Source organism: Pedobacter sp. B4419 (assembly GCF_059693725.1).
Genome location: NZ_JCASSL010000001.1, coordinates 230,687 through 346,029, shown reverse-complemented (window position 1 = coordinate 346,029; position 115,343 = coordinate 230,687). Strand labels below are relative to the sequence as shown.

104 protein-coding genes and 1 tRNA gene (2 of these 105 running past the window's edge) are annotated in these 115,343 nt (G+C 40.8%); 58 read left to right on the top strand and 47 right to left on the bottom strand.

Annotated elements, in window-relative coordinates:
* The 24 genes from AC570H_RS01340 to AC570H_RS01225 all read left to right on the top strand — a co-directional run.
* On the top strand, positions 1-389 hold the 3' end of the coding sequence (locus tag AC570H_RS01340; RefSeq protein WP_497350919.1) for a DegT/DnrJ/EryC1/StrS family aminotransferase. Its footprint begins 700 nt before the window's first position; only the last 389 of its 1,089 coding nucleotides appear in the window; its start codon lies beyond the left edge, outside the window; the stop codon is at positions 387-389.
* Complete coding sequence (locus tag AC570H_RS01335) at positions 389-1,150, top strand: FkbM family methyltransferase (RefSeq protein ID WP_497350917.1); 762 nt, start codon at positions 389-391, stop codon at positions 1,148-1,150. Before AC570H_RS01340 ends, AC570H_RS01335 begins: the two co-directional genes overlap by 1 nt.
* Positions 1,151-2,068, top strand: coding sequence for an alpha-1,2-fucosyltransferase (locus tag AC570H_RS01330; protein WP_497350915.1), 918 nt, complete (start codon positions 1,151-1,153; stop codon positions 2,066-2,068).
* Complete coding sequence (locus AC570H_RS01325) at positions 2,065-3,060, top strand: glycosyltransferase family 2 protein (RefSeq protein WP_497350913.1); 996 nt, start codon at positions 2,065-2,067, stop codon at positions 3,058-3,060. The genes AC570H_RS01330 and AC570H_RS01325 overlap by 4 nt, the downstream gene beginning before the upstream one ends.
* A complete protein-coding gene (locus tag AC570H_RS01320; protein WP_497350911.1) occupies positions 3,057-3,833 on the top strand; it encodes a glycosyltransferase family 2 protein in 777 nt (258 codons plus the stop codon). Before AC570H_RS01325 ends, AC570H_RS01320 begins: the two co-directional genes overlap by 4 nt.
* Positions 3,806-4,747, top strand: coding sequence for a glycosyltransferase (locus AC570H_RS01315; protein WP_497350909.1), 942 nt, complete (start codon positions 3,806-3,808; stop codon positions 4,745-4,747). The genes AC570H_RS01320 and AC570H_RS01315 overlap by 28 nt, the downstream gene beginning before the upstream one ends.
* Positions 4,747-5,739 (top strand): glycosyltransferase family 2 protein, encoded by a 993-nt coding sequence (locus AC570H_RS01310; protein WP_497350907.1) that lies wholly within the window; start codon positions 4,747-4,749, stop codon positions 5,737-5,739. The genes AC570H_RS01315 and AC570H_RS01310 overlap by 1 nt, the downstream gene beginning before the upstream one ends.
* 61 nt (positions 5,740-5,800) lie before the next feature.
* A complete protein-coding gene (locus tag AC570H_RS01305; RefSeq protein ID WP_497350905.1) occupies positions 5,801-6,505 on the top strand; it encodes a hypothetical protein in 705 nt (234 codons plus the stop codon).
* A gap of 65 nt (positions 6,506-6,570) precedes the next feature.
* Complete coding sequence (locus AC570H_RS01300) at positions 6,571-7,452, top strand: glycosyltransferase (protein WP_497350903.1); 882 nt, start codon at positions 6,571-6,573, stop codon at positions 7,450-7,452.
* 73 nt (positions 7,453-7,525) lie between these two features.
* On the top strand, positions 7,526-8,659 hold the full coding sequence (locus AC570H_RS01295; protein ID WP_497350901.1) for a glycosyltransferase family protein: 1,134 nt from the start codon (positions 7,526-7,528) through the stop codon (positions 8,657-8,659).
* A gap of 1 nt (position 8,660) precedes the next feature.
* The gene (locus AC570H_RS01290; protein ID WP_497350899.1) at positions 8,661-9,614 is read left to right on the top strand and encodes an acyltransferase family protein; all 954 of its coding nucleotides are present in this window, start codon (positions 8,661-8,663) and stop codon (positions 9,612-9,614) included.
* Entirely contained in the window at positions 9,604-10,608 is a 1,005-nt protein-coding gene (locus AC570H_RS01285) for a glycosyltransferase (protein WP_497350897.1), read from the top strand. Before AC570H_RS01290 ends, AC570H_RS01285 begins: the two co-directional genes overlap by 11 nt.
* Positions 10,605-11,627, top strand: a complete 1,023-nt coding sequence (locus AC570H_RS01280; RefSeq protein ID WP_497350895.1) for a glycosyltransferase family 4 protein — start codon at positions 10,605-10,607, stop codon at positions 11,625-11,627. Before AC570H_RS01285 ends, AC570H_RS01280 begins: the two co-directional genes overlap by 4 nt.
* Entirely contained in the window at positions 11,611-12,861 is a 1,251-nt protein-coding gene (locus AC570H_RS01275) for a glycosyltransferase (protein ID WP_497350893.1), read from the top strand. The genes AC570H_RS01280 and AC570H_RS01275 overlap by 17 nt, the downstream gene beginning before the upstream one ends.
* Positions 12,862-12,865: 4 nt before the next feature.
* Positions 12,866-13,651, top strand: coding sequence for a hypothetical protein (locus AC570H_RS01270; protein WP_497350891.1), 786 nt, complete (start codon positions 12,866-12,868; stop codon positions 13,649-13,651).
* 13 nt (positions 13,652-13,664) lie between these two features.
* Positions 13,665-14,939: a glycosyltransferase gene (locus AC570H_RS01265; RefSeq protein ID WP_497350889.1), complete on the top strand. Its 1,275-nt coding sequence runs from the start codon at positions 13,665-13,667 to the stop codon at positions 14,937-14,939.
* Positions 14,940-14,943: 4 nt separating this feature from the next.
* Positions 14,944-15,759: an FkbM family methyltransferase gene (locus tag AC570H_RS01260; RefSeq protein ID WP_497350887.1), complete on the top strand. Its 816-nt coding sequence runs from the start codon at positions 14,944-14,946 to the stop codon at positions 15,757-15,759.
* Positions 15,752-16,891, top strand: a complete 1,140-nt coding sequence (locus tag AC570H_RS01255) for a glycosyltransferase family 4 protein (RefSeq protein ID WP_497350885.1) — start codon at positions 15,752-15,754, stop codon at positions 16,889-16,891. The genes AC570H_RS01260 and AC570H_RS01255 overlap by 8 nt, the downstream gene beginning before the upstream one ends.
* Positions 16,878-18,335 (top strand): exosortase Y-associated Wzy-like protein, encoded by a 1,458-nt coding sequence (locus tag AC570H_RS01250; protein WP_497350883.1) that lies wholly within the window; start codon positions 16,878-16,880, stop codon positions 18,333-18,335. Before AC570H_RS01255 ends, AC570H_RS01250 begins: the two co-directional genes overlap by 14 nt.
* Positions 18,298-19,443 (top strand): XrtY-associated glycosyltransferase XYAG1, encoded by a 1,146-nt coding sequence (locus AC570H_RS01245; protein WP_497350881.1) that lies wholly within the window; start codon positions 18,298-18,300, stop codon positions 19,441-19,443. Before AC570H_RS01250 ends, AC570H_RS01245 begins: the two co-directional genes overlap by 38 nt.
* Positions 19,443-20,066, top strand: coding sequence for a class I SAM-dependent methyltransferase (locus AC570H_RS01240; protein WP_497350879.1), 624 nt, complete (start codon positions 19,443-19,445; stop codon positions 20,064-20,066). The genes AC570H_RS01245 and AC570H_RS01240 overlap by 1 nt, the downstream gene beginning before the upstream one ends.
* 4 nt (positions 20,067-20,070) lie before the next feature.
* The gene (locus AC570H_RS01235) at positions 20,071-20,958 is read left to right on the top strand and encodes a glycosyltransferase family 2 protein (RefSeq protein ID WP_497350877.1); all 888 of its coding nucleotides are present in this window, start codon (positions 20,071-20,073) and stop codon (positions 20,956-20,958) included.
* Complete coding sequence (gene xrtY / locus AC570H_RS01230; protein WP_497350875.1) at positions 20,939-21,559, top strand: exosortase Y; 621 nt, start codon at positions 20,939-20,941, stop codon at positions 21,557-21,559. The genes AC570H_RS01235 and xrtY overlap by 20 nt, the downstream gene beginning before the upstream one ends.
* Positions 21,534-22,088: a WcaF family extracellular polysaccharide biosynthesis acetyltransferase gene (locus AC570H_RS01225; protein WP_497350873.1), complete on the top strand. Its 555-nt coding sequence runs from the start codon at positions 21,534-21,536 to the stop codon at positions 22,086-22,088. The genes xrtY and AC570H_RS01225 overlap by 26 nt, the downstream gene beginning before the upstream one ends.
* Positions 22,089-22,144: 56 nt before the next feature.
* On the opposite strand, the gene obgE is transcribed toward AC570H_RS01225, so the two are convergent.
* The 4 genes from obgE to AC570H_RS01205 all read right to left on the bottom strand — a co-directional run bounded on the left by obgE (position 22,145) and on the right by AC570H_RS01205 (position 26,146).
* Complete coding sequence (obgE, locus tag AC570H_RS01220) at positions 22,145-23,146, bottom strand: GTPase ObgE (protein WP_497350871.1); 1,002 nt, start codon at positions 23,144-23,146, stop codon at positions 22,145-22,147.
* 69 nt (positions 23,147-23,215) lie between these two features.
* Complete coding sequence (locus tag AC570H_RS01215; protein ID WP_497350869.1) at positions 23,216-23,785, bottom strand: adenylate kinase; 570 nt, start codon at positions 23,783-23,785, stop codon at positions 23,216-23,218.
* A 192-nt stretch (positions 23,786-23,977) separates the two neighbouring features.
* Complete coding sequence (locus tag AC570H_RS01210) at positions 23,978-25,447, bottom strand: serine hydrolase (RefSeq protein ID WP_497350867.1); 1,470 nt, start codon at positions 25,445-25,447, stop codon at positions 23,978-23,980.
* A gap of 78 nt (positions 25,448-25,525) precedes the next feature.
* A complete protein-coding gene (locus AC570H_RS01205) occupies positions 25,526-26,146 on the bottom strand; it encodes a DNA-3-methyladenine glycosylase family protein (RefSeq protein WP_497350865.1) in 621 nt (206 codons plus the stop codon).
* Positions 26,147-26,343: 197 nt separating this feature from the next.
* Here AC570H_RS01205 and AC570H_RS01200 point away from each other — a divergent pair, with 197 nt between their 5' ends.
* On the top strand, positions 26,344-27,978 hold the full coding sequence (locus AC570H_RS01200; RefSeq protein WP_497350863.1) for a serine hydrolase domain-containing protein: 1,635 nt from the start codon (positions 26,344-26,346) through the stop codon (positions 27,976-27,978).
* 66 nt (positions 27,979-28,044) lie between these two features.
* Here the strand turns inward: AC570H_RS01200 and AC570H_RS01195 are convergent.
* From AC570H_RS01195 to AC570H_RS01180, 4 genes are all read right to left on the bottom strand, one after another.
* Positions 28,045-28,118, bottom strand: a tRNA-Arg gene (locus AC570H_RS01195).
* Positions 28,119-28,217: 99 nt separating this feature from the next.
* Entirely contained in the window at positions 28,218-28,682 is a 465-nt protein-coding gene (locus AC570H_RS01190) for a redoxin domain-containing protein (protein ID WP_497350861.1), read from the bottom strand.
* Positions 28,683-28,826: 144 nt separating this feature from the next.
* Positions 28,827-29,747, bottom strand: coding sequence for an SDR family oxidoreductase (locus AC570H_RS01185; RefSeq protein ID WP_497350859.1), 921 nt, complete (start codon positions 29,745-29,747; stop codon positions 28,827-28,829).
* A gap of 104 nt (positions 29,748-29,851) precedes the next feature.
* Positions 29,852-30,481 (bottom strand): DUF1266 domain-containing protein, encoded by a 630-nt coding sequence (locus tag AC570H_RS01180; RefSeq protein ID WP_497350857.1) that lies wholly within the window; start codon positions 30,479-30,481, stop codon positions 29,852-29,854.
* 262 nt (positions 30,482-30,743) lie between these two features.
* On the opposite strand from AC570H_RS01180, the gene atpD reads away from it, so the two are divergent.
* The 23 genes from atpD to AC570H_RS01065 all read left to right on the top strand — a co-directional run bounded on the left by atpD (position 30,744) and on the right by AC570H_RS01065 (position 58,783).
* On the top strand, positions 30,744-32,246 hold the full coding sequence (gene atpD, locus AC570H_RS01175; protein WP_497350855.1) for a F0F1 ATP synthase subunit beta: 1,503 nt from the start codon (positions 30,744-30,746) through the stop codon (positions 32,244-32,246).
* A gap of 85 nt (positions 32,247-32,331) precedes the next feature.
* Positions 32,332-32,583, top strand: coding sequence for an ATP synthase F1 subunit epsilon (atpC, locus tag AC570H_RS01170; RefSeq protein WP_497350853.1), 252 nt, complete (start codon positions 32,332-32,334; stop codon positions 32,581-32,583).
* Positions 32,584-32,676: 93 nt separating this feature from the next.
* Complete coding sequence (locus AC570H_RS01165; protein WP_497350851.1) at positions 32,677-33,381, top strand: TMEM175 family protein; 705 nt, start codon at positions 32,677-32,679, stop codon at positions 33,379-33,381.
* A 536-nt stretch (positions 33,382-33,917) separates the two neighbouring features.
* A complete protein-coding gene (locus AC570H_RS01160) occupies positions 33,918-34,808 on the top strand; it encodes a branched-chain amino acid transaminase (RefSeq protein WP_497350849.1) in 891 nt (296 codons plus the stop codon).
* Between the two features lie 323 nt (positions 34,809-35,131).
* Positions 35,132-36,811, top strand: a complete 1,680-nt coding sequence (gene ilvD / locus AC570H_RS01155) for a dihydroxy-acid dehydratase (RefSeq protein ID WP_497350847.1) — start codon at positions 35,132-35,134, stop codon at positions 36,809-36,811.
* Positions 36,812-36,816: 5 nt separating this feature from the next.
* Entirely contained in the window at positions 36,817-38,556 is a 1,740-nt protein-coding gene (gene ilvB / locus AC570H_RS01150) for a biosynthetic-type acetolactate synthase large subunit (protein WP_497350845.1), read from the top strand.
* Positions 38,557-38,562: 6 nt separating this feature from the next.
* On the top strand, positions 38,563-39,165 hold the full coding sequence (gene ilvN, locus AC570H_RS01145; protein ID WP_497350843.1) for an acetolactate synthase small subunit: 603 nt from the start codon (positions 38,563-38,565) through the stop codon (positions 39,163-39,165).
* A gap of 121 nt (positions 39,166-39,286) precedes the next feature.
* Positions 39,287-39,676 (top strand): glyoxalase superfamily protein, encoded by a 390-nt coding sequence (locus AC570H_RS01140; protein WP_497350841.1) that lies wholly within the window; start codon positions 39,287-39,289, stop codon positions 39,674-39,676.
* A gap of 34 nt (positions 39,677-39,710) precedes the next feature.
* On the top strand, positions 39,711-41,192 hold the full coding sequence (gene ilvC, locus AC570H_RS01135) for a ketol-acid reductoisomerase (RefSeq protein ID WP_497350839.1): 1,482 nt from the start codon (positions 39,711-39,713) through the stop codon (positions 41,190-41,192).
* Positions 41,193-41,283: 91 nt separating this feature from the next.
* Positions 41,284-42,693 (top strand): 3-isopropylmalate dehydratase large subunit, encoded by a 1,410-nt coding sequence (leuC, locus tag AC570H_RS01130; RefSeq protein ID WP_497350837.1) that lies wholly within the window; start codon positions 41,284-41,286, stop codon positions 42,691-42,693.
* Positions 42,694-42,784: 91 nt separating this feature from the next.
* On the top strand, positions 42,785-43,546 hold the full coding sequence (locus tag AC570H_RS01125) for a class I SAM-dependent methyltransferase (RefSeq protein ID WP_497350835.1): 762 nt from the start codon (positions 42,785-42,787) through the stop codon (positions 43,544-43,546).
* Between the two features lie 136 nt (positions 43,547-43,682).
* Complete coding sequence (leuD, locus tag AC570H_RS01120; protein ID WP_497350833.1) at positions 43,683-44,264, top strand: 3-isopropylmalate dehydratase small subunit; 582 nt, start codon at positions 43,683-43,685, stop codon at positions 44,262-44,264.
* Between the two features lie 82 nt (positions 44,265-44,346).
* Complete coding sequence (locus tag AC570H_RS01115; RefSeq protein ID WP_497350831.1) at positions 44,347-45,822, top strand: ATP-binding cassette domain-containing protein; 1,476 nt, start codon at positions 44,347-44,349, stop codon at positions 45,820-45,822.
* Entirely contained in the window at positions 45,819-46,898 is a 1,080-nt protein-coding gene (gene leuB / locus AC570H_RS01110) for a 3-isopropylmalate dehydrogenase (protein WP_497350829.1), read from the top strand. Before AC570H_RS01115 ends, leuB begins: the two co-directional genes overlap by 4 nt.
* A gap of 17 nt (positions 46,899-46,915) precedes the next feature.
* Entirely contained in the window at positions 46,916-48,076 is a 1,161-nt protein-coding gene (locus AC570H_RS01105) for a 2-isopropylmalate synthase (protein WP_497350827.1), read from the top strand.
* A gap of 134 nt (positions 48,077-48,210) precedes the next feature.
* Positions 48,211-49,461, top strand: coding sequence for a threonine ammonia-lyase IlvA (gene ilvA / locus AC570H_RS01100; protein ID WP_497350825.1), 1,251 nt, complete (start codon positions 48,211-48,213; stop codon positions 49,459-49,461).
* Positions 49,462-49,712: 251 nt separating this feature from the next.
* On the top strand, positions 49,713-50,396 hold the full coding sequence (locus AC570H_RS01095; protein WP_497350823.1) for a hypothetical protein: 684 nt from the start codon (positions 49,713-49,715) through the stop codon (positions 50,394-50,396).
* Between the two features lie 135 nt (positions 50,397-50,531).
* Complete coding sequence (locus tag AC570H_RS01090) at positions 50,532-50,909, top strand: VOC family protein (RefSeq protein WP_497350821.1); 378 nt, start codon at positions 50,532-50,534, stop codon at positions 50,907-50,909.
* Between the two features lie 149 nt (positions 50,910-51,058).
* Positions 51,059-51,472, top strand: coding sequence for a hypothetical protein (locus AC570H_RS01085; RefSeq protein ID WP_497350819.1), 414 nt, complete (start codon positions 51,059-51,061; stop codon positions 51,470-51,472).
* A 198-nt stretch (positions 51,473-51,670) separates the two neighbouring features.
* Positions 51,671-52,276 (top strand): RNA polymerase sigma factor, encoded by a 606-nt coding sequence (locus tag AC570H_RS01080; protein ID WP_497350817.1) that lies wholly within the window; start codon positions 51,671-51,673, stop codon positions 52,274-52,276.
* Positions 52,277-52,369: 93 nt separating this feature from the next.
* Positions 52,370-53,563 carry a FecR domain-containing protein gene (locus AC570H_RS01075; RefSeq protein ID WP_497350815.1) on the top strand — a complete coding sequence of 398 codons (1,194 nt, stop codon included), beginning with the start codon at positions 52,370-52,372 and terminating at the stop codon, positions 53,561-53,563.
* A gap of 207 nt (positions 53,564-53,770) precedes the next feature.
* A complete protein-coding gene (locus AC570H_RS01070; protein WP_497350813.1) occupies positions 53,771-57,049 on the top strand; it encodes a TonB-dependent receptor in 3,279 nt (1,092 codons plus the stop codon).
* A gap of 12 nt (positions 57,050-57,061) precedes the next feature.
* Complete coding sequence (locus tag AC570H_RS01065; RefSeq protein ID WP_497350811.1) at positions 57,062-58,783, top strand: RagB/SusD family nutrient uptake outer membrane protein; 1,722 nt, start codon at positions 57,062-57,064, stop codon at positions 58,781-58,783.
* An 11-nt stretch (positions 58,784-58,794) separates the two neighbouring features.
* On the opposite strand, the gene AC570H_RS01060 is transcribed toward AC570H_RS01065, so the two are convergent.
* From AC570H_RS01060 to hemA, 22 genes are all read right to left on the bottom strand, one after another.
* Entirely contained in the window at positions 58,795-59,787 is a 993-nt protein-coding gene (locus AC570H_RS01060) for an ABC transporter ATP-binding protein (RefSeq protein WP_497350809.1), read from the bottom strand.
* Between the two features lie 217 nt (positions 59,788-60,004).
* The gene (locus AC570H_RS01055) at positions 60,005-60,820 is read right to left on the bottom strand and encodes an outer membrane beta-barrel protein (protein WP_497350807.1); all 816 of its coding nucleotides are present in this window, start codon (positions 60,818-60,820) and stop codon (positions 60,005-60,007) included.
* A 21-nt stretch (positions 60,821-60,841) separates the two neighbouring features.
* A complete protein-coding gene (locus tag AC570H_RS01050; protein ID WP_497350805.1) occupies positions 60,842-61,597 on the bottom strand; it encodes a hypothetical protein in 756 nt (251 codons plus the stop codon).
* Complete coding sequence (locus AC570H_RS01045; protein ID WP_497350803.1) at positions 61,587-62,156, bottom strand: RNA polymerase sigma factor; 570 nt, start codon at positions 62,154-62,156, stop codon at positions 61,587-61,589. Before AC570H_RS01045 ends, AC570H_RS01050 begins: the two co-directional genes overlap by 11 nt.
* Positions 62,157-62,559: 403 nt before the next feature.
* Complete coding sequence (locus tag AC570H_RS01040) at positions 62,560-63,546, bottom strand: DUF4302 domain-containing protein (protein ID WP_497350801.1); 987 nt, start codon at positions 63,544-63,546, stop codon at positions 62,560-62,562.
* Between the two features lie 55 nt (positions 63,547-63,601).
* Positions 63,602-64,468: a substrate import-associated zinc metallohydrolase lipoprotein gene (locus tag AC570H_RS01035; RefSeq protein WP_497350799.1), complete on the bottom strand. Its 867-nt coding sequence runs from the start codon at positions 64,466-64,468 to the stop codon at positions 63,602-63,604.
* A 16-nt stretch (positions 64,469-64,484) separates the two neighbouring features.
* The gene (locus AC570H_RS01030) at positions 64,485-65,960 is read right to left on the bottom strand and encodes a RagB/SusD family nutrient uptake outer membrane protein (protein ID WP_497350797.1); all 1,476 of its coding nucleotides are present in this window, start codon (positions 65,958-65,960) and stop codon (positions 64,485-64,487) included.
* A 12-nt stretch (positions 65,961-65,972) separates the two neighbouring features.
* Positions 65,973-69,605 carry a SusC/RagA family TonB-linked outer membrane protein gene (locus AC570H_RS01025; protein ID WP_497350795.1) on the bottom strand — a complete coding sequence of 1,211 codons (3,633 nt, stop codon included), beginning with the start codon at positions 69,603-69,605 and terminating at the stop codon, positions 65,973-65,975.
* Between the two features lie 153 nt (positions 69,606-69,758).
* Complete coding sequence (locus AC570H_RS01020) at positions 69,759-70,895, bottom strand: FecR family protein (protein ID WP_497350794.1); 1,137 nt, start codon at positions 70,893-70,895, stop codon at positions 69,759-69,761.
* Between the two features lie 59 nt (positions 70,896-70,954).
* On the bottom strand, positions 70,955-71,530 hold the full coding sequence (locus AC570H_RS01015; RefSeq protein WP_497350792.1) for an RNA polymerase sigma factor: 576 nt from the start codon (positions 71,528-71,530) through the stop codon (positions 70,955-70,957).
* Positions 71,531-71,914: 384 nt separating this feature from the next.
* Complete coding sequence (locus AC570H_RS01010; RefSeq protein ID WP_497350790.1) at positions 71,915-73,045, bottom strand: lipid A deacylase; 1,131 nt, start codon at positions 73,043-73,045, stop codon at positions 71,915-71,917.
* 13 nt (positions 73,046-73,058) lie between these two features.
* Complete coding sequence (locus AC570H_RS01005; RefSeq protein ID WP_497350788.1) at positions 73,059-73,607, bottom strand: CopD family protein; 549 nt, start codon at positions 73,605-73,607, stop codon at positions 73,059-73,061.
* Positions 73,608-74,357 carry an ATPase gene (locus AC570H_RS01000; RefSeq protein WP_497350786.1) on the bottom strand — a complete coding sequence of 250 codons (750 nt, stop codon included), beginning with the start codon at positions 74,355-74,357 and terminating at the stop codon, positions 73,608-73,610.
* Positions 74,357-74,590 (bottom strand): hypothetical protein, encoded by a 234-nt coding sequence (locus AC570H_RS00995; RefSeq protein WP_497350784.1) that lies wholly within the window; start codon positions 74,588-74,590, stop codon positions 74,357-74,359. Before AC570H_RS00995 ends, AC570H_RS01000 begins: the two co-directional genes overlap by 1 nt.
* Positions 74,591-74,721: 131 nt before the next feature.
* Positions 74,722-75,747 carry a uroporphyrinogen decarboxylase gene (hemE, locus tag AC570H_RS00990; RefSeq protein ID WP_497350782.1) on the bottom strand — a complete coding sequence of 342 codons (1,026 nt, stop codon included), beginning with the start codon at positions 75,745-75,747 and terminating at the stop codon, positions 74,722-74,724.
* 105 nt (positions 75,748-75,852) lie between these two features.
* A complete protein-coding gene (locus AC570H_RS00985) occupies positions 75,853-76,371 on the bottom strand; it encodes a SusR-related protein (RefSeq protein ID WP_497350780.1) in 519 nt (172 codons plus the stop codon).
* Complete coding sequence (locus AC570H_RS00980; RefSeq protein WP_199141719.1) at positions 76,371-77,078, bottom strand: response regulator transcription factor; 708 nt, start codon at positions 77,076-77,078, stop codon at positions 76,371-76,373. The genes AC570H_RS00985 and AC570H_RS00980 overlap by 1 nt, the downstream gene beginning before the upstream one ends.
* A 1-nt stretch (position 77,079) precedes the next feature.
* Positions 77,080-77,946 (bottom strand): sensor histidine kinase, encoded by an 867-nt coding sequence (locus tag AC570H_RS00975; protein WP_497350778.1) that lies wholly within the window; start codon positions 77,944-77,946, stop codon positions 77,080-77,082.
* Positions 77,947-78,003: 57 nt separating this feature from the next.
* On the bottom strand, positions 78,004-79,374 hold the full coding sequence (hemL, locus tag AC570H_RS00970) for a glutamate-1-semialdehyde 2,1-aminomutase (RefSeq protein ID WP_497350776.1): 1,371 nt from the start codon (positions 79,372-79,374) through the stop codon (positions 78,004-78,006).
* 94 nt (positions 79,375-79,468) lie between these two features.
* Positions 79,469-80,437 carry a porphobilinogen synthase gene (gene hemB / locus AC570H_RS00965; protein ID WP_497350774.1) on the bottom strand — a complete coding sequence of 323 codons (969 nt, stop codon included), beginning with the start codon at positions 80,435-80,437 and terminating at the stop codon, positions 79,469-79,471.
* A gap of 305 nt (positions 80,438-80,742) precedes the next feature.
* Positions 80,743-82,323 carry a hydroxymethylbilane synthase gene (gene hemC, locus AC570H_RS00960; protein WP_497350772.1) on the bottom strand — a complete coding sequence of 527 codons (1,581 nt, stop codon included), beginning with the start codon at positions 82,321-82,323 and terminating at the stop codon, positions 80,743-80,745.
* Between the two features lie 82 nt (positions 82,324-82,405).
* Positions 82,406-83,632 carry a glutamyl-tRNA reductase gene (gene hemA, locus AC570H_RS00955; protein ID WP_497350770.1) on the bottom strand — a complete coding sequence of 409 codons (1,227 nt, stop codon included), beginning with the start codon at positions 83,630-83,632 and terminating at the stop codon, positions 82,406-82,408.
* 172 nt (positions 83,633-83,804) lie between these two features.
* Here hemA and AC570H_RS00950 point away from each other — a divergent pair, with 172 nt between their 5' ends.
* Positions 83,805-84,629 (top strand): alpha/beta hydrolase family protein, encoded by an 825-nt coding sequence (locus AC570H_RS00950; protein WP_497350768.1) that lies wholly within the window; start codon positions 83,805-83,807, stop codon positions 84,627-84,629.
* A 10-nt stretch (positions 84,630-84,639) separates the two neighbouring features.
* On the opposite strand, the gene AC570H_RS00945 is transcribed toward AC570H_RS00950, so the two are convergent.
* Both AC570H_RS00945 and AC570H_RS00940 read right to left on the bottom strand, forming a co-directional pair.
* Positions 84,640-85,362: a LytR/AlgR family response regulator transcription factor gene (locus tag AC570H_RS00945; RefSeq protein WP_497350766.1), complete on the bottom strand. Its 723-nt coding sequence runs from the start codon at positions 85,360-85,362 to the stop codon at positions 84,640-84,642.
* Positions 85,362-86,462, bottom strand: coding sequence for a sensor histidine kinase (locus tag AC570H_RS00940; protein ID WP_497350764.1), 1,101 nt, complete (start codon positions 86,460-86,462; stop codon positions 85,362-85,364). The genes AC570H_RS00945 and AC570H_RS00940 overlap by 1 nt, the downstream gene beginning before the upstream one ends.
* Positions 86,463-86,691: 229 nt before the next feature.
* Here AC570H_RS00940 and AC570H_RS00935 point away from each other — a divergent pair, with 229 nt between their 5' ends.
* From AC570H_RS00935 to AC570H_RS00925, 3 genes are all read left to right on the top strand, one after another.
* Positions 86,692-87,006: a hypothetical protein gene (locus AC570H_RS00935; RefSeq protein ID WP_497350762.1), complete on the top strand. Its 315-nt coding sequence runs from the start codon at positions 86,692-86,694 to the stop codon at positions 87,004-87,006.
* A 293-nt stretch (positions 87,007-87,299) separates the two neighbouring features.
* Positions 87,300-87,629 carry a cupin domain-containing protein gene (locus tag AC570H_RS00930; protein ID WP_497350760.1) on the top strand — a complete coding sequence of 110 codons (330 nt, stop codon included), beginning with the start codon at positions 87,300-87,302 and terminating at the stop codon, positions 87,627-87,629.
* A gap of 10 nt (positions 87,630-87,639) precedes the next feature.
* Positions 87,640-88,062 (top strand): secondary thiamine-phosphate synthase enzyme YjbQ, encoded by a 423-nt coding sequence (locus AC570H_RS00925; RefSeq protein WP_497350758.1) that lies wholly within the window; start codon positions 87,640-87,642, stop codon positions 88,060-88,062.
* Here the strand turns inward: AC570H_RS00925 and AC570H_RS00920 are convergent.
* The 6 genes from AC570H_RS00920 to AC570H_RS00895 form a co-directional block, all read right to left on the bottom strand.
* Entirely contained in the window at positions 88,059-89,126 is a 1,068-nt protein-coding gene (locus AC570H_RS00920; protein ID WP_497350756.1) for a glycoside hydrolase family 76 protein, read from the bottom strand. The genes AC570H_RS00925 and AC570H_RS00920 overlap by 4 nt on opposite strands.
* A gap of 3 nt (positions 89,127-89,129) precedes the next feature.
* Positions 89,130-91,142, bottom strand: coding sequence for a (E)-4-hydroxy-3-methylbut-2-enyl-diphosphate synthase (gene ispG, locus AC570H_RS00915; protein ID WP_497350754.1), 2,013 nt, complete (start codon positions 91,140-91,142; stop codon positions 89,130-89,132).
* A gap of 292 nt (positions 91,143-91,434) precedes the next feature.
* Positions 91,435-92,037 (bottom strand): RDD family protein, encoded by a 603-nt coding sequence (locus AC570H_RS00910; protein WP_497350752.1) that lies wholly within the window; start codon positions 92,035-92,037, stop codon positions 91,435-91,437.
* A gap of 65 nt (positions 92,038-92,102) precedes the next feature.
* On the bottom strand, positions 92,103-93,065 hold the full coding sequence (locus AC570H_RS00905) for a toast rack family protein (protein ID WP_497350750.1): 963 nt from the start codon (positions 93,063-93,065) through the stop codon (positions 92,103-92,105).
* Between the two features lie 88 nt (positions 93,066-93,153).
* Positions 93,154-93,825: a PspC domain-containing protein gene (locus AC570H_RS00900; RefSeq protein WP_497350748.1), complete on the bottom strand. Its 672-nt coding sequence runs from the start codon at positions 93,823-93,825 to the stop codon at positions 93,154-93,156.
* Positions 93,826-93,836: 11 nt separating this feature from the next.
* Positions 93,837-94,532, bottom strand: a complete 696-nt coding sequence (locus AC570H_RS00895; RefSeq protein WP_497350746.1) for an SDR family oxidoreductase — start codon at positions 94,530-94,532, stop codon at positions 93,837-93,839.
* 140 nt (positions 94,533-94,672) lie between these two features.
* Between AC570H_RS00895 and AC570H_RS00890 the strand changes: the two genes are divergently transcribed.
* The 3 genes from AC570H_RS00890 to AC570H_RS00880 all read left to right on the top strand — a co-directional run bounded on the left by AC570H_RS00890 (position 94,673) and on the right by AC570H_RS00880 (position 97,120).
* Positions 94,673-95,407, top strand: coding sequence for an MlaE family ABC transporter permease (locus AC570H_RS00890; protein ID WP_497350744.1), 735 nt, complete (start codon positions 94,673-94,675; stop codon positions 95,405-95,407).
* Positions 95,404-96,156: an ABC transporter ATP-binding protein gene (locus tag AC570H_RS00885; protein ID WP_497350742.1), complete on the top strand. Its 753-nt coding sequence runs from the start codon at positions 95,404-95,406 to the stop codon at positions 96,154-96,156. Before AC570H_RS00890 ends, AC570H_RS00885 begins: the two co-directional genes overlap by 4 nt.
* 79 nt (positions 96,157-96,235) lie before the next feature.
* On the top strand, positions 96,236-97,120 hold the full coding sequence (locus tag AC570H_RS00880; protein ID WP_497350740.1) for a class I SAM-dependent methyltransferase: 885 nt from the start codon (positions 96,236-96,238) through the stop codon (positions 97,118-97,120).
* A 151-nt stretch (positions 97,121-97,271) separates the two neighbouring features.
* Here the strand turns inward: AC570H_RS00880 and AC570H_RS00875 are convergent, their stop codons facing one another.
* The 3 genes from AC570H_RS00875 to AC570H_RS00865 all read right to left on the bottom strand — a co-directional run bounded on the left by AC570H_RS00875 (position 97,272) and on the right by AC570H_RS00865 (position 102,194).
* Entirely contained in the window at positions 97,272-98,570 is a 1,299-nt protein-coding gene (locus AC570H_RS00875; protein ID WP_497350738.1) for a Gfo/Idh/MocA family protein, read from the bottom strand.
* A gap of 196 nt (positions 98,571-98,766) precedes the next feature.
* A complete protein-coding gene (locus tag AC570H_RS00870; RefSeq protein WP_497350736.1) occupies positions 98,767-99,876 on the bottom strand; it encodes an HmuY family protein in 1,110 nt (369 codons plus the stop codon).
* Positions 99,877-99,896: 20 nt separating this feature from the next.
* Positions 99,897-102,194, bottom strand: coding sequence for a TonB-dependent receptor (locus AC570H_RS00865; RefSeq protein WP_497350734.1), 2,298 nt, complete (start codon positions 102,192-102,194; stop codon positions 99,897-99,899).
* Between the two features lie 395 nt (positions 102,195-102,589).
* Here AC570H_RS00865 and AC570H_RS00860 point away from each other — a divergent pair, with 395 nt between their 5' ends.
* A complete protein-coding gene (locus AC570H_RS00860; RefSeq protein ID WP_497350732.1) occupies positions 102,590-103,633 on the top strand; it encodes a hypothetical protein in 1,044 nt (347 codons plus the stop codon).
* Positions 103,634-103,665: 32 nt separating this feature from the next.
* Here AC570H_RS00860 and AC570H_RS00855 read toward each other — a convergent pair whose 3' ends face one another.
* The 4 genes from AC570H_RS00855 to pnuC all read right to left on the bottom strand — a co-directional run bounded on the left by AC570H_RS00855 (position 103,666) and on the right by pnuC (position 108,881).
* Positions 103,666-105,450 (bottom strand): cytochrome-c peroxidase, encoded by a 1,785-nt coding sequence (locus AC570H_RS00855; protein WP_497350730.1) that lies wholly within the window; start codon positions 105,448-105,450, stop codon positions 103,666-103,668.
* A gap of 75 nt (positions 105,451-105,525) precedes the next feature.
* Complete coding sequence (locus AC570H_RS00850) at positions 105,526-107,010, bottom strand: alkaline phosphatase PhoX (RefSeq protein WP_497350728.1); 1,485 nt, start codon at positions 107,008-107,010, stop codon at positions 105,526-105,528.
* 111 nt (positions 107,011-107,121) lie between these two features.
* Positions 107,122-108,207 (bottom strand): acyl-CoA dehydrogenase family protein, encoded by a 1,086-nt coding sequence (locus tag AC570H_RS00845; RefSeq protein WP_497350726.1) that lies wholly within the window; start codon positions 108,205-108,207, stop codon positions 107,122-107,124.
* A complete protein-coding gene (gene pnuC, locus AC570H_RS00840; protein ID WP_497350725.1) occupies positions 108,207-108,881 on the bottom strand; it encodes a nicotinamide riboside transporter PnuC in 675 nt (224 codons plus the stop codon). Before pnuC ends, AC570H_RS00845 begins: the two co-directional genes overlap by 1 nt.
* Positions 108,882-109,297: 416 nt before the next feature.
* Here pnuC and AC570H_RS00835 point away from each other — a divergent pair, with 416 nt between their 5' ends.
* Complete coding sequence (locus tag AC570H_RS00835; protein WP_497350723.1) at positions 109,298-110,614, top strand: thioredoxin domain-containing protein; 1,317 nt, start codon at positions 109,298-109,300, stop codon at positions 110,612-110,614.
* Positions 110,615-110,653: 39 nt separating this feature from the next.
* Here AC570H_RS00835 and AC570H_RS00830 read toward each other — a convergent pair whose 3' ends face one another.
* Entirely contained in the window at positions 110,654-113,650 is a 2,997-nt protein-coding gene (locus tag AC570H_RS00830; protein ID WP_497350721.1) for a DNA gyrase/topoisomerase IV subunit A, read from the bottom strand.
* A gap of 656 nt (positions 113,651-114,306) precedes the next feature.
* On the opposite strand from AC570H_RS00830, the gene AC570H_RS00825 reads away from it, so the two are divergent.
* Entirely contained in the window at positions 114,307-115,119 is an 813-nt protein-coding gene (locus tag AC570H_RS00825) for an archaemetzincin (protein ID WP_497350719.1), read from the top strand.
* Between the two features lie 170 nt (positions 115,120-115,289).
* On the opposite strand, the gene AC570H_RS00820 is transcribed toward AC570H_RS00825, so the two are convergent.
* Positions 115,290-115,343: the final stretch of a cytidine deaminase gene (locus AC570H_RS00820; RefSeq protein ID WP_497350717.1), read on the bottom strand. 438 nt of this gene lie beyond the right edge of the window; 54 of the gene's 492 nt are visible here — the last part of the coding sequence; its start codon lies off the right edge, out of view; it ends in the stop codon at positions 115,290-115,292.

Sequence of the window (115,343 nt, the reverse complement as noted above, 5' to 3'; positions counted from 1 at the left end):
AAGCCATTTTTTTAGCTGTAAAGCTTAAAAAACTAGATTCAGACAACGCACATAAGAAGAATTTGGCCAACACCTATTTTGAGCATTTAAAAAACCAAAAGCTTATTTTACCTGTGTTGCAAGATGGCCTTGCAGATGTTCACCATATTTTTAACATCCGCACCACCAAACGCGATAAGCTTAAATCTTATCTATTGGAAAAAGGCATCAAAACAGAAATACACTACCCTATTGCGCCACATCACCAAGTGGCCTACCAATCATTTTTTGAGGGTTATTCATTTCCGATATCAGAATTGATCCATCAAACAACATTAAGTCTTCCCATTTCAAATGCACTTACTATTGATGATATAAAAACGATATGCACTGTGCTCAATAATTTCTAATGTTGAAAATCCTACTCAAAAAATCGCTGCAAAAACTTGGCTACGAAATCAACAAGATCGTTCCGGCCCATGCCGGTTCTACAAACAGGCCTCCACACGCAAGTTTTAGCCAAGTATTGGAAGATTTGGTTGCACGAGGTTTTCATAGCAATACCATTCTCGATGTTGGTGCCAACCATGCAGATTGGAGCAAAATGGCCAAAGCAATTTTCAGGGATTCTATTTTTTACCTGATAGAGCCACAAATCGAGATGGAACCCGACCTGAAGAATTTTTGCGAAGCAAATCCTGGTTCTAAGTATTTCTTGTGCGGAGCTGGGAGTGCCAATCAATCGCTAACCCTAACCATTTGGGATGATAAAGCTGGCAGCTCGTTTGTACCTAAGGAACAAGATTTTTTTAGCTATGCAACCGAAAAAAGAGTGGTTCCGATCAGAACCATCAATTCCATCATCAGCGAGCATACAATAGAAGTTCCGAACCTGGTTAAGTTAGACATCCAAGGCTTTGAAATAGAAGCGCTCAAAGGAGCATCTGATTTGTTTGGAAATACAGAGATATTTATTTTAGAAGTTGCCCTTTTTAAATTTGAGGATATGCCTGTTTTTTCAGAGGTGGTTGCCTTTATGGAATCAAAAGGCTACGTACTTTATGACTTCGCAGGATTTTCAAGAAGGCCTTATGACGGAGCTCTAGGTCAATGCGATGTGCTTTTTGCTAAAAAGGATGGATTTCTGACCCAATATCAGCAATGGCGTTAAATGATTAGCATAGTCTTAAATGGCCGTTTAGGCAATCAGCTTTTTCAATATGCCTTTGCTTATCATTTGTCCAAAAAATTTTCAACAAGCTTCTACCTCGACCAAAAAATAGAGCCATGTAGCTTGCCAAAGTATTTTGAAGTTACAACAGGTACTTTTGCTTTTTTAGACAAGCATTTATTTTCAATAAAGGGTTATAAGAATTTTTTCAGCTACTACCTAAGAACATATTTCTACAAATTGATGGCAAGCCTTTTTTTTGGAAAGAAGAACCTCTACTCTTTTTCATTCAATGCAAGGATAAGCGACGTAAATCAGCAATTAAGAAATGGTGTTTTATTAGAGGGCTATTTTCAGTCGGCTCTTTTCTTCGAGCCTGATAAAGAAGAAATTAGACAAAAATTGAATCTCAAAGAAGAAATTAGACTCGACTATCAGAAAAAAAAAAAACAATTGGCTCCCAATGGAGAAAAAATAGTGGCAGTACACATCAGAAGAACGGATTATCAGCATCTTGCTATTTTAAACGCAGGCCATGAAAATTTGACCCTTCCCCCTTCCTATTACCATCAGCTAATAGCCAAAATTAGCGAAGCCCATCAAAACCCTTATTTTTTATTTGTTGGAGATGACATAGCTTTTATGGAAAAGGAATTTGGCTATGTTTCGAACAAGCATATTTCTCGGGATAATGAAATAACCGACCTGCAGCATCTTATGCATGCCGATATCTGTGTGCTGAGCAACAGTACATTCAGTTGGTGGGGTGCATACTTAAATAAAAAGCCCAATAAAATTGTTTATTGCCCAAGGTATTTCTTGGGCTTTCATATTAAAGAAACTTTGCCTCCCAATATCTATCCGGAAGGATGGATACAGGTTGATACCATGACCTATTCCTCATCAAAGCTTAAATGAACACAGGCATTTCCGTCATTATATGTTGCTATAATAGCGAAAAAAAAATTGAGCAGACTTTGCTTCACTTGGCCAAACAAAGTCCACAGCCTACTACTTCGGCCGAAGTAGTGCTAGTTGACAACAACTCGACAGACCAGACCGTTGCCATTGCAAAAGCTATTTGGGACCGTGTAAATGCACCCATGCCCCTTGTTGTTGTGTACGAGCCAATAGCTGGTTTAAGCAGTGCCAGAAAAGCAGGAATTGAGCATTCCCAATATGATTATATTATTTTTTGCGACGACGACAATTGGCTTGACGAAAACTATCTAGAAACGGTTATCGAATATTTTAATAACGATCCATCAATAGCTATAATTGGAGGTACAGGTCAAGCCGTATTCGAGCATCAAAAGCCGTGGTGGTTCGATCGTTTTTGCCATGGTTATGCCGTAGGAAAACAGTTGCCTGAAGAAGGCTACTTGAACAGTGTATATGGCGCAGGCATGGCCATCAGAAAAGATGTGCTGATAAGCAAGCCCTTTAATGCCTTGCCCCTTCTATTGAGTGATAGAAAGGGAACAGAGCTGTCATCAGGTGGCGATTCTGAAATATGTTTGCGCATAAGGCTACTGGGCTACAAAATATTGTACAGTGAAAAACTAGGTTTTAAGCACTTTTTAACCGACAACAGGTTAACTTGGCCCTACCTCAAAAAACTGCATTTGGGGTTTGCCCATGCCTCTATCTTTTTAGGGCTTTACGAGCGGGCCTTGAACAACAACAGACCTTTACATAGGTTCTATTGGCTCAATAAGAGTATTTTTTATTTTGGCCGTTCAATAAAATACGCCCTTTTGCATCTGGGATTGTTATTAGGCAAAACCGAAGGCCGTATAGAAATTGTAAACCTAAATGCTTGGTGGCTTTTAGCGGGTAGGTATTTAAAATATAATTTTCAGGTCAATAAAAAATACAAACTGATTTTAAAGATCAAGCAACAGATTTGAATAAGCAATATCCCAAAATATCAATTGTTACGCCCAGCTATAACCAAGGCGAATTTATTGAAGAAACGATTCTGTCTGTTTTGAACCAAGGCTATCCAAACCTCGAATACATTGTGATTGACGGTGGCAGCACAGACAATACTTTGGCCATTCTCGAAAAATACAAGGATCGTTTGGCTTATTGGGTTTCTGAGAAAGACGGCGGGCAGGGAAACGCCATAAACAAAGGCTTTAGAAAGGCTACGGGAGACATTTATGGTTGGATGAATAGCGATGACTATTATCTACCTCATACTTTCAAAGCTCTTGCAAAGGCCTACGCACCCAGCAAATACCAGTTTTACTATGGCGATTCGTTAGACCTTAGCGAAAAAAAGGTGCTTTCTTATACCGATGCCAACTATGTAATCGACGACTTTTTAAGGTTCGGTGGGCTGATTGCTTCACATTCGGCTTTCTGGGACAGCCGCATACACCAAGAAATATGGGAAGAGATGAAATGCAATGTAGACGGCGAGCTATGGATCAGGATGTTGAAAGGCGTGAAAAAGAAATACATTCGTAAGCCATTAGGCGTGTACAGGCATCACGACGAAGCCAAATCAAACGACGAAAAATGGAAGGTCGCCTGGCGCGAGGATGGCATACGCATTGAGCAGCGGTATGGTCCGCCACCACAAGCACGAAGCTACCTGAGAATAAAGTACCTGGCCTACGACAAAATATTTTCGTTGATCAGAAAAATATGGAGAAGACCTCAACCATGGCGTTAAATAGCTTATCGATATTAATTCCTTGCTACAATTCGGCCAAACACCTGCCAAAGCTTTTTGAGGGAATTAATGCACAAACCGTTCCTTTTGACGAAATTATCTGCTATGACGATGGCAGCACCGACGATACCGTGGCAGTAGCTACAGCTCTTGGAGCCAAGGTAATAGCAGGCGATCAAAACAAAGGGCCAGCTTATGCAAGAAACAGGCTGATCGAAGCTACTACCACCAGATGGATCCATTTCCATGATTCGGACGATCTGATTTCGCCACATTTTGTAGCAACAGTACAAGAATTAATTGATCGCCAAGAGGTTCCTGACCAAACCTGCATCCTCTCCAACATGCAGGTAATAGACCTTGATGGAATAAATGCCGAATCATTGGTTCGGTATAGCCAGTCAGAGATAAAAGCAGATCCTATTGCTTACTTCTTAAAGCACAACGGCTTTGCCATTATTGGGTGCTACCCTACAAAATTGTTGCAGCAAATTGGAGGCTTTAGGCAAGACATCCGCGGAAACGAAGACCCCGACCTACATGTGCGGCTGGCCATAGCAGGAGCAAAATTTAGCTGTACCGACAAGGCCTTGGTAACCAACCTTACCAGAAGCGATTCGTTTTCGGCCATTAACTGGGCAAAGTGCCTGGCCGATAGGCTGACCTGTTTTGAAAACTACCTACAGCTTTTAGACAAAAAATACCATTACCTCATCGGAGAACAAGCAGTTATCCTGTCTAATTATTTTTATAGACAGAAAATGTTCGACTTGAGCGATCGGGCCCTGCAATTGGTGTATCAATCTGAAATAAAGCAAGTGTATGGCTCTAAGTTTGCAAAATATACCTCAAAGATATTTGGGTTGCGCTTTTATATGTGGCTGTCAAGAAAAAGAATAGACCTCAACGTTTAATGAACAAACCACTTGTATCGGTTATTATTCCAGCATATAATGCGGCTACGCATATTGCACAAACCATCAATTCGGTAGTAGAACAAACGTATAGCCAATTAGAAATCATAGTGGTAAACGATGGCTCTACAGACGATACGTTAGATGTGCTTAAGCAGTTTGGCAACGAAAAAATAAAAGTGCTGTCGCAACCTAACGGTGGGGCCAGTAGTGCCAAACAACTTGGACTGGAAAAGGCCACAGGCGATTTTATACAGTACTTGGATGCAGACGATTTGCTGAGCAAAGACAAGATCGAAATTCAGGTAGCAGAACTGCTTCAATACCCCGATCAGGTTGCGGTTTGTAGTACGGTGCATTTCGACGCTGACCAAGACCATTTAACACAGCAGCCATCTGCCTATGAGGATGGCTTTTTATACAGTACAACCGACGTTTCAGGATTTTTGATCAACTTATGGGGAGGCAACGGAAAGGGTGGATCGATGATACAGCCCAATACCTTTTTAATTCCAATGTCTGTGGCCAAAGTAGCGGGACCTTGGGATACCAGCCTCTCGCCATGCCCAGATGAAGATGGCGAATATTTTTGCAGGGTACTCCTTTCGAGCAAGGGCATCAGGTATACCGATGGCGTGCTCAACTATTACCGTAAATTTCCGAACAAAAAAAGCCTGAGCTCCTTAAAAAGCCATAAGTCGTTGATTAACTCCTATCAATCGGTGGTCAGTAAAAAAAACTGGCTCTTTAAACACAACAATGGAGAAAAAGCAAAATTGGCCATTGCCCGTCAACTTATCTCTGTTGCAATAGACGCTTATCCGAGATACCTTTCGCTTTATAAAGAAATAAATAATGAAGTAGTGAAGCTAGGCCGGTATAGCTATGCGCCAATTAGTGGCGGGCCGGTTACACGCAAGCTTTCTACAACACTGGGCTGGAAATTTGCAAGACTTTTTCAGTATTACTTGGCCAAAATAAGATCCAGCTAGTGAATAATAAAGAAAAGCCCCCTCCATTAAACTTTCTAAACTGATCAAAACCTAGTTATTAATGATAGCCATAGTTTCTTCCTGCATCAAGCCCCTCCAAAATGGAGCGCAATTAAAAAGCTATCTTTCGGTAGCCGATAGGGAAATGCAGACCCTATTTACCTTAGAAAAACTGGAGGCCTATCATTTCAGCAAGATTATTTTAGTCGACAATTCAGTAGATTTTGATTTTTCAAACATCAAAAAAAAGTTCGAGAACGTAGAAATAGCACACATCAAACAATACCAGTTTGAAAACAAAGGCTTAAACGAATTGCTTATGCTGCTTGCTATTGTTGATGAACTGCCCAACAATGAGCCTATTTTTAAGATAAGCGGCCGTTATTACCCCAACAAGGCGTTTAAGGAAACCCTTGGTGCATCATTTGATTTCAGGGTAAGAGGATATGATTTTGAAACCAAAAGAGGCAACATTTCTACCCGGGCCTACTTTGTAAAAAACAAACAGCTTTACAAGGATTTTCTGCTGAAGACTTTTAACGAAGTGTTTCTTTACCCCGGCAGAATAGTAGGTTTGAGGAGCCTCATCAAGGCAATAGTTGCTTCGGTACGCAAACCGCTCTTTTTTCCAAACTTTAATACCTCTATAGAATTTTCGGCAGCCCGGGTGTTAAAAAACGGTAATTATGTTCTTGATGTAACCGATACGATTGGAATACAGGGTGAAATAGCCGGATTTGAAGGTGCAAAACAAATTATTGAATGAAAACCGTTTTGCCTCCCCTATTCAGTGTCCCACCGTTACCTACACTTTTGAGAAATATATAAAGCATGATTTCTATCGTGATTTGTTCAATTAATCGTGATTTGTTTAATCAGGTATCGCAAAGCATTGCCGATACCATTGGGGTAGATTACGAAATCATAAGAATAGACAATACTGTTGCCAATATGGGAATCTGCGAGGCCTACAACCGTGGTGCATCGGAGGCAAAGTTCCAATATGTATGTTTTTTGCACGAAGATATGCTGATCAAGTCTGCCAACTGGGGCGCTGAAATCATCAGTTTCTTTGAAACAAACAGCCAAGTAGGCCTGGTTGGCGTTGCCGGATCTGCATTCAAGTCGCAGTTTCCAAGCATTTGGGCTCAAGCACTATTCCAAACCGATCATATCAATGTAATTCAGCACTACCGCAATAATGTTGTTTTAGAATCCAATGGTGTACCGGGGTCTTTTGTAGAGGTTAAAACGCTAGATGGCGTATGCCTGTTTACAACTAAAGAGGTGTTGAAGAAGAATAGCTTTGATGCGCTTAATTTCGACAGGTTCCATTGCTACGATCTCGATTTTTGCCTGCAGGTGGGGCAACATTCCCGCCTATTCGTTTATCACGGTTTGCTCATCGAACATTTTTCGTCGGGTAGCCTAAACAAAGACTGGGTAAATTATTCGATTAAGGTATCTGAAAAATGGAAAGATATTTTGCCGATTGGCGATATTCCCGACAGCCATAAAAAAGCCATCGAATGGCGAAACAGGAAAGTATTCTTTTTCAGGATGAACATTTTGGGCTATCCCTTTGGCGCAACGATCAGGATATTTTTACGCTTCGGCTTTTTAAAAAACACGTCTTTTATTGACTTGGCCAAGTTTATTTACCAAATGATTGGACAAAAGCTGAAGCTCCTTCCCAAAAAACCGTTTTATTGATGCCAGAAATCTTCTATACCATTATCAGAACACAGTTAAATAATTGGATTAAAGGTTTACAAGAAATTATCGAATGAAAATTTTCCTATCTTTTCTCCAATCACCATATCAGTATCCGATAGCCGCTTATAGTTTTTGGGAATACTATCTCAAAAATGGTATCGAAGAAGCTGGTCATGAGTGGATCGAATGCAAAGAGGTTGATTGGGCAAAAGGCCTGGTTCTGCAGAGCCAAGAAGAACTGAGCCTTTGGAAAACGAATGCCTGGGAAAAGACCGTGAATTACCTTAAGCAACATCCGGCCGATATTTTCCTGAGCTATCTTTATCCACATCAGGTAGAGGAAAGTGCCATAGCCGAAATCAAGAAAATGGGTATTCCTTGCGTCAATTTCTTTTGCGACAATGTGCGCAATTTTAAAAAGGCGCCAATCCAATTTAAGGTTTTCGACCTTAATTGGGTACCCGAATTCAAGGCTCAGAAAATGTACAAAAAAGCAGGCTATCCTTTTATCAATGCCCCAATGCCCATGTGGGTGGAGCCAAAGTACAGAACAGTACCAGCCACTGAACAAGACCGTGTATCTTTTATCGGCTCTAAAGACGTCCTGCGTCAACTCTTTTTTGAGGAACTGCTTAAAAAGCACCCCGATTTTAGTGTTGACATTTATGGGAGTGCCTGGATAGGTACCGAAGGGTTGCTACAAAGGGCGCCACTTTCGATAAAGCAAAAAGCCTACAATCAGATCCGTTTCTTAGCCGAGCATGGCATTTCGCCCTATCTGAACAAACTCAAATACAGACGCTATAATCCAGCGCTATCTAACCAGTTAAAAGCCAATGTAAAGGACAAGCTCGATTTTGAAAACTATGTAAAGGTATCGCGAGAAAGCAAGGTTACCGTTGGCATTAACCGATACCCCAGCTTTAATTTTCCATTACACTCGCCCGATACCTATTCGAGGCTGCGCGACATCGAGGCACCGATGTTAGGCGCCTGCTACCTTACCGAATACACCGAAGGGCTGGAAAACCTTTACGACTTAGAGAACGATATATTAGCTTATAAAGATGTCGACGATTTTGTAGAAAAATGCCAACAGCTTAATCAAGACAAGCAATTAAGGCTAAAACTTAGAGCAAACGGCCAAAAAAGGGCATTAACCGAACACAGCATTGCCCAAACCCTAAAAAAAACAAACAACTAATATGCAAGCAGCTAAAACGTACTTCCCTATCCTTAATTTTTTGAGGGCATTGGCCAGTTTAGGTGTATGTGTTGTACACCTGCATTACATGGTAGGCTTAGAAAAATATCCCATTGGCAAACTGTTGGTACAGGGGCAAGGCGGCGCTGCCGTTTTTTTTGTCGTATCTGGCTTTGTTATTCCCTATTCACTTTGGAACTATAATTATACCCTAAAAAACTTCTTTCGCTACCTATGGCGAAGGGCAGTAAGGATAGATCCCCCCTACTTCGTTATGGTACTCGTTTCTGTTTTGCTTTTAGGGCAGTTTGATTCAGTAAGGTTTCTTTTTCATCTCTTATACCTTATTCCATTTTCTGGTTACAATTGGTATCAAAGCATCTTCTGGACCCTTGGCATTGAATTTCAGTTCTACATTCTCATCGGCCTTAGTTTCCCCTTACTTAAAAAGGGGAATATTTACTTGGTTGTAGCCATTATTTTATTGCTTTCTGGTACCGGATATTTTATAAACGCAATGAAGAGCCGTGACTTTATTTTTCACAACATCCATTATTTTGGCTATGGCATATTGGCTCTATTGATTAAAAAAGAACGTATTTCGTTAAAAATCGGACATCTTTTACTATTGGCCTTAACCATTTTCCTTTGCCTGAAGATATCGATTATAACAGGTTTGATAGGCTATGTGGCGGCATTAGCCATTATCCACTTGAGTTTTGAAAATGCTGTGAGCAATTTTCTGGGCAGGATTTCTTATTCGCTTTACCTAACCCATACATTAACCGGTGGACTATTACTTGTACTATTCAAACCCCTGTTTACTAATATCTATTGGCTGTTTTTAGCCCTGTTGATGTGCTGCATAGCTGTTGCTTTTGTTTATTACCTGTGTATTGAAAAAGCGGCGTTGCGATGGTCCAAATCCATTAAACTTAATCTTGTTGAAAAATAACAGGTTAATTATCTACTTTAAGAAAGAGCCGGCAAGGGATTCTTACCTGCCGGTCGATCGCTTTATACTTCCTTTCATCAAAAGGCTATTGAAAAAAACAAGGACCAGTAGCCTAGAATCTGTTTTTATTAATTTATGTAAAGGCTTGGATGTACTTGATGTTCCGTATTTAAAAAATTTACCATTCAACAAGATCAAACCAACAGATAGGTTAGTAGTACTTGGGGTAGGCAAAAATGTATTGAAAGGCTACAACAAACCCAATAAATTAGTTGCCGGCATCGGACTGATGACGCATCCCGCCAATTGGCCTGGCTTGTTTAAAGATTTTAAGATAGCCATTTACCTGCAGCATTCTACATGGACTAAAAACATTTACAACAAATGGTTTGGGCCAAACACCTGTACAACCTGGCCTGTTGGTATAGATACCGATTTTTGGCATCCAAAAAAGCAAAAGCCTAAAAAACATATCTTGGTTTATGTGAAATTTTTGTGGAACAGGGAGCAGAATAGAGAAACGTTACTTAAACCAATCATCGATTTTTTAACGGAAAAAGGATTAGCTTACCAAGTTATCACCTATGGTTCCTATACTATAAAAGAATATAAAGAACTCTTGGAAGAAAGCTCGGCCATGATCTTTCTTTGCGAGCACGAGAGCCAAGGGCTGGCTTATCAAGAAGCCATGGCCATGGATGTACCGATTTATGCCTGGGACCAAGGGTTTTGGTTAGACGAAAATCGCTTCGAATGGGGCGAAACAGATCCCGTTCTGGCTAGTTCAGTACCTTACTTTGACCAGACTTGCGGAGAAAGGTTCAAAGATATTCAAGAATTTCATGCCGGTTTCAATAGTTTTTACAAAACCGTGCAACAAGGCAGATTTAGTCCTCGCGAATATGTTTTAGACAATCTTACTTTAAAAAAAAGCACCCAAAGAATGCTCGAAATCTTGGATAGTGTTTACAATGCCCACGACGAATTAAAATGAGAATAGTTATTACCGCAGATCCGTTTATACCTGTACCTCCGCTCAATTATGGTGGGATAGAAAGAATCATCTATTTTCTTACCGAAGAACTTATCAAAAATGGGCACGAAGTTATGCTGGTTGCGCACAAGGATTCAAAAGTAAGCGCCAAACTGTTGCCCTACCCTATCGATAAAATTACCTATTTAATGGATTTAAAACATATTTACAATTTAAACCAACTTAAAAGCTGGAAACCTGACATCATCCATAGCTTTAGCAGGTTGGCCTATCTCTTGCCTTACCTGCCCACGGCTGTCGCAAAGCTGATGTCTTATCAGCGTGAACCAACCATTGGGCAGATCAAAAAAGCGGTGAAGTTTTCGAAAAAAAATACTCTGGCGTTTAGTGGCTGTAGCAATTACATCAGCCAGCAAATAATACCCTATGCCCCAGCCTCTACCGTATACAATGGTGTAGATCTCAGCAACTACCATTTTAAGAATAGCGTTGAAAAAGATGCCCCTCTTGTTTTTTTAGGCAGAATAGAACCTATAAAAGGCACACATACTGCCATTCAAATTGCCGTTAAAACCCATCGCAAACTTGTTATTGCAGGAAATATCCCAGCCGAATATCAAGGCTATTTCGACCAGCAGATAAAACCTCATCTAAATGAAGACATAAGCTATATTGGGCCGGTAAACGACCAGCAGAAAAACGAACTTTTAGGCAAAGCTGCTGCACTGCTCATGCCCATTGAGTGGAACGAACCATTTGGCATAGTAATGATAGAAGCAATGGCCTGTGGCACGCCCGTAATTGGTGTACCTAAAGGCTCTCTGCCTGAAGTAATTTTACAGGGTAAAAACGGTTTTCTGGCCAATAGTTTTGAAGAGCTGTGCAACTATGTATTCAGGTTACCAGAGCTTTCGAGAAGTACGGTGAGACAAATTACAGAAGAACGTTTTTCAAGTCAAAAAATCGTAGCCGATTATGTCGCGCTATATACTAAGCTTATCTATGAACGAAAAAGCTAAATCGAACTTAAAAAAAATCGTCTTGGTTACTTCGGGCCAACCTTCAATCAACCCCCGGTTGGTTAAAGAAGCCGATAGTCTTGCCGAAGCGGGTTATTCGGTGCAAGTGATTTACCAATACCGCAACCATTGGGCCACTGCACTTGACGAAAAATTATTGCCAACAAAAAAATGGACAGCCCATTTGGTTGGAGGTTCACCCCTCATTCTAAAAACACTTTATCTAAAATCGCGCATTAATTATAAACTCGCACAATACTTATTTAAACTATTTGGCCCAAACAATATCATAGCCGAAAAGGCAATTGGCAGATGCACCGCTTTGCTTGGCCAAAAGGCCAGCGCACTCAAAGCCGATCTTTATATCGGACATAACCTTGCTACGCTTCCTGCAATTGTACAGGCCGCCAAAAAAAATAATGCCAAATGTGGATTTGATGCCGAAGACTTTCACAGAAACGAGCAGTTCGACAACCCAAATCACCCCGATGTGAGGCTCAAAACCTATATTGAAAACAAGTATATACCTCAATTGGATTATCTTTCAACTGCAAGTCCGATGATTACTGCGGCTTATGCAAAACTTTATCCAAATGCAAAGCCCCAAACCATATTGAACGTTTTTACAAAACCAAACTTCAAAGAAAAGCAACTAAATGAGCCAATGCCTTTAAAAATGTTTTGGTTCTCTCAGACCATTGGCACAGGAAGAGGTCTGGAAGTGGTTATTGAAGCCATGGGGTTGTTAAAAGAATCCGACGTAGAACTTCACCTATTGGGTAGCTACCAGCCCAAAATAGTGGCCCAATTACAACAGCTTGCCAGTGAAAACAATGTGGAAGAAGGAAGAATATTTTTCTACCCCCCAATTCAACAAGATGAGATTTTTGATTTCGCTTCCAAATTCGATGTTGGCCTTGCTACCGAAACCGGACAGCCTATGAATCGAGATATTTGTCTTACCAACAAGTTATTTACCTACATTCAATCTGGATTAGCAGTGCTCGCTTCAGATACGCTTGCACAGAAGGATTTTTTAAAACATTACCCAAATCTAGGTTATATATTCGGAAAAGACGACAAAAAAGAACTGGCTCATTGTATAGCTTCGTATATCAACGATAAAAAACTATTGCAAAGCCATAAAAAAGAAGCTTTAATGCTCGGAAATTCTCAACTAAATTGGGAAATCGAGAACAACAATCTTTTGCAACTCATCGCGCAAATCAACTAACACAATGATCGGATTTATCGTGCCATTCAGGCCTATCCAAAACTCTAAAAACTGGGAAAACGACACGGCCCTTTTAGTCAAAACGTTAAAAAGCATTTGTAATCAAACTTCCCCCGATTTCAAGGTTTATGTAATTTATCATGATTTGCCAACAAATCAATTCGTACACCCCAACCTTAAATATGTTGCGTTTCCATTTCCTTTTTGCACTATCGATATGCTAACCGATAAATCGGCACTGCAAACACAAGACATTACCATGTCTGTAAATGCATTCGATCAAGGTAAAAAAGCACTCTATGGGGCAAAAATTGCAATTAATGATGGTTGCACATTTATTATGTCTGTAGATTCAGACGATCTGATCAGCAACAAAATAGCCGATTTTGTAAATAAAAACCATCATAATAAAGACGGTTGGTTTGTTTCGAAGGGCTATATTTATATGGACAAAGAAAACCTGTTGGTGAGAAAGCCTTCTAAAATGAATACGATTAATGGGTCTACAAATATTATTGCAGCCAAGGATATCCCCGACGTGAATTTCGAAACCAACCGGGTTGATGCTTTCACTTTTTTTGCAGCACATGGCTATTTATATCACAGACTTAAAGAAACGGGCGTTCATTTACAGCCCCTGCCGTTTTATGCAATCATATACGTGGCACACATTAGCAATTGGTCGAGGGTTACTGAATCTTATAAGGTCTTTTCGTTCAGAAATATTTTGATAAAGACATTGAGGTATCAACCCAAGTTTGCCCACATACGAAAAGAATTTGGTCTTTAATAAAGTTCATCTATTGAAACGTGTACTCATCATTTCGCCACATTTTCCTCCGGCCAATACGGCCGATATGCAACGCGTACGGATGAGTTTGCCCTACTTTAAAGAACTGGGTTGGGAACCAGAAGTAATTACCGTTGACGAAAAACACTATGATGTTGTAAAAGACGGGTTGTTGATGGATTCTATTCCTAACGAAATTAAAATACACAAAGTAAAAGCCCTTGCCAAAAAGTTGACCAGCAAACTTGGGCTTGGAAGTTTGGCTCTTCGTTCACTGTGGTTTATCAGACAAAAGGGAAACCAATTGCTTGCAGAAAGCAAGTTTGATTTGATTTACTTTTCTACAACCGAATTTCCGGTGTGCATTTTGGGTGCCTATTGGAAAAAGAAATACAAAGTGCCTTACGTAGTCGACATGCAAGATCCTTGGCACTCTGATTATTACAAGGATAAACCAAAAGCAGAAAGGCCAAAAAAATATTGGCTTTCTTATCGCTTGCATAAATACCTGGAACCTAAGGCCATGAGAACTGCAGACGGTCTCATCAGTGTATCCGACGATTATATCAAAACCTTACAAAAACGCTATCCACAACTCAGAACAAAACCCGCTAAGGTGATTACTTTTGGGGCATTTGAAATCGATTTTGATATTGCAAAATCACGCAACCAAGAACTCTCTTTGGTCTTTCAACTAAACGAAAAGATAAATTTGGTTTACATTGGGCGTGGCGGTTTTGATATGCAACCAGCCTTAAGAACCTTATTCACTGCATTTAAAAAAGGTCTGGAACTGCAACCAGTGCTATTTCACAATGTGCACATGCACTTTATAGGAACCAGTTATGCCCCAAAAGGTAAAGGTATTGCTACCATTTCGCCTGTTGCAACCGAACTCGGCATGGCATCATACGTTACAGAACATACAGAAAGGATTGGATTCTACGAGAGCATTAAGAACCTGCAAAATGCAGATGGCCTCATCATAATTGGTTCTAACCAAGCTGCCTACACCGCTTCAAAATTATATCCTTACATTTTGGCCAAAAGGCCTTTGCTGGCGGTGGTGCACCCAGAAAGTAGCGTAATGCACATCATTGGCGAATGCAATGCAGGCCAAGTCATGCCAATAGATGGCGAGACAGAGGCAACTTATCAAGCCCTACTCGCCTATTTGACAAACATCCATCAGCATATTGCTCCAGCTACCAATTGGCAAGCATTTAAACCTTATACTGCTGCCCACATGGCCAAAAAACAAGTAGAATTATTTAACGAGGCAACATAAAACTATGCAATGGCTCTATAAATTTATACTCAGGAGACCTTTTTTTAAAGGACAGGACAGATTGTTCAATTACCTGTTTACCCATCGCAAACTAGGCAACCAGCCAATTATTGTTAGGCCTCTCGAAGGAGATTTTAAAATCAAATGCAATCCTTCAACTTGGATCGAAGCCAAGATCATCTATACTGGCAATTACGAACCGGCGCTTAAAAAGGTTTTCAGATCGGTAATCAAAAAAGGCGATAGGGTATTAGACATTGGGGCTAATATCGGATTTCATACCCTTTATTTTGCCGAGCTTGTTGGCGAAAATGGCAAAATAACCGCATTTGAACCGGTACCCAAAAACTTTGATGCACTAGATGCCAATCTTAAACTAAACGATTTTCGTCATATCGAAATCAAGAACATCGCGCTGAGCAATAAAGAAGAGCAGCTACATATCGCTGCCGACGAAAATAGCCAAAATCCAGGTGCCTATAATCTCTTCGACCTGAGTGGCAATATTTTGATTAATTGCTACATTGGCGATAAAATAGTTGGCAATGACAGAGTAGATGTAATAAAAATAGACGTAGAAGGCTATGAGAGCTTTGTGATTGACGGCCTGATCGAAACTATCAAAAAAAACAGGCCAACTATCATTTTCGAGTTCGACAAACACTATCACCAAAAAACATGGCGCCCGGAAGATTATATTTTTTCAGTATTGCAGGAGCTTAACTACCGATTTCTGCATGTTTACAAAGATGGTCCAAAACCTATCGAGCATTTTAACGATCTTCAATCTGGCAATATTCTAGCTATACCAAATGCCTAAAAAAATAGCAATTATTTCTACCCATCCAATCCAATATTATGCACCGGTATTTCAATTACTGGCCAAGCAACTCCGTTTAAAAGTTTTTTATACTTGGGGCAAACAATCTATGCATAAATACGATAAGGGTTTTAAGCAGGTTGTTGAATGGGATTTGCCGCTATTAGAAGGCTATGAATATGACTTTTTAGAAAATACCGCAAAAGAACAAGGTTCACATCATTTTAAAGGAATTGTTAATCCTAGTCTAATTAAATCGATACAGGCTTATGAGCCTGATGGCATCCTCGTTTACGGATGGGCTTGGCAAAGCCATTTAAAGGCAATGCGATTTTTTAAAGGTAAAATCCCTATCTATTTTAGGGGCGATTCTACTTTGCTGAACAAACCTTCGAACTGGAGAAATACCTTAAAGGGCATTTTTTTAAAATGGGTTTACCGCCATGTAGATACGGCTTTTTATGTAGGGTCGGCCAATAAAGCCTATTTTAAAGCCTACGGATTAAAAGAAAACCAATTGGTTTTTGCGCCACATGCCATAGATAACAATCGTTTTAGCTCAGACAGAACTACAGAAGTAAAAGCGCTCAGAAATCAATTGGGTTTAGCGACAAGTGAAATACTTATTCTTTTTGCCGGAAAATTAGAACCTGTTAAAAATCCAACGCTTTTGCTAACCGCCTTTGTAGAGCTGGGTATTCCTCACACACATCTGCTATTTGTAGGCAATGGCCAGTTAGAAGAAACCCTGAAAGCTACGGCCCACGCTAGCCAAAATATCCATTTCATCAACTTTCAGAACCAAACACAAATGCCCGTGGTTTATCAGGCGTGCGATCTTTTTTGCCTACCTTCTTTAAGCGAAACATGGGGTTTAGTAGTAAATGAAGCTATGGCTACCGCTAAACCAGTACTGGTGTCTAACCAAGTTGGATGTGCCAACGATTTAGTAGATAAAACAAATGGAGACATATTTAAAAGTGGGGATTTGATTGATTTAAAGCAAAAATTAATAGCTTTAATCGAAAACCCTGATACTTTAAAACTCCTTGGAAAAAAATCGTTTGAAAAAATCAAAAATTGGAGTTTCGAAAAACAGGTAAAATCTATTGTTGAACATGTTAGCCGATAAATACGAAAACAATTCTAAGCAAAAAGTTCTTATCCTAATCTATTTACCTTGGATTGCTTCCATCATCGTACAAATCGATCCAGTAATTTCCTATTTTACGGCTTGGGGTGGGTCATTTTTAATCTTCTATTGGACCTTGTTTTCAAGACTAAGATTCATCCCTTTAGATCTTCCGCTTTCCAAGCAAGTAATGCGACCAATTGTGCTTGTACAGCTTATTTTCGCTGGCTTCATGTGTACAACATCTATTTTTTACTTTTTGGACCACTTGGGCTATGAATATTTCAACAAAATCAGCATACTGCCTTTTAAGGTAAACGAACAGACCTATATCATTGCCAAATGCCAACGCCTTTCTCTGCTCGCACATGCAGCACTGGTTACAGGTATAATTGTCAAAATCAAACAGTTTCCAGTCATCAAACATAAGCTCAATCTTAATCTAGATTTCTTTTTGATTTGGCTATGTGTTGCCTGTTACCTCACTGGTACACTTTCTTCCCGTATCTCGAGCATTAGCCAGTTCTCTTATGGTTTGATCAATATTTCTATTACTTGCAGTGCCTTTGTTTTTGTAAGGGGAATTGTACAGCGAAAAGTCGGATTTATCATTTTTGGCGGGAGCCTTTTTGTTGTCAATTTCTTGGCTTCCACTTTAACAGGCTACAAAGAAAGTGTAATCATCAATGTAATTATCATCAGTTTTCTGCTCTATCCTTATTTCAAAAAGCTCATCTTAACATTGGCTATTCCAACAATATATATCATGCTTTACGTATTGCCTACCTTTGCCGGCATCATGAGGTCTCAATCTTGGAGCGGAGAAAAAAGCGCCCAAGATGCAAGAACCGAGGCGTTTAACGCTGTATTGGTGAGCGATGGGGAACAGATAAAGGAAACCAACTGGAGCTTTCTCACCCTACGCTTAAGCGAAATAGACATGTTTACACAGTTTGTTAAACACATCCCAGAAGAAAGAGACTACTATGGACTCGAAATAGCAAAAAATTCGATGCTTGCCGTTATTCCTAGAGCATTCTGGCCAAACAAATTTGTTACCGAAGCCATTTCAATGGAACGGGTTTATGAAGCTGGGGTAGCCAATCGTGGCTCTACGGTATCAGCTAAAACCCGTCCAGTAGTTGATGGCTACGTGAGCGCCGGATTTATCGGCGTATTTATTTCAATTTTTTTATACGGCTGGATTACGCAATGGCTCTGTAATAAAGCTGAAGAGTGGTTTGGCGGCTATGAATTAGGATGTATCGTAATGTTCAACGCTATATTTCAAAATCTATGGCGCGGCAACAATTTCGAATTTCTGCTCAACAATATTTTTTATGGCTATTTGGCCATGTATGCCATTTATTGGATTCTCAAGCGCTCCAACACCTTAGTTGAACTAGATGTTTACCAAGATACTGCAGATCAGCGCGGCCTATAAGCCCGCCTATATTTATGGCGGACCGACCATGTCCGTAGCCAAACTTTGCGAGGCATTGGTAAGTGCCGGTATCGAGGTTGAAGTATTAACAACTACCGCTAATGGCAAAGCAGAGCTTGATGTAAGCACCAGTGAGCCCCAAAAGGTAGATGGTGTGAAGGTGAGTTATTTTAAGCGCTTCACCAAAGACCATAGCCACTTTTCTCCAGCTTTGCTAAATGCACTAAAATATAAGATCAAGCAAACTGAAAAACCAATTGTACACATCCATGCTTGGTGGAACTTGGTTTCCATCTTCAGTTGCCAGATAGCCAAATGGAAAAAAGTCCCTGTTATATTATCGCCGAGAGGCATGCTTACTGCTTACACCTTGGACAATAGAAATTCTGGGTTCAAATCTATCATCCATCAGTTAATGGGCAAGCATTTATTGCGATATTGCCACATTCACGTAACCAGCGAAAAAGAAAAACAGGATGTGTTGCAGTTCATCCAACCAAAAAGCATCACCGTTATTCCAAATTTGGTTGAACTCAAAAATAGCTCGATAGCTAACCAAGAAGATGATTCTGCTCGTTTCAGACTTATCTTTCTATCGAGAATAGAGGAAAAAAAAGGCTTAGAATTAATGTTTAGTGCATTAGCTAGGCTAACCTTCGAATGGTCGCTCACCATTGCAGGATCTGGAACGATAATGTATATCGAAGCACTTCAGGCATTAGCCCAACAGCTAAAAATTGATTCGCGCATCAGCTGGATCGGACAAGTACAGCCAGAAGATAAATTTGATGTATTAGCTAAGCATGATTTGATGGTACTCACTTCCTACAATGAAAATTTTGCAAACGTAGTAATAGAGAGCCTTAATGTAGGTACTCCTGTGCTGTTATCAGATCAGGTAGGCCTAGCCGACTACGTGCTCGAAAAAGACCTAGGCTGGATAGCAGACCTGGATCCCATAACTATTACTAATACTTTAGCAAAAGCCTATGAAGCCAAGGAGCAACGACAGCGGATTAGAAAAATAGCACCTGCCTTGATCAAAGCCGATTTTAACCCCACACAGCTTGTGCAAAAATACCTTTCACTTTACCAAAAAGTATATTAATGGCTGATTACAAAGACTATGGCTATCAAAATGCCTCGGCAACACATGCCCACCAATATATTGTTGAACCTATTATTAAGCTATTAAATAAAGAAACCAATCAATGTATTTTGGATCTAGGCTGCGGCAATGGGGCCTTGGTCAAAACTTTGATTCGTCAAGGCTATAATGCCTATGGAACCGATGCCTCTGAAACGGGTATTCAAATCGCCTCCACATTTTCACCAGATCGATTTGCTTTACAGGATCTTTCAAGTGATGGATTGCCTGAGAAATTTGCCCAACTTCAATTCGATACGATCATTTCTACCGAAGTAATTGAACATTTGTACGACCCAAGAAAATTTGTGTCGTTCTGTAAAACTATATTGCAACAAAATGCTGGAGGTTCTATTATATTAAGCACCCCCTACCATGGCTATCTTAAAAACCTGATATTAGCGGTTGCCGGCAAGTGGGATAGCCATGCCAATCCGCTCTGGGATGGTGGACACATTAAACTTTGGTCTAAAAACACCCTCAGCAAACTTTTAGAGGAACAAGGTTTCAAGGTAACCGATTTTGTGGGTTGTGGCCGAATTCCTTATGTTTGGAAATCCATGGTCATCAAAGCAACACTCTAACTCAATGAACAAGGAGTTTAGTTTCATCATTCTTACTTTTAATGAAGAACAGCATTTGCCAAGATTGCTTCAATCTATCGCTGGCTTAAATGCACAAACCTATATCCTCGATTCTGGAAGTACTGATCAGACTTTGGCCATTGCCGAGCAGTACAAAGCCATAGTCAAAACCAATGCTTTCGAAAACCATCCTAAACAATGGGATTTTGCACTCAAAAACTTTGAAATCACTACACCATGGATCATTGGCCTAGATGCAGATCAGATCGTAACACCTGAGCTTTTTAAACAGCTACAGAATTTTACTGATGGAGATTATTCAAATGTAAACGGCATCTATTTTAATCGAAAAAACTACTTCAAAGGCAAATGGATCAGGTTTGGAGGTTTTTACCCCAAGTACCTGCTAAAAATGTTCAGAACGGGCATTGGTTTTTCCGACCTGAACGAAAATATGGACCATCGCTTTATTGCTCCTGGACAAACAGCTATTTGGAAAAAGGGGCATATCCTAGAAGAGAACCTCAAAGAAAATAAAATCAGTTTCTGGATAGCCAAACACAATCGATACAGCGATCTTATTGCCCAAGAGGAAATAGAACGCCTCAATAAACAGCGCAAACAAACATTAAAGCCCAATCTATTCGGTAATCCAGACGAACGGAATGCCTGGCTTAAAAGATTGTGGTGGAAACTGCCTTTAGGTTTAAGGCCTTTTTTCTATTTTAGCTACCGATTAATTTTTAAGCTCGGCTTTTTAGACGGATCAACAGGAATTTTATTCCACTTTTTACAAGCCTTTTGGTTTCGTTTAATTGTAGACGTAAAAATTAAAGAAATACTAAAAGAAACGCAAGCTCAAAATAATTCTCATGGACCAACAACTCGATAAGAAAAAAGCCAACCGAACCGCAATTTTATTCGTAGTTAAACTCTTGTTATTCTATTTCTTGTTTAGCCAAGGCAATTTATTCATGAATAGCGTAATGAGTACAGGTGGCAGGTTTTATAATCCTTTCATCGAACAAAATTTCAACTATATTCAAGGATTAAGATCAGCATTGATTGGTCCGGCTACATGGATTATAAAGCTTTTTGGTTTTTATGCCATACACAACAATACCGATGTACTGGTAGTAGATGGTCCTTATCTGCGTGTCAACTATGCTTGTTTGGGGATTGGTGTAATGTCTTTTTTGACGGCTTTTGTCATCGCCTTTCCGGCAAAACTTAAAGCAAAAATAAAATTGTTGGTTTTTGGTTTATTACTGATTTATATACTGAACATGCTTCGCATTGCCGCATTGGGTGTATTATTGGGCTTTTTTAAATCACAACGCAACAACTTTACCTACCACCACGAGGTATTCAATATCTTGGTTTACATCATCATTTTCTTTGTACTTTATTATTGGGTAAAGAAAAATACGGTGATGCTTGTTCCTCCATCAAAAGATACTAACGAAATTGAACAAGGAAACCCAGCTTCATAAAAATTTCGACAAGAAAGGCTTCGACTCCGGCGCCTCCTCGCTAAAGATCATCTGTTGGTATTTTACCAGTATGTTTTTCTTTCGCTCGGGCTTGGTACCTTTTAGTTCGGTTTTGGTGTTTCTGTTGCGCTTGTTTGGCGCTAAGATCGGAAAGGATGTAAGGATTAAGCCTTATATTTATGTACATTATCCCTGGAAGCTTACTGTTGGCGACCATTCGTGGCTAGCCGAATGCAGGATCGAAAACCTGGCAGAGGTTAGCATCGGGAAAAATGTATGCATCTCTCAGGAAGCCATGTTGCTAACCGGTAACCACGACTATAAAAAAGTTGATTTTGACCTGATTACGAAGCCCATCACGTTAGAAGACGGTGTTTGGATCGGTGCCAAAGCCACTGTTTGTCCGGGTATAAAGGCCTATTCGCATGCTGTGCTTACGGTAGGCTCTATAGCTACCAAAGACCTAGAAGCTTATTCCATTTACCAGGGAAATCCTGCGGTTAAGGTAAAAGACAGGCTGATTAGCTAATTAGTTTATTAGCTCATTGGTTCATTAGTCTCTTGTAAACTGTGAACCGAAAACTGCTAACTCTCCGCGTTAATCGCTTCCCAAAGCATATCTTTCAAGTTTACCAAGCCTTGCTGTGCCACTGAAGAGATAAATACAGCGGGTATTTTTGGAAGTTCCTTCTTCATTTCCTCTTTCAGTTCTTCATCTAGCAAATCAGATTTGGTAATAGCCAATAAGTGTGGCTTTTGCATCAGTTCTGAATTGTATTCCTTCAATTCCTTCTTTAAGATTTCGTATTCTTCCTTGATCGATCTACTGGTATCAGCTGGAACCATAAAGAGCAATACAGAATTTCGCTCAATGTGGCGCAAAAACCTAAAGCCCAATCCCTTACCTTTTGATGCACCTTCTATAATTCCCGGAATATCGGCCATTACAAAAGACTTCCCGTTACGGTAAGAAACGATGCCCAAATTAGGCACCAAGGTAGTGAAGGGATAATCGGCAATTTCTGGCTTCGCGGCCGAAAGTACCGACAAAAGTGTCGATTTTCCAGCATTCGGAAAGCCTACCAAACCTACATCGGCTAATACTTTCAGTTCCAGCACCATCCACTCTTCTTTTCCCGATTCTCCAGGCTGTGCAAAACGTGGCGTTTGTTGCGTAGGGCTTTTAAAATGCCAATTGCCCAAACCGCCTCTGCCTCCAGCCGTTAATATTTTGGTTTCACCATCTTGGGTGATTTCGAAAAGCACTTCCCCGGTTTCGGCATCACGGGCAATGGTACCCAAGGGTACTTCCAATACTTCGTCTTTGCCTGTTCTTCCAGTTTTTTGTCCGCTGCCCCCACTTAGTCCGTCTTCGGCAATAATATGTTTTCTATATTTTAAATGAAGCAAGGTCCAGAACTGTGAATTTCCTTTGAGGATGATGTGGCCGCCTCTGCCTCCATCTCCGCCATCAGGGCCACCTGTTGCAGTGAGTTTATCGCGGTGCAAATGTGCAGAACCTGCCCCACCCTTGCCAGAACGGCAACATATCTTAACGTAATCTACAAAATTTGATCCTTGCGACATAATAATCCTTTAAAATAAAAAAGCGGAAAGAACCTAACCTCTTCCCGCTATTCTTTATCAATTTATAATTTAATACTGATCAATAACCTCACAAAGGCTGTTAAAAATAATCTCGATCTCGCCGATGCCATTAATTTTGGTCAGTTTTTTTTGTTCGTCGTAATAAGGCAATACCAAAACGATCTTATTGAAATATTCATCAATGCGTTTTTGGATCTTGTCTGCCTGGTCATCAACCCTGCCGCTTTCTTTTTGACGTTGTGCTACTCGCTTGGTCAATTCGTCTTTATCTACATCCAGCGCAATTACACCTGCAATTTTGCTTCCCTTGCTTTCTAAGAACTTATCTAACTCTACAGCCTGAGGAATTGTTCTTGGAAAACCGTCGAACACAAAGCCTTTTGCCTGTGGGTTTTTGTCTACTTCTTCTTCTAGCATGTCGATGGTGATCTTATCCGGCACCAATTCGCCATCAGCTATCAATTGACTCACTTTTTTGCCAAGTGGAGTCTGATTTTTAATGTGTGCTCTGAAAAGATCTCCTGTAGAAATGTGGACTAACTGATACTTATCTATCAGTTTCTGAGATTGGGTGCCTTTGCCTGCACCTGGAGGGCCAAAGAGAACTAAATTCAGCATTAAGGTCTAGTTAGTTGAAACTTCCCTAAAGGAAGATTATTACTGATTAAAAAATACAAATCAACCCCTAAAAGGCTAATCCTTTGCGGCTGCAAATATATAAATATAAATCATCTGTTTGCGTATTTTTTTAAACTTTGGAAATATCAACTCAGTGCAAACCAATTGCATAACTGATAACTAGTTTACTCATCAGGGGATCGCCTTTCTTAATGGATAGCCTTTATTGCCGTTTTCGTACATGATTAATCCACCTATTTGCCCGCTTGCATCTTCAGTAAAAACAAAACTCAGGTTATCAGGCTTTTCCTCAATTCTAAAACTGCCATCAGGCAAGCTATAAAGTTTAAACTTTTTATTTGTACCCGTTTTCTTAAAATAAAGTTGCCCCTGTACCTCACTGATCTCAATTGCGTCCTTTCCAGAGAACTGATAATTGCCAACATATTTTTGAAAGTTAGCTACATCCTGCCCGTTTATACTTTGCATAATTGGCCATTTGTAAGTATCGGCCACACTACGAATAACTTCCAATGCCAGCCATTCGCCAGCATCAGAATTGGTTAAGACTATGGCTCCTTGGCCTGTTTGGGTTAAGCCAAACAACATTCCTGTATAGCCGGCATTGTTCCCTGAGTGCCAATAGCCCAAAACTTCTTTAGCCCCTTTTAAATGAAAGCCCAAGCCCATCGAATTTATCTGGGGCTTAAGCATTTGCTTAAATAGAGCCGAATCTAATGGAACATTTGCTTCTCCAAGTGCTATTTTTTGCAGGCCGATTACCAGCCTTGCCAAATCGGCGGCCGTTGTCCAAGGCCCTGCTGCACCCTGTTCTGGATAAATCCGATATTTCATTGACTTATCTATTTTACCATCAGCATCGTGACCACGAGCAATGGTTCGATTCAAATCAGTATCTGGTCGATAAGCGTAAGTGGTATGGATAAGGCCAAGTGGTTTAAACACCGTTTCACCAACATAGGCTGAAAAATCTACCCCTGTTAAATCTTCGATCAACTGCTGGATAATCAGGTAACCGCCTCCCGAATAGCGTTCTACGGTACCTGGAACAGTCACAATTGAAAGCTTTTTCTTGTTGTTGGCAGGTGAAATCGCATTAAGAATCTGTTGAAGGGAAGGCAAATTTTGGCCTGGCTCATAACCTTCAAAGCCATAATCGTCTCCCAAACCCGCCGAATGGGATAAAAGCATCCTTAGGGTTATTTTTTTCTTTTCTGTAAAATTATTTTCCGGGATTTTCCAATTTTTGAGCTTTAGGTTTACCTCTTCATCTAGCCCTATCTTACCCTCCTTTACCAAATGCACGGCCGCAATTGCCGTAATCACTTTTCCTATAGAGGCACACTGAAACAAGGTAGCCGTATCTACCAACTCTGAAGGATTGCTTGCATCTTTTACGCCATAGGCTTTTGCCGAGGCCAGTTTTCCATTATCAATTACCGCAACACTCATTCCATTGACCTTACGCGCCTTCATTCGGGCCTCAATGTGCTGATTTAACGTTTGCCTATCTCTGATGATCAATTTTGGACTAAGGCCATTTTCTACTTGAGTAATTTTTGGATCTGCTGCTGTTTGAGCATTCGCCGAACCAATGAAACTGTACAGGAGCAGGAAATAAATAAGGGAATAGCTGCGCATCTTTTTGGGGTCAAAATTCCTTCTAGGTTAAAGTTAAACTATTACTACGAAGATTTGAAAAAGAAAGCTTTTTGGCAATTATAGCTTCTTTTTCTGGTTATTGTTCCAATGCCACAAATGCACGCATACATAGCTTCGATAGGGTTTCCATTGCTCGGCCAGTTCAATGATGCGTTTCCTCAGCTTTTTCCTATCGGCCCTGTCTAATTCAAACAAATCGGCCATCATATTTTGGATGATGAGATCGTCGGCTACAAAAACATCTTCGCGGGCAAGGGCAAACATCAACAAAACCTGTACTGTCCATTGTCCAACACCTTTAATAGCGCCAATGTATTGGCCAATTTCCTCGTCCGTCATCAGGCTCAATTTCTCGAGACTAAGTCCTTGCTCTAAATCAAATCTGGCAATGTTCTGAATATAGCCTGCCTTTTGTTTAGATAGGCCAATGCTTTGCAACTGTTCGATTGAAGTAGCCAAAACTTCATCCGAGCTTGGCGCCATGCCTCCATAAAGCCCTAGGAATCTTTCATAAATCACATCAGCTACTCGAGTTGACAATTGCTGACTAATAATCGAATTATAGAGGTAGAGCGGAATATTCTCTTTGGCTTTCAATGCATGCTCGCTGGCACCTTCAAATACAAGTTGGAGATCTGGATGATTGGAAAGCGAATCAAAGTAAGGATGAGTAGCCATAACAGGAATTTTGTTTAAAGATAAGAACATTCAGGATACTGTTCGATAACGCACATAAAATACCGTCCAATAACGAACAGTTCTGCCTAGAGAAAAACCACTAAAGTGTTCTTTAGAGAGCGGGAAACATTATTTCCTAGACTGGCACCGAATTGGCCTAGGGTAGCTATAAAATGTCAAACCCTATTTTATTCAAAATGAACATACTTCTTTTTTCTATCCGTAAAAATCTTTTCCTGTTGTTGGTTCTTGTTTCGTTTAGCACTCTTGCTCAAGAAAAATCAGACACCACATCCTTAATCGACAAAATATTTTCAAGATACAGAGCCGAAAACCCAGGTTGCCAATTTTCGTTAAGCAGCAATGGAAAAATCCTTTTTTCTAAAGCTTGGGGCACTGCAAATTTAGAAGACAGTACTCCATTAAATACGAACTCTATTATTGAAGCCGGCTCAGTATCCAAACAATTTACCGCAGCAGCCATCCTTTTGCTCGAACAACAAGGCAAGCTTTCGCTTGATGACAATGTACGCAAATACCTGCCCGAGTTGCCTGTTTATAGCCACACCATAAGGATCAAACACCTGATACACCATACTAGTGGCATCAAAGACTGGGGAAGTATCGCCGAATTGACGGGATGGAGTCGTGGCACCAAAGCCTACAGCAATGCAGATGCGCTTGAAATTGTTGCACAGCAGAAAACACTCAATCATACACCTGGGGCCGAATTTCTGTACAGCAATTCCAATTATAACCTAATGGCAGTTATTGTACAGCGAACGAGCGGACTCAGCCTTGCCGATTACACCCGCAAATATATTTTCATTCCTGCCGGGATGGAACATACCTCATGGAGAAGTAATTTTAAGACCATTGTTAAAAACCGCGCCGTAGCCTATGCCAAAACCGATGACGGTTATGAAATTGATATGCCCAACGAAAATGCCTATGGCAATGGTGGCCTGCTCACCACAACTGAAGACCTGCTGAAGTGGAACAACTTCTATTTATCTGGCAAACTTGGCGGGTCAGCTTTATTAAAAAAACAGATTGCGCTAGACACCTTCAATAATGGCTTATCTAATTATTACGGGGCGGGACTTTTTATACAGACCCATAACGGGCTAAAAGTTATCAGGCATAGTGGCGCAACCGGAAGTTACAGGTGCTACTTGGAGTATTACCCAACATTAAACTTATCAATGGCTTGGCTTAGCAATACTTCTCAGTTTGACACTGCTCGTTATGATGTCATCAATGAAGTAGAAAAACTATTCTTAAAAAAACCAATAGCCTCAGAATCTAAAACCGATCAGGAAATCAATCTCCCCATAGAAAAATTGAAAGCTTATGAGGGTTGGTATCGGAATGAAAAAACGGGAGAAGGCAGACAGATTCTTTTAAAAGATGGCAAGCTGCTATTCAATAATCAGGCACCGCTTACCCCGCTCAGCAACAATTTATTTAAAATGGGAAGCGACAAGATTTCATTCGATAAAAACAAGGGTTTTAAATTGATCAACTCAGACCAGGATACCGTTCTGTTCAAATCAGTTCCCACTGCAGCAAGGGATTTAAAAGAATATACGGCCAAATATTTTTCCGACGAAAGCAAATTGTGGCTAACTATAGCTTTAAAGAACGATACTTTATTGATGAATATTAATAGTTATACCTCTTATTCTTTAAAACCCACTTATAAAGATGGCTTTATCATACAAAACTTTGGAGGAGTAATGTATTTTGAACGAGATAGCAACGGTAAAATAATCAATATGAAAATTAGCCAATCGAGAGCCAGGAATGTAGCTTATACCAAAACGCAATAGTTGCTTATTTTGAAGTAACAAATCCCCTAAACGAAAAAAGGTGAAAGCTTAAGCTTTCACCTTTTGTGCACTTGTAGGGATTCGAACCCCAAACCTTCTCATCCGTAGTGAGATGCTCTATCCAATTGAGCTACAAATGCATTTCCGTATTGTTAACGGACTGCAAAAGTAAGGCATCAAATTCAATTTCACAATTTTTTGTTCAAGAAAAATTGAATTATTCGCAAAACGTATGCTGCCTATGCTTCTAGCACTTGCTTAATTGCATTAAAATCAGGCAAATCGCCTGCAGATTCTAAAACTTCTGCATAAGTAATTACACCTTCTTCATTTACCACAAACGCTGCTCTTTTAGAAACACCTTTAAGTCCGAAAGCAAATTCATCATAAAAAGCGCCATATGCTGGTGAAGCTTCTTTGTTAAAATCAGACAATAATGGAAACTGATAAGCCTGGTCTTCTTTAAATTTAGCCAAGGTGAAAGGAGAATCTACAGAAACGCCCACTACACCTGCATTGATACCTTCGTAATAGCCAAAACTATCTCTCAAAGTGCACAGCTGTGTAGTGCAGGTACCTGTAAATGCCATAGGAAAAAAGTGAACAACTAATTTCTTTCCTTTATAATCGTTCAATGAAACTTCTTTTAGTTCTGAATTTACTAATTTAAAATCTGGGGCTTTATCGCCAACTTGTAATGCCATCTTGGGTTATTTTTATGTTGTTAAGTTGAAATGTTTGAAGGCTGGAATGTTCCAGGGATAAATTGTTTAGTTGTTCTATTTTATTGATAAGTTAACAGTTATTAATTTTTGGTTCACAGTCCTAATGAACCAATGACTAATGAACTAATCAGCCAATGAGTCTCTAGTTTTTAATTGTTCATCTACGATTGCCAATCCTTCTTCAAAGCTATGCGGCTGATACCGAAGTTGGGTCATGGCTTTGTCTAAAATAAAACCTGTTCTAACTGGTCGTTTGGCTGCTTGATTTAAGGTAGCCGCACTGATTTCGTTGATCAGGCTTTTGTCGAGCTTCCAAAAATCGGCCACTCGCGCCACCAGTTCAGAAATACTCATCATGTCCTTGCCCGAAACATTAAAAACACCCTGTGCCTCATGTTCCACAGTCAGCAGGCAACAATCGGCCAAGTCTTCGGCAAGTGTCGGCATGCGCCATTGGTCGTTCACAATATTTAAGGGGTTGCCTTTCTCCAGGGCTCCTTTGGCCCAAAGCACAATATTGCTTCGGCTCATATCGCTCACAATACCGTACACAATAATGGTTCGCAAAATGGCCCATTTGGCCTTCGATTTCTTGAGCAGTTCTTCGGCCTCCAATTTGGTTTGGCCATAATAGCTCAATGGGTTTGGCTCGGCCTCTTCATCATAAGGGCCGGCAGCACCGTCAAAAATAAAATCGGTAGATAAATGGATCAGCTGGATATCAAATTCTTCGCAAATTTCTATCAGGGTTTGTACAGCTACCACATTTAACTGATAAGCCAATTCCTTTTCTGTTTCGCAGGTATCCACATTGGTCATGGCCGCGGTATGGATAATGGCATCAGGCTGGTATTGCTCAACTACTGATCTTACTTCCTGTGGGTTAAGAATATCCATTTCTGCATACCTATACCCTTCTGCAACAGGATAACGATTGGCGCCTTTTGCAGTGGCAATGAGTTTTACACCACCTTCCTTTATTATCTTTTCGGTAATTTTTTGGCCCAAAAGGCCATTGCTTCCAGTAACTAATACGGTTTTCATCGGCTATTTCAATGTTTATGCAAATGTATTCGTTACTGGGCTAACCTCACAATTAAAATAGAAAATGCATGCCACGGCAAATCACCGCAACATGCATTAAAGGTTTAGCCATTTAAAGGCAATAGCTTATAGATGCTTTTTTCGCCTGTCATCATATCTTTGATCAGGGTTTCGTATTCTTTATTTTCGGCATCATTATCACTCCAGATTTTTCTGCCTTCCAGAAAATCCTTGTAGTAGTCATCCCAGGTTTTAAAATCTTTTTTGGCCATAGGCAATACTTCGGCTACATATTTAGAAGCCTCATCTTTGGTGAGGTAGCCTGCTGCATAAGCCATACAGGCATTGTTTACCAAGCGGGCATAATCCCAAGCGCGGTGCGGGTTTTCGGCATTCCCCTTTTTAAGTTCTTCAAAAGTTGTGATCAGTCCTGCCTTATCTTTAATGCCCCACCAGCTATCAAGCGTACGCTTCGCATCAGCGGCACCATCTTCGGGCTTGAATGGAAACTCCAATAATTCCTTGTAATTGTCTACCAGTTCTTTTTTGTCAGTAGTAGTAATCATGTTATTTACTGAACCTTGGCCGCCGTAGCCTTGAATAAAATATATCCCGCCTAACATAAAGCCACTTAATTTTTCATCTTTAGGTTTATCGGCAGTGCCAGAACCGCCACATGCCGAAACAAAAATGCACAAGGCCGTAGCCAAACTTAATAAGATCGTTTTTTTCATACTCAATTTAGTTTTTGGTTAAGAAATCTAGTTTTCTGAAAGCAAGCAAATATTGAACCATAAATCATTGATAATAAGTGGCAAATTTGCTACTCCGTACACCCAAAAAAACAGCGGTATTTTAACCGTTTAAGGCATGTTGAAAAACTTTTTATTTATGTGTAAAATTTACGTTGAAAAATCTTAACTTTGCCAACCGAATTGCGGGCGCATAAAAACGCCTTTAACATTTTGATTTTTATAATTTTACCAAAAACAATATATGCCTAACATTGGAAAAATAGCGCAGATCATCGGACCGGTAGTTGACGTAAGTTTTGCTAACGATGCCCATTTACCTAAAATTTTCTCAGCATTAGAGATTACTAAAGAAAACGGACAAAAGATCGTTCTTGAAGTTCAACAACACCTTGGCGAGGATCGTGTACGTGCCATCGCAATGGACTCGACCGACGGTTTAGTTCGTGGCATGGAAGCATTAGATACTGGCTCTCCTATCAAAATGCCTGTTGGCGATGAAATCAAAGGCCGTTTGTTTAATGTAGTTGGAGAAGCTATCGACGGGATCAACGCAGTTGATAAAACCGGTGGTAGACCAATCCACAATGCTCCTCCTAGATTTGATGAGCTTTCTACAGAAACTGAGGTACTTTTTACAGGTATCAAAGTGATTGACTTGTTAGAGCCTTATGCAAAAGGTGGTAAAATTGGTTTGTTCGGTGGTGCCGGTGTAGGTAAAACCGTATTGATCATGGAATTGGTAAACAACATCGCAAAAGCTTATGCAGGTTTATCTGTATTTGCTGGTGTAGGCGAGCGTACTCGTGAGGGTAACGACTTATTGCGCGAGTTTATCGAATCAGGCGTAATCAACTATGGCGACGAGTTCTTGCACTCTATGGAAAAAGGTGGCTGGGATTTGAGCAAAGTTGATACCGATAAATTAAAAGAATCAAAAGCAACGTTGGTATTCGGTCAGATGAACGAGCCTCCTGGTGCACGTGCTCGTGTAGCCTTGTCAGGTTTAACTGTAGCAGAATACTTCCGTGATGGTGATGGCGAAGGCGCTGGAAAAGACATCCTTTTCTTCGTTGACAACATCTTCCGTTTCACGCAGGCAGGTTCTGAGGTATCGGCACTTTTGGGTCGTATGCCATCAGCGGTAGGTTACCAACCAACTTTGGCAACAGAGATGGGTTTGATGCAAGAGCGTATTACTTCAACTAAACGTGGTTCAATTACTTCAGTACAGGCCGTTTACGTACCTGCGGATGACTTAACTGACCCTGCTCCGGCTACAACTTTCGCCCACTTGGATGCTACAACCGTACTTTCACGTAAAATTGCCGAGTTGGGTATCTATCCAGCGGTAGATCCATTGGATTCTACTTCACGTATCCTTTCGCCAGCCGTTTTGGGCGATGAGCACTACAACACCGCTCAACGTGTGAAAGAAACTTTACAACGTTATAAAGAATTACAAGATATCATCGCGATTTTGGGTATGGACGAATTATCTGAGGAAGATAAATTGGTTGTATCTCGTGCGCGTCGTGTTCAACGTTTCTTGTCTCAACCTTTCCACGTAGCTGAGCAGTTTACAGGCTTAAAAGGCGTATTGGTTGACATTAAAGACACCATCAAAGGTTTTAACATGATCATGGATGGCGAAGTTGACGAATATCCTGAAGCTGCATTTAACTTGGTAGGTAGCATCGAAGATGCCATCGAAAAAGGTAAAAAATTATTGGCAGAAGCAAACTAGTATCAAGATATAAGTATCAAGTATCAAGATTAGAAATCATGTCTAGATACTTGCTACTAGATACTTGCTACTCAATCTAGAAACAATGAATTTAGAAATATTAACTCCAGACAAGAAAGTTTTCGAAGGCGAAGTAACTGCGGTTACCGTGCCGGGAACTTTGGGTTCTTTTCAAATTTTGAGAGACCACGCGCCTATCATTTCTACTTTGGAAGATGGCCCGGTAATTATTAAAGGTGCTTCTGGCAAAGAAGAAAATACCTTTAACATTAAAGGTGGCGTAGTAGAAGTTCTGGATAATAAAATTGTAGTATTGGCCGAAGCTGTAGTAGCTTAGTTCATCATACCCACCTGTTCGCAGGTATAAAAAATCTGAAAGCCCTTTGAAATAATCAAAGGGCTTTTTATTTTTAGCAAAATCCCTAATCAAATGAGCGCCCCGCAAAACCAGGAAATTACCAAAGAAGAAATCAAGAAAGAGTTCCAGCTAGAAAGAATGATCCTTTTTAGCGACGCCGTATTTGCCATTGTAATTACCTTAATGGCCATAGAAATACACCTGCCTGAGCTCGGCGAACACGAGCAATATACCTTAAGTACTTTTTTAACTGCCTTAAAACACATACTGCCAACTATATTTGCCTATGCCATCAGCTTCTTCTTTATCGGACTGATGTGGTACAAGCACCTCAAAATGTTTAGCCTTTTGAAAGATTATAACCTCGGGCTTGTTATTCGAAACCTGATTTTTCTGTTTTTTATTGGACTCTTCCCTTTTGGGTCTTCCTTAATTGTTCTAAAACAGGAAATTCTTTTGCCTGCGGTAATCTATTCTTTCATCATCCTGCTTTGCATGATCGCTCAACTCATTTTGCACGACTACATTCTAAACAGGGCAAAAGACATTACCATCAAAGTTAACATTACCGAAGAGCGGGAAGAACTAAAAAGGAGGATCCAGGTATTAATCGTCATGATCATTGTTGCCGCACTGGGCTATGTCACCTATCTGATTATCCCTAAAGAAGAAGATAAAACCTATGCCGCCTTATGGACTTTTGTATTTGCCATTATCACTGCACTGATCAACAAGAAAAAAGACAAAAAAACACCTATACTTGCGCCAAAAAAATAACGCTTATTATCTTTTATTTTTTTAATCTTCCATGACGTTTTTCCGATTTCAGGAAGAAAATCAGGAAATTTATAATGCAAGCATAATAAGTATACCAAATACCAAAACCATATTTAGTCTACGCTTCGCCAATATCTAACCTTAAAAAAGGTATTTTATAGAAATTATATTCTGAATTAACTATAAATTCAGAATATAATTTTTTTTCATTTATTTTCTGTTTGCTATTGATAGTTTATAGACCAAAAACTAAATTGGTTTTTATAAAACAACAACAATGAACCGTCTACAAAATTTGAATTTAAGCTTAACAAATCAACTGGTGCTTTTGCCAGTCGGATTGCTGTTGCTTATTCCAATTGTGCTACTCTATATCAAGCAGCAGGGGACGTCGTATCAAAATTTTTAAAACCTAAAAATAACTGAAGCGTCCCCAAAAAAGGGACGCTTTTTTTAATAGAAAAATAAGATGCAACCATGAGGAGACCGGTCTACAATAGACGAGGCCCACCAACAACAGAAACAAAGCAATACCGATGAAATATTACAATTCAAGCACGCTGATTTATTTGAACGGAAAGTTCGTGAAAGCCGCAGAAGCCAAAACCGATTTGTATGGACAGTCTTTACATTATGGTTTGGCCGCTTTCGAAGGCATTCGGGCCTACAAAACCCATAATGCCACGAGAGTTTTCAAAATTAAGGAACACTACAAACGCCTGCAACGTTCTTGCGAGCTGTTGAACATTCCTTTTCCATGGGACATTAACGAACTCATTAAACAAACCTACCGCCTGCTTGAATTGAACAATTTAAAGGATGCCTATATCCGTCCATTGGTATACAGCGAGCCTAACATGTCGTTGGTTGCTCCTCAGGCCGTATCGATCATGATTTGTGCTTGGGAATGGGGTTCTTACCTTGGCGACAAGCAACTAAAGGTGTGCATCTCTCCTTTTCAGCGCCCCAATCCAAAATCAACTTTTGTGGAGGCAAAAATCAGCGGCCATTATGTAAATTCTATTTTGGCTTCTACCGATGCCAAACAAAAAGGTTTCGACGAAGCCTTATTGTTAGACATGGACGAAAACGTAGCCGAGGCTCCAGGCGCCAATATTTTCATCGAGAAAAACGGCAAGCTTTATACGCCTTCTTTGGGCAATATCCTAGCTGGTATTACGCGCGCTACGGTTATCGAGCTTTGTCACGTATTGGATATCGAAGTAATCGAAAAACCAATTAGCGTTGCCGAACTTAAAAATGCAGATGGCGCTTTCTTCTGCGGTACTGCAGCTGAAATTGTCGGTATCCATACCATTGACGATGTAGTTTACAGACAAAGATGGAACGACAGCATCGGTGCAACCATGCAGAGGGCCTATAAAAACCTGGTACTTGAAAAAGTAAACTACGAAGTAATTATCTAATCTAACGTCTCTCCCTGTCCTGTGACACGCAGGATAAATTAGAATGAGCAGAAATAAAATGGTCTGTGGACTACAGACCATAGATTAAAAATAAAATAGTTCTTTGTTTTTTTCAATTTGTTAGTATGTTTGTGGTTCACGGTCCCGACCACATGAATTTGATCACAAACATTATTAGCAACATTATTATTGTCATTTCTTCAAAAAGAGGTGGAATACGTTGCGTATAATCTAAAATATACATTAACCAAAACCGCCTTCACAAGAGGCGGTTTTTTTTTGCCTCAAAAAAACAGAAAACACTAACGATACACCTACAAAAAATGGAATTAAATAAATACAGCAAAACCTTTACCCAAGACCCTACACAACCTGCCGCACAAGCCATGCTTTATGGCATTGGCCTTACAGATGCCGATATGGAAAAAGCACAAGTGGGCATTGCCAGCATGGGCTATGATGGCAATACCTGCAACATGCACTTGAACGATCTTGCCCAAATTGTAAAAAAAGGCGTGTGGGATAACGACTTGGTGGGACTGATTTTTAATACCATTGGCGTAAGCGATGGCATGAGCAACGGAACCGAAGGCATGCGTTATTCGCTGGTTAGCCGCGATGTGATTGCAGATTCCATCGAAACCGTTTGTGGCGGCCAATATTATGATGGTTTGATCACCATTCCGGGTTGCGACAAAAACATGCCTGGCTCTTTAATGGCCATGGGTCGCTTAAACCGACCTTCGATTATGGTTTATGGGGGCACCATTAAACCTGGCCATTACAAAGGCGAAGACCTGAACATTGTTTCGGCCTTCGAAGCTTTGGGCAAGAAAATAGCTGGTCAGATTGACGATTTTGATTTTAAGGAAGTAATTAAGCATGCCTGCCCTGGCGCTGGTGCCTGTGGTGGTATTTACACCGCAAACACCATGGCCGCTGCTGTAGAGGCTTTAGGCATGAGCCTTCCCTTCTCTTCTTCTAATCCCGCATTAAGCGAGGAGAAAAAAGCAGAATGTATCGAGGCTGGAAAAGCCATTCGGGTTTTGCTGGAAAAAGATATCAAGCCAAGCGACATCATGACTCGCAAGGCTTTTGAAAACGCCATTGTAACCATCATGGTTTTAGGAGGTTCTACCAATGCGGTATTGCACTTGATCGCAATGGCCAAAAGTGTGGATGTGAAATTATCGCAAGACGATTTTCAGGAAATCAGCAACCGTATTCCTGTACTGGCCGATATGAAACCAAGTGGCCGTTACATGATGGAAGACCTCCACAAGATTGGTGGCGTTCCTGCGGTAATGAAATACCTGCTGAACAAAGGTTGGCTGCATGGCGATTGCTTAACCGTTACCGGAAAAACATTGGCTGAGAATCTGGCTTCAATTCCAGATCTGGATTTCGATGAACAGAAAATCATTTTTCCTTCAGAAAATCCAATCAAAGCAACTGGGCACTTGCAAATCTTATACGGCAACTTGGCCGAAGGTGGCAGCGTAGCTAAAATAAGTGGCAAGGAAGGCGAGTTTTTTGAAGGCCCTGCCCGTGTATTCAATGGCGAGTTTGACCTGATCAATGGCATTTCAAGTGGTCGCGTAAAACCTGGAGACGTCGTCGTTATTCGCGATGTTGGTCCAAAAGGTGCACCGGGCATGCCAGAAATGCTTAAGCCAACATCTGCGATTTATGGCGCCGGATTGGGAAGCAGCGTAGCCTTAATTACCGATGGCCGTTTTAGTGGAGGTACCCATGGTTTTGTGGTTGGCCACATTACGCCAGAGTACTTTGATGGTGGTTTAATTGCCTTCGTTGAAGATGAAGACAGAATTGAAATCAGCGCCATTACCAATAGCATTACGCTTAAGGTACCTGAAGAAATTATTGCACAGCGCAAAGCCAAATGGCAACAACCCGAATTGAAAATCAAAAAAGGTGTATTGTTCAAATATGCCAGAACCGTAACTACCGCAGCTGAAGGCTGCGTAACCGATGAAGCTTAAAACTTATGGAAACAGCACAAAAAGAACTAACTAACGAAACACCCACTAAAACCTTTGTAGAGGTAAGTGGCTCTGTGGCCTTGTTAGAAGGATTAATTGCAGAAGGAACCGAAGTGATCTTCGGCTACCCAGGTGGCGCTATCATGCCCATCTACGATGCTTTGTACGACTATAAAGAGAAATTACAACATATTTTAGTCCGCCATGAACAAGGCGGTATTCACATGGGCCAAGGCTATGCCCGCAGTTCGGGCAAAGTTGGTGTCGTTTTCGCCACCAGCGGGCCAGGTGCAACCAATTTGGTAACCGGTTTGGCCGATGCCCAAATAGATAGCACACCATTGGTTTGTATTACCGGACAGGTTTTTGCCCATCTTTTGGGTACTGATGCTTTTCAGGAAACAGATGTAATCAACATCACTACACCAGTAACCAAATGGAATTATCAAGTAACTGACGCCAACGAAATTCCTAGCGTATTGGCCAAGGCATTTTATATTGCACGCAGTGGTCGCCCAGGCCCCGTGTTGATTGATATTACCAAAAACGCACAGTTACAATTATTTAATTATGAGGGCTACATCCCCTGCAACCATATCCGTAGCTACAGACCTAAGCCAATTGTTCGCAAAGAATACATTGCACAAGCGGCCGATTTGATTAACCAGGCTAAAAAGCCATTTATCTTATTCGGACAAGGTGTTTTATTGGGCAAGGCTGAAAAAGAATTTCAGGCGTTTGTAGAGAAAAGCGGGATTCCGGCTGCTTGGACCATTTTAGGCGCAGGTGCCATTCCTACAGACCACGAATTAAATGTAGGCATGTTGGGCATGCACGGCAATTACGGTCCTAATGTGCTGACCAATGAATGTGATGTATTGATCGCCATCGGCATGCGCTTTGACGATAGGGTAACCGGTCGCTTAGACAAATACGCCAAACAGGCAAAAGTTGTTCATTTAGACATCGACCCTGCAGAAATTGATAAAAACGTAAAAGCAACCGTTCCGGTTTGGGGCGATTGCAAGGACACCTTACCTCTGCTTACCGAATTGGTAAACGAACAAAAGCATACAGAATGGCTAGAACGCTTCAGGGCTTACAGCCAAGAAGAGATTGATGCCGTTATTCACACCGAGCTGAACCCAACTACCGAAGAAATGACCATGGGTGAAGTCATCAACCAATTGAATGTTTTAACCAATGGTGATGCCATTATCGTAACCGACGTAGGCCAACACCAAATGGTAGCCTGTAGGTATGCCAAATTTAACCATACCCGCAGTAATATTACCAGTGGCGGTTTAGGTACCATGGGTTTCGGACTTCCGGCAGCGATCGGCGCCAAGTTTGGTGCGCAAGACAAAACTGTAGTAGCTGTTATTGGCGATGGCGGTTTTCAGATGACTTTGCAGGAATTGGGCACCATTATGCAAAGTGGCATCGACGTAAAGATCATGATCCTGAACAACCGTTTCTTGGGCATGGTTCGCCAATGGCAAGAATTGTTTAACGACAAACGCTATTCATCGGTTGACATCACCAGTCCCGACTTTATCAAATTGGCCGATTCGTATTATATCGCAGGCAAGCGAATTTCAGATCGCAAAGATTTGATAAGTTCTTTAGATGAGATGCTGAACCATAAAGGCTCTTACCTTTTAGAAGTAATGGTATGCAAAGAAAATAACGTATTCCCAATGGTTCCACAGGGATGCAGTGTAAGTGAAATCAGATTAAAATAACCGGTTATGAGCACAGAAAGCAACAAACAAGACTTCACCATCACGGTTTATGCCGAAAATCAGATCGGATTATTGAACCGTATTGCCATTATATTTTCGCGTCGAAAGATCAATATCGAGAGCTTAAACACTTCTCCTTCTGAGATCGAGCACATCCACCGTTTCAATATTTTAATTCAGGAAACCGAGGAGGTGGTACGTAAGCTGGCCCGTCAGATCGAGAAGCAGATTGAAGTATTAAAGGTTTACTATAACACCAATGAGGATATCATTTGGCAAGAAATGGCCCTTTACAAGGTCCCTACTGATGAAATTGCCGAAAAAGTGTTGGTAGAACGCCTCTTGCGCGAATACGGCGCACGGGTGGTAGTGATCAGAAAAGACTATACCGTTTTCGAAACCACAGGACATCGTGAGGAAACCGATAAACTGATCGAAATCCTGCAACCTTATGGGCTAATCGAATTTGTACGGAGTGCGCGTGTGGCCATTATCAAGGCCAGCGAAGGCTTCCACAGTAAATTGCGAGAGTTCGAACGCGTAGAACCGGGCCAAGATGTGATAGAAAACGAATATTTAGATAAGGGAGATAAGGTGTTTACTATGTAGGTGAAAGGCGAAAGGTAAAAGGTAAGATGGAAGAGGGTTGTCATCCAGAGCAAAGCGAAGGATCTACTCTCGAAAACTAATCTGGGAATCTTCAATCAGCCAATAAACTAATGAACGAACAATGAAATGCAATAAAGTAGTACCGATTTTAAGGATGTTCGACTACGCAAAGGCGATCGAATTCTATGTAGACTGGTTAGGCTTCAAAATAGATTGGGAGCACAAATTTGACGACAATGCCCCTATCTACATGCAAATCTCCTTGGGTGGCATCGAACTACACTTGAGCGAACATCATGGCGACTGTTCTCCTGGAGCGCATATTCATATCGATTGTACTGGAGTAAAGGAGTTTCATCAATCCATTATCGACAAAAAATACAAATACAACAGACCAGGGCTCGAAAAAACCTTTTACGGCACTTGGTGCGTAACGGTAAACGATCCCTTTTTCAACAAGATTTCGTTCAACGAAGAACTGTCAGCGAGCGAAAAATCAACAAATAACTAATCAAGAAATCAACCAAAAATCAACAAATAAAACAATGGCTAATTATTTTAACACATTACCACTTAGAGAAAAATTAAACCAGTTGGGCGTATGCGACTTTATGGAGAATTCAGAATTTCTGGATGGCGTAAATGCACTGAAAGGAAAAAAACTGGTTATCGTAGGCTGTGGCGCCCAAGGCTTAAACCAAGGTTTAAACTTAAGAGATAGTGGGTTAGATGTTTCATATGCCTTGCGCAAGGAAGCAATTGAAGGCAAACGCGATTCGTGGAAAAATGCCACCGAAAACAACTTTAAAGTAGGCACTTACGAAGAATTGATCCCTACTGCAGATGTGGTGATCAACCTTACTCCAGATAAGCAACACACTTCGGTAATCAATGCGGTAATGCCTTTAATGAAAGAAGGTGCTACACTTTCTTATTCGCACGGTTTCAACATCGTAGAAGAAGGCATACAGATCCGTAAAGACCTAACCGTAATTATGGTAGCTCCAAAATGCCCAGGCAGTGAAGTAAGAGCCGAGTTTGTAAGGGGCTTCGGTGTTCCTACCCTCATTGCAGTGCACCCAGAAAATGATCCACAAGGCAAAGGTTTAGCTCAGGCTAAAGCATACTGTGTAGGAACTGGTGGCCACAAAGCAGGTGTATTGAAGTCATCTTTCGTAGCCGAAGTAAAATCAGACTTAATGGGCGAACAAACTATTCTTTGTGGCCTATTGCAAACTGGCGCCATTCTTTCTTTTGATAAAATGGTTGAAAAAGGAATCGACAAAGGCTATGCCTCTAAATTGGTTCAATATGGTATTGAAGTAGTGACCGAAGCTTTAAAACATGGTGGTATTACAGCCATGATGGACAGGTTGAGCAACCAGGCTAAAATCAAGGCATTCGAAATTTCGGAAGAATTGAAAACGATCATGCGTCCATTGTTCCAAAAACACCAAGATGATATCATGAGTGGCGAATTCAGCCGCGTAATGATGGAAGACTGGGCTGCTGGCGACAAAAACCTATTGGCTTGGCGTGCAGCTACCGGCGAAACCGCTTTTGAAAAAACTCCTGCCGGTGATGTAAAAATCAGCGAACAAGAATACTTTGACAATGCTTTATTATTGGTGGCATTTGTTAGGGCTGGTGTAGAATTGGCTTTTGAAACCATGGTTGATGCGGGTATCAAAGCAGAATCGGCCTATTACGAATCGTTACACGAAACACCTTTGATTGCCAACACCATCGCCCGTAAAAAATTGTTCGAAATGAACCGTGTAATTTCTGATACGGCAGAATATGGTTGCTATTTGTTCGATCACGCCTGTAAGCCTTTATTGGCCGATTTTATGACCAGGGTTGATGCCAGCTTAATTGGCAAAAACTACAACGAAGGCAAAGACGGCGGAGTAGACAATAAAGAACTGATCAGTGTAAACGAAATTATCCGTACGCATCCGGTTGAAATTGTAGGCGCCAAATTGAGAAAGGCAATGACTGCCATGAAATCGATTAAAACAGCATAAACCCCTAAATCCCCAAAAGGGGACTTAGATTTAATTTATACAATAAAACAATATACTTCCCTCCCCGCGGGGAGGGTTAGGGAGGGCCAATATGTCTAAAACACTAGTAGAAAAAATTTGGGACGCGCACGTTGTAAAAAGCGAGGCTGGTTTCCCTGATATTTTATACATTGATACCCATTTTATCCACGAGGTAACCAGTCCGCAGGCATTTGACGGATTGCGCAAACGTGGCTTGCCTTTATTTAGGCCAAAGCAAACCATCGCTACTGCCGATCATAACGTACCTACTTTAGATCAGCATCTGCCTATTAAAGAAGAGCTTTCGCGTTATCAGGTAGATATGCTGACCAAAAACTGTGCTGAATTTGGCGTAGAGCTTTATGGCTTGGGTCATCCTTTTCAGGGAATCGTACACGTAATTGGTCCAGAATTGGGCATTACCCAACCTGGTGCAACCATTGTTTGTGGTGATAGCCATACCTCTACCCACGGGGCCTTTGGAAGCATTGCCTTTGGTATCGGCACTTCACAGGTTGAGCAGGTAATGGCTACGCAATGCTTATTGCAACAAAAGCCCAAAACCATGAAAATCGAGGTAAATGGCCAGTTAGGTTTGGGTGTAACTTCAAAAGATATCATCCTTTACATCATTGCACAGATTTCTGCAGCTGGTGGTACGGGATATTTTATCGAATATGCAGGTTCAGCCATTACTTCGTTGAGCATGGAAGCACGCATGACCATCTGTAACATGAGCATCGAAATGGGTGCCCGTGGTGGATTAATTGCACCAGACCAAACCACTTTCGATTACCTGGAAGGAAGAGAATTTAGTCCAAAGGGCGAAGAATGGGACAAAGCCGTAGCCAAATGGAAAACATTGTACAGTGATGCAGATGCCAAATTTGATCAGGTATTGAAATTCAATGCTGAGGATATCGAACCAATGATTACCTACGGTACAAACCCGGGTATGGGCATGGGCATTTCGGCGCATATTCCGGCAACCAAAGCACAACCAGAAAGCGAGCAGCTATCTTACCAAAAAGCATTAGACTACATGGGCTTTGAAGATGATGCGCTATTGGTAGGCAAACCAGTTGACTATGTGTTCATTGGCTCTTGCACCAATTCCCGCATTGAAGACTTACGCGAAGTTGCCGAGTTTGTAAAAAATAGGCACAAGGCCGAAAACGTAGAAGTATGGATCGTCCCTGGCAGCAAGCAGGTAGAAAAACAGGCAAAAGAAGAAGGTTTGGATAAGGTTTTTGAACAAGCTGGCTTTCAATTGCGAGAACCTGGCTGCAGTGCTTGTTTGGGCATGAACGAAGATAAAATCCCCGCCGGAAAATATTGTGTGTCTACCTCGAATAGGAATTTCGAAGGCAGGCAAGGTCCAAATGCCAGAACATTGTTGGTAAGTCCGTTAACTGCTGCAGCAGCTGCTGTTACTGGTAAAATTACCGATGTAAGAGAATTATTACCCCTAATCTCCTAAAGGGGACGTTGGGTGCACCAAATAACAGTACATTAATAGTAATAGTTTAAAGTTCAAAAAAAATTCCCCTTCAGGGGATTAGGAAGTAAAGATGCCAGAAATCGCTTGGGACAGTAAATTATATGATCAGCAACATCACTTTGTATCAGACTACGGTGCAGATGTATTGCAATGGTTGGCTCCAAAACGGGGCGAGGCCATTTTAGACGTGGGTTGTGGCACTGGTCAATTGGCCAATGAAATTGCCAAAAGCGGTGCAAACATAGTAGGTACCGATGCATCGGCCAGTATGATTGCAACAGCAAGAGAAAACTATCCAGATTTATCTTTTGATGTAGTAGACGCTAGTCAATTGCCTTATCATGGTGTATTCGATGCCATTTTCAGCAATGCTACTTTCCACTGGATAGAAGACCAGGAAGGTTTAACTAAAAGCCTTTTCCAGAGTTTAAAAAAAGGTGGTCGATTAGTGGCAGAATTTGGTGGAAAAGGCAATGTACAAAGCATTATAGCAGCCATTGCCACCGCAGCAAAAAATTTGGGACTGGCTAATCAGGTCATCACCAATTTTTGGTACTTCCCTTCTATTGGCACTTATACCAACCTGCTAGAAAAACATGGTTTTGAAGTTGAACAGGCTTGGTTGTTTGATCGGCCTACCCGGTTAAGTGGCGAAAAGGGCATGCACATTTGGATGCAGCAATTTGCGCAACATGCCTTTAAAGACCTGAGCACCGAGCAAGCTGAAGCCATTAAAGATTTAGCCGTAGAAATTTTAAAGCCAGACTATTTTATTAAGGGCGAATGGTTTGCAGATTATAGAAGATTAAGAGTTAAAGCCTTTAAGAGGTAAAAGGTTAGAAGGCTTAAGGTAGAAGGTTTGAGGCAGATCGATAACAGAACCAAATACCTAAGAAAGAATAAAGAGTGATAGGTTGTAAGTTTTAGGCCTAAAAAACTATAAACCAAACAACTAACAACGAAACAAAATGAAAAAATTTGAAAAACTAACATCGGCAGTGGTTCCCTTAAATATAGAGAACATTGATACCGACCAAATTATACCCGCAAGATTTTTAAAAGCTACCACCAGAGAAGGCTTTGGCGAAAATCTGTTCTGTGATTGGCGCTACGACGAAAACCGTCAGCCAAAACCAGATTTTGTTTTGAACGACAAAACTTATGGTGGCAGGATATTGGTGGCAGGCAAGAATTTCGGTTGTGGGAGCAGTCGCGAACACGCTGCTTGGGCTATTCAAGATGCTGGCTTTGATGCTGTAGTAAGCAGCTTCTTTGCCGACATTTTTAAAGGCAATGCCTTAAACAATGGTTTGTTGCCAGTGCAGGTAAGCGATGATTTTTTACATCAGCTATTTACCGCTGTTGCAAAAGATCCAAAAACCGAAGTCGAAATAGATTTAGAAAAACAGACCATCACTTTGACAAGTACCGGCCAGCAAGAAGGTTTTGAAATCAATCCTTATAAAAAATCATGCCTCATTAACGGTTACGATGACATCGATTTTATCCTTAACCAAAAAACTTTGATAGAAGAATTTGAAAAAAGATGAAAGCTTAAAGACCAAAGCAAAAAGCTTGGTTTAAAGCTTATCTCTCTATACTCAAATCGCAATACCCAAATCTCAATATATAATGTTTAAGCCATTCGTCCACATACAAAACCTCAACCTAAGTTACCACAGCAAAGTGGTGCTAAAGGATTTGTATTGGGAAATGCAAGTGGGCGAAAACCTGGTTATTGGGGGAGAAAGCGGGAGTGGAAAAACTTCATTGGCCAAAGCCATTGCTGGTTTAACACCTGTACAAGGAAGTATCGAAATTGACTACGACTTATTGAGCAGTTTGCCCAAACAAGCACTATATGTGGAAAGCTGGTACCAGTTTAAAAACCTCGAAGGTGTTGCCAATTTTTATTATCAGCAACGTTATACCAGTCAGCAGGCGAAGGAAACATTAACCGTTCACGCCGAATTGGTGGCTTATGGAAAAGAAAACCAGCTCCATTTTGATCAAGTCGAGCCTATTTTAGCAGCGCTGGGCTTATCTACCTTCGCCAGTTCGCAACTCATCGAACTTTCGAGTGGAGAACACAAAAAATTGCAATTGGTGAAGGCTTTATGGTTGCAACCTCAGTTATTGATCATCGACCAGCCTTATACTGGCCTGGATGTTACTTCACGTAAAAATTTAAATCTTTTAATAGATCAGGTGGCTGAGGCAGGCGTACAATTGATTTTAATCAGCAACGATACCGAACTGCCTGTTTGTATCAATCGCTTTGCAACTATAAAAAATGGCCAATTGGTAGCGGTTGATCCCGTTGAAATCACCAATTCAGCTCCAGCAAAACGTTTGGGCACCATTCCCGATTTCCTGAAAGAATCGCCGGTTTATGCAACTACCGACATCATCAAAATGGTGAACGTTAACATCAGCTATGGCGACAAACAGGTGTTGAAAAACATCAATTGGGAAGTGAAAGCTGGCGAAAAATGGCTGTTGCAAGGCCACAATGGTTCGGGCAAATCAACTTTGTTGAGCTTGGTTAACGGCGATCATCCCCAATCCTATGCCAACGAGCTTTATTTATTTGGCAACCGAAGGGGAAGCGGGGAAAGCATTTGGGACATTAAGCAACACATCGGACTGATTTCTCCAGAATTCCATTGGTATTTTGATGCTACAGCTACTGTTTTTCAGAGCATCGCCTCTGGCTTTTACGATAGCGTTGGATTGTTCCAGCAATTGCCTTATTCAAAAAGCGCTCAGGTAGACGAACTAATCGAATACTTCGGGCTAACTGCTTCGCGAAACGAATTGCTGAGCACTTTGCCTTTGGGCAAGCAACGATTGGTATTATTGGCCCGAACCATTATCAAAAACCCCGAACTGCTCATTTTAGACGAACCTTGCCAAGGCTTGGATCAACAACAAACACAATATTTTAACCAACTGGTAGACGAGTTGTGCGCAAACGGAATGACCCTGATCTATGTAGGCCATTTCGAATCGCAATTGCCGAACTGCCTTACTCATAGACTTCTGCTTAACCAGGGCGAAGTCGTCAACAACATAAAAACTTACGAAACACAAAAAGAATTAGCATGAAGAAGCATATTTTAGTTATTCCGGGAGATGGAATTGGACCAGAAGTAACCCAATGGGGTAAAGCAGTTTTGCAACACATCGCAACAACCTATGGCCACGATTTTACCTTCGATGAAGCATTAATGGGTCACGTTGCCATCGAAGCAACAGGAAATCCACTGCCAGACGAAACCCTAGAAAAAGCTAAACAAAGCGATGCTATCCTCTTTGGTGCAGTTGGCCATGCCAAATATGACAATGATCCATCTTTAAAAGTTCGTCCAGAGCAAGGCCTGCTCAAAATCAGGAAAGAACTGGGTTTGTATGCCAATTTACGTCCAATCTTATTGTTTGATGAGCTTTTACATGCCTCGAGCATCAAACCGGCCATCTTAAAAGGAACCGATATTTTGTTCTTCAGGGAGCTTACCGGTGATGTCTATTTCGGCGAAAAATCCCGTTCTGATGACAGAAAAACTGCTTCAGATCTGATGATCTATCATAAATATGAAGTAGAACGCATTGCACATAAAGCCTACGAGGCCGCACGTCAACGCAATAAAAAGCTGTGTTCGGTTGATAAGGCCAATGTATTGGAAAGCTCGCGTTTATGGCGCGAAACCGTTCAGGAAATTGCCAAGCAATATCCTGATGTACAAACCGAACACATGTTTATAGACAATGCCGCCATGCAGCTGATCAAAGATCCGAAACAGTTCGATGTGGTATTGACCGCTAACTTGTTTGGCGATATTTTAACAGACGAAGCCTCTCAGATTGCCGGCTCAATGGGCATGTTGGCTTCCGCTTCTGTTGGCGATGGCACAGGTTTCTTTGAACCTATCCACGGCTCAGCTCACGACATTACCGGAAAAGACCTGGCTAATCCTCTCGCTTCTATCCTATCGGCTGCGCTCATGCTCGAAATCAGCTTTGGACTAAAAGAAGAAGCCAAGAAAATTGTTGATACGGTTGATAAAGTATTGAAAGAAGGCTTTAGAACCAATGACATTGCCGATGCGGCCACCAACAGATACAAAGTGCTAGGCACCCAGGAAATGGGTAAACTGGTATTGAAATTTTTATCCAATCATTAACCTAAAACCTTAAGACGATGCTACACGACCCTAACAAAGTTTATATTTTTGACACTACCCTACGCGATGGTGAGCAGGTTCCTGGATGCCAGTTAGATACCAACCAAAAAGTTGAGATCGCAAAATCGCTGGAGCGCTTAGGAGTAGATGTGATTGAAGCCGGTTTTCCGGTATCAAGTCCTGGCGACTTTAACAGTGTGATCGAATTATCGAAAGCTGTAAATGACCCTATTATTTGTGCTTTAACCAGAGCCAATAAAAACGATATTGATGTAGCTGCAGACGCCTTGCGCTATGCCAAAAGACCTCGGATCCACACTGGTATTGGGGCTTCAGACATGCACATCAAAACCAAATTCAACAGTACTCGCGAAGATATTTTGGCGCGTGGCATAGAAGCCGTAAAATATGCCAAGAAATTTGTAGAAGATGTAGAATTCTATGCAGAAGATGCCGGCAGGGCCGATATTGAATTCTTGGCCAAAATGATCGAAGCTGTTATCGCTGCTGGCGCAACTGTGGTGAATATTCCAGACACGAATGGCTACTGCTTGCCAGACCAATATGGTTCTAAAATCCTTTACCTCAAAGAAAATGTAAGGAATATAGATAAAGCGATTATTTCTGTACACTGCCATAACGATTTGGGTTTGGCTACGGCCAACTCTATTGCCGGTTTGCAAAATGGTGCACGCCAGGTAGAATGTACCATTAACGGCATTGGCGAACGTGCAGGCAATACTTCAATGGAAGAAGTAGTGATGATTTTAAAGACTCACAAGAGTCTAAATTTGCATACGCAGATCAATACCCAAGGTTTTTATGACATCAGCAGACATGTTAGCCAGCAGATGCACATGCCGGTTCAACCTAACAAAGCAATCGTGGGTGGCAATGCCTTCTCTCATAGCTCGGGCATACACCAAGACGGCTTTTTGAAAAATCGTGAAAATTACGAGATCATTAAACCAGAAGATGTAGGTTTTCCTTCGGCTGCGATTGTTTTAACGGCAAGAAGTGGAAGACACGCTTTGAAACATCACCTGGATCGCTTAGGCCACAACTTAGAAAAAGCACATTTAGACATCGTTTACCAACAGTTTTTGATCTTGGCCGATAGCAAACAAGGCATAGATGACCACGATTTGAACCAATTGGTGGCTTTGCATCTGGCCTAGGGATGGTCAGAAGTCTATAGTCCATAGTCAAAATCTCTGATGACATGCCTACAAGTGAACCAATGACTAATGAACTAATGACCAATGACCTAGACCATTTTGATACTTGATACTAGCTACTTGATACTAAAAAAATGAATACCACCACCCAACATACATTTGATTTTTTGGCAGCTGCCGAAAGGCTCAAAGACACCGTTTTACGTACGCCTCTAGAATACAATGCCCGTTTATCAGAAAGATACGGTGCAGAGATTTACCTAAAACGTGAAGACAAACAAGTAGTTCGCTCCTATAAATTGAGGGGCGCTTACAATATGATGAGTCAAATTCCGGCTTCGCTTATTCAAAATGGAGTGGTTTGTGCCAGCGCAGGCAATCATGCGCAAGGGGTGGCCTATTCGTGCAAAAAACTGAAGATCAAGGGTACTATTTTTATGCCCGAGATTACACCTAAACAAAAAGTAAGTCAGACTACGTTATTTGGCAACGGTTGGATAGACATTGTACTGGTTGGCGATACTTTTGACGATTGCTTGGCGGAAGCGCTTCGTTTTACCGAAGAAAACAACATGACCTTCGTGCCTCCATTCGATCACTATCACGTAATTGAAGGACAAGGAACCGTTGGCGTAGAAATATTAGAAGATCTGCCTGGTACCGAGGTAGTGATTATGCCTATCGGTGGTGGTGGCTTGGCCTCAGGCACTGGCATGTACCTCAAGAACACCAAACCTAACATCCAGTTGATTGGCGTGGAGCCTGAAGGTGCTCCTTCTATGGATGCAGCCTTTAAAGCTGGTCAGCCTATCAAATTAGAGCGGATCAACCGCTTTGTTGATGGTGCTGCCGTTAAATCGGTAGGACTGCTCACCTATCCCATCTGCAAAAAAGTTCTTGATGAAGTATTACTCATTCCGGAAGGAAAAGTATGTACCAGCATCTTAAGGTTATATAACGAAGACGCAATTGTTGCCGAGCCTGCAGGGGCTTTGGCTGTAGCTTCGCTAGATTATTGTGCTTCCAAAATCAAAGGCAAAAAAGTAGTCTGCATCGTGAGTGGCGGCAACAACGATATCGAGCGCATGCAGGAAATCAAGGAAAAATCCTTGCTTTTTGAGGGCCTCAAGCATTATTTCATTGTCCGTTTCCCGCAACGTCCGGGTGCTTTGAAACTCTTTGTAACTGAAGTATTGGGTCCACATGATGACATTACCCGTTTCGAATTCATCAAAAAAACCGAACGCGAAAATGGCCCGGCATTGGTGGGCATTGAACTCAGGGATAGAGAAGACTATTCGAGCCTGCTCGAACGCATGAAAGCCTTTAAATTCGACATCATCGAGCTGAACCAAGACCAAACTTTATTCGAATACCTGGTTTAATTGCCTTGATTCGTGTCGACACTTAATCGCAATGGTTCGTGTCGACACGAACCACGGGATTTGTCATTTCAGAATAGATCCTTCCCTGTGGTCTGGATGACAGTCCCTCGCCATGGTTCATGTCGACACGAACCATGGTGACTGAACCATGGCGACAAGGATGATCTCCCCTCAACCTTCCGCCCTCTACCTCCCTTGGGCCTAGCAACCATTACGTGCTATTTTACGTACTTTACAATATGCGAAGCCTGATGTTTTTTTTGTTATTGTTGTGCTGTTTGCAAAAGACACATGCCTTAGAGTATGTCGATGAAGCTGGTTATCTCCAAGCAAATCCCTTAGGCAGGCATGATGGTACCGATGGACATTGGCTCAAAGCAGACCGCAAGCACCATACTCAGACCTGGAATGTGGCCAATGAAGTGAATTTGCTCAAGGCAGATGGTTTCAATCAATACCAGGATATTGCAGAGCGATCTGATTTCTACAAATGGTTACAGCAAAAAACGGATTCATTGGGCTTCGAAACCAAATGGGCAGGCATAGCGGCTATTACCACCAGCAAACTGAGCAAACTGCTCACTACACTCCCCGAATTAACCGGCAATTCCAATAAGGAAATCCAAGCATTTGTACGTTATGGCAACCAGCTGATCTTCGATGACATTTGGAAAGACTTACAACTATTGTGCTTGGGAAATTGCTTAAAAGGAATTGAAGCGAAAAAATGGGATGGAAAGCTCTTGTTGAGGGAACAGCAATTAATTGACCCCTCCTATCAGCAGCTTTCCCGCCGATCTTTGCATTCACTCGAAAATTCATTGAGAAAAGAGAACTTATTGTCTAAATTTATCCCAGGCCTTGAATTTGATGGTAGCTTGCTCAACATCAAAGACAGATGGGTTTATGGCATGAAATTGATGGGTTATAAATAGCCTAAAGCAAATGAATATGGTAATGGTTTGTGTCGACACAAACCAGTGTGTACGCAAATGAATATAACCATGGTTCGTGTCGACACGAACCAGCATGAAATTGATGGATTATAAACACGCCAATTAAACTACAACATGGAAAAAGCAAAACTCATAGGTATAGCCCCACAACTCGTGGTAAAAGATGTAGTTAAAACCGCCGAATACTATCGTGATGTGCTTGGATTTAACACCATTGGCTACTTTTCAGACCCACCCCTGTATGCCATGGTAGAACGCGACGGATTTCAGGTCCATTTTGCCAAATCAGATACAGAAGATTTTCCTATAAATGAACAATATCGAAAAATGAGCGCCGACCTTATTATTTGGGTGCCCGAAATAGATCTTTTTTACGAGGAGGTCAAATCAAAAAATGCCGAGATAGTAGAAGGAATTGTCCAAAGAGTGTATGGCAGCAGGGAATTTATCATCAAAGATTGCGATGGCCATAAAATTTTAGTAGGAGATTAATTCCATTGTCTGTATCGACACAGGCAACGGCATCAGATTAAAAAATTAAGGTTTTATTGTTTCTACAAACAAAATGTTACAATGACTGTTTTTCTAATCAATAATATTTGGCAGTAGATTTGCAATAGTTCTTGCAAAACACACACAACATGAAAAAAATCACCTTACTCATCCTTTGCATTGCCACACTAGGTCTGGCGTCTTGCAAAAAAGACACTGTTGTTCAGCAGAATGTTCCAAACTTTACTTTTTACGCGAGCATTTTACCAAGTCAATGGCAGTCAAAAACTGATTCAGAAGGCAGTTATTATTACGTAGACATTAATAATCAAGAAATAGAAAAATACGAAGACGATGGAACAATCGTTTCATTCGCCCGTTTTGATGATGATGGCTATGATGCCCTACCTTTTACGCTTGGTACCTCGCGTTTTAGCTATACTTCGTTCCCTGGCCGAATTAGGGTTTATTTACAAAATCATTATGACCAAACCGTTTTGCCAGCCCGCCCGGTAAGTCAGATTACTGCTAGAGTTGTAATCGTTACATCTTCATCGGACTAAAGATCCACAAAGTTTTAAAACTTCGTAAATCTTCTAAAAAACGACCAATGTTCACTTGAGCTTGGTCGTTTTTTTATGCCTAAATCACCATAATCCACACATATCCGACCTTAGTGTAGCAGCTCACCACATAATACTTGCTTTTTATTATCCAAGTAGTTTTATTAGCTATATTAGTGGCCTTAAAAGATCTATTTTTTGACAAATAAGGATAAAAATATTGAAGCGGATCTCATTCGGGCGATTGTTGATGGGGATGAAAAAGCATTTGAAGCTTTATACACTTCCTATTATAAAAAACTGCATCAATTTCTCTTAAAAGTAACCCAAAACCAGGAAGAGGTTGCATCGGATATCCTACAAGAATCATTCTTGAGGGTATGGCTGAACAGAGACCGTTTATTGGAGATCGAGAATTTTCAGGCCTGGATTTACAAAATCGTCAGTACGGAAGCATTAACGCTTATCAGAAAAGAACTCCATATCAAGACAAAGGCCGACCGGTTAAAATTGAATATAGAAAATGAAAAGTCAACTTTTAGCCTCCAAAAGCCGATAGAATTTACAGAAATCAGGTCAATCGTTAAGCAAGCTGTTCAGCGCTTGCCCCAGCAACGTCAAACCATCTACCTATTAAGTAGAGAAGAGGGCCTCAGTCCCGATCAGATTGCCAAAAAATTAAACATCTCCATCAACACCGTCTACAATACCCTTACCTCCGCATTAAAATTGATCCGTCAAGAACTGACCACAGCTGGATATGGAACCTACCTCAGCATATTGCTGGTCTTAGGGCTTTTTTAAAAAAAAATTCCCTTCCCGATAGTAGTGATTAGAAAAAGTCTATTCATACTACTAACCTGGGGCAAAAACCCTGACTAACCCTAAATAAACCAAATGCGTAAAGAACGAATCCGTTATTTACTGGAACAGTATTGCAATAATGCCTTAGCTCATGAGGAGACCGTAGAACTGTCTCAATTAATTGACAAAACCAATCAGGAAGAACTCATCGATATACTGGCTACGACCATCAGCCCCGCTTCAGAAAACAATAACACTGTTATTGATGAAGCTGAAATAAAAAACAGAGTCGATCAGATATTAGCCATAGACAACAACCTTGACATTAAGGCAACTCACCCTGTACCAAGAATTAAACTGTTAAAATACAGCATCGGTATCGCCGCGGCTATTGCAGTATTATTTGGGTCTTATTGGATATTTCAAAATTTCAATGCCAAAACCAAACAGAAAGACATAGCTAAAGCCACTGAAAAAGATGTACAGCCGGGCCGTGATGGTGCCATATTAGTATTATCAGACGGTACGGAAGTTTTATTGGACAGTACAAACAGCAGCAAGGTTGTAGTCAATCGGGATGGCTCAAAAATTCGGATCAGCAACGGACAGTTAGTTTACCTAGATAGCAAAAACGGCAAGGAAAACGAATTAAACAGCATCAAAACTCCTATCGGAAGAAAATACAACCTAACCTTGTCTGATGGAACAAAAGTTTGGCTGAATGCGGCCAGCAGCATTGAATATCCAATAGCTTTTTCAAAAAAGAACAGAAAGGTTACGATTTCTGGAGAGGCCTATTTCGAAGTAGCAAAAGACCCGCAAAAACCTTTTATCGTTAACATCGAAAATAGCAAAACCAATATTGAAGTTCTAGGAACGCATTTCAATGTAAACACCTATCCAGATCATGGCAATTACAAAACTACCCTCTTAGAAGGAAGCATCTTGTTAAATACCGGGAAAAGGCAGTTCCTTTTAAAACCTAATCAGCAAGCCATCAGTCAACCACTGGCTGATCAAATACAGTTGATTAACGATATAGACCCAGCAGATGTTTTAGCCTGGAAAAACGACCTGTTTCATTTTGAAGAAGCTGACATAGCCGATGTTATGCGGGAATTGTCCAGATGGTATGATATTGAAGTAAGCTACGAGGGTAATAAACCTCCGGGCACTTTCACAGGAAAAATAGGAAAAGACCTCACGCTGCGCCAGGCATTGAAAATACTGGGTGCCACACGCGTCAAGTACAAATTAACAGAAGACAACAAATTAATCATCCAATAATCCCATCAACCTAAACCAACAAACATGACGAAAAACAACTAAGCTTAAACCCATGAAGCAAATTGCTTCTAAAAAAATCAACTAACATGCATTAAAAACAAACATTTAAACCTAAACTTTTTAGTTCAAATGAAACACATCAACCAAAAAAAACATTTTCAGATACAGCATGTGCAGAAAAAAAAACCTTTTAACATCTTTTTTAGCATGATGAAGGTTGTCGTTCTCCTCACCGTATGTATCTCAACATTTGCAAATGCAAAAACATTCTCCCAAACCATTAGGCTAAACCTTAAATCCGTACAAATCGATCAGGTTTTAAAAGCCATAGAAAAACAATCTGAATACACCTTTTTTTACAAAACCGAAGACCTTAAAGGGTTAAAAAAAATTGATGTCAACATCAATGAAAATTCAATCGGTACGGTACTTCAACAAGTATTTGAAGACCTTCCGCTTGAGTATAATATTGAAGGCAAAACCATAGCCATCAACAAAAACCTAAACAAGCCTAACAAAGCAAGTGCTTTAGCTACAGAATTTTATGTAAAAGAAACTATTTCTGGAACGGTTAAAGATGCGAACGGTGGCCCTATTCCGGGAGCAACCATAACTGTGAAAGGCACCAATCGCGTTACTTCTACCAATACTTCGGGAGCTTTTAGCATAGAGGCGAAAATAGGCGAAGTATTAACCATTAGCTCGCTTGGCTTTACCGCTAAAGACGTTGCCATAACAGGCTTATCTCTGGGAGATATTACGCTTGCCGAAGCAACAGAATCATTAGGCGAGCTTGTCGTGGTGGGATACAGCACCCAGAAAAAAGAAAGCCTGACTGGAGCTTTAAATACCATTAAAGGCAGTGAACTTAAAAACGTTACTTCTCCAAATGTACAAAATCTACTTGCTGGCAAAGCCCCTGGCTTATTTGTTGCGCCAGCTTCGGGAAGACCGGGAGCAACAGCAGCGGTAATTATCCGTGGACAGGCAACATTAAGTGGCACAACTGCTCCGCTTTGGGTATTAGACGGTGTAATTGTAGGATCTAGCCCTGGCGATATCAACCCAGACGACATTGAAAGCCTTACTGTGTTAAAAGATGCAGCATCAACTGCCATCTATGGTTCGCAAGGCGCAAACGGCGTTATTATCGTTACTACCAAGAGAGCCAAATCAGGAGAAACGACCATTGATGTTTCTTCAAAAGCTGGTATTACCCAATTAACCAATGGCAATCTGCAGATGATGAATGGTGCCGAGCTCTATGATTACTTCTCTTCTTTCGCCGATGCAAGTGCCATTAGTTTTCCTCGCTGGAAACCTGAATTACGTAACAGTAATTTTGATTGGTGGGACTTAGCTACAAGGACTGGCTTTAACCAAAACCATAATATTTCTTTTCAGGGAGGAACAGATAAACTACAATCTTTCCTTTCATTAGGTTTTTATGATGAATCTGGAGCTGTGAGAGGATATGATTACGAGCGTTATAACTTTAGGCTCAATACCACTTATAAGCCTTTTACCTGGTTAACCATTAAACCATCTTTAGTAGGTGCACGTCGTAAAGTGGCAGATAGCCAATATTCTGTAACTGCAATGTATTCAAATTTGCCATGGGATAGCCCTTACGATGCGAACGGAAATTTAGTGCCTCATCGCTCTAGCACCTGGGTAAACAGTGTAGGAACCAATTATTTGTATGACCTGCAATGGAATAAATCTGCCAATACCAATTACGAATTCATGGGTAATTTTGACTTTGATATCAATATTACCAAACACTTGACTTTTTCATCGGTCAACAACTACAGATTCAACACTTATTCGGCAAATAGTTACTCGGATCCGCGTTCGAACTCGGGATTAAGCGTAAATGGACGTATTACAGAATACAGGTCTGAATATACCCGTCGCTATACCAACCAAATCTTACGCTATAACAACGCATGGGGCAAGCACAGCTTAAATGCCTTGGCAGGTTACGAGTTTAACGATTATACCAGCAAAAGCCTCGATGTATACGGAACAGGCTTATTGCCAGGCTTTGAAGTATTGGATATCGTATCTAAGCCAGAAAGAACCAAAGGCGGCATAAGCGAATGGGCTGTACAATCTCTGCTTTTCAATGCAAATTATTCGTACGATGGCAAATACTTGGCGCAGGTATCCCTGCGTAGGGATGGTGCTTCGAACTTTGGCAAGAAATATGGTAATTTCTTCTCTGTAAGTGCAGGATGGAACATCAATCGCGAAGATTGGTTTAAGGCAGATTTTATCAACAGCCTTAAGCTCCGTGCAGCCTATGGTACGGTAGGTAACCGCCCTAGCTCATTGTATCCACAATATGATCTTTATGCCGTAAACCCATCTGCTGGCTATAATGGAATTCCGGGCCTTTTGATCAGTCAGATTGGCAACAGGAATCTTACTTGGGAACAGACTTACACCACTGGCGCAGGTTTAGATGTTACAGCCTTGGATAACAGGCTTAGATTTAATTTTGACTACTACATCAAAAAGACAGATAACATTTTATACAATGTACCAATTTCTGGTTTAACTGGGGTAACCAGCATTTGGCAAAATGTAGGCAAAATGAGCAACAAGGGCATTGAAGTAGCCTTAGGAGGCGATATTATCCGTACCAATGATTTATTATGGAGCCTTGACGTGAATATTGGCCACAATGTGAATAAGCTTACCGATATCTTCAAAACCAGAAACCTGGATGGCACTTATACGGCCAAGCCTTTAATCATAGGTGATGGCCTGGGCATAGCAGGTTCTGCCAGCCGAAGATTAGAAATTGGTTTGCCGGTTGACACTTATTACATGCCAGAATGGGCAGGTGTTAATCCTGCCGACGGAAAGCCATTGTGGTACGTGGTAACCCGAGATGCAAATGGCAACGAAACAGCAAGGACAACAACATCTGATTATGCAAAAGCAACACAAGAAAAGTTAGACAAGGCTTCTCCTGATCTATTTGGTGGTATCAACACCGCTTTCAGATGGAAAAATTTTGATTTAAGCGCTGTATTTGGTTACTCGATTGGAGGCAAAATATACAATTATTCGCGTCAGGAATACGATTCTGATGGTACCTATACAGACAGGAACCAAATGCAGCTACAAGACGGCTGGAACAGGTGGCAGAAACCTGGCGACGTTGCAACCCACCCTATAGCCAGATATAACAACCAAGACAAAGGAAATTCTACGTCTTCGCGTTACTTGGAAAGCAACGACTTTTTTAGGATGCGTTCGTTGGCATTGGGCTATAATTTCAATCTGAAAAAATATAAAGTAAGGAATCTAAGGGTTTTCTTAGCTGGCGAGAATTTATTTGTAATTACCAAATATTCGGGGGTAGATCCAGAAATACCGGTTAGTGACGATGGTGGAACGGTTTTATTTTCTACAGGACCATCTGTTTACCCAATGACCAGAAAATTCATGTTAGGACTTAATGTTTCATTCTAAAGCAAACAAAAAATGAAAAAGATATTAGCTATCATCTTTGCTATAATTGCGATATCATCTTGTAAGATTGATAGAGCACCCTTCGGATCGATGGAATCTGAAAGGATAAATCAAAACCCGGAAGAATCTATAGATGGCTTATTAAATGGCGTATATGCCCAGCTTAAGGCTTGGTCAGATCCCATGCATCGCTTAGGCGAATACGCTGGCGATAACATCATGATCAGGGGATCTTCTACCGATGCGTTTTACGAATTCATCTCCTTCGCCAGAACGCCAAACAACGGAAGGCTATCTACTTTCTGGGATAGCGGCTACAAAGCCATCGCCCAGGCTTCCAACATCATTAATATGATCCCACAAGGCAAAAGCGCAGCTCTCGATAGTAAATTGGGAGAATGCTACTATGTTCGTGGCATGATGTATTTTTACCTGGTTCGTGCCTTTGGACGTCCGTACTATCAAAGTCCAGAGACCAATTTAGGCGTACCTATTGTGAATGGCACGCCTAAGGATGTCATCAATTTAAACTTGCCAGACAGGGCAACGGTTAAAGCAACTTACGAACAAGCTATCGCAGATCTTAAAAAGGCCGAAGAAATGATCTCTGTAAACAAGGGACCTATTTTTGCTTCTAAAGAAGCTGCCCAGGCTATGCTATCGAGGGTTTACTTGTATATGAGTGGCACCTATGAAAATCCTAATCAGACTTATGCCCAATTGGCGGTAGATTATGCCAACAAAGTAATCACTGGTTCTACAAAGTATAGCTTGTTGCCAAGGGACCAATTCATGAAGTACAACACTTTTATTCCTGAGAGCAATAAGGAAACCATTTTTGCGATTAAACGTGTAGCCTCAGAATTCTCTGGTTCTGATCATTATTACGGAATTGGTGGCATGTATTCTAATATTGGTGGCATGGGTTGGGGAGAAATGTATGCCAGTGCCAAATATATCAGCCTGTTAAATGAAACAGGCCGTAACGACTGGCGACCAAATAAATACAAAATGGTTGATGCCAGGGCCGCTTTTATTGAGCCTACCTATTCAAAAGATGCAGCAGGTGCTTATACCGAAGTATTCAGGTTTATTAAAGACGATGCAGGAAATACCTTGAACTATGCACAGCTAACCACTGTTCGTAGCGGCAATACAATTAGCTGTGTAGAGGGTGTTGCTCCAAATCAAGTATCTTATCCACTTACAGCGGTTGATGCTACACAGGATATTTATTCCATCAATTATAAAGGTAAAACATACACTGGGTACATTGATAATTTCATCACCTTAAACCGTGTTTATCCTCAGTTTTATATCGTGAAGTGTTCTCGTGAAGGAGAAGATTCGCAATTACATTCTCCGGTAATCAGCAGATTGGGCGAAGTCTACCTAAATAGAGCAGAAGCCTATGCCAAATTGCAAAAATACAATGAAGCATTGGCTGATCTTAACACCATCAGAAACCGTTCTATTGTAAATGGTGGCTATGCTTCTTTAGATGCTTCGAATGCAGGAAATCTTATTGATAAAGAAAGACAATTGGAATTGGCCTATCAGGCTGAGCGTAGTTTTGACGTGTTCCGCAATGGAAAACCGCTTACCCGTTTATATCCAGGTCCACAAAATCAAACTGCAAGCATAGCAGCTACTGATTTTAGGGTTGTTTATTATATTCCTCAGAGTGCGATTAATTCGTACCCAGGAAAATTGACCCAAAATCCTACCAATTAATACTTCTAAATTTAAAACTCCAAAAAACGACCAATGTTCGCCTGAACGTGGTCGTTTTTTTTATGCTCGCCACTGTTCAGTTGCAAGGCTCTAATCATCACGCCGTTTCTCTCGAGGAGCAATTCATCGAAAAAGCCTTTATAGTAAACTTCTTTTACCTCAAAGCGCCTGCTGTTCCAGCTACTTTTCAATTCTACCCATTCGGGATAAAAAGCTACTTTTTCTTGGTCGGTTTTTAGGCCCAGTTGCAAAGCTTCTTCCTTATTTAGAATAACGGCATTGCCTAAAATCCGTGCGGTATACAGGGTTGTAGGATGTTGGTAAACTTCTGCCGGGCTATCGTTTTGCAAAAGCTCGCCTTCTTTTAAGATCAACAACCTGTCGGCGAGAAAAAGTCCGTCTGTTGGATCATGCGACACCAATATTACGGTAATGCCCATTTCTTTGGCCAAGCGTTTGATATCGGCCCGTAATTGATTTTTCAGCAAAGAATCAACTTGGCTAAAAGGTTCATCCAACAGCAAAACCTGGGTATCGCTTACCAAAGCCTTGGCAATGGCTACGCGTTGTTGTTCGCCCCCACTCAGCTCAGTAATTTTTTTATTTCTTAAGTGGCCGATGTGTAGCTGTTCCATCATTTGCAAGGTTTTTTCTTCTTTGGCCTTCACATTGGTATTCGGCAACATCGAAGCAATATTATCATAAACCTTTGCATAAATGTTGAGCGAGAAATCCTGCGTTACCATCTTCATCTCGGGATGACCAGGTATCAATTGCTCATCAGGTCCTTTTACCCGCTTTCCATTAAAGATAACCTCGCCAGAATCTGGTTTTAACAAACCATACATACATTTTAGCAGGGTCGACTTACCCGAACCGCTTTCGCCAATAATGGCTACGATTTCTCCTTTGTTGATTGAAAAGCTGATGTTCTTCACACCAGAAGCCAGTGTTTCTTGGTATTGTTTATGGAGCTGATTTACCGCTATGATTTCTTCGTTCACAGTGTAAAGATAGGAAAAGGAGTTGGCAGTTTTCAGTTTCCAGTTAAGAGTTCTTTTGTCATTCAGAGTGAAGCAAAGAATCTATTTAAAGGAAGATAACACAAAACTAGACCCCTCCTTAACGTTGGAATGGCAGGCATCTGGCAACAACTGAAAATAAAAAATCCCGTAACGTTAATTACGGGATCAGGGTTTATTTGTGTGTGTGATGTGTCTGTTAATTCAATCCGAATGTTAAGCCAAAAGCCATGTTTTTCAATCCTTTTTGAGGAGTACTATCGAACATATCGTTGGCATAGTATTTCACAAAGGCGCCTAAGCCATTGTAACCGAAGCGGAGGGTACCGCCATAACGAAATGGTGCAAAGTTATAATCATCTTTCAACTTCACTTTTCCACGCTCATCGCTAATCTGTTTAACCTTGCCATTAAGCAGGAAACTGATCTCTGGACCGATTACAAAATAAAAGCGTTTGCCATTGTCGTTTTCTTTGGTACGAAACTCGAAGTTTAAAGGAATGTGTATATAGCTACTTGAGAAACGGTTTTTGCTAAAGATAATCGGCTCTTCGATATACGTAAGCTGAGGCATATCCTTTTGCATGGTGATGTTCTTTTTCAAACGGATCAATGTCCAGTCGAAACCACCGGCAACATAAACTTTAAAGTTTGAATTAAAGCGGTAGCCAAATTGGATCACATCAAAAGATACCGTGCTGGTTTTTCCCGCTTTATAGTCTAAAAAGTCATTGGTTGGCGATAGAGAAAAGCTTCCATTATCAATCAGTTTAGAAAAGCCAATGTCTAAGCGGGTAAAGGTAATGCCGCCTACAAAACGGCCCTTGTTTTCGTTGATCCTACCTGTACTGTCTCTTTTTTCGCCTATGGTAATACCCAAGCCGTAGCTGATATCGAATTTCTTGCGTTTAATGCTATCCTGTTGCCTTCCGTTATCCTCTTGTGCCTTTGCACCTAAGCCTGCCAGCATGGTAAGTCCGCTTACCAAAACTGCTGTTAATACTAAACGTTTCATTGTGTTGGTTTATTTGTGTTTCTAATTTCTGTTCTTGTTTTTTGGGTTAAATCTTACAAATCCCAAATTGATGCCTACAATTGAAGAGTTGTCGTCATCGTCGGTGTTGAACCTGATCAGTTTCTTGTCTCTTTTATCAATTTTATCTACCACGAAGTTGACCAAGTCTCCCACGTTTCTAATTCCTTTTTTCTCGGTTACCGCTTCTGTTTCGCTAATGGCATTTGTACTCTCTAATTTTTGCGATACATCGGCACTTGCAATCATGTTTTGGTTGTTTTCAACCGTAACTACTGTTTCCTTAGGCACCACATTCATCGGCTCAATTTCGATCTTCTTAATAGGTAGATGAGCAATCGTGGCATTTGGTTGCAAGTCCTCCTGATTTTTTTCCAATTTATTTTCAGGAAGCACATTTTGAGCTGTGTTTACTTTCGCAACCTTTACAGGCGTATTGGCAAGGCTTTTGGTGCCTGCAAGGTCAGTTGCCGTAGCCTCAACATCGGCAGTTGGCATGGCCATGCTATCTTCAGTTGTTGTTGTACTTACGCTTGCTACTGCAACGCCACGCAATTGTATTTTCTCTGTTTTTTGGAAAACCAATAGTGCCGTAATGGCTACAGCTACGCTCGCTGCTGCCATCCAAAAAATCGGGAGGCTACGTTTGCGCTTTGGTGCCAGCTGTTGTTCTATATTGGCCCATAAATTTGCAGATGGTGTAATTTCTGCATCCATAAATTTGTCTCTAAACAAATTATCAAATTCTTTATCCGGCATGTGTTGCATAACCAAAGCCCTCCATCTTAATAATTTCCTGTTGCAATATTGCTCTAGCCCTCGATAGTTGAGATTTGCTCGCCCCTTCGCTAATGCCCAATGTTTCGGCAATTTCCTTGTGTGAGTAACCCTCTATCACGTACATGTTAAACACCATGCGGTAACCATCGGCTAGTTTTTGTATCACTTTTAATAAATCCTGCATCCCCAAGCTGCTAAAATCAAAGCCTTGTGAAGGTTGCTCATAAGCATCTTCAATAGGCACTACATTCATCATGCGCAGGTTTTTTCTATAACTTTCAATAGCGGTATTTACCATAATCCTCCTCATCCATCCTTCAAACGAGCCTTCGCCACGGTAGTCTTTCACCTTTTGAAAAATCTTAACATAGCCCATTTGCAACACGTCTTCGGCTTCCATACGATCTTTGGCATAGCGCATACAAACAGCCAGCATTTTCGATGCAGTTTGCCTGTACAGCATTTCCTGCATTTGCCGGTTGCCTGCTTTGCAGCCTTCCATCAAATCATCAATCGTATATGTTTTGGTCACCTTCATATGTTGTTTGTATAGGGTAGATGAGCCCTAGCGGTAAAAGGTTGCAAGCAACCTCAAAAAAATTAAATTAATTTTGCAAACATAACTTCTTTCGAGGAGAAAGAATGGATACTACTTAAAAGGAACAAAATTATAGCAATATTTTGTTTTTAATAACCGATAAAAGCGAGGATGACAAAGTTCTTGGTTAAAGGGAAGTGAGGGAGAAATCACGACAACCAAAACTATTAAGCAGTAAAGAGCAATCAAAAGAAACGTCAATTTAGAAAAGCTATAGGTGACGCCAGACATTATTAAAAAGGGCAATAGAGAAGTTCTATTGCCCTTTGACCCGAGTTCGATCATCATAAAAACTAGCATTTGGCTCAAGCCATCAACACAGGTTTATAAGAAGTAATGTAATTTAAGGCAAGGTGTATTTCGCTTTTACATTTACTTTCCCTTCTTTATCATAAGCCACAAAATTCATTTCAATAGCTGCAGTTGCCGTAGCATTACTCCTTGTCATGCTTGCTAAAACCAAATAATGTGTTTTTATTTTGTTTTTAAAAGCTGTAACGTTCTGGTTTGTTCTGGCATTGAAAGAAAATGGATACAATGCGATAGCGTTATGTCCAATAATTGGCGAGAACCTGTCGTTTGTTGTATCGTAAGTTGTACTTGTGGTTAAACTTTGGTCTATAAGACCATTGTACATAGGAAGAAAACCCTTTGCCGACACATTCTGGACAAAAGGATCTGAGCCACGGTATGAACTAATTTGACTATCAGGCCAAAGGCCAAACATCACTTTATAACTAATTTTTGGTGATCCATCGGCATATTCAAACTCCATAATTCCGGTTCTGTTGATAACTCCCGTTCGCCATTCTGATTTTGTATAGTCCAACGTAATTGTTTCATCAGCCCAAGTCCAATCAGCCGGCCTCTTAAACAATTTATAAGTTACGCCGCCTTCTGGTTTGTAAACCGTTCCGCTCCTATAGCATTGTATTTCAATACTATCATCTGCTATTTTCATCACCTTGTACATATGATCGGTAATATCCGATGCTTGGGCGCCTATCCTAAATAGAGAAGTCATGATAGAACCTGTAGAAAAAACAAGCATCAGGCTTCCGGTACCTGATTGGATTTCGAAATAAGCAGGATTAGGATCGGTAATGCCATAAACCGTTTTAATGTTTAATGTATTTTTAACCGTATCGAACTTCAACACGATAGGGGTATATACGTTGGCGCTCAAATTGCTCTTTACCATCATTACCCATCCATTTGGTGCATCCTGTAAAGCTTTTTTTAGCTTTTGGGTATTGGCAACGGTTCTGGCTTCGCTATCCAAGGCCGAGTTTGTTATTGCATCCTTTTCACAGGCTGAAATAACAAGCATGATTAGCATGCTATATATTAATATTAATTTACTTTTCATTTCTTCCTTTTTAAGGTTAATAAACCGTTTTGTAAACTACCGAATCAAGTACGGTATTTAGTTTATGTAAATCCATTCCTTTATCTAAATAGAATTTGTATACCATTTTATATTTGGTAGCCAGCTTGGTGCTTTGGACTGTTATCGCATCAACCTGGGCTTTTGTAAACCGAGCGCAGCTCTCTACTGTTGTTGCAAAATCCTCTTCGGGAGCATAGCCGCCATATGGTTTAAAAAAGCCGTCGATATTCGATTGCGCAGTTGATCTCGAGCCGTAGGTTAATCCATAATAATCGCCTACCGACACCCTGTCATAGAGCTCGCCCCGTCCATATTTATGGTCTTGCTGGTGAGCATGCTCATGATAAAGGGTTACAATATGATCAAAAAGCCAAGCCTTGTTGGTTTTGTCAAAGTTATTGATGCCCCCCATTCCCAGACGATAAAACTGTGCATTTAAGCCTGCTCCCGCAGCCGATCCGGTTGAAGTGATATCATTAAAATGGACAAAACCTCCCACCTCGATAAACTCAATAGGAGTCTGCGTTGCAAAATATTCCGGAAACCTTTCTTTCAAAGGCTTAAGCCAAAAACCTTTGATAACAATCCTTGTGTAACTAAGTGCCTTTTTATAATCTGGTGGCACAAAAAACGTTGTACCTGCAATTGTACTTGGCGTATATTCATAAATTATCTTTACGCCGTACTCTTTATAAATAGAATCGCATAGATAATCTAGTTCATTCCATGAATACTTGGGTTTGTTGCTTACATTGAAGTAATCTACATTTGCTTTAAATGTTCCTTCGGGATTATCCTTTTTACACCCAAAAATAAAGGCTAAACCAAAAGCCAAGGATAATAAAGTGATTAATTTTTTCATCTTATTCTTTTTTAAACTATCTAGGATTTAGTTGGTTTTCCAATGTAGGATTGCCTATTCTGGCACTTAAAGGAATTTGTAGCGCAGTTCGCTTATCATTAGGCTTCAAAATAGTTCCTGTTGATGCCAGGTATCTAACCAGGCGATGCTCTACCTGTATGCCCAAACGCTTGATGTCATACCAACGTAGGCCTTGTCCCAATAACTCAAGCCTACGTTCTTTTAAAACCAAATCGGTTATCTGGTTATTGGTTAAACCCGTGGTATTTAATGGGGTATAAGTACTAAAACGTTTCTTCCTGATTTCTTCTATATCCTTCATGGCCGCTGCTACATCGGGGGATGCCTTTTTCATATTGGCTTCGGCCCTGTTCAACAAAACTTCCTCCATGGTAAAGAGATCGTACCTGGTTAGGCCTACGTTTGGCTGGTTTGGCTGAGGTGCGTACTTTACATAACAGGCCACACTATCAATAACAGTACCGCCAGTTGACAATAATCTACGTCTGTTATCGGTAGTTGTAAATAATGCCGGTCCGTAATTGGTTGTAGAAGTATAGGTAAATTGTATAGACGGATAAAAACCACCGAGCCTAAATCCAACTGGCGTAACCAAAAAAACATTGGTTTGGTTGGTTAACAAGATATTTGGATGGATAGACGGATCCATAAACTGTAAGGCAAAATTCGCTATTGAGGTAGAACTCAATACCGCTAAGTCTTTATCCAAATCTCTAACCACATAACCCTTTTCAGAAATTACATCTGTTGCATATTTAACGGTTTCTTCCCAATTGCCTTTATACAAATTTACCCTTGAAATAAAGGCGTTGGCACTGGCTATACTAAAACGGTAAGGATTACTTCTGATGAAGGACGAACCTTGTTTTAGCAGCGATAGGCCCTCGATGATGTCTTTATCAACTTGATTGTAGACCTCTTCAACGGTATTCCTAGAGAAAACAGGTCTATTGGCAGTGGGTACCGAGGTGATTAGCGGAACAGCCAAATCAGTGGCAGAAGTAGTTTTGTTATAGTGCATACCAAACAAATTGGTCAAGGTAAAATAACAGTATGCCCTGATCAGCAAAGCTTCACCCTTAATCTCTTTTTTATGTAGATCGTTACCAGCACTCCCCATTACCTCTTCGATAATCGTGTTAGCCAAATATATTTTGTTAAAATAATGCGAATAGGCTGCCGATGGAGAAGCTGTTCCTTCCTGATAATCATCTTGATACATAAAGATAGGAATGTATCTTGGCCCCATGCTAGCTTGCATGGTTGTAGCGTAATGATGGAAATCGTCAGTAAGTATATCGGTGAACATATCTTGCCTTTCGGGATAGGCCTGAACAGCCAAGGCTTCGTAATCATCCACGGTTTTTAGCTCAAGCCTATTGTCGTAAGGCTTATCTATAAATTTTTTACAAGATGCGAATAGCATTAATATTGATGCGATTACGCCTATACATAAATATTTAAATTTCATAATGTTTTGTGTTTATAAGCCAACGGCTAACCTTAATGAGAATGATTTTGGATTAGGCAAGGCGACGCCACCAGCCAATAATAAATCTGGATCAACTCCCCTTAGCTTTTTACTTGCCCAATAATACATGTTGTTAGCAGAAAGCGTTATCCTTGCACTTTTTACACCACCAAGCCTGCTAAGGTATTTTTTATTTAAATCGTACGATACCATCACCTCGCTCAAACGGAGGTTATTGCCACTAGCGAGCCTAAAATCACTTCTATTGTAGGCTACTTCGTCCATGTTAGAAATTGTTGACAAATAAACGCGTTGAATACTGCTTAGCAAACCAGGAATGTTCGTGTAGTTTTCATCGCCTGGGGTTCCCCAACGGTAGGCCAAATCGCCCGATGTTGAGGCATTGTCAAAGTACGATCGCTGTGCTATCGGCGTCATGAAAACCTTATGCCCCAACGAGTAGGTTAGGAAAATCCTAAAATCGAAACCTTTATAAGATAAGTTAGTAGAAATCGAGCCTGTTGTTGTTGGCTGACGGGTTCCCATATATTGTATTAGAGATCTGTCTTTCTCTGAGGTTGGAATATTGTTCACCACCTTATCGCCTCTTAAAAATGTTGGTCTACCATCTTGATTTAGCCCATTGAATCTAAATGCGTAAATACCCTCTAATGGATAACCGTTTAGCGGATAACCTGTTGATCGAGTAATTTGAGTGAGCAGCGCGGTTTCCAATTCACCTTTAACTACCTTGTTTTTTACATAGCCGTAAATAAAGTTGACGTCCCATTTCAAGTTTTCTTTATTCAAAATGTCTTTTATGCCCAACATGATGTCAATTCCTTTATTTGTCATACTGGCATAATTGATGGTTTTGGTAACAAAGCCTTCTTCTTGCGCAACATTTACCGAACTAATTAAATCTTTGTTTTTACGGTTGTAATATTCGGCAGTGAGGTTTATTTTTCCGAACAAGCCTATATCAAATCCAAGATTGGTAGTAAAATCTTTCTCCCAGTTTAAATTGTATAGTTCTGGTGTTGATATATTAACCCCCAGTTCGCTATTTTCATTGTCCAATCTGTTTTTGTTCACATACAAGGCGCTCCTTGTGGGCGAGTTTTGGTAGGCATTGCCCCTTAAGGCATAGCTGGCCTTAAGTTTTAAGTAGTCGATATTTTTTTCGCTGTTTATCTTGGCAAAAAACGGTTCTCTATCTACATTCCATGAAACCCCTACATTGTAGTTTGGCAAAAACTTGGATTTAGTGAGCTTACCGAACATGTTGCTGGCATCAAGGCGCATGCCCCCTTCTAAGTTATACCTGCTCAAGTAAGAGTATTGCAGATTGCCATAATATCCCACCAAGGCTTCATCAATAAACGATTCTTGGTACAGCCTATCATCATTTAAAACTGATTGCTTATAAGCCAAATCGCTCGGGGAAATAATTTTTCCACCATAATACATATATCCTATGCCCTTGGTATATTCGTAATCGGTTCTGTTGCTGGTAATATCCATACCCGTCAACACATTAAGAAAATGCTTTTCCCATGTTTTATTGAAGGTTAACATGTTCCTGATGAAATAATAGTTGTTGGCATTATTTCTAGAATAAATAAAGCCACCTTTTGGCAATATGGTTTCTGGCACTGCCAACGGATTAGTCGGGTCTTTAAAGAGCAATGGATTGGCCGTTCTTAATACATCATTATCAGCGACACGATAAGCATTGGCTGCATTTGACCGTTCTGTTATCACATGATCGTAGCTGGTTTTCGATTTTCTAACCGCAAATGCACCTTCGTACTTTAAGAACGGAAATAATTTAACGGTAGGTTTTACCATTAATTGGACGGTTTGCGTTTTCAGCTTAGTGAAATTTTCGTTAAGCTCTTCTATAATATTAAAGGGTGCATAATTATTTAAGTAGTATTTATAAGACCCATCTTCATTATAAGGGTACATGGACCTTGCGGTATTCATTGCGTACAAAGTAGGGTTTATTTCGAACTGTCGTGAAACCTCAGAAAAAGAAGTGCCACTGTTTAATGCACCCGGTGTAGCCTGGTTACGTAAATTCCAATTAAGATCTATATCCAGATCTATTTTGGGGCTTAAATTAAAAATGGTCCTGAAATCGGTTGTTAGCCTATCCATATTAAAGCCCATGGCCTGTCCGTTGTCATTGGCATAGCTGCCAGAAAGGTAGTAAGTATGCTTATCGCCACCGCCCGAAAAAGACAGGTTATGTTCTTGCAGTATATTGTTTTTGAACAATACATCAAACCAGTCGGTATTGGCATTAGCAGATTTGTCCAGCTCTGCATAAGCCTGCCCTTGGCTTATTTCCCTCAAGGCATATCTGCGATACGTTTCGGTAAAAGCACCTGTGCTTGCAGGCCAGTTAGAATTTGCAAAATAGCCTTTATCGTAAAGCTCATTATAAAAGTCCATTTCCTGATACGAGTCCATCACATTAAAATTTTTGATGCGTGGTTTAATGCCATAAGAAATCGCAGAACTATAATTGATGTTTTGCTGGTTCTTTTTGCCCGATTTGGTCGTGATAGAAATAACACCATTTGCTGCTCTGGTACCGTACAACGACGTTGCAGAGCCGTCTTTCAAAATAACGATATCCTCGATATCCTGCGCATTTAGCCCAGCAATAGCAGACCCCAATAAACTGGCAGGATCGCCAGAATACAATTGGCTCACGCTCACACTCGAAGGCGAGGTAATCGGAACGCCATTAACTACGTACAATGGCTCTTGGTTGGCACTGATAGAGGCATTACCCCTGATTCTGATTTTTGGAGTAGTACCAAATGTACCCGATACATTTTGAACGCTTACCCCAGCGGCGGCACCTTGCAACATTCTCGAAACATCAACCGAACCAGACCTGTCGATGGTCTTTAAATCGACCTGACTTACAGAACCTGTAAACTTGGTCTTGTCCAATTTCTGAAAACCTGTTACAATTACTTGGTTCAGGGTGCTTTCCTTCATCGTCAAGACAATATCGATCTCCGTCGAATTCACAATAACTTCTTTACTGTTATATCCAATATAATTTGCAACCACGGCAACTCCCATTTTCGAGATTGATAGCTTGAACTCGCCCTTTTCGTTAGCAATAGCAAAATTTTTGGTATCCTTTTCGCTTATAGAGGCACCTGGTAGCGGTTGCTTGCTCGTATCCATTATCCTTCCGGTAATCACGACTTGCCTTTCCTGCTTCACCGGCGTGGTTTTTTTAGGTTGGATTAAAATAGTTTCGTTTTCTATTTCGTACCCTAGTGCCTGATTGCTAAGCACCAAATCCATTGCCTCCTTAACAGAAAAATCCTTGATAGAAAGTGATACGGGCTTTGCCTTTTCGATAAGGTCTGTATTGTAAATTAATTTATAGCCGCTTTGCCTTCTTATCTCCTGCAATACGGAAACCAATGTTTCATTTTTGATATTCAAGGTAATTCCCTGTGAAAAACCTTTTGCCGATAGCTGTATCGACAGTGCTATGATCAGAATTACAGTTAGTTTGGTGGTTCTTATGATACTTAGAGAAACCTTGTTATAATTTGTGATATAACAAAATAGGCCGTACAAAAACTTGTACAGATAGTTAAACTTCATAAAGTTTGTTTTTAAATTTTCAAATAGTGGTTAGTTTGAATACCCTTTAAGATCAGGTAGCTGTTCAGCATTGTCTCGCAAAATCAATTTACGAGACAATATTGATTTGTTTGGTTGTTTGGTTGGCTGTGTAGTTTAGTTTTTCATAGGCATTTATTTTTCAATTTGTATTTTGTTATTGATTAGTCTAAAATGAAGGTCACCTGTTTTTTCAAGCATTTTTAACACCATCGAAAGGTTGTTGCTTCTGGATATAAAAACATTATATCTGGTATTGGGCACATTTTCCAAATCAACTTCTACATCATACCATCTCGAAATGCTTTTCAGGATATCTTTTAAATAGGAATCTGCAAAAAAGAAATTCCCTTCCGTCCAGGCAATAGCCCCTCCTACGTTTACATTGCTTATTTTTATTTTATCGCTATTGGCTAAAAGCAACGATTGCTGCCCTGGCGAGAGAATCTCTTTTGTATCGCTTCCGATCTTGTTTACACTCACCTTGCCCTCAATTAAGGTGGTGGTGGTAAAATCATCTTCATCATAGGCGGCTACATTAAACTCGGTGCCCAAAACTTCTACCTTTTGGTTCTTAGTCAAAACGTAAAAAGGAACTTTATGCGCCTGGTTTTGAAGTTTTTTCACTTTAAAAAAAGCTTCTCCAGAGAGTGTTACGCTCCTTTCGGTTTCGTTAAAAAAATTGGGATAGGTTAATGAAGAAAAAGCGTTTAGCTGTACAGTGGTTCCATCAGAAAGTTCTATTAAAAAATTACCGCCTTTTGGAGTATAAATTTTATTGTATTTAAGCTCCTTCGTTTCGGCAGTAATAGCTACAAGCTTATAAACAACCAATCCGTTTGCGAGTCGGCTGGTTATTATTCCCGCTTTTTTAAGGTCTCCCTGATTTTTATAGTTTATTTTAATAGTGGTTCCATCTGCAAGTTCAACGTATGGCAACCCGTTGATTGGGGCCTTATCCTGAACGGCTGCAACAAGGTTAGTTGGGGATTTTTTTGTTTCGATGCCAAAAAAGATGACAAGCAACGCTACCGCTGCCGCAATTGAGGCGGGTATTAGAGCCCAAAGTCTATGCTTTTTAGTTGGATTATTTTTTATTCTGTCCGCTATATTTTGCCAAACAGCCGCTTGTGCAGTTGCTATTTCTGTATCGCTCAGTAAAGCATCTTTATGCTTGAACTCATGTAGCCAGTTGCTAAAAATTTCATCTTCAGCGGCTGTTGAAGTACCTGATTTGATTTTATTAAAAATTTCTACTATTTCTTGTTTCATTAAAAAAACTGCTTTTTAAATAACAAGACGATTTAGCAAAACGAATTAGGTACAGGCCATTAAGAATTCATTAAAAAAAATAGAAGCATCATAAATTCTTGGGTATTGTTTTTAAACAATTTGGATGCCCGTTTGAGCTGCGTAGAAACCGTGAACTCTGATAGGTTTAGCTTTTGCGCTATTTGATTGGCTGTTAAATGGTGTATCTTTTTTAGGATGAATATTTCACGCATCTTTTCAGGCATCTTGCTGATTACATTGTCAATGATCACCTGCGCTTCCTTTTCCCTTATTAAAAAATCGGCATTTTCTATAGTGCCTTCCTTCTTATTAACTACGGCATATTTATTTACTACGAAATTGTGTTTGTAGATATCAAAAACTCTATTTAAGACGGCCTTGTGCAGGTATGCAGATAAATTTCTAATTCCTATCAGTTGTGCCTTATTTTCATATAGCTTCATAAAAACATCTTGAACAACATCTTGGCTCTCCTGCTTGTTATTTAATTTTTGATGGGCATAAGAAATCAACCGTTCAAAATATTTCTGGAAAATCTTTATAAACGCTTCACTGTCATCTTCCATCAATTCTGCCAATAGCTCTTCATCTGTATAATCTTTATGCCTAGTCATTTAAGCCATTATATTTTATCAAATAATATTGTAGTCGAATCAAATTCTAAGCTAGCCAACGCCAAAATAATTAACTTAAATTTTAGTTAAATAGTAAAGTAAAAATTAAGTTACATAAATTATGTAAGAAAGACAACAATTAGAACATACGTTAAGACATATTTACAATTTTGGAGCTATATTATCCTGACCATTATCGCTTCAATGCTAGCCAACAAGGCAGAAATTTAGAACAACATTGAAGTCAATAAGAATACCACCTCAATAAAAGCTGACGTTGTAGATGCCAAAAGCAAACTACGCCTAGCTCCTTAGTTTTAACTAGGCCAAAACCAGTAAACAGGTGCAAAGACTCCAGCATTGTTACCGGACAAGAATAAACGACTATCGCTTCGCCTTAAACAGCTTGAAATCTTCTTTGTAGGTTAAGAATAAGGAGTGGTTAAATTGCAATTGCGAATCAGAATGATCCAAATCCAGGTGAGGTTCAAAACGTACGTCGAGGTACAAATGCGGCACCAATTCCTTTTGGTAGGCGTACCTTAAGGCAATGATGTTCCTGCCACTCTGCTTAAAGCCTTTATCGTACAGGTTATCAGAAACCGATTGGTACAAAGGCATTCCCTTAATGGTGATAAAGTTATTTCCCTTCCAATAAGAAGCCAATAGGCTTCCCCATTTGGTATCTACACCGGCATTTAGCCAGAGACCGAACCCGCCTTGGTAAGCACGGACTTTAGTAGGCGAAAAATCTTTGTAAACAGCAACATAGTTATCTGTATAAACCTCTTTTACGTTACCACCAATTGTTTTATGCAACTTTAAACCAGTAGCACCATTAAATAGGGTACTGATTGGGATCTCTTTCAACAAGTCGATCTGGCCCCCTTGGTGATAGGCCAAAAACTGTGCGGGGAAACTCAGCTTCCATCCAGACCATTGGCCTAAAGTAGTTTCTGTATTCGCACCACCAATGATTTCTTCCTTTTCTGGCGAGCCTTTGTAGATCATTTTTTGCCAGGCAATCCAGCCATCGAGCTTAAATTTTTCCCGTTCGATCAATAACTGGGTACCATACTCGATTGGCGTAGTAATTTTTCGCTCAAAATCATAAATCGGCTCAATGTAGCCATGTTGAATATTACCCTCTAAGCTACCAAAAACCAAGGTTAAATTGCGTTTATGGTATTTGATATTAAACAAAGGCTTAGCATCATAAATTCCTTCTCTTCCAAAATCCTTGCGCAAATAGGCCCCTGCGGTAATGGCCAGGTTTGGATTGGCAAAATAGACCAATTGCGGTTCTAATTGCGTACCGTACAAAGTATAACCATCATGAAATTTGTTGGAATACTCGTAATTTCTAACATAGTTGAAATTGTAGAAATTAAAGTGAAGCTCTTTGTCTAAACTATCGGCCGGACGAATGCGGTTAAATATGGCTTCGTTGTTAAATTGGGCCTGCGCAAAACAGCCTGTGCAAATCAATAACAAAGTAAGTAGCTGTTTCTTCATGCTTCGGGAATAATTATTTTTCTTTTTTCTCTCTGATCTTTTTGTAGAATTTCACGCCCATCATAATCACCATAGCCAAGCCCATAATGCCGATGAGGCCATAAATCCAGTTTACCGCATTTTTAAGGATCACGATAAATACGATAGCCACCATAAAGATCGTAGCTAGCTCGCGCCAAAGCCTCAGCTTAAAGCTGTTCAGTTTGTAAATACCAGCACGCAACTGCTTCATGATACGTTGACAGATAAAATGGTAAACGAGTAGGGCAACTACGAAGCCTAGTTTTACCAACATCCAATCTTCATTGAGCAGACTCGAATTAAGGTACAGCATGGAGCAACCTGCCAATACAGAAATGATCATTGCCGGAGTGGCAATAATCTTCCACAGCGTGGCCTCCATCTTGGTAAATTGGGCTAACAAAATACTGCGTTCGGGTTCTTCCTTTGCATTAGCCTCGGTGTGGTAAATAAATAGGCTCAGGATATAAAATAGCCCCGCCATCCAACTGATGACAAACACCACATGTACCGCTAAAAAATACCTGTAATATTCTTCCATTTATACCTTTAATTTTTTCAATACGTAACTATCAACCCAAGCTGGAATGGTTAATTGTTCAAATTGAATAAACCCATCTTTAATACTGCCTACAAATTGATGCTTTAATCCAGAATTGTCCCAAAGATAAACTTCATCTACCTTTTTAATCATATCGGGTAGTAAATCCATTGTCAAAAAATAGCGCTTTTCAATTTTATCTTCATCCACGAAATGGCCACCCTTCTTAATTCGATCTTTTACCCGTTCCAAATTCATGATCGGCGTCTCTGTTCCAATAAAATACAAATAGACTTTATAATTATGCTGATGGGCAAAATCTATCAAATCTAGCTTAGAAGGGTGAGAAAACACCGTTTCAAACGAAAATGATTGCTCATCTTCAATAAGTTGCTGCCTTATAAAATCGGCTATGATTGCAAAATGATAAGAATTATAAGTAGTTAGGATATCATTATTTGTCTGGACAATCACATTTTCCTTAACACTTAAATTCCATGTTTCTTCAGAGAATAGTGCCTTTGCGAATAAGCCACTTGCTTTGCAAAATCTTGCAAACATTCCTTCTGTTATTGAAAGACTGTAATCGGAAAGATTAATGAATTTGTTTTTCTTAAATTGTTCTTCAAGAAAATCGGCATTAATAAATAGCCTTGTAGAAAAATATATTGACTTTATCGAATCAAACAATGTGGTTTTACCAGAGCCATTAGGACCGGCAAAAATCCGGAGTTTTGGCCTAGAAGACATTAGAACAACTTAATACGCTTGCTGGTGATACGTTTCTTTCTGAAATCGCCAGCTGCAATACGTACAACCTGACCGTCTCCAAATGTTCTATAAACCCCATCCGCCTTCACTTCTGTTCTGCCGAGGTTCAATGCATCAACCACACGAATAATATCCTCCATTTTTTTATGGACAGCTTTGATCACTGTTTTTAAGGGTAGTTTGTCTTCGTCTTTTAATGATTTAACAGTCATTGTGATTAAATTAGCTTATCAAATATAGCAAAAATTATCATCATCTTAAGTCACAGACCATAGATCATTTAACCATCAATCATATATACCGTCAATAAGGTCTGTGAGCCACAGACCTTAAATCGATAAACTTAGTACTTAAACTCCTTCACCACCTCAATGGCATATTTTACATTATCGAAAGGAATATCCGGCATAATGCCATGCCCCAGGTTAAATATAAAACCGTTTTCGCCACGCATGCGCTCAAACAGCTGTAAAATGTGTTTCTTGATTACCGGTTGATCTGCATACAAGATATGTGGATCCAAATTGCCTTGAACAGCGATATTGGCCGGCAAGGCTTTCTTGATGTTCAATAAATCTGCATTCCAGTCGATCGAAACTACATCAGGCTTTGCAGTGGCCATAATTGGCGCAAATACCGAACTGCCTTTGCAGAAAGAAATGACAGGAACATTGGTTCTGTTCAATCCAGCAATGATCTGCTGGTTGTATTGATGCGAAAACTCTTGATAATCGTTCCAAGATAAAGCCAATGCCCAACTGTCAAAAAGTTGCAAGGCATTCACTCCAGCTTCGATTTGCAGGTTCAGGTAATCGGTGGTTACCTTGGCAATTTTAGCCAATAGCCTATGCGCCAGTTCTGGATGGTTATGGATTAATAGCTTGGTGGTTTTAAAGTCTTTAGAAGAACCACCTTCTACCAAATAGCTCATTACGGTAAAGGGCGCACCCGCAAAACCAATTAACGGAATACTCCCGTTTAAGCGTTGCTGGATCACCTTAATGGCATCGGCTACATATTGCAAACGATCAATTACATCTGTTTCTAAACGCTCAATATCTTCGGCAGTACGTACCGGATTAGCGAATTTAGGACCTACACCTTGGGTAAAGCTCAAATCGCCTCCCATGGCCTCGCCTGTTACCAGAATATCCGAAAATAAAATAGCCGCATCAATGCCCAAAAGGTCAACTGGCAACATGGTTACATCTGCCGCAATTTCTGGGGTTTTGCACATCTCTAAAAAGCTGTACTTGTTTTTGATTTCCCAATATTGAGGCATAAAGCGACCAGCTTGGCGCATCATCCAAACGGGTGGACGTTCTGTAGGTTTTGAAAAGGCGGCGTCTAAAAATAAGTTATTGTTCATCCGTTATAGTTGTATTTTATTTGCTGGATGGAGCCTTTGATGTTTAAAATAATTATTCCTATGTATATTAAATAATTATTTTAAACATGTCGGGTTCATCTGGTATTAGGCCATGTTATTGGCTTCTTTCTCTATAATTTTAATAATTTCTTGTGCTCTCGAGCTGGTAGCCAATTCTTTGGCTTTATTCACATAAGCCATGGCACGTTCGCTATCTTTTTTGCGCAGTGCCAAGTTGGCCAAATGGATCAGTACAAAAGCTTTGTCGTTTTTGCCCCCCAATGGGAAACGGCTTGCAATTTGAAAATGATGCTCTGCCACATCAAAATCCTCGCGTTGCAAAGCAATATTGGCGCGCATAAACTCGTAATAACCACGGCGGTTTTTTGCCAGCCGATCTGGATTGCCGATTTCATTCAGCACCTCTTCAGCCTTGTTGTAATCGGCATTCTTAAAATGTTTCGAAGCCAACAAAACAGAGCTGTGCTTAAAATGGCTCCATAGTACAAATAAACACAAAAAGCCGGCTATGGCAGCCAGCTGGTATTGATTGTAGTATAAACTTACAAGCGCCGAAATACCAAAAATGGCCATCAGCGCATATCTGCTCTTGGTATTATACATTAATGCGCAACATCTGTGAATTTATAGCCAACTCCTCTAATCGAGTGGAAATACACCGGATTTTTTTGGTCTGGCTCAAAATATTTACGGAACGTGAGGATAAAGTTATCGATGGTACGTGTTGATGGATACACATCATAGTTCCAAACGGTTTCTAAAATCTGCTCGCGCGATACGGCTTCATTCTTACGCTCGATCAACAGTTTCAACAACATGGTTTCCTTTTTGGTTAAAGGCACTACCACGCCATCGTCTTGTTTCAATTCGAAAGAGTTGAAATAAATGGTTTTATCGCCGATTTTGTAGGAGTTCAGTTCTTTTAAATCATCTGATTTCAAGCTGCGTTTCACCAAAATTCCAACACGCAAGATCAGCTCTTCCAAGTTGAAAGGCTTTACCAAATAATCGTCGGCACCTTTTTTAAGGCCCATTACCCTGTCTTCGCTGGTATTTTTAGCGGTAAGGAACAAGATCGGCACTTCGGTGTTTTCTAAACGGATGGTTTCGCAAACTTGGAAGCCGTCCATTTCCGGCAGCATTACATCGAGGATGATGAGGTTGAAACGTTCTTCTTTGAACACTTTCAATGCGGTTTTGCCGTCCTTAACAGCATGTACTTTATAGCCTTCTAATTCGAGGTTTAATTTAATGGCATCTAACAAATGGTCTTCGTCTTCTACCAACAGTATTCTTAATTTTTGTGGCATATCAATTAAATGTTACTTCAAAAATTGCACCTTGCGGTACGTTATCTTTCACGCTTATATCAGCGTCGTGGTTTTGTAATACCTCTTTAACAATAAACAAGCCAAGTCCGGTACCTTTCGATTTCCGGACATTTTCATCTCCCACACGGTAAAATTTATCAAAAATATGCATCTTTTCGTTATCTGGAATGCCCGGACCCTTGTCTGAAACCGTTAAAAAGGGCTTTCCGTCATTTTGACAGAGCGCTACTGCAATTTCGGCACAAGGACCTGAATATTTAACCGCATTTTCTACCAAATTGGTTACAACAGACGAAAGTGCAAATTGATCGCCAACTACCTTAATGTCAGGCTGTATCTGTGCATTGATCAATTGCTGGTTTCCGCAAGAATGTACCTGCAGGCGATCAGTGATTTTATTCACGAGTTCCGAAAAATCGAACTCTTCTTTTGGAAAGGAATAAGTACGGCTTTCGATCTTGGTGGCCAATAGCATATTCTCTACCAAATCATCTAATCGCTCTATGTCTTTTAACGAATTGCGCAACAAAGTAGTTTGCTGTTCTTTGTCTAAATCCCTTTTCTTAATGGTTTGCAAAGAAAGTTTAATTGCGGCCAAAGGCGATTTGAGTTCGTGCGTTACCGACAACAAAAAGTTCTGTTGCTGTTCGTGTAGCTTATCTTCCTTTTTGATAGAGGCATGGATAAAATATGCACCCACACAAAGTAAAAACAAGAAAACAGAACCTTCACCCATTACCATAGCCATGCGCTGAGGTTGCAGACGGATCACCACCGTTCCCCACCAAAACATCTCTAGCAAGGCATAGAGTAACAAAAAGTAGAATATTAAGATCGATTTTTTCATTTGTTTTTTAAAATCATATTCAGCATTTCGACAAGCTCAATGCGACATTATCTTATATTATTTTCTAAACACGAGATCTAATGCATCAAAAATAGCTCTTTTTGCTTTCTCTAAGTCAATTTTTGTATGCGCAGCTGAAACAAATCCAACTTCGTAGCCTGATGGTCCCAAATAAATGCCCCTATTGAGCAATTCGCGGTGCATCATCTTGAATTTTTCCATGCTGGCTGGATCAATATCTTCGGCCGTTTGGATCTTCTCGGCATCGGTAAAGGCAAACCAGAAGATCGAACCAATGGTAAATACCTTAAGTTTATAGTTTCTGGCAGTTGCAAAACGCTGGATGCTCTCGGCAAACTCTTGAGCTTTGGCATTCAGGTCTTTGTAAAATCCAGAACGCAGCAGTTCGGTTAAAGTCGCAATCCCTGCAGCCATCGCTACCGGATTTCCTGATAAGGTTCCAGCTTGGTAAACACCACCATCTGGCGAAATATGAGCCATGATTTCGGCAGATGCGCCATACATGCCTACCGGCAAGCCACCGCCTATAATTTTTCCATAGGTCACAATATCAGGCTTGATGCCATAGTGCGCAGCCGCACCTTCAAAACCCAGCCTGAAACCAGTAATTACCTCGTCGAAAATCAACAAGGCTCCATTGGCCGTACATGCTTCTCTTAAAAATTCGATATATGCCGTATCTTGAATTAAAAGGCCATTATTGGCTGGAATACCTTCAATAATTACAGCAGCCACCTGATCTTTAAACTGAGCGAAAGCCTCGGTAATGGCATTTGTGTCGTTCAATGGAATCACAATCGTTTCCGCAGCAAATGCCTGTGGTACGCCAGCAGAAGAAGTTTCGCCAAAAGTAACCAAACCCGAGCCTGCTTTAACCAATAGCGAATCGCTGTGACCATGGTAGCAACCTTCAAATTTGATGATTTTATCTCTGCCTGTATAACCTCTGGCCAACCTAATGGCCGACATTACGGCTTCTGTACCAGAGCTGGTAAAACGGATTTTCTCTACAAAGCGGTTGTTTTTGATGATCAGCTCTGCCAATTCGTTTTCTAAGGCAGTAGGTGCGCCAAAACTCATTCCGTTCTGCATCACCTCAATTACTTTTTCCCTGATCTTTGCGTTGTTATGGCCTAAAATCAATGGGCCCCAGCTGGCACAGAAATCGATAAACTGATTGCCATCGGCATCCCAAATATTGCAGCCATCGCCTTTTTGGATAAACAATGGCGTACCGTAAACAGATTTAAATGCCCTAACAGGCGAGTTTACCCCACCAGGGAAATAAGTTTTTGACTTGGCATAAAGCGCAGCCGATTTTTCGCGACTGATATCTGGCTTGCTGCTCGTGTTTACCGGCATTTCTTCTTCACTGCCCGAGAAAATTTTCTTTAATGATTCTAACATTTATTAAGTTTTAAGCGGTACGTTTTAAGTCATACGTTGTAAGCAATAAGTGGTACATGCACCTAAAACTTATAACGCTGAACTTAGCACTCCACTACATCCATTTCTGCTCTACAATATCTCTAATATGGTAAGTGGTAATCACGCTGGCTCCTGCCCTGGCAAAAGCGTGCATGGTTTCCATTACTACTTTTTGTTCGTCTATCCAGCCTTTTTGTGCCGCTGCTTTGATCATCGAGTATTCTCCCGATACATTATAACAGGCAATTGGCAGGTCTGTGTTTTGTTTCAGCTTGCTGATGATATCCAAGTAGGCCAAAGCCGGTTTTACCATTAAGATATCAGCACCTTCGCTCTCATCCAATAAGGCCTCTCTCACTGCTTCGGTACCATTCCTGAAATCCATTTGGTAGGCTTTTCTATCGCCTTTGTTTGGCGCACAATCGGCAGCCTCCCTAAACGGGCCATAGTAAGCTGATGCAAACTTGGTTGCATGCGACATAATGGCTACATTTTCAAAACCACTCCCATCTAATTTATGCCTGATTGCCGCAACGCGACCATCCATCATATCAGAAGGAGCCAACATATCTGCGCCAGCCTCGGCGTGGTTAAGCGCCATTTTAGCAATCAATTCTACGGTAGCATCATTGTGCACATAATCGTCTTTTAAAATACCGCAATGGCCGTGGGTGGTATAAGAACATACGCAAACATCAGTTACGATATACAAATCGTCGCCAAAATTTTTCTTGAGTTCTTTTACGGCTACAGGCACTAACGAATGTGGATCGTATGCAGAATGGGCATCGTCGCTTTTCTCATCGCCAACGCCAAAAAGCATGATCTTGTTAACACCTAAGGCCAATCCCTTTTCTACATCTTTTAACAAGGTATCGGTAGAGAAATGGCTTACGCCCGGCATCGCATCAATCGCTTTGGTTACGCCATTGCCTGGCACTACAAAATAAGGATAGATAAACATATCCTTTGACAGGCGTGTTTCGGCAACCAATTCTCTTACTACAGGATTTTTTCTTAGCCTACGGGGTCTTTGCAACATTGTTTTTTATTTGAGTATCAAGATACAGGTATCGAGATGATTGTGCTTTAAAATTTATTTATGGCTTCAAAGTTCGTGATCTGTTTTTACAAGCGCCTTGGTGTTTTGTCAAATCTGAAGAGTTTACCTTCAGCAAACATTAGCTTATTGGTTCACTAGCCGCTGATTAATTAGTCTGCTAGCTTATTTGGGGAAATTTTGCTTTTTTCTCCCCCTAACCCCTCCAAAGGGGGGCAGTATTAGGTTTAGCCTCAGCAAACCTTCCAACTTTCAAACGTTTCAACATTCCAACTAAAAACTAACAGCTACCTAACATCTATTCCAAAAACGGCTTCGGCCAAGCCGATTTCATCTGGCGAATAAGGCAAAATATACTTCACGCCCATCTCTTCAAATTTCTTTCCTGTTGAATTTCCTATCGCGATGACCTGTTGCTCAGGTTCCAACAAATTGTCTACAAAGTAGGCATCAACATTTGATGGACTGGTAAAAATCAATACCTCTGCGGCTGTTCCGTCGATGTTGTCTTCTGTTACGGTTTCATAAATTGGTAAATCAACCACTTTGGTGTCTTCACCAAGTGATTTTTGGATAGACTGCAACGAATCCTGTGCTCTTGGGAACATTACCGTTTGTCCATGTACCAATTTGGCAAATTCTTCGGCCACTTCTACAATATCACCGCTCTCACCAACAAAATCGGCTAGGTGGCCAAATTTCCGCAAGGTATCTTCAGAGCCACGGCCAACTACACCAAATTTCACTTTTTTTGAAAGTACCGGATTAAGTTTAAAGAAATATTCTACCCCATTACGGCTACTGAAAAAGACCCAGTCTACATTTTTAAGGAAGAAAGGATCTAAAATATTAACGATTGGAAAAGTACGGATCAGCGAACGTCCATCTATTTCAATATGATGTTTTTCTAATGCTTTTCTGAAATAGCTGTGCTCGCCAATTTCTCTCGAGATGAAAACCTTGCTTGGAAATTTGCGATCGGCGTTAAATTTAGCGATGATCTTCTCCGCTAGGCCTTCTGTACTTTCTGCTCTTAGGAACAAGCGATCTGGAAAATCCTCATCGGTTTCGGCTTTAGAGGTCCATACCTCAAAAAGGCCATCTTCTTTTTTGCAATAGCAACCTAAAGGCATGTGGCATCCGCCTTCGAAAAGGTTCAACACCTTGCGTTCTACGGCTATTTCTTCTGCAGTAGCTTGATTATTGATCTGTTGTAACGCAGTAAACAATTCGCTATCGCTTTCGCGGATCTGAATAGCTAAAGCGCCTTGCGCAGGAGCCGGAACCAATTCTGTAGTATCTACCACTTCTACATGGAATTCGCTTAAATCTATATTCAGGCGGTTAACACCTGCTTTTGCCAACAAAATGGCATCATAATCTTCATCACGCAGTTTTTGGATGCGTGTAGGCACATTGCCACGCAGATCTTCCACGTTTAAATCGGGACGTAAGGCCAACAGCTGGGCTTTACGACGGTTGGAAGAAGTACCTACCATTGCTCCTTTTTTAAGCGATAGTTTTTGGCTTACTTCCACACAATCTTTAAGGATCAGCAAAAGCTCAGATGGGTCTTCGCGCTCGGTTACTGCAGCAATAATTAGTCCTGGAGGATTAACTGTTGGCAGATCTTTATGAGAGTGAACCGCAATGTCAATGCTGCCGTTCATCAGTTCTTCTTCCAACTCTTTGGTAAAAAAACCTTTGCCTTCCAGTTTATCCAACCGTAGGTTCAGGATTTTATCGCCCTGTGTTTTAATGATTTTTAATTCTGCATCAATACCGATGCTGGCCAGCCTATCTTTAGTATAGTTTGCCTGCCATAATGCCAAATCGCTTCCACGCGTACCGATAATAATTGTCTTCACCTTATAATTTTAGTTTTTCGCAAATTTAATTAAAAATTCGAAAGAGGGGGATTCTAAGAAAATGATTAACCCAGAGTTAAATCTAGCTATTTTTAACCAAAATTTCTTTGGCCATCACCATCGGAACGCTGATACATTTTTTTTCCATGTAATCCATGATGCGTTCTAAAACAGCTTTTGAGTTATCGTCCATCGTATTGATTTCGTCGGCAAAGATGGCATTCATGGCCGTGTGCTTAATTTCTTTGATCTTTTTAGGCACATCGCTCATGGCAATTTCTATTTTGCGCTGACGTAATACAGACTCGAATTCTTTGATGTTATCGTCTATGATGTGCTCGGCATGGATCAATTCATCATAGCGTTCCTGAATATTTTTGCGGGCTACTTCTTTTAGCGATTCTACTTCGATGAAATGGATCGGGAAGTTTTGAACCACTTCTGGAGCGGTATCATTTGGAACGGCCAAATCAACGATTACTTTTTTGGAAGTATCGCCGTTGAGCAGTTTGGTGTAAAGTTCTTGGGTAAGGATAGGTTCTGTAGCGCCGGTACAAGTGATGATCACATCAAAACCTGCGTCATAATCGGCCAATGCCGAAAGTGGATAGGCAGTTCCGTTTAGCGCTTTGGCTAAGCTTTCTGCTTTTTCTATGGTTCTGTTAAAAACAGAAAAGTTTGAATATTTGTGTTTTTTAAGGTATTGCGCAATATTCAGGTTGGTCTCACCTGCACCAATAATAAGCAGGCGTACATTGCCGCACATGTTCAATTCGCGCAATTTGCGGTAAGCCAATGAAACTACCGAAACCGGATTTCTGGAAATATTGGTATGGGTATAAACTTCCTTGGCTGTTTTTACTACACGATCCATGATCATGCGCATGTAATCGCCGGTAAAGCCAGCCACACGGCAAGCTTCGTAGGCTTTACGTACTTGGGCTAAAATTTCTTTCTCGCCAACTACCAAGCTCTCTAAAGAACAAGAGGTACGCAACAAATGGTTAAAGGCTTCGCCCTGCTCGTATACCGAAACGTTTTCGATAAACTTTTCCATGTATTCTTCGGGCAGGCCCATATCAAGCACATGCATAAAGCGGTTAATAAAGGCTTTGTCTACCGTAGCTGCCGTAGTAAATATAAATTCGACACGGTTACAGGTGCCAACATAAAATATTTCTTTGATGCCAAGCTCTGATTGGATATTCCTCAACCTATCATCCAGCGTCTGCTCACATATAACTAACTTTCCTAAAGCTTTTAGGTCTATCTGCTGATGTGTAAATGCAATAATCTTTAAATATTCCAAAATGGGTACAGCCTATTAATTTAGCGACAACAAAAGTAATAAACGCAAACCCGCTTATCTGTCATTAAGCTGTAATTTAGGCTAATTTAGAAAGGTTTTAAATTAGACTAGCACAAACAAATTGCCTATTTTTATATTTGTTATAAGTATTAAACATAGTTTTTGAGCAGATATGATACATCAGGAAGAATTTTCATTGATAGGCGTCAGCGGAAAAACCATAATTGGCGATCTTACTTATGACGTTAAGAATACAAACGCAGCCCTCGTTATCTTTGTACATGGCTTTAAAGGCTTCAAAGATTGGGGTGCGCATAACCTGGTTGCCCGTTATTTTGCACAAAATGGCTACCGTTACCTGAAGTTTAACCTTTCGCACAGCGGCGTAAAGCCTGAGCAGCCGAATGACGTAAACGACCTGGAAATTTTCGCGTCGAATACCGTTTCAAAGGAAATGATAGATGTAGACCTGGTTATCAATTATGCCCTGCAAAACCTAAAGGCAAAAGAGATCTACCTGATTGGACACAGCCGTGGTGGCGGATTAAGCATTTTACAGGCGGCCAGCAATCCGCACATCAAAGCATTGATTACCTGGAGTGCCATTTCCGATTTCAGTAGCCTTTGGGGAAAATCTAGAGAGGAGGAGTGGCGCAAAGAAGGCAAAATCTATGTTGTAAATGCCCGAACTAAAGAAAAAATGCCTTTAAATGTAAGCCTACTCGAAGATTTTGAAGCCAACCAAGAAAAGCTGAACATTTTAGCAGCTGCAAAGAAAATCAATATTCCTTGGCTAATTGTGCAGGGTGATGAAGACGTAAATGTACCTTTTGAAACTGCGCAGCAATTGGCCGGTGCAAATCCGGCTAGCAGATTGATTAAAATCGAAGGGGCCAACCATGTTTACGGAGCTTCTCATCCTTATACCGGGCAAAGCCTGCCAACACAACTTTTACAGGTTTGCGAGAAATGCCTCGTTTTCTTGAATGGATTATAAGCTGTATGCATTAATACTGCAGGTCTTTGAGGCATCGTTGTGCATTTTGCTTGTAGTTTCGACCTATAGGCAGTTCTTTGCCCAAAATTTCTACGGCATAGGCATAATAGCTTTCTACCTTGTCAATAGCGATGATAAACGAACGATGGATACGACAAAATTTATCTTCTGGCAAGAGTTCTTCTAAAAGACTGATTTTTTGTTTAGAGATATAAACCTTATCGGCAAGTACCACCTTAACGTAATCTTTCACGCTTTCGATCCAACAAACCTCGTTCACGTTAATCTTTACCATTTTTCGGTCTACTTTGAGGTAAAGGAATTTATCGGTGCCCACGCTGCGCTCTTTCTCCGTTACAATGCTCTTTTTTTGGTTTCCAAAATGCTTTAACGCCTTATCCATGGCTTTCAGAAAGCGGTCAAAAGGAATCGGTTTAACCAGGTAATCGAGTGCGTTGAGTTCAAAACCATCAACTGCGTATTCGCTATAAGCCGTAGTAAAAATAATTTGTGGTGGATTTTTTAAACTCTTCACCAAATCCACTCCCGTTAAACCGGGCATTTTTACATCCAGAAATATGAGGTCGACCGTTTTTTGCTGCAATACCTGAAAAGCCTTAATGGCATCGGAACATTTGGCCACAATCTCTATAGCCGCAAAATTTTGCAGGTAATTCTCTATAATTTCTATAGCATGAGGTTCATCATCGACAATGAGGGTCCTGATTTTCATCACCACAAGTTAATTCTTTTATCGAGGTCTATTTCTAAAATAACCGCAAAAACTTCTTCTTCGTTAAAAATCCTGATATGATGCCCTTGAGGATAAATGATATTAAGTCGTTTCTTCACATTTTCCAATCCTATGTTTCCATAATCGGCAACACCTTTAGTACTTCCTGTCTCATCCTTGCTATTAGAGATTTTAAACTTGAGCAGGTTCCCTCTTAACGAGAGGTCTATATTGATCCAAGCCTCTCCCAGCTTTTCGCCAGCCCCATGCTTAAAGGCGTTTTCTACCAGTGGCAAGAGCAATAAAGGGGTAATTTGATATTGCTCCATTGCTCCGCTTTTTGTAAAGCTTACCTCTAGGCGTTCTTCATAACGGAGTTGCTCAATCATAATATAGCTTTCTAAAATATTCACATCTTTTTTCAGCGAAATGCTCTCCACATTGCACTCATAAAGCATATACCTTAATATTTCTGAAAGACCCAACACAATTTGAGGGGATTTTGGAGAATTGTTGAGCGTTAACGCATAAAGGTTATTCAAGGTATTAAATAAAAAGTGCGGATGGATCTGACCTTTCAGCAAACTGAGTTCAGCCTGTAAGGCAATGTGGTGACGCTCGTACCAAAGCTTAAAGAACTTGATAACCACGGCAAACCATACAATAAAATTAGCCCCCTTCAACGCACTGAGGTAAGCCGACATATTGGTAAAACGAGGCCAAAATGCAGGGTTTCCCCTATCCCAGGCCTCTTGCCCCCTGCTAATCAGATAAGCATCGAAACTAGGCTCAAAAATATAAATACCAACAATCCTGTTAAGCAAGGGAATGATAAAAAAACTGGCTATAAGAAGTACAAAAAAAGTAAAATAACGCTTTTTAAAAAGAAATTTAGGCGTAAGCACATAGGCAAGTGTATAAAAATACAGGATATGTACAGGCAGGTAACAGAGGTTGACCCTTAAGGACAATAGCAGATCGTATTTTTGATAGCCGTATACAAATGAGGTTAATCCCCACACAGCTATCCAAAAAGCAATGTGCAAGACAATCCTTTTAGGCGTAACAGCCGATGTTGCGAAAATTGGATGGGTTGCCATTGTACAAAAATAATCTTCCCAAGCCAAATCTGCTTCTTGCGCAAGCACTTATCGACAAACGGCAAGGTTTTGTAGACCAACAACTTAGAAAGAGCATTTAAAAGCATAAAAAAAGCATTTGTGACGTTGATAGCCAAAATTCTTGTTTTGGACAACACCATACCTGCTTTTGGCTATACTATTAAGATTAAAATAAGAACCTTTTTAGTTTAGGTAAAAATTCAAGCAAATGAAAACATTTATCATCAGCACCTTACTAACAGCCTTTGTGGCCTTAGGTGCACATGCACAGGATAAAAACAGCAAAGCCGACTTCCCCACATGGGTAATAGAAAGCAATGTGAAAACGCCAAAGAATTCGATCGTTAAGTTTTACAACGCCAAGCAAGAACTGATTTATCAAGAAGCCGTTTTGGGTAAACGAATTAAGATAGACAGGCCAAAAGTAAAAGAAGGCTTGAACAGCATATTAAAACAATTAACGGAAAGCAAAAGCCCTATTGTAAACGATTCTTTAGTGATGGCTTGCCTAAAAAATTGGTAGCCCCTCAGCTCTTTGTTGGCGGGATCGCTAACATTAAACCCATAGCCACAGATTCACAGTTTTACTCTTTTTCGTTTTGTTAACCTGATTTTATCTGTGGCTTAAATTAGCTTATTTGCCGGCGGGGATGCAGGCTTTAGATTATTGACCAACACACCAACAATCATCTAAACAAATTTCCCTACCAATTATTTGTTGGCATCTCCGCCGGCTTAAGTTGATTCTACAACCTCTTTGCAAGCCAATCAATTTGTGCTTTAAGCCTATTTCCATTTTTTCCTTAACTTTAGGGCATGAATGAAATTTTCCGCGAATTTGCCGATATCGAAGTAAAGGAAATGACCCCAGGCTTCTTTTCTAAACTGATCCATACCGAACACAACACCATCAATTTTATAGACATCAAGGCCGGTAGCGATTCACCGATCCATAGCCACCCACACCACCAATGCGCCTTTGTGCTAAAAGGCCAATTTGAAATGACGATTGGTGAGGAGACTCAGCTTTTAGACACCGGCAAGTTTGTGCTCATCCCGGGAGGTGTACCACATGGCGGCAAGGCCATTACCGATTGTACTTTGCTTGATATTTTTAGTCCGGTACGGGAAGATTTTAAATATTAATAAACACGCTATGCAACTATTTCAGCACTCCATTAGCTTAAGGGCAAGGAGCCGGGGTTTTCACTTAGTAACAGATGAGATTTTGCAAGCCATCCCCGAAATCAAGAATTTAAAAATTGGGATGCTCCAGGTTTTTATCCAACATACTTCTGCTTCGTTAACCATCAACGAAAATGCCGACCCAACAGTGAGGGAAGATTTTGAAATGTGGTTCAACAAAGCAGTTCCCGAAAACGACCCCGATTATGAGCATGATTACGAAGGATCAGATGATATGCCTGCCCATCTCAAAGCAGCGTTATTGGGCAGCGCTGTATTGATTCCGATCAGCAACGGCAAGCCGGCATTGGGCACTTGGCAAGGAATTTACCTTTGCGAGCACCGAAACCATGGAGGAAGCAGAAAAGTTGTGCTTACCGCTTGGGGAAACTAAGAAAGTCCCAGCCGCTTAAATGTGGCAAAAATCTCTAACATTGCGGCCTGATCGATCAGGCGTTTAGCTGGTTTACGGCCAATCAAACCATGCTCATCAGTTTCAGTCTGCCAAATTTGCTTGGCATCTTCCATAAAAAAATCTACCCATCCCTTGTCCTTGTCCAATTGGTAAAGCTCAACAAAGCCCCTTAGCATCACGGCATTGAACCAATATTCTTGTGGCAGGCGTCCGTTTTTAAAGAAATGCGATTTGGCCGATTTGGCAATCAGGTAGGCTTCATCCAAATATTTCTTGTCTTTGGTAAGCTGGTACAGCAATACGTTTGATTGCAGCATGGTACCGGTATTATAAGTGTACAAAGCCGAATCGATCTTTAAGGAAGGGATTTTGATGGCATCGTAGAACAAGCCCTTTGGCGAGCGAAGATGTTTGTTAACCCAGTTATAGATTTTTAGGGCACTTTCTAAATAGCTTTTGTCTTTGGTTGTTTCGAACAACCTTAAGGCCACAATGATCCCTGGGCCGTTAGAACAGGTATTTTTGCTATCTAGCTTGCCTTCTTCCCAGTACAGGCCACCACCGGCCTGCGTATCATAACCGGTCATCATGAAGGTATAAATCAGCTTTGCCTGTGCCAGATAGAACTTATCTTTTGTTCGTTTAAAGGCATCCAGACAAGCAATGGCGATCCATTGGTTATCGTCGTAAAAGCGGGTATCTTTTTTAAATTGATAGGGCAAAGCCTGATAGCCTGGTGCCGGAGCTTTTGGATTGTAATATTGCTTGATGGCTTTGAGTACCTGAGTCAGGTGTGCTTGACCTTTTACTGCCTCCACCTCGTTCTCTGCTTGGATCAGCGCACATAACGGCCATAAGTAAGAAAACTGATGTTCGGTTTTTCCTGTATTTTCTACATACAAGCCTGTCTGCTGGTTATAAAAGAACTTGTTGATATTGGCATTGATCAGTTCTAATCTATCGGCCTTGTCTTTTTGCAACTCTTGACCACAAACCAACTGAAAAACAAATGTCAACGCAAGCAGGGCCAGTAATTTCTTCATGTGCTAAACAACAAGTGCAGGTTGGATCCAGTTGCCGTCTTCCTTGATGATTTCGATGAGCTCATCAAGTGCCGATGGTGTATTCACGTTTTTCTTTACCACCTCTTTGCCGCGGTAAAGGGTTATTTTTCCTGGTCCGGTGCCTACATAGCCGTAATCGGCATCGGCCATCTCTCCAGGGCCGTTTACGATACAGCCCATGATGGCAATTTTAATGCCTTTGAGGTGATCCGTTTTTGCACGAATGTATTGCGTGGTTTCCTGCAGATCGAATAAAGTACGGCCGCAGCTAGGGCAAGAAATATATTCGGTTTTAGAAATCCTGGTTCGTGTTGCCTGTAGTATCCCAAAGCTTACCGAATTGATCAACTTTAAATCATTCTGAGGTGCATCAATCCAAATGCCATCGCCAAAGCCATCGGTAAGCAAAGCTCCCATATCGCTGGCTGCGTAAAGCATGAGCTGATCAGAATCAACATTTGTATAAGTTCTTTTGATGATTACAGGTATCTGGCAACTTTGAGCCTGTAAAGCCGCAAAAAATGCCCTTTGCTCCTGCATGCCCATTGCTAATGCAGTTTCTAAAACGATAACTGTTCCCGGTTGCAACAACGAAAGATCTGCCGGCGAAAAATCCGCAGCATGGAGATGCACAAAATTAAGCGCCTCGTCTTTTAATGCTACTTCCTGATATTCTTGCCAGCTAAATAAAGGATGGCAATTGTATTTATCTTTTAGCTTTAGCCAAGTTTTATAGTTATAAACCTGTTTCAATCCACCAGGAAAAGAAAACGAAGGCAGTTCATCGCCCAGATAAACCAAATCGCAGGCCAAATCAGAAATATTGTATTTGTCTAACCCAGCACTGTAATTATAGCCCAGCTGACCAAGGAAATAAGGGTCTTTGAGGTTTTGTTGGGTTACATCGGCCATTACCACAGGATGAAAATGACCGCCTATTTGCCCTATTGGTTGCGTAACACGTCTTGAATACTGAAAAGGATCGTACGTTAGGCGATCAGTGTTGAGCGTTTCGCTATTGGCGATTGGCGTTGGGCGTTGAACGTTGACTTCAGACTCCTGACTCCTGACTTCTGACTCCCCCCTCTTCTCAAACCTATCGGCCAATGCCTTGGCTACCGGCGCTTCAAATTCGGGGTCTTCCGTTAAGGAAACACGAATGGTATCGCCCAATCCATCGGCCAGCAAAGTGCCAATGCCTACTGCCGATTTGATACGGCCATCTTCGCCATCGCCGGCTTCGGTAACGCCCAAGTGCAGGGGATAATTCATACCCTCTTTTACCATGGTTTCTACCAGCAAGCGATAGGCCTGCACCATTACCTGTGTATTGCTCGCTTTCATCGAGATAACGAGGTTGTAGTAGTTGAGGTCTTCGCACATGCGGATAAATTCCATCGCCGATTCGACCATCCCTCTTGGCGTATCGCCATAGTGGCTCATAATGCGATCGGACAAAGAACCATGATTGGTCCCAATGCGCATGGCTGTACCATATTCCTTACAGATTCTAACCAGGGGCGCAAACTTCTTATAAATGCGTTCTAGCTCTGCCTGATAGGCATCTGTTGTATATTCTATATTTTCGAAACGTTTCTTATCGGCATAATTGCCCGGATTGATACGTACTTTTTCTACAATGCGTGCGGCAGATTCGGCCGCATTGGGCGTAAAATGAATATCGGCCACCAAAGGCACATCATAGCCACGGGCACGCAATTCTTTCTTGATGTTGGCCAAATTTTCAGCCTCTTTAATGCTTGGTGCCGTAATGCGCACATACTCGCAACCCGATTCTACCATCCTGATGGTCTGCTCCACCGTAGCTAGGGTATCCATGGTATCGGTGGTGGTCATAGATTGGATACGAATGGGGTTCAATCCGCCCATAGGGATATTTCCAATAGACACTTCTCTGGTTAGAAAACGAGAATAGCGGGTTAAACTGTTGCAATAAACACCAGCTAAAGGATCGAGATTAACTACTTTTTGCATGCGGTACAAAGATACGCTTTATGTTGAATTGTTATATTGACGTATTGTTATATTGTTGCCAATTGTTAGGTGGCTGTATTAGTTAAATTGATTGTATCCTAAAATCTCAAGCTTTTTCTAATTTGGAAAACAGTGGAACTGTTTATCGGCAATTGTAGCCCTTCTTTCCGCTGTACTCCATTACATTTCGTATCTGCTCCAATAAGGTTTAATACATAAAGGAAGTGGCTCCGTTGGCTCATTAGCTTATGGCTAAACTGCCTCTCCCATCTCACATCTTACATTTTCCATCTTACAGCAGCCGCTGTTTAACTACCAGGGTATCAACAAAAGTATCATGCAAGCATTGTTGCTTTTTATTGAGGAAACAATACAAATACCCCATAAAAACCGGCAAAACAGATATAATCTTAGCCAGGTTTCTGGCAACCGATACGCCAAAGGAAATCCTGTTGCCCATTAAATCAGTTACCTTGATATCCATCAGGCGCTTGCCAATGGTGGCCTGTTTGGAAGAAGCTTCTGCAATGCTGCCGTAAACAAACTTGGCCAAGGGAATAAGCAGCATAAAAAAAAGCACGCTGCCGATGCGGAACATCTTATTTTCTACAAAAATGTAAATACAGAGCACTATCAGCACGTAAGCAATCAGCAACATAAAATAATCGATTGCCGAAGCCATCAGGCGCTGATCAAAAGAAGCAAAATATTGTGGCGCTGTTTGCTGATAGCTAAAACCTAAAAGCTCACGAAGTTCTGTAAACTCGTGAGCTTCTTTATAATCGTCCATTCCGGGTTTTCTGATAAAGGTACCCGGTTGGATGGCTAATTCTTTAAGTTGTTCTAAACTGTAAGGTCCCTGTGGCCTGCCATTAATTACTACGGTATATTCCATTTACCTTATTTGAAGAGTTTCGAACGATAAATATACTTAATCCTATTCGCAACCTGCAAACGCAATTAGTATCTATCTACTTCGAAGCTGCTTAGTCCGCCATCAAAATTGATGAAGATCTTTTTGCCAGAAGTCTGGTAATTTGGCGTTTCGTACACCCCTTCGCTAATTTTGGTAAAGCCGGTAAAATCTTTTGACGATAAGCCGGTTTTGGTTTTGATGCGGCAGCCTGAACCTTGTGGAATGCGGACTTTCACATCAGCCACGCCGGTTTTAACGTTCACATCGGTAATCGGCAACAAATCGCCCAATTTGATTTTCAGTTCTGCAGCGCCGCCATCAAAGTTCAATGTCCTTACTTTGTATTTGCTCAAGTCGAAATCTATTTCTCCGGCACCCATGTTCATATCCATCTGCCAAACTGGAGCTGTATTCAAATAAACATCTACGCTGTTGCCCCCGTCGCCGATAGACCATCTTTGTTTTTTGTCTTTATCATGGGTTCTAAAAACAAGTGTATTTACGCTATCTGAAGTAGTTTTGGTTAAAGAAAAATTACCAAACCTTCTTTTTACCTCTGCCGAGAACAAGCTGTCTGTTTCGCCTTTCAGCTCGAACGAAGTTCCGCCTCCAGAAATATTCAGTACTGTTTTTTTGGCGGTATCTCCTGCAATTAGAGGTTCTGAAAAATGAAGTTTGCTGTAGTCTCCATCATCATGGTCATCATCATCAATATCTACGCTGATGTTGTCTCTAGAATGGTTCCACCAGAAGCCATGCGTTGGTCTTTCCTGCCCTTTTACAAACAAGATGCATAAAGTAATGACTAAAATACCCAAAGAAATCACGCTTCCGGTTTGCGAATTGTTTCTGTTAAAAAGGATATTGATACCCAATATGATCAGAAACACAGGCCAAAAGCTCCAAACGTTGCGCCAATAGAATTCAATTACGTTAAAGTTATCTAACAATAGCACACCACCGATAAACAATAGCAGTACGCCCCATATGATTTTATCAAATTTCATCTTCGTAAGTTTTATGTGGTAAGCGATGTCCATAGTCGGCATTCCAACTATCTATCGCGATTTAATTAATTAACAGGTTGATTATCGTTTATGCACTTGGCTGCTCTGGATCTTTCTTTTCCGTTGCAACAAAATCCTCTACCGGTGGCTTAACTTCTTCGGTATTGCGCTGTGCTTCTGCAGTGGTTTTCTTAAAATTGTCCCACTCTGTTCTTCTTTGGTTCCTAAAGATCAGGCTGATACCCACTGCAACGATTGCCAGTGGCCAAAGCTTGTAGATTTTAAAGATGTTAAACCATTCTGGCATAAAGCCAAGCTGTTTCAACAAAAAGTATATACCCAAAATCAATAATATCAATCCACCGATGGTGCGACCCGTGTCGTTGCCTTTAGAAAACTGCTTAAAATTGTTTTGATCGAAAGCGTTAAACTCAGGGCCTGCATTAGGCGTATTCCATTTGGTTTGCTCGCCAGCGTTGGCTGGATTGTTAAAGGCATTTGGCGAATTGAACATGGCGTTATCTTGGTTTTTTTGATAAAATTCGTTGAACTTATTGTAGCGTGCTACCGGATCGTTGTTTACAGGAACTACAATCCACATAATGATGTAAACCAACAGGCCTGTTCCTGCTAAAAATATGGTAGAAAGCACAAACAACAATCTGATGATCGTTATATCTACCTGCATGTAATCTGCCAACCCCGACGAAACGCCTGCAATAACCTTGTTGTGCTCGTTTCTAAACAATCTCTTTTCCATGGTGCCTCCTTTTATAAATTAAAATTCAATGGCTTCAAAATTAGCTCGTCAACATTTACTCCGGCACTAAGTTTTAAAATGGAGCAAATAGAACTGGCAATATCTGTTGGCTGTACAAAAAGCGCTGGATCGATGGTGGTACCTTCCCAAGAAGCTGTTAATGTAGAGCCTGGCAAAACTGCCGTTACTTTTACATTGTATTGAGCTAATTCTTTCCGCAATACATTATTAAGACTTAACATGGCCGCTTTTGTTACACTGTAACTCCCTGCATTTTCAACGGTTTGGATGCTGGCTACAGAGCAGATGTTAAAAATATGCCCCTTTCGCTGTTCGCGCATCATTTTTCCGAAAAACTTAGACAGGTAATAGCTGCAGTTGAGGTTCAGTTGTTGCTGCAATTCAAAGGCTTCGTCGGCTTCGTCCAATAGCTTGCCTGGCAAAAAGGTGCCTGCGTTGTTTACCAAAACATCAATGGTGCCAAAAGCTTCTTTAGCCTTGTTGGCGAAGGCCATCACTTCGGCTTTGAGGCTGCAATCTGTAGCAACTGCTGTTACTTTAATGCCTTTTGCACTTAATTCCTGGCTCAAGGTATCCAAGTCGTTCTTTGTCCTGGCACATATAGCCAGATTATAGCCTTCTTCGGCCAGTTGCAGGGCTATGGCTCTGCCAATTCCCTTAGTTGCACCAGTAACTATTGCATTCATCTGATGGGATATGTTTTTATCGCAAAAAAGAGGATTAATATTGGGAAACAATAATATTTTTTAATAAATACATAAGTGCAGAACATTTTTTGTTGTTTCTTTGTATAATATTGTATTTACACTAGAGCTACATTTATTAAATGAACTTCACCAATTTTGGCAAGTATATCCTGTTGCTCAAGGCAGCGTTCAGAAGGCCTGAAAAGATGAAAATCTACCTCAAGGCTATTTTTCAGGAAATGGATTTTATAGGCAGGGGCTCCTTGGGGCTAATCAGTATCATCTCTACCTTTATTGGGGCGGTAATGACCTTGCAGATTGCTTTCCAGCTGGTGAGCGACCTTATTCCTAAAACCATTATTGGTTCGGTTAACCGCGATTCGAGTATCTTGGAATTAAGTCCAACCATCAGTGCCATTGTATTGGCCGGAAAAATCGGATCTGCTATTTCATCAGAAATTGGAACCATGCGCGTAACCGAGCAGATCGATGCCTTGGAAATTATGGGGATCAATGCCCCAGGTTACCTGATCTTGCCTAAAATATTGGCCGGCATTACCATGGTACCTGTTTTGGTTATCATTTCCATGTTCTTGAGCATCACCGGTGGTTATATTGGCGGTACACTTTCTGGAGCTGTTACCCCAGCAGAATATATACAAGGTATTACTACAGATTTTAACCCTTATACCATTACCGTGGCATTGGTTAAAGCCTTTGTTTTTGGTTTCATCATCACCTCTGTGCCTGCCTACGAAGGCTTTTATGTAAAAGGCGGCGCACTAGAAGTAGCCAAGGCCAGTACGAAAGCGGTTGTAATCAGCTGTATCAGTATTTTGGCTTGTGATTACATTGTAACCCAATTATTATTATGATCGAAATCAAAGACATCCATAAATCTTTTGGCGATAACGAAGTGCTAAAAGGAATTTCGGGAAAATTTCAGGAAGGGGTTACCAATCTGATTATTGGTGGATCTGGATCTGGAAAAACGACTTTGCTGAAATGTATGATTGGTCTGCACCAACCAGAGCAGGGTACAGTGTATTATGACGACAGGGAGTTTACCAAGCTCAATTTTGAAGAGCGTATCGAGATCAGAAAAGAAATAGGCATGCTTTTTCAAGGCTCTGCCCTATTTGATTCGATGACGGTTGAAGAAAACATCATGTTTCCTTTGAATATGTTTACCGATCAGCCGAGAAGCGAAAAACTAGATCGTGTTAACTTCTGTTTGGAGCGCGTAAACCTGGCAGGCAAAAACAAATTGTATCCAGCCGAACTTTCGGGAGGGATGAAAAAGCGTGTGGGTATTGCCCGGGCCATTGCCATGAATCCCAAATATCTTTTTTGTGATGAGCCCAACTCGGGCCTTGACCCTAAAACCTCTATTGTAATTGACGAATTGATCAAAGAAATTACCGAAGAGTACAATACCACAACCATCGTAGTTACCCACGATATGAACTCGGTAATGGGTATTGGCGATTACATTATATTTTTGCATGAAGGGAAAAAATTCTGGGAAGGCTCCAATAAAGAGATTGCCAAAACAGATGTTGAAGAACTGAATGATTTTGTGTTTGCCAGCAGATTTATGAAAGCGGCCAAAGACAAGCTTTAGTTGGCAGTTTACAATTTTCAGTTTACAGTTAATTTTACAACATTCAACAACCTTTTAACCTTACAACATTTCAATACCAATGATTAACCTGCTTACCCCAACCCACTGGAAAGATTATGAGTTGTTAGACTGTGGCGACTTCGAAAAACTGGAACGCTTCGGCAACCTGGTACTTTCTCGTCCGGAGCCACAAGCGGTTTGGAAAAAAGCATGGTCGCCACAAGAGTGGAAAAAGAAGACCCATATCAATTTTAAGGGGCGCTCGGCAACTACTGGCGAGTGGCTTAAAAACGACAAGAATATTCCAGATCGCTGGAATGTGAATTATAAAAACGACGAAATCAGCATCAATCTGCGCTTGGGCCTCACTTCTTTTAAACATGTGGGTGTTTTTCCGGAGCAGGCTGTAAATTGGGACTATATTTCTTCGTCTATCAAAAAGTTTAAAACGCCTACACCAAAGGTCTTGAACCTTTTTGCCTATACCGGCGCTGCTTCTTTAGCAGCCAAGGCGGCAGGAGCCGATACCACGCATGTTGATTCGATTAAACAGGTAGTAAACTGGGCTAACGAAAACCAGGAACTTTCGCAACTGAAAGACATTCGTTGGGTGGTAGAAGATGCTTTAAAATTTGTAAAGCGCGAATTGAAACGCGGCAAAAAATACAATGGTATTATCCTAGATCCGCCTGCCTATGGCCATGGGCCAAATGGCGAAAAATGGAAACTGGAAGATCATATCCAAGAAATGATGCAAGATGTGGTACAGCTGCTAGATGAAGAAGAACATTTCCTGATCCTGAATACCTATTCTTTGGGTTTCTCTTCTGTAATTGTAGAAAACCTGATCAAAACCTCTTTTCCGCAGGTTCAAAACCTAGAAACTGGAGAACTTTACCTACAGGCCACTTCTGGTGTTAAATTGCCCTTGGGCGTTTTTGGGAAGTTCAATAAGTTCAAATAGTTCATTAGTCATTGGTTCATTAGCTGACTGGTTATTGGCTAATTAAATGAATTTGTCATTCCGGCGAATGGAGAAATCCATCTAGAGGTAGATCCTTCACTGCGCTCTGGATGACAAGTTTTGTATGGAGTGACAAATCTATTTCTTAACATTAAACCTTCGGCATTTTATAGCCATTATGGTATTGTGCTGATAAGTATTTGTTGGCAGTACTGTCTGTAAACTTGCCTTTTGTGGCATCCCAATATATTTTCTTTCCTGTTCTGTAGGCGATATTGCCCATTTGACAAATATTGGCCACATGTGCACCTGCCTGTATTGGCGCTTTTAAATCTTCCATCTTTCTTGATTGGATCACATCCAGAAAGTTCTTTACATGGAGCTGAAGGCCATTGTCGACCGCCTTTTGTAAAGCAACTGCTTCCAATTTATCTTTCCCTCCATCTTTCTCAGGAATAACCTCCCAACCCTGACGATTGAGCACCAAAGTGCCGTTATTCCCAATAAACGCAACACCATGCGTTCTGCCATAAGGTCCATCATCAATGCCTGTAGCATGCTCCCATTGCATGTTAAAGCCGTCAAACTCGTAAATAGCCGTTAAGGTATCTGGTGTTTCAGAAGCGTCATCCGGATAGGCAAATTTACCACCAGAGGCAACAATACTTTTGGGAGTAGTAGCTTTCATCCCCATTAGCGCATAATCTATCATATGTACACCCCAATCGGTCATTAATCCACCTGCATAGTCCCAAAACCACCTAAAATTAAAGTGGAACCGGTTTGGGTTAAAAGGTCTTGCTGTAGCGGGGCCAAGCCACATGCTGTAATCAACTCCTTCTGGCGCAGGGCTATCGCTTGCTACAGGTATGGCTTTCATCCAACCCTGATAAGCCCAAGCTTTTACCAAGCGAATATTGCCAAGTTTACCAGAATGTACATAAGCTATAGCATCGGCAAAGTGTTTTTGGCTTCGTTGCCATTGGCCAACCTGTACCACTTTATTATATTTCTGCTGGGCTGCAATCATTTCATTACATTCGGCTATAGAATTACCTGCTGGTTTTTCCACATAAACATCTTTGCCGGCGGCCAGCGCATCAATCATTATTTTGCAATGCCAATGATCAGGAGTGCCAATTACAACCGCATCAATGTCTTTGTTTTCGAGTATTTTTCTGTAATCGCCAGTTGTTGTTACGGTAATGTTATTTTTGGCAAGCTCAGCCACTTTTTTGCTTAAAACTCCTTTATCTATGTCGCAAAGGGCAACGCACTGTGCCCGAGGGTCTTTGAGCAGAGCGGTTAAATTTGACCAGCCCATGCCGTTAATGCCAATTGCAGCAATACGTATTTTGTCTGATCGATTGATGTTCATCGAAAATAAATTTAAAGGAATGGTGCTGGCCAAGAGCAATGAGCTCGACTGAATAAATTTTCTGCGTTTCATAGGGGTAAATAATTTGGTTGATTTACTAAAAATAATAAAATTCCCGACAAAACTCTAGTTGATAGCCTTCTTAAGCTTATCCTGTTGAAAACAGCTACCCAAGAAACCTTTTTAAAAGAAGATGGCCTCCAGAAAACTGAAGGCCAAACTCCTAAACAAAACAATAAACTATTAACTAAATATTCGTCCGAAATATTTATGCTTTTTTAACCAATTTATATTCGATAACCGGTTTGCCGCGAGTACCTCCGTCAGCAGTATGGAAACTCACAAATTTTAATTTGTAAACATTGCCATTACCATCTTTTACCAGATAGAACACTGTGTTTTTTACGCCAATAGTACCTGTGGTATTACGCCAGTTTGAACCGATAACATCTCTTGAAGTTGAGAATACAACTTTAGGGCTCGAAAGGTTAGCCTCTGTGAATGCTGCGTAAGTAAAATCGGCAGTAGCAACTTCTGCAGCAGTTACACCAGCTAAATTATTGATAAAAACAAGGTCAGAAAAGCCATAAGGAAGCATAGTTGCTACACCGGTTACCGGATCGGTAAAAGGAGTTTTATACATAGACCATCCCCAAACTAAGTCCCACTCTGCTTTTGCAGGCTCAACAACGGTAGTACTTCCTTTTACCAGTGATGCATACTGAAAATTGGTTTCTGTATTCTTAACAACATCAAGAGTTTTAAAGGTTGTTTCGCCTACTTTTGCATATTGTAAGCTATAGCCATTTCCTTTTCTCAAGATTCTGATTTTAAATAATTCAGTTGTAGCTAATACAGTACCTGAACCGCCTTTTCTATTGATGATATAAACTTTATTATCTGCGTCAGTAGTAGAAACTGCAGCAATAAGAGGCTTGTTCAACACATTAGGTTCTCTCGGATCGTCAACAGCAATTACCTCTCCTCCTTTGTTATCCAAAACACCAGCACCTTGACCAACTTTAAGTTTATTTGGATCAAAATCTGCCGCAGTAACGCTGTTGATATCTGTTTTATTTACAACCAATGCAGAAGCCCCATTTGTAGAATTTAGGATCACTTTAAAATCCGTTCCCGAATAAAATCCTAAATCCCAGCTATCTCTATCAATTGATGTCTGTTTATCTTTGCTAAAATCTACATAAACGCTATTGCCGGCACTGCTTCCAGCTTCTGCACCAATTAGGCCATTCAATGTTAAGGTGCTTCCATCTGATGGTGGAGGAACAACAATTGGTTCGTCTTTGTCTTTGCTACAGGCTGCTAAAACCGTTACCGCTATGCCAAGGGCAAGCATTGATTTAAATTTATTCATCATGTTTTTATTTAATTTGAATTTTAGTTTTTATTCCAGTTAAAAGTTAAGCCCAGCACATACGAACGGCCATAGCTATAAGGTACCGATGCGCCGCCGGTGCTGTGCGCGCCTCCACTAGCCGTAGAGGTATTGGTTAATTGGGTGACATCAAAAAGGTTTTTAATGCCCGCATTAATGGTAAAGTATTTGTAAATGTTTTTGTTCAGCATCAAATCTGCCCAACTAAAATCGCCAATCTTCACAATTCTGGCCGATTGTACACCGTTAGCAGTGTTTACTTCATAACCAGGCCTTTTGCCAGTATATTTATAGAATAGGCTGATGCTTCCATTAATTTTAGGAAAATTGTAGGTTGCGTTTCCGTTGAGTTCGGGCGCCCACATGAACTCTGGCACCGCCAAAGCCGGCTCTTCTATCAGCCTATTGTACCTGCCGATGTAGGAAAAACCCAGGTTAACCTGTAGGCTGTTTAAGATAAAAACGTTGTCTATCGTAGCGCCAATGGTTTTGTATCGCGAAACGTTGATCAAGGTGGTAACCGACGAATTTGCCGGATCTATGCCATAATCAATTCTATTGGTAAAAAGGTTATAAAAACCAGTAGCGGTGCTCCTGAACTGCATCTTGTCTTTTTGTATACCGGCCCATACCAATGATGCATTAAAACTATGAGACTGTTCTGCTTTCAGGTTTTCGTTGCCAATAATGGTATGGCTGGCATCAATAAAATCGTAGTAAAGCTCTCTCAAAGCTGGTGCGCGGAAACCCCGGGCATAAGATAGGCGCAGGTCAAAATTTTTGGTCAGTCCAAATTTGGTATTTAAGGAAGGAATAACTGCTGGCGCATCATAAACGGAGTTTTTAATGAACCTCACACCGGGACGGATATTAATGCGCTCCGTTGGTCTTATTTCTGACGAAGCAAAAAAAGCATAGTCGTTAATAACTGGCGAACCTTTAATTCTTTGTCCACTGGCTGCATCCCTTGCATATTCAAAACCCGGCTGGAACGACAGCATCTTATTGGCAAAGTATTGGGCTGTTACCCTAACTGTAGTTGCATTGAACTTGGCCACATCCTGCTCGCCGGCATCGGTTGTCAATTGTTCGGTGTTGTTCGTGTAATCGTGGATTACTGAACGTGTAGCCCTCTGCAAATCGGTATAACCCACTATGGCGTTAAATTCGAGTTCTTTAGAAACCCGATATTCCGATTGGATCTGTTGCGTATAGCGTTTGGTGGTATAGGTCTGTAATTTGCCTTTATAGTTATTCGGGTTCATGCCCAAACGTGTGTCGATAGTTTCCTTTAAACCATCTAAACGATACCAAATGTTAAAATTGTTATTTCTGTAGCCGATTTTGGTATTTCCCAAAAATTGTTCTTTTGGCTTCCACCTGTTTGTTTCGGCATTTACTTCATCAATCGTGGCTGTTTTTGGAGCCAGGTTCCAGCCACCAAACTCATTATGGCTAAATCCGGCCAAAGCACTCCAGCCCTTGTTTTGCCAGCTTGCACTTAAATTCTGATTATGGATACCACTTCCTTTAAAAGCCTCGTAATCGCTACCGGCGGTTTCTTCCTGTACCCTGGCAGAAATATTCAACAATGACTTCCCTGCATTTTTGGTAATGATATTGATCACACCTGCCAATGCATCCGTTCCGTAAACAACAGAAACCGGACCTTCAACAATTTCTATTCTTTCAACCGTGTTGATGTCTATCTGGTTTAGGCTTTCCCTGCTATCCGAACGGTCTACCATCGGCACCCCATCTAAAAGGATTTTGATGTTTCGGCCACTCATCCCCATCAATTCAACGTCTGTAGTACCTAAGGTTAGGTCGTTATTAAAACGAAAGCCCAGCTCGGTATTGAGCACCTGTTGCACGTTTGTGGCTGCCCGCAACCTAATTCGTTCTGCACTTATTGTTTTTACATTATAAACAGAGCTTTTCATCGATTGTGGCCCGTATTGAGCAGTGACCACTATTTCCTTCAATTCGTAAGCCTTCTCTTTTAAGGTGATGGTAGGAACGGTCAACTGATCGGCCCCCACCTCTATGTTTTGTTCTATTGTAGAAATCCCAGATTTGATCACCAATTGCTTGTTGCCAAGGGGCGATGCGATTTTAAAAGAACCGTCGTTTTGCGTAAAGGCAATATTTTTGGAGTCTTTTATAGCAACCAGCAATCCCGATGCAGGCTGTCCATCGGCGGTAATTACCTTACCATTAATGTACAATACCGGGTTCTTTTGTTGGGCAAATAAAGTAGAGGCAGCTAAAAGAAAAATAAATAGTAATAGTTTTTTCATGCGTATTATTTAGAATGATTTCAAATAATGGCGCAATATTAAGTCTTATTTAGACTAATTACAAATAATATTCAAAAAGAATTGCTAAGGGATTAAAAGAGAGGATTTTTATTCTTCCCAAAGAATGTTATCATTGCAATGGGTTCTGAAAGCTCAGTCGATTTTAAAATTAAGCAATTGTTAATCTGTTGATAATTATCATATAAATGGCCAATTAATTGATGTACTTTTGGCAAAACTGGAAAACCCATAACTAAACGGTTACAGCTTAACCATAAAAAATAGTCTATTACGTATGAACCCGACATGGTTAAAATAATGATTAAGCACACAGGGCAATTATTATTTTAATCGTCAAAGGCTCCATCTGACCACTAAAAACAAAAAATAAATAGATGAAACTAACTCACATTGCAGGTGTACTGCTTTTAGGTGCGGCAACGGTAAGTACTTTTGCCTACTGTACTTCTGATGCAAAAAAAGCCGACGGAAAAACAACTAAAACGGCAACCGGAGACTCGACCAAGGTTGAAGAAGAAAATTTGCGCACTCCTGTAGATACAGCTAAATACAATGAATTAGTAGCCAAACTGGCCAATGGCGATACTACTGGCAAATGGCCGGTAAAAAAACAGCCTTATCCTCTTGATGGCGCCATTTTGCCTTTCAAAAGAATCGTAGTTTATTATGGTAATTTGCATTCGAAAAAAATGGGTGCCTTGGGCGAATATCCGCCAAAAGAAATGTGGCAACGCCTTAACACCGAGGTTAAACGTTGGGAAAAGGTAGATCCAAGCACACCGGTACAGGTAGGCTTGCATTATATTGCTGCAGTAGCTAGCGGTACTGCCGGAAAAGACGGAAAATACATTAACCGCATGGGCAACAAACAGATTGATTCTGTGTTAAAAATCGCCAAAATGCAACCAAATACCATCGTATTTTTAGATTTGCAAGTAGCATTGAGCAACCTGAAAGCCGAATTGCCTCATATCGAGAAATATTTAGAGCTTCCTCAGGTACACTTGGGCATCGATCCAGAATTTTCTATGAAAGATGGTTCGTTGCCAGGCAAAAAAATCGGGACTTATGATGCAGCAGATATCAATTATGTAACCCAATATTTGGCTGATATCGTGAAGAAAAACAACCTGCCTCCAAAAGTGTTAACCGTTCATCGTTTTACCAAAAAGATGGTGACCAATTCTCAAAACATCAAATTGAGACCAGAAGTACAAATCGTAATGCACATGGATGGTTGGGGCGAGCCTGATTTGAAATTGGGTACTTACCGTCACTTTATTTATGGCGAACCGGTACAGTTTACTGGTTTTAAATTGTTCTACAAAAACGACCTTAAAAAAGCGCCAAACCGCTTAATGACACCAGAAGAGTTGATGAAGCTTAAACCAAGACCAATCTACATTCAGTATCAATAATCTTAAAAAAGGCGACCAATTGGTCGCCTTTTTTATTTATCATCTAAAGTTTTTAAAAACGCAACAATCGATTTGACCTCATGCTTCGACAGTTTTAGAGGCTCTGCAGCAAGCGTTTGGTTAGCCAAGTGGATGCCTATTCCTTCTCCTCCGCCCCTATTGTAAAAATCCAATACCTGTTCTAAAGTTTGATAAGCTCCATTGTGCATATAAGGTGCTGTTTTAGAAATGTTGCGCAATGTAGGTGTTTTAAAAGCAAAGCGGTATTGTTCGTATCGGTTCAAGGCATAACGGCCCAAATCGCCATCTACTTTGGCATTTGCCGTATCAGGCTTGGTGGCCACCCCCAGTACTTCGGCTTCGCTATGATCGAATTTTGGTGGCGCTGTACCATTAAATAGCGGTACAAAGTGACAAGCTCCACATTTGCCTTTGCCCATAAAAACATTAAAGCCTTGCTTTTCTTCTAAGGTAAGCTTGGTTTTGTCGCCACGCATGTAATCGTCGAAATTGGATGAAAACTTATTCAAAGACCGTACATAACTGGCCAATGCATTCTGGATTTTAAAGGGCGTAGCCATGGTTGTATCGTTAGGAAATGCCGAATTAAAATAGGCTTTATAATTTCCCCTTTGATTGATGCGCTGGGCAGCAGCTGTTAAGGAACCATGCATTTCCTCTTTGCTATGCACTACATTCAGCGCCTGATCCTCAAGCGTTGAAGCTTTTAAGTCGTAGAAGAATCCATTTTGCAGACCTGCGTAGGTAAGTGTTGGCGTGTTGCGCTGCAGAAATTTGTTTTCGGTTTGGCTTGCTGCCGTAATCAAACCATCAGTAAAAGCCTTATCAGGATGATGGCAACTGGCACAGCTCCTATTCCCGGCATCCGATAAAATCACGTCATTAAACAATAATCTGCCTATTTCTATCTTCTCCTTCGAGATAAACAGCGTTTTGTTGCCTAAAAAAGAATTCACATCAAAGGCATCTTGCTGAAACAAACTTGTCGTCTCCCCATACAGCACGGACTCGCTGGAAATGGCTGGAATATGGAGCGCTTTGCGAAAACTGTTGAGATAGACGCTTAAAGGTTGCAGAAAATCACTGATGAAGTCCAATTGGTTCAATTGACTAAAACTTTTATTCTGGAGATAGCCGATCGACTGAATAAATTTGTCAGTCAATCCCTTTGGTACGCTGTTGTAAATCAGCAAGGTTTCTTCCATTCCATGCAAAGCCGATGCAGTTTCTGCCGGAACATTCAGGCTAAATGGTGTATCAAAACCTGAAATGCCCAATGCAGTAATCCTAAAAACTTCTAGCCTTAGGGCATCAAAAACCTGTGCATCGGTAATTTGAAAGCCATTGTTAAGCAAAGCCATTCGCTTTAAGGCTACTTGCATTCCCGTAATTTCCTTCAGCATTTCGATTTTGGCCTCGGCATCAAAATCACCATACAAATGCCCTTCTATTACCTGAAAGCCACCGGGTGGATCGATCATATTCTCGCCAAGTTCTATCTCTGCAATAGGCGCCCCGTTAACCAATCTAGCAGTGGTTGGGTAAAAATATTCGGCAAAAAACTCGATCTTCTTGTACTGCTTGCGGCAATTAAGAAAATTGGTTTTCATTAAAGCAAGGTCTTTGCCTTTTTGGACTTCAGCAAGTAAAGAATCCTGCACCATTTTTTGCAGCAATTCAAGTTCTTCGGCAAAATAGCGCTTTACTTGGTCGGCCTTATTTTTCTCTTGTGTACACAGCGCCAAGAAACAAACGAAGGCAATACCCAGAAAAAATACAATCAGCTTTCTTTTCATGTAGGTTGATATAAAAAGTTATCCCTCAATGCCTATAAAAACACTGAGGGATATAATAATCAATTATTGGGGTTGCTATTTTTCTATGCCGCGCACAATTACGATTTGTCCGCCTTCACTATTATCTACCAACCTTTTAGTGCCACCATCTACGTTCTTAAACTTAGCACTTGTCCAAGTGTGCGGGTGTAGATTGATCACAAAAGTATTTGGCAAGCCAACCAGGTCGGAGATATCGTACATGGCACCATATTCCCATGAGCTTAATGCCGTAGAATTTGAAGGATTGTATTTTGCGTTAAATGTTGCATCATTTCTTCTATGGTTCATTTGGATCATTGGTTTTAAGGTTTTCGAAGTGATTCCAAACTGCCAGATCGTTCCGTCGTGATCATTGTTGATGTAAAATGAATCGCCGTCTTCCTGTATGTAGACAAAGTTTTCGGTTACACACAGGTTATCAGGGTTTACAATGCTCTTGCCAGGATTATCGGCGCCTTCTACAGCCACTTCCAATTTACCTTTTAATGGATTGCTCGCATCTAAAACCAGTTTATACACACGGCCCCACATGTTTTTGCCGGTTACCGGAGTGAGTTTATCGGCTTGGCTTACCCCTGTTGCGGTAAAATAGATTTCGCGACCATTGGCTGCACTGCCTTTTCTGTAATCGATATCCTCTACGCGTGCAAACATGATGGCATTCTTGCTTACAGTCTGTTGTTGGTTCTGCGTACCTGTATTGGTTTTTGCATTTTCGATCTCTACAAACTCTACATCATAGGAAGAACCCTTGCTCATGTTGGTTTCTATAGGATCGTTGTTGCTGCGTTTCAAGGCATAAACTTTACCATTTTCTAAATCACCTTGGGTATTGCTCAGGTACATGGCCAACTGACCGTCGGTTTCATCCTCGCCAATGAGGATGGCTGTTTTGCCTGCATAAGCACCTTTTGGCAATGGTACAGCATTTTCTGCACTCCATTTGCCCAAGGCAGGCAAGAATTTAGGCGAGCCAATGGCACCAGGATTTAGCGGGTCAATCCCGTGAAAAGAAGATTCCGAACCACTTTCGCCAGCGGTAAGAAAAGTGATTTTGCTAAAGCCGTGTTCTTCTGGAGTAGCCAAAGTAGCCGAACACAAACGGGTTTGGCCACCATCTGAGTTCAAAATATACTCGCCTTTAACTGGCTTAAGGTTTTTATCCAAATATACCCTAGATACCGATTGCAGAATCTCATGGTTGTTGATCATAATGTAGCCTTCGCCGTTTGGGTTTTTGAACATACCGGCACCATCAGGCTGTGCACCGAAGACAAAACTTGGAGATTGAGCCAACACATCATCGCTGCTAATGAGAGTGGTCACCTTAAGGTTGTCAAAACCAGTTAATGTTTTAATTAAAGCGGGGTTAACAGATTGGTTAACCAATTCGATCTTTTGCTCAACTTCAGGGTCTTTTTTGCTTTTTTTACAAGCGACAACGGTAGCCGAAACCATGGCGATTGCCAAAGCCGCGCCAATAGCGGCGGTTTTTCTGTTTGATAGATTTGTATTCATGATATTGTTTTAGTTTTCCTAGTCCCAAAACTATGTCGTGAATATTGTTACAAACTTAAATCTATGTTAAGAAAAGCTCCTATTTTCAACTTTGTTGCAATTAAGATCAGTCTACTTAAAAGTAAGCAGTGCATGTTGGCTTGCCGTATGCAGGTCTCGCCATACCCGATTGAGTTCGCTTTCTTTTTTAGCAGCTTCCAATCCACAGTAAGGATAAAGCGTATCTACCACTATTCGGGCTTTGTGCGCCAATTCGCGGCTCAGCCTGCTTACTTCTTTTAGACTTGTTTCTTCTATGTTTTCCTGATGGATCAACTCCTCCCAAGTTTGATCGAAGGCATCATAAAAAGCATTACGAAGGCTGTTGAGTTCTTCTTTGCAACGCAACAACTCGGCATTAAAAAAAGCGATTTGTTCTTCGTTGAAGCGTTTAAGGCCTGATCGCCCGTAAAAATACTCTTCTACCAAGGCTACAAAATGCAGGGCCATGCCCGAGCTGTTCACCGCCAAAGTCGTTTCGGCCAATTGCAAAAAAGGATAATCGAAGCCTTGATCGGCCACTTTGATATCATTGTTGATCTTAAAAGACCTGTTAAAGGGCACTTCTACGTTTTTGACTTCAAAGGCGTGGCTTCCGGTAGCGATCAATCCGAAATAAGACCAGCCGGGCAAAATCTTTACCTCTTCCTTTTTAAGGATAAACGAACTGATCAATGGCAAGCCATTTTCGTCGAGGATATCAGAACCGTCTTCATTTTTCAGGGCGCAGTTTGCCGTAAATATGGTGGCATGCAAAGCGCCGCTGGCATATTTCCAATCGCCATTAATCAGGCAACCATTTGGCGTTTGAACAGCTGTACCGCCTACCGCGCCACTCCCGGCAAAACATACCTCACGATCGGCAAAAATGTCTTTGGCCAATTCAGGATCAAGGAAACCGGCAAACCAAGATGCCCCACTACACAACGTAACCGTCCAGGCCAAGCTGCCATCAACGCTGGCCAATTCTTCTTCCAACCTTAATATTTCTGGCAATTTCTTTCCTGGTCCGCCATACGTTTGGGGCACAAAAAGCTTAAACCAATTTTCCTGGTAAATAAGTTCCAAAATTTCTGGTTGCAGTTCGCCAAATTTTTCGGCCAAAGGTGCATACTTTTTAATTTCCCTTTTCCAAAGGGGTTTTAACAGGTCTTCCATTAAGTAGTAGCGGGATTGAATTTGTTTTTATTGTAGATTTTCTTCCAATCGAGATAACCAAAAATGGCCACAATAAATAAGAATAAAGTAAGTGCCGACATTAATACCAGTTTCTTATGAAACAGTAGTGGTATGGCAACAATATTCGATATGTTAAGAAAAATCCAGTTCTCTATACGCCTCCGCGCCAACAGCCACATACCTGCCCATGCAAATGACGATACAAAGGCGTCGGCCACAGGCACATCAGATTTTATAAAGTTGACATTAATATCTAAAGTGCTGAAATACCATGTTTTTTCTGGAAGGTGCGTAAGCAAAAAATAGAAAAACAGAAAACCAATAACGGATATGGATATGGCAACGGTAAGTTCGCTTTTCGTGCTCCACAGCACTTCTTTATGCTGATGGTCTTCTCGGTTTTTCCAGATCATCCAACCATATACGCTCATTACCAAATAGTACATGTTGAGCATAATCTCAGCATACAAATGGGCGCTAAACAATAAGTACATCCCCAACAAAATAGAGACGATCCCCGTTGGATAGAGCCAAATATTATTCTTTTTGGCCAATAAAACTTCTGAAACACCAAAGCCAACTGCCACCCATTCGATAATAGAGGTATGCGCAATTTGGTTTTTGAACAACACAAACCAGTCTTGAAAATTCATTTACAACACAATGCCTTTTACAGCTTAAAGATTAATGAAAAACTGTTTTCAGGGCGAAACAGCATTGTAAACAACCTCTTCCTACGTCGGCATTATCCGAATCAGGTGCGTTTAAAGTTAAAAGTTGAAAGTAATTAAGTTAAAAGCGCTATCGCTTTAAACCTTCAACTTTTAACTCAAACTGGGTATAATCTCAGCCGAGCGATTGGTAAAGGCTTACACAACCGAACAGCACCCCTTTGAGTTGGCCAAATATAAAGCAAAAGTTCCTATAAATTGACATTTGACATCCAATTAATCTATTTTGCATTATATTTAACGCAAGTACCGAAAACATGAAAACCATTCTTAAACTAATGCTCTTGCTATTCATTTCTCTAAATGTTAAAGCACGACAAATAGATTTTGTTCAAAACATGGACGAAGCTGTTAAAATAGCCACTAAAAAGAAAAAGCCACTTTTTGTCTTTATCGAAACCCCTAGCGCGGCGCATAACCAGATCAATGGCTTGACCGATCCCGAGGTGGTTGAACTTTTCAATAAAAATTTCGTTTCAGTAAGGCTTTCATTCACCGATGCAGAAACACAAGCTTTACGAAAAAAATATTCCACATTAAATAAATTTCCTGCATTTGCATTTATGCACGCTGACCAAGAATTGTTCTTCAGTGATTTTGGAGCATCTTCTACCAAATATAAATATGTAAAGATGGCAGGCGATGCGTTAGTGGCTGCCAAACAAAAAACACTTGCTGCTTATGAGAAGGAATACCTGGCCAACAAAAAAGACATCAATGCTTTAAAAGCCTATATAGATGCCAGAAAAAAACAGGGCCTAAATAATAATGCCGACCTAATTGAAGATTATGTAAACCTGCTTACCATTGCTGATTTTAACAATTATCAAACTGTACTCTACATATTGGAAGCAGGCCCTTATTTGGATGGCAATGCCTATAAATTTAGCCGCACCAATTATAAAATCGTAGATAGCATTTATAAGAACGAGCCTCTTGAAAAACGACAAGCTATTAATGCCAACATAAGGATGAATACCTTAAACATGGCCATAAAAACCAAAAATATACAGAAAGCTCAATTGGCGGCCAATTTTGCAAGAAGTGTTTGGGGCAAAGATTATATGCAGGGCTCAAAATCTTATGAGTACGAAATGATGAACTACTTTAAGTCTATTAATGATACCGCACAATACTTTAGAAATGCAAAGAGCTATTATGACAGGTATTATATGACTGTAAGTGCCGATTCTATAAAAAAACTAGAAGATAAAAGCAAAGAAGAAATGTTGGCACGTGCAAAAAGAGCCATGCCCGATCCGAAATATAAATTGACAAGGCAACAGGTTGATAGCCTCTCTAAACTGCCAAATTCAAAAATCATTAGAAGAACCGAAACCTTTGCAACCGTTACAAGTACCGGGTCATCTTATGCAATGCAACTTAACAACGCGGCTTATAGTTTTTACGAAGCTGGAACAAAAGACCTCAATCATTTATCAAAAGCATTGATTTGGAGCAAGAGATCGATTGTATTAGATCCGCAGGCAAATTATTATGATACCTTAGCACACATTTATTATGCCATGGGAATTTTTAATGAAGCTACGGCTACCCAAAAACTAGCGGTAGAGAAAGCCAAAGAAGAAAACAAGGGAGATGCACAGGCAAGATTTCAAAAAGAGCTAGAGAAGATGATAAACAAAACCTTATAAACAAAAAAGCCGATGTTCAATCGGCTTTTTTGTTGGCAGTTAGAAAAATCCCAGTTGACCTTTATCGTCAATCTTAATGTCATCGGGATTGGTGATTTCTAAATCTATCTTTTTTGCTGGCTTAGTTTCCTCTTTCGGCTGTTCTTCAGCAGTCGGTTCAGGTTTGGCCTCTTCTTCCGGCTTAATTTCAGGAACTACCTCTTCAATAGGTTCGGCTTTTACCTTTTCTTGAACAGGTGCTTTTTCTGTCACAGGTTTTTCCTTTGGCGGTTCTGCCTTAAATACCGGTTTTTTCTTTGGTGCAACTACTGGCTCTTCGGTTACAGGGCTCTCCTCGATTACAGGGAGTTCCACATCTTCAACAGCCTCTGGCACCACTTCTTCTATGGTCATTTCGGCAACTACCTCTTCGACAAGCGTTTCGTTTGCTTCAGTTTCTTCTGTTGTAGAGTTTTCTTCCGCTTCGAGATCCACTTCATCTTCTATGCGTGTATTTTCAATCAGTTCTGTGCCAATTTCAGGTTCCGCATCAACCAGGCTTATATTCTTCACGTCGTGCTGCGAAACGCGATTGCCATTGGCTTTCATACCTTTTACATCAATCAGTCCTGCCAAGTCTACTACCAAGGTTTCTGGCGTTTTAGACTTGCCTTTTTCTATGTCGATCTGCACTTGGGCATCAGGTTTTCCAGTAATAAAAATCATTTTAGAGCCCGGCTCTTCGCTGATAATGGTTACCTCTTTGCCTGCTGGCTGCATTTCGAACACAAAACGTTTTACAAAATAGTTTTTGGCTTTGGTATCATAATGTACCAAGCCATATACTTTTTCTGGATCGTGTTTCTGCATCAGTACAATTCCCGGATCAAAGTGATTGCTCAAATCGAACGAAGTGAGTTCGTACCAACCTGCCGCATTTACCTGAAGGATTTTGTCGTCGCCATCAAATTCGCCTAGGTATTTACCTCTGCCATCAACGTTTAAGCGTTTCAGTAGTTCATCGTACCAGATTTTTAGTCCAGATAAGGTAGAAACCCCTTTACTCTTCAGCAATACTTTCTTAACAGGATATTTCGATACGATATTACCCATCGAGCCACGTCCTTTGATGGCTAATTCAGCAAAATCGAGATCAAATTGTAGTTTTTTAAGTTTGGAATGCGGCTTAAGCTGTACCGTAACAATTTCGGCCTCGCCATTAGGATTGGCTGTAAAATACAGCACCTTCGAACCTTTGCCGCCTTTGGTCAAGTCGTACTCTTTGTCGCGTGTAACGCCCAATACGGCAAAGCGCTTCACATAATTGGTTCCGCTTGCTCCATCTTTGTAAATCAGGTTATAAACGGTACGTTCATCATTCTTTTTAAATACCTGGGCATGGATAATGCCTTTGCCCACAAAAGTTTTATCGGCTACTTTGGTTACCGTAAACTTGCCGTCTTCCCTAAATACAATAATCTCATCGATATCAGAGCAATCAGCTACAAATTCGTCTTTACGCATCCCTGTACCAATAAATCCGTCTTCACGGTTCATGTATAGTTTTACGTTAGCAAGGGCCACTTTAGAGGCCTCTACTTTATCGAACAGACGGATTTCGGTTTTACGTTCGCGCCCTTTGCTGTACTTGTCTTTTAGCTTTTGGAACCAGGCAATGGCATAATCGGTCAGGTGACGCAAGTGCCCTTTCACTACTTTAATTTCATCTTCCAGGGCTTTCATTGCATCATCGGCCTTTTTCACATCGAAACGGGTAATGCTACTCATGGGCTTATCGATCAGCTTTTTGAAATCCTCCGGCAAAATTTCGCGGTACAAAGAAGGCTTAAATGGATCGAACAAAATGTTCAATACAGTAACTACCGCTTCAAAATCGCTTGCATTTTCATACTCGGCATTTTTGTACATGCCTTCTTGGATGAAAATTTTGAGCAAAGAGCTAAAAAATATCTTTTCCTGCAGTTCGTGCAAACGAATTTCGAGTTCGCGTTTGAGAAGTGCCTTGGTATGGAGTGTATTTTGCGCTAAAATATCATTAACGGTGAGAAATTGAGGCTTCTCGTCTTTAATGATACAGGTATTTGGCGATATGGAAACTTCGCAAGCAGTAAATGCATATAAAGCATCTATGGTTACATCGGGAGAAATACCCGGGGCCAACTGCACCACAATTTCTACGTTCTGCGCGGTATTGTCTTCGATCTTTTTGATCTTGATCTTGCCTTTATCGTTGGCTGCCAAAATGCTGTCTATCACAGAACCCGTTGTGGTACTGTAGGGAACTTCTGTAATAACGAGGGTCTTTTTGTCTTTTTCGGTGATTTTGGCGCGTACCCTGATCTTTCCACCACGCATCCCTTCGTTGTAGTTGGAGAAATCGGCCATACCGCCGGTAAAGAAATCGGGCAGAATATTGGTTTTATTGCCTTTTAACACTTCGATAGAAGCATCTAACAACTCCACAAAATTATGGGGCATAACCTTGGTGGCCAAACCTACGGCAATACCTTCGGCACCTTGAGCCAAAAGCAATGGAAACTTAACAGGCAATGTAATGGGTTCGCTGTTACGGCCGTCATAACTCAATTGCCAATCGGTCGTATCTGGATTAAAAACCACCTCATTGGCAAATTTCGATAAACGTGCTTCAATGTAACGAGGTGCGGCTGCACTATCGCCGGTTACCGGATCGCCCCAGTTTCCCTGACAATCGATCAGTAAATCTTTTTGTCCGATCTGTACCATGGCATCGCCGATAGAGGCATCGCCATGTGGGTGGTACTTCATGGTATTCCCAATTACGTTGGCTGCTTTGTTGAAACGGCCATCGTCCATCTCCTTGAGCGAGTGCATGATACGACGTTGTACCGGCTTAAGGCCATCGTGTATGTGCGGCACCGCCCTATCCAAAATTACATAAGAGGCATAATCTAGGAACCAATTTTCATAAAGCCCGTTAATGGGAGTTACAGTGTGTTTGTTCTCGGTTTCTTCGGGCAGGTTAGCTTCGTTTAGGTTTTCTAATTCGTCACTCATTCGCTATAAAAGTATTTGGGATGCGTAAATATAAGGCTTGTGGCGGGATTTTGAGCGATAAGTTTTAAACAAGTCTGGAGAGGGGTTGGGAGTTGAAAGTGGGGGGCGGGGAGTTCATAGTTTAAAGTGGAAAGTTAAAAGTCTAAAGTCAGAAGTCCGTAGTCCATGGTGGATAGTTCAAAGTGGAAAGTTAAAAGTCTAAAGTCAGAAGTCCATAATCTAGGAGCAAATTAAACTCTTGATACCTGATACTTGCTACTTGCTACTTAGATCCGGGAGTCAGAAGTCCGTAGTCCATGGTGGATAGTTCAAAGTGGGAAGTTCAAAGTCTAAAGTCAGAAGTCCATAGTCTAGGAGTAAATTAAACTCTTGATACCTGATACTTGATACTTGCTACTTGATACTTATAAGCGATTACATTAACCAACTCTAGTCCATAGTCCATAGTCCATAGTCCATAGTCCATAGTCCATAGGTTGGAATGGATGAAACGGAAAATGTAAAAGTGTGAACGATTAATTATTCTCAAGAAGAAATTATCAAAGTAAAATTTATCTTTAAGAAACACCACATCAATGCTTGGCCCTAAAAAGTACTTCATCTTATTCGCAGTTTTGACATTTTTGGCCTGCCGATCAAAACCCGAATATGATCTTGTGATCAAATCCGAACTTAATTATTTTAAGGCTGTGGAGAAAAATGATATCAGGTTAACCACTCCGATGCCAGGAGGATGGCTCTATGAGCATCCTGAAAAAGGCCAAACGTTTGAGGCTTATCAAAAAGCCAAACCTATTAAGCCAAACACCAAGCGATCAGTGCTCTACCTTAAGCCCATTGGCAATTTTGATACGTTGCAATTAAAGGCATTAAGCCTAACGAGAACATATGTTGAGCTGTTCTTTCAATTAAAAACAGTTTTGCTGCCTCCGGTTCCTGACGAAATAGTTCCTAAAAAAGCTACTCGCATGTTAAATGACCATCAGCAATTGCTTGCCCCATATATTTTAGATAGTTTGCTAACCAACAAAACACCACCTAACGGCATTGCATTAATGGCCATTACAGCTAAAGACCTCTATCCCAAAGAGAACTGGAATTACGTTTTTGGATTGGCTTCTTATGGCAAAAGGGTTGGCGTAAGTTCAATTTATAGGTTGCAAGACGAAGAACTTACCCCTTCGAATTTTGATGTATGCCTAAGGAGACTAATGAATATTGCCAGCCATGAAATTGGACACATGTTTACAATGGCGCACTGTACCTTTGCCAAATGCACTATGAATGGCAGCAACAGCCTGAGCGAAACAGACCTTTCCCCCAATCGGCTCTGCTCGGAGTGCCAGAAGAAGCTGTTTTGGAATTTAAGGTACAACAACCAGAAAAGGCTGAAAGAACTTATTGAATTTTGCAGAAAGAATAACTTGTCTCAAGATTTACGCCTTTTAGAAGGAGATATTGGAGGCTAGTTCAGATTTGAGAGTCTGAAGTCAGAAGTCCGTAGTCCATGGTGGATAGTTCAAAGTGGAAAGTTAAAAGTCTAAAGTCAGAAGTCCATAGTCTAGGAGTAAATTAAACTCTTGATACCTGATACTTGCTACTTGCTACTTGATACCCAACCCTCTAACCAACTAATGAGTTAAACAGCTCCCAGCCTATCTTCTACAAAACCAAATGGCAAGAGGCTTTTTAC

Coding starts and splice junctions, on each gene's coding strand:
- AC570H_RS01335 (WP_497350917.1), top strand. CDS start 389: ATGTTGAAAATCCTACTCAAAAAATCGCTGCAAAAACTTGGCTACGAA.
- AC570H_RS01330 (WP_497350915.1), top strand. CDS start 1,151: ATGATTAGCATAGTCTTAAATGGCCGTTTAGGCAATCAGCTTTTTCAA.
- AC570H_RS01325 (WP_497350913.1), top strand. CDS start 2,065: ATGAACACAGGCATTTCCGTCATTATATGTTGCTATAATAGCGAAAAA.
- AC570H_RS01315 (WP_497350909.1), top strand. CDS start 3,806: ATGGAGAAGACCTCAACCATGGCGTTAAATAGCTTATCGATATTAATT.
- AC570H_RS01310 (WP_497350907.1), top strand. CDS start 4,747: ATGAACAAACCACTTGTATCGGTTATTATTCCAGCATATAATGCGGCT.
- AC570H_RS01305 (WP_497350905.1), top strand. CDS start 5,801: ATGATAGCCATAGTTTCTTCCTGCATCAAGCCCCTCCAAAATGGAGCG.
- AC570H_RS01300 (WP_497350903.1), top strand. CDS start 6,571: ATGATTTCTATCGTGATTTGTTCAATTAATCGTGATTTGTTTAATCAG.
- AC570H_RS01295 (WP_497350901.1), top strand. CDS start 7,526: ATGAAAATTTTCCTATCTTTTCTCCAATCACCATATCAGTATCCGATA.
- AC570H_RS01290 (WP_497350899.1), top strand. CDS start 8,661: ATGCAAGCAGCTAAAACGTACTTCCCTATCCTTAATTTTTTGAGGGCA.
- AC570H_RS01280 (WP_497350895.1), top strand. CDS start 10,605: ATGAGAATAGTTATTACCGCAGATCCGTTTATACCTGTACCTCCGCTC.
- AC570H_RS01275 (WP_497350893.1), top strand. CDS start 11,611: ATGAACGAAAAAGCTAAATCGAACTTAAAAAAAATCGTCTTGGTTACT.
- AC570H_RS01270 (WP_497350891.1), top strand. CDS start 12,866: ATGATCGGATTTATCGTGCCATTCAGGCCTATCCAAAACTCTAAAAAC.
- AC570H_RS01260 (WP_497350887.1), top strand. CDS start 14,944: ATGCAATGGCTCTATAAATTTATACTCAGGAGACCTTTTTTTAAAGGA.
- AC570H_RS01255 (WP_497350885.1), top strand. CDS start 15,752: ATGCCTAAAAAAATAGCAATTATTTCTACCCATCCAATCCAATATTAT.
- AC570H_RS01250 (WP_497350883.1), top strand. CDS start 16,878: ATGTTAGCCGATAAATACGAAAACAATTCTAAGCAAAAAGTTCTTATC.
- AC570H_RS01245 (WP_497350881.1), top strand. CDS start 18,298: ATGTTTACCAAGATACTGCAGATCAGCGCGGCCTATAAGCCCGCCTAT.
- AC570H_RS01240 (WP_497350879.1), top strand. CDS start 19,443: ATGGCTGATTACAAAGACTATGGCTATCAAAATGCCTCGGCAACACAT.
- AC570H_RS01235 (WP_497350877.1), top strand. CDS start 20,071: ATGAACAAGGAGTTTAGTTTCATCATTCTTACTTTTAATGAAGAACAG.
- xrtY (WP_497350875.1), top strand. CDS start 20,939: ATGGACCAACAACTCGATAAGAAAAAAGCCAACCGAACCGCAATTTTA.
- obgE (WP_497350871.1), bottom strand. CDS start 23,146: ATGTCGCAAGGATCAAATTTTGTAGATTACGTTAAGATATGTTGCCGT.
- AC570H_RS01215 (WP_497350869.1), bottom strand. CDS start 23,785: ATGCTGAATTTAGTTCTCTTTGGCCCTCCAGGTGCAGGCAAAGGCACC.
- AC570H_RS01210 (WP_497350867.1), bottom strand. CDS start 25,447: ATGCGCAGCTATTCCCTTATTTATTTCCTGCTCCTGTACAGTTTCATT.
- AC570H_RS01205 (WP_497350865.1), bottom strand. CDS start 26,146: ATGGCTACTCATCCTTACTTTGATTCGCTTTCCAATCATCCAGATCTC.
- AC570H_RS01200 (WP_497350863.1), top strand. CDS start 26,344: ATGAACATACTTCTTTTTTCTATCCGTAAAAATCTTTTCCTGTTGTTG.
- AC570H_RS01190 (WP_497350861.1), bottom strand. CDS start 28,682: ATGGCATTACAAGTTGGCGATAAAGCCCCAGATTTTAAATTAGTAAAT.
- AC570H_RS01185 (WP_497350859.1), bottom strand. CDS start 29,747: ATGAAAACCGTATTAGTTACTGGAAGCAATGGCCTTTTGGGCCAAAAA.
- AC570H_RS01180 (WP_497350857.1), bottom strand. CDS start 30,481: ATGAAAAAAACGATCTTATTAAGTTTGGCTACGGCCTTGTGCATTTTT.
- atpD (WP_497350855.1), top strand. CDS start 30,744: ATGCCTAACATTGGAAAAATAGCGCAGATCATCGGACCGGTAGTTGAC.
- atpC (WP_497350853.1), top strand. CDS start 32,332: ATGAATTTAGAAATATTAACTCCAGACAAGAAAGTTTTCGAAGGCGAA.
- AC570H_RS01165 (WP_497350851.1), top strand. CDS start 32,677: ATGAGCGCCCCGCAAAACCAGGAAATTACCAAAGAAGAAATCAAGAAA.
- AC570H_RS01160 (WP_497350849.1), top strand. CDS start 33,918: ATGAAATATTACAATTCAAGCACGCTGATTTATTTGAACGGAAAGTTC.
- ilvD (WP_497350847.1), top strand. CDS start 35,132: ATGGAATTAAATAAATACAGCAAAACCTTTACCCAAGACCCTACACAA.
- ilvB (WP_497350845.1), top strand. CDS start 36,817: ATGGAAACAGCACAAAAAGAACTAACTAACGAAACACCCACTAAAACC.
- ilvN (WP_497350843.1), top strand. CDS start 38,563: ATGAGCACAGAAAGCAACAAACAAGACTTCACCATCACGGTTTATGCC.
- AC570H_RS01140 (WP_497350841.1), top strand. CDS start 39,287: ATGAAATGCAATAAAGTAGTACCGATTTTAAGGATGTTCGACTACGCA.
- ilvC (WP_497350839.1), top strand. CDS start 39,711: ATGGCTAATTATTTTAACACATTACCACTTAGAGAAAAATTAAACCAG.
- leuC (WP_497350837.1), top strand. CDS start 41,284: ATGTCTAAAACACTAGTAGAAAAAATTTGGGACGCGCACGTTGTAAAA.
- AC570H_RS01125 (WP_497350835.1), top strand. CDS start 42,785: ATGCCAGAAATCGCTTGGGACAGTAAATTATATGATCAGCAACATCAC.
- leuD (WP_497350833.1), top strand. CDS start 43,683: ATGAAAAAATTTGAAAAACTAACATCGGCAGTGGTTCCCTTAAATATA.
- AC570H_RS01115 (WP_497350831.1), top strand. CDS start 44,347: ATGTTTAAGCCATTCGTCCACATACAAAACCTCAACCTAAGTTACCAC.
- leuB (WP_497350829.1), top strand. CDS start 45,819: ATGAAGAAGCATATTTTAGTTATTCCGGGAGATGGAATTGGACCAGAA.
- AC570H_RS01105 (WP_497350827.1), top strand. CDS start 46,916: ATGCTACACGACCCTAACAAAGTTTATATTTTTGACACTACCCTACGC.
- ilvA (WP_497350825.1), top strand. CDS start 48,211: ATGAATACCACCACCCAACATACATTTGATTTTTTGGCAGCTGCCGAA.
- AC570H_RS01095 (WP_497350823.1), top strand. CDS start 49,713: ATGTTTTTTTTGTTATTGTTGTGCTGTTTGCAAAAGACACATGCCTTA.
- AC570H_RS01090 (WP_497350821.1), top strand. CDS start 50,532: ATGGAAAAAGCAAAACTCATAGGTATAGCCCCACAACTCGTGGTAAAA.
- AC570H_RS01085 (WP_497350819.1), top strand. CDS start 51,059: ATGAAAAAAATCACCTTACTCATCCTTTGCATTGCCACACTAGGTCTG.
- AC570H_RS01075 (WP_497350815.1), top strand. CDS start 52,370: ATGCGTAAAGAACGAATCCGTTATTTACTGGAACAGTATTGCAATAAT.
- AC570H_RS01070 (WP_497350813.1), top strand. CDS start 53,771: ATGATGAAGGTTGTCGTTCTCCTCACCGTATGTATCTCAACATTTGCA.
- AC570H_RS01065 (WP_497350811.1), top strand. CDS start 57,062: ATGAAAAAGATATTAGCTATCATCTTTGCTATAATTGCGATATCATCT.
- AC570H_RS01055 (WP_497350807.1), bottom strand. CDS start 60,820: ATGAAACGTTTAGTATTAACAGCAGTTTTGGTAAGCGGACTTACCATG.
- AC570H_RS01050 (WP_497350805.1), bottom strand. CDS start 61,597: ATGCCGGATAAAGAATTTGATAATTTGTTTAGAGACAAATTTATGGAT.
- AC570H_RS01045 (WP_497350803.1), bottom strand. CDS start 62,156: ATGAAGGTGACCAAAACATATACGATTGATGATTTGATGGAAGGCTGC.
- AC570H_RS01040 (WP_497350801.1), bottom strand. CDS start 63,546: ATGCTTGTTATTTCAGCCTGTGAAAAGGATGCAATAACAAACTCGGCC.
- AC570H_RS01035 (WP_497350799.1), bottom strand. CDS start 64,468: ATGAAAAAATTAATCACTTTATTATCCTTGGCTTTTGGTTTAGCCTTT.
- AC570H_RS01030 (WP_497350797.1), bottom strand. CDS start 65,960: ATGAAATTTAAATATTTATGTATAGGCGTAATCGCATCAATATTAATG.
- AC570H_RS01025 (WP_497350795.1), bottom strand. CDS start 69,605: ATGAAGTTTAACTATCTGTACAAGTTTTTGTACGGCCTATTTTGTTAT.
- AC570H_RS01020 (WP_497350794.1), bottom strand. CDS start 70,895: ATGAAACAAGAAATAGTAGAAATTTTTAATAAAATCAAATCAGGTACT.
- AC570H_RS01015 (WP_497350792.1), bottom strand. CDS start 71,530: ATGACTAGGCATAAAGATTATACAGATGAAGAGCTATTGGCAGAATTG.
- AC570H_RS01010 (WP_497350790.1), bottom strand. CDS start 73,045: ATGAAGAAACAGCTACTTACTTTGTTATTGATTTGCACAGGCTGTTTT.
- AC570H_RS01005 (WP_497350788.1), bottom strand. CDS start 73,607: ATGGAAGAATATTACAGGTATTTTTTAGCGGTACATGTGGTGTTTGTC.
- AC570H_RS01000 (WP_497350786.1), bottom strand. CDS start 74,357: ATGTCTTCTAGGCCAAAACTCCGGATTTTTGCCGGTCCTAATGGCTCT.
- AC570H_RS00995 (WP_497350784.1), bottom strand. CDS start 74,590: ATGACTGTTAAATCATTAAAAGACGAAGACAAACTACCCTTAAAAACA.
- hemE (WP_497350782.1), bottom strand. CDS start 75,747: ATGAACAATAACTTATTTTTAGACGCCGCCTTTTCAAAACCTACAGAA.
- AC570H_RS00985 (WP_497350780.1), bottom strand. CDS start 76,371: ATGTATAATACCAAGAGCAGATATGCGCTGATGGCCATTTTTGGTATT.
- AC570H_RS00980 (WP_199141719.1), bottom strand. CDS start 77,078: ATGCCACAAAAATTAAGAATACTGTTGGTAGAAGACGAAGACCATTTG.
- AC570H_RS00975 (WP_497350778.1), bottom strand. CDS start 77,946: ATGAAAAAATCGATCTTAATATTCTACTTTTTGTTACTCTATGCCTTG.
- hemL (WP_497350776.1), bottom strand. CDS start 79,374: ATGTTAGAATCATTAAAGAAAATTTTCTCGGGCAGTGAAGAAGAAATG.
- hemB (WP_497350774.1), bottom strand. CDS start 80,437: ATGTTGCAAAGACCCCGTAGGCTAAGAAAAAATCCTGTAGTAAGAGAA.
- AC570H_RS00950 (WP_497350768.1), top strand. CDS start 83,805: ATGATACATCAGGAAGAATTTTCATTGATAGGCGTCAGCGGAAAAACC.
- AC570H_RS00945 (WP_497350766.1), bottom strand. CDS start 85,362: ATGAAAATCAGGACCCTCATTGTCGATGATGAACCTCATGCTATAGAA.
- AC570H_RS00940 (WP_497350764.1), bottom strand. CDS start 86,462: ATGGCAACCCATCCAATTTTCGCAACATCGGCTGTTACGCCTAAAAGG.
- AC570H_RS00935 (WP_497350762.1), top strand. CDS start 86,692: ATGAAAACATTTATCATCAGCACCTTACTAACAGCCTTTGTGGCCTTA.
- AC570H_RS00930 (WP_497350760.1), top strand. CDS start 87,300: ATGAATGAAATTTTCCGCGAATTTGCCGATATCGAAGTAAAGGAAATG.
- AC570H_RS00925 (WP_497350758.1), top strand. CDS start 87,640: ATGCAACTATTTCAGCACTCCATTAGCTTAAGGGCAAGGAGCCGGGGT.
- AC570H_RS00920 (WP_497350756.1), bottom strand. CDS start 89,126: ATGAAGAAATTACTGGCCCTGCTTGCGTTGACATTTGTTTTTCAGTTG.
- ispG (WP_497350754.1), bottom strand. CDS start 91,142: ATGCAAAAAGTAGTTAATCTCGATCCTTTAGCTGGTGTTTATTGCAAC.
- AC570H_RS00910 (WP_497350752.1), bottom strand. CDS start 92,037: ATGGAATATACCGTAGTAATTAATGGCAGGCCACAGGGACCTTACAGT.
- AC570H_RS00905 (WP_497350750.1), bottom strand. CDS start 93,065: ATGAAATTTGATAAAATCATATGGGGCGTACTGCTATTGTTTATCGGT.
- AC570H_RS00900 (WP_497350748.1), bottom strand. CDS start 93,825: ATGGAAAAGAGATTGTTTAGAAACGAGCACAACAAGGTTATTGCAGGC.
- AC570H_RS00895 (WP_497350746.1), bottom strand. CDS start 94,532: ATGAATGCAATAGTTACTGGTGCAACTAAGGGAATTGGCAGAGCCATA.
- AC570H_RS00890 (WP_497350744.1), top strand. CDS start 94,673: ATGAACTTCACCAATTTTGGCAAGTATATCCTGTTGCTCAAGGCAGCG.
- AC570H_RS00885 (WP_497350742.1), top strand. CDS start 95,404: ATGATCGAAATCAAAGACATCCATAAATCTTTTGGCGATAACGAAGTG.
- AC570H_RS00880 (WP_497350740.1), top strand. CDS start 96,236: ATGATTAACCTGCTTACCCCAACCCACTGGAAAGATTATGAGTTGTTA.
- AC570H_RS00875 (WP_497350738.1), bottom strand. CDS start 98,570: ATGAAACGCAGAAAATTTATTCAGTCGAGCTCATTGCTCTTGGCCAGC.
- AC570H_RS00870 (WP_497350736.1), bottom strand. CDS start 99,876: ATGATGAATAAATTTAAATCAATGCTTGCCCTTGGCATAGCGGTAACG.
- AC570H_RS00865 (WP_497350734.1), bottom strand. CDS start 102,194: ATGAAAAAACTATTACTATTTATTTTTCTTTTAGCTGCCTCTACTTTA.
- AC570H_RS00860 (WP_497350732.1), top strand. CDS start 102,590: ATGAAACTAACTCACATTGCAGGTGTACTGCTTTTAGGTGCGGCAACG.
- AC570H_RS00855 (WP_497350730.1), bottom strand. CDS start 105,450: ATGAAAAGAAAGCTGATTGTATTTTTTCTGGGTATTGCCTTCGTTTGT.
- AC570H_RS00850 (WP_497350728.1), bottom strand. CDS start 107,010: ATGAATACAAATCTATCAAACAGAAAAACCGCCGCTATTGGCGCGGCT.
- AC570H_RS00845 (WP_497350726.1), bottom strand. CDS start 108,207: ATGGAAGACCTGTTAAAACCCCTTTGGAAAAGGGAAATTAAAAAGTAT.
- pnuC (WP_497350725.1), bottom strand. CDS start 108,881: ATGAATTTTCAAGACTGGTTTGTGTTGTTCAAAAACCAAATTGCGCAT.
- AC570H_RS00835 (WP_497350723.1), top strand. CDS start 109,298: ATGGACGAAGCTGTTAAAATAGCCACTAAAAAGAAAAAGCCACTTTTT.
- AC570H_RS00830 (WP_497350721.1), bottom strand. CDS start 113,650: ATGAGTGACGAATTAGAAAACCTAAACGAAGCTAACCTGCCCGAAGAA.